This window comes from Peribacillus deserti (assembly GCF_016909175.1).
Taxonomy (GTDB): domain Bacteria; phylum Bacillota; class Bacilli; order Bacillales; family DSM-1321; genus Paraperibacillus; species Paraperibacillus deserti.
Map to the genome: position 1 here is coordinate 113914 of NZ_JAFBFI010000002.1, position 115343 is coordinate 229256.

The window sequence follows — 115343 nt, forward strand, 5'->3', positions numbered from 1 at the left end:
CAGGCTGAACAGGCAAAAAGAAAATGTATACAAACTAGAGTGAAACAGTAGCCTATGTATATACCTAAATATCCGAAAAGGAACTGGATGCTGCAAAAACAGCTGAAGCAATAAAGAATATAAAAAGATAATGTAATATTATTATGTAAACATCATTGCAAATCTCTTAATCAAATAATGAGAAAATGCCGTTCTTAATGATCAAGCCGAGTCTAACATAGTAAAACAAACAAAAAAAGTCAGAGGGATCTTTCCCCCTGATTTTTTTATTACCCTGAGACTGGTGTATTTCTTCCAGGCTTGATTTTTAAAGTACTGCCTCTGTGGAGGATAGCATTTATTTCTCCGCCAAGAACAAGTGCAAGTCCTGTCAGGTAAAGCCATAGCATAAGGACAATAACTCCACCTAAACTGCCGTAAGTGGATGAATAGTTGCCAAAGTTGCTTACATAAAAGGAGAATCCAAGTGAGATTAACTGCCAGACTATAGTCGCTACAATAGCCCCTGGCAGTACCTGCTTGAAGGGGTAATGCTTGTTTGGTGCCATCTTATAAAGAAAGGCAAGAACCACGATCATGACGCAAATTGCTACAATCCACCGAAGAACTTTGAATAAAATTTCCATTTCTGCCGGCAATGGGAGAAACGAATCGATCATATCATATAGCACATTACCGAAAACAGGGAGTACAAGAGCAACTACAAAAGCTATTATAAGTCCTAAAGTCAGCATAATAGATATCAAACGCTGTTTAATAAAGCTTCTTGTTTCTTCTACATCAAAAGCAATATTCATGGAATGAATAAAAGCATTAATTCCATTTGAAGCGGACCAAAGGGTACCGAGTATACCAAATGTTAAGAGGCCGCCATTTCGATCACTGACGATATTAACAACATTATCTTTAAATATCGAAGATGATTCAGATGGCATAAGTGTTCCCATAACCTTAATTGCCTTATGAGGATCGATATTTAAATAAGGAAGGATTGATAACAAAAGAATCAACATAGGGAAGAGTGCCAGCATATAGTAGTAAGATTGTTCAGCTGCCAGCCCCGTTGCCCGATCATCTTTCATTTCTTTGCCCAGTTTCTTTCCAAAAGAAAACAGGTTCTTCATAGACATCATCTCCTGGCGAAAAGTAATATTTATATCTTCCAAATCCCTTTTTCCCGAATCCTGCATAGAGTAACCACTTTTAGGCGTAAAAGTGATTGACAAAGAAAGAAGATTTTGTTTTGTGTTTAAATTTTCTAAGAGAGGGAAAACAACTGATATACCAAGCTAGCTAACTTTTAAGGAGGAAATAACATGAAACAACAAACAGTGGTAGTTAATGACAAAAACAATAATCTTTTGGTGCGAGGGCTTATCATTGGAGGTGTTATTGGAGGAGCGTTGTCCCTGCTGGATTCCCAAACAAGGAAAAAAGTAAAAACAACGGCTGTCGACTTTAAGGATTCATCAGTGGATATGTTCTCACAGGTAAAAGAAAATCCAGGAGAAGTTAAGGAGCAAATGATGCAGCGCTTTAAGGCAGCTTCGAATTCTCTAAAAGAAGCTATCTCAGAGGCTCAGGATTTATATGAGATGGTAAATAAAGAAGTATTTGGCAAGGTAAGCAATGTTAAGAGCATCACGAATGAAACGCTGTATGCTGCTAAAGAAGCAACTGAAGAAATCAAAGAGATCAGCTCAAAAGTAGCTGAGGCTGGACAAAAATTAACAGGATCAATTCCTGTTCCAACTGGCACTAAATCCCTGGAAAGCGGTACAGACACAACATACGGAACAACTTCTACCGGATATAACTCTGGAGCGTTAAACTCTCCTGGTGCTGCTGGTACAGGAACTGGCCGCTTCAACTAAATAAACAGGTAAAGAGCAGAGATTTCATTCTGCTCTTTTTCTTTTTATTTATCTATTAAAAGATCCTCTATAATTTTTGAAGGAAGCATCGGATGAAGCTGTAAATGATAAAGGTTTATTTGATCCTGAAATTCCTGATAATGTACCGGATCATTCAAGATGGATATAAGCTGTTCTTCAATAGATGTATCGCTTTCCCAATTTTCCAAAGACAAAACTAATCCCATGTTCCTTAATGTTTCCATATTGATCTTTTCCTGCCCAGGTAATGAGTGATAAACAAACATGGGTTTTCTTTTATGCAGGCACTCGCTAATCGTTACACCCCCTGGTTTAGTAATGACGGCGTCCATCATATCATATAGCTCACCCATCTTTTTTCTGCAGGAAATGTACTCTAAAGGAATGATATTCCTTTCTTTTCTTTCTGTAAGTTTTCGGTATAGGCTTTTGTTTTTGCCGCATAGCACGTAATAGTGAGTATCGTTATATGTTGAAATTTTTTTAATAAGTTTTTCTAATTGGCCTGCTCCCATACTTCCCCCGCTTATCAAAATGTTTAGTGCTGAAGAAGGCTTCAGAGGTTCAATTTTCTTATAGTTCCTTAAGATATCTTGATGAATTGGGATGCCTGTTACATAAATTCGTTCTGCTTTTACACCATTGTTTATTAAATGCTGTTTCAGCTCTAGGGTTGGGGCGAAATGATGATCAATATGCTTAATGCCCCAAATATTATGGATGAAATAGTCTGTATATACATTTAAAACAGGAATAGGTAAACCATCTTGTTCTTTTATTCGACTCAGAAGGTAAGATGGCAGCGCATGTGAGCATATGATAAAATCCGGCTTGGACTCTCTTAATAGGCGCTTCATAAAAGGCATGAATAAGAATTCATATAGCCGATACCTTTTTTGTTCGTCCCTGCTTTTATACACAGAGATCCGATAAATCATATTGTACAAAGAAGGAAAAGCATGAATCCATTTTAAATAGACATTAGAAATTAGACGTTCTAGTCTTCCGTAGCTATAAGACAGAATGTCCACTTTCGCAGTTTCAATATGTGGGTGAGCTTGGTTAAAAGCTTCCATAAGGGCATCGGCAACTTGATGGTGGCCGGAAGGAATTTGTAAAAATGGCAAAAATAATAGCTTTTTGTTTATAACATGATTGGCCAAATGAATCTCTCCGAATAGAATAAGATTTTCTACTATTTTTGGGATTTACCTATATCTATTATTCCTAGGGTTTGTTTCCATTTCTATCCCATGAATTACCGGACAAAAATCAGTACTTCCTCATGTATAATTAGGTGAAGGAGTGATTTAAGTTGATACCAATATTGATAGCAGCCATAATCATATTCATCGGTTATTATATGAACCGTGCTTATAAGAACACCAAAGATATTATTATAAATCGAATTCATATTGATCAGGTTAATAAAGAAAGACGTCTGACCATTTTACAGCTGTCCGATCTGCATCTCGAGAATATTTCTATTTCTCCAAAAGAATTGTATGAACATCTTAAAGAAGAGCACATCGATATCATTGCTCTAACCGGAGATTTCCTCGACCGGAAAAGAACGATCCCCAAGTTAGCCCCTTATTTAGAAGTACTCAATCAATTAGGACCCAAGTATGGAATATATGCTGTATTAGGAAATCATGATTATGTGTTGAAAAATGAAAATTTAGATCGATTAGTTGATTTACTTGAGGCCTATAACTGTACAGTTCTCCGCAATGAAAGCATAGTGATAGACGTAGGTGGAAGGCCGCTTAATATAATCGGTATTGATGACTTCAGTACAAACAGAAGTGATATTGCCGCATCTTATAAAGAGATCGTCGAGGGTGCCTCATTAGTATTAACACATGACCCTAATATCGTCCTAGAAATGAAACAATATCCCTTTGACTATTTGTTAGCCGGCCATTTTCACGGAGGACAGATTTGCTATCCTAAGGCCTATCACCTGGCTAAAATGGGGAAGCTTGTTAAAATGCAAATGATTAAAGGACTTCATTTTCAGGATGGAAAGCCATTTTATATTAATGAAGGGCTTGGACAGACTGGCGTGAATATACGAATAGGCAGCCGTCCGGAAATCACTCTTCATCAGCTGCCGCTGAAAACTCATATAAAATTTGAAGAGACTGCCATTTAGCACTGTTAACTCTGTTAACAGTCCTTTTTTTTGTCTAAATGAGACTAGTTTCGGTACATTTTTGATAGTTTTTCCTTTGACATGAATAAATAACTTGGAGAAGCTTTAAGCACATTCTTCTTATTATTTAAAAAATCTGCTGAAGACAAAATGATAATAGGTAGAAAAGTGGCCCATTTAAGCCATTTGTAAAATGGGTGGGATATATCTTTGACATCAAACCCAAGACGGCTGCAAGCCCTATTAAGTGAAGTAATACCAATAATACCTTTTATATCTTGGGAATCTTTATGATTGCTGATATATCGTTCAATGCCAGGCAAAGATCTCTTAACACTTTGGTAGATGATTCGTGCCTTCACTATATCTGTGTTAATATGTCTCAAATCAGTGAGCAGCCTCACATTATGCAAATGAATTTTTACAAGCCGGTCATTCTTCTTGATTACAGTACCATCAGAAAGTGTAACTTCTTTTCCTTTATATCGAGTAAGCCTGACCCTGAAAATATTATCAGAGCTATGGCAGTCCAAAAGATAGCTTAAACGGGTAAATCGGTAGTATATAGGATCTAAAATATTCCAGATAGTTAAAAAATATCCTCTCATTGTCTTCTTCCTTTTGTCTAAGATTTAGTGATTACCTGGTGGAGCTTAAGGAGAAAGCAATTTCAATGTTGCCGTTACAGGAAGGTGGTCGGATGCAGCGGCATTCTTGTTAATTACACTGGATTCGACAGCATTAAATCCCTTGTTTATAAAAATATAATCGAGCCCCATTCTCGGTTTTTTTGATGGATAGGTGTGGCCGCCCTGAGACGACGGATTCGCTTCCAGCCATGCATCTTTAAGCGTATTTGTTACCAGTTTCCAGCTTTTTGATCTTCGATTCATATTCCAATCTCCCATCACGAAACAGGGGGAGTCTTTCTGTTTCATTTGGTTCAATATAAAAGACGTCTGCCGTTTATGGAGAAGCGGGGCAAAGCTTAAATGTGCCACATAAGCAGTAATATTTTGCTCTTCTGCCTTAATGGTTACTTCAAGCAGACTGCGGTCTTCTATAATTTTTGGAAGGAAGTCAAATGGATGGTTAGTAGAATGGATGATCGGAAAGCGAGTTAAAAGTGCATTGCCATATTGTTTTTGTCTATTATTCACTCGGTCCTCGATCGTTATGGCTGGACCGTAGGCATAGTTCATCTGCAAGGCCCTGGCAAGATATTTTGTCTGATCGATAAATTTACTCCGGTTTGAAAAAAACTTGTCTACCTCGTTTAATCCGATAATATCTGCTTTGACCGACTTTATAACTTCTAAGATCCGGTCAAGTTCCTGTTTCTTGTCTGTGCCTTTTCCATGATGGATATTAAATGTCATAACCTTTATTTCCATTGTTCTCATCCTTCTTAAAAGAAACCTTAATAATTTTTAATCACTTATATAATTTGCAACTTTGCCAATTTCAAAGCACTATAAAAAATTTAAACTTTTTCCTGTTTCTCCAGGCATAGTGAGATTTGGGATTTCGATGAAAAATGCTTAAGTATATTGAAGGCGTTTTTTTAGAAAAATAAGTTAAAGATTGCAATTATGAAGAGGGTGAAAGCAAGTTGGAGGCAGATAAAAAAGTAAATTTAGATATAAAACCTGTAATTATGCTGGTGGTTGATACGTTAATGGATGAACCTCTTCAGGAGGCTGTAAATAAAGGGAGGGCTCCTGCCCTTAAATTTTTAATGGATAAAGGGAGCTATTTTCCTGGAATGGTAGTTCCTTTTCCAACAATGTCAGTGAATGTGGACACCACTTTATTGACCGGTACCTATTGTGACAAGCACCATCTGCCGGGGTTAGCCTGGTTTGATGAGAGAGAAAACCGGCTTATCAACTATGGAACTCATTATCGCGAATTGTTCAAGCTGGGGTTTGGCAGGGCGGTTAATGATTTATTATTTGAGATGAATGAACACCATATCAGCCATGAAGTATCTACCATTCATGAGGATTTAGAGAAAAAGGGCCATGCATCCGCCTCAATAAATGCACTGGTTTACAGAGGAAATACGGCTCATCATGTTCAATTATCTAAAATACTAAGATGGTTAACAAGGATCAAAAAAAATAGGCCAATGTATGCTTCCCGAATTTTTTCCTATGGATCCTTTACAAGGATACATCCATCGAGAAAAAACCAGTACTTTTGGAAAAGGTTAGGATTTAATGATTCCTCCGCCGTCCAGCAGATCACCAAGCTTCTTAAAGGAAAAAATCTCCCAGTCTTTTCAATTGTTTACTTGCCTGAACTTGATCAAAGAGTACACAAAAAAGGGAGAATGGATATAAAGGGAGTAGAACAGGCAGATAAACAGCTTCAAAAAATTTTGAATGCCTATCCTTCATGGGAACGCGCTATAGAGGAAAGTGTATGGATCACTATGGGCGATAACGGACAGGCATGGGTGGACCCGAACCGAAACAAAGCTTTAATTAATCTAAAAAAGCTGCTGAAACCTTATAAAATCATGAAGTTACGTAAAGGAGTTCATCCATATGATGAACTGGTCCTGGCTGTAAACGACCGTATGGCTTATATCTATACTCTGCAATCTCATATCTCGTTAGAAGTAATTTCAGATATCTTAAAAAAAGATCATAGGATCGATGTGATTGCCTGGAAGAAAAACGATTTTATAGAGGTGCGCAGGGGCGGATCAGAAGCAGCGATGCGCTTTAAGCCTGAAGGAGAGTACAGTGATATATATGGACAATCCTGGACAATTTCCGGAGATCTATCCATTCTTGATCTATCTATACATAATAAAAATATTGAATACGATGACTATCCTGATGCATTGGCTAGGCTGCATAGCAGCTTGAATTCTCACGAAGGTACCTTCCTAATTGTAAGTGCCTGTCCGGGAATTGAATTCATTGGCGAAGGCTCACCTGCACATATTGGCGGTGCTGGGCATGGAGGACTACACAAACAAGATTCTCTGGTCCCTATCATTATTACAGGAACCGATTCCCAACCCCCACAGTTCAGAATGGTTGATTTGAAAAAATGGATATTATCGTTACTGGATATTAAGTGAAAAGAGAAGAAATTTTCTGTTGCGAGTGGTAATTGAGGCTGTTTGCAAGTAAATATATTTTTTTACTAGCAGTCATTGGCGCATAAATTTTCGGTGATGGCTCATTTATTTAATTTCATAACAACTCTTTCAGAACTGGCTTTTGTGGAACTGAATATGACTATTGGGGTTAGAGCAAATAGACTAGGTAAAACGCAATCAGCCAAAGTGCTAAGCAAAAAGAATTGGACAACACAAATCTTTTTTTATTATTTGGCTACGGCGCATAAATTTTCCGTTATGGCTCATTTATTTTGAAAACCGGCTCATTTAATTTCAGAAAGGGTCATATTTTTTTCTGGACCGCTTAGATCAGTAACTGGCATGGTTAGGTTTGAATAGAGATCTATCCGCGGCAGCGCAAACAGAATTGGTAAAACGCAAAAAATAAATCATAAGAATGCACAATTATTTTTTTATTATTTGGCAATGGTTTTGGATTATTAGCAGGCACCGCAGTTTTTTTACATAATACTTTTATCACCAGTAAAAGTCTTTAGTCTATTTATCCTATAAAAAAATGAGTATCCTGCTTTTTTTAACTTAAAATAACTTCTACTTAATGTATCACATTTTTATTTTAGAATGGGGAAAAATAAAACGTGATTTTGTTCTTCTATTTTGGTATAATGTTGATTCGTAAGAATTTAGTGTCATATTTACATTAATATCTTGCAAATATTATTGATAAGGTGGCAGATTACCATGAGTCAAAAACCGTACAGAGTATTATTATATTACATGTATGTTAATATTGAGGATCCAGCTGAGTTCGCTGCAGAGCATTTAAAGTTTTGTAAAGAGCTTGGCCTGATGGGCAGAATTTTAGTAGCATCAGAAGGGATTAATGGAACAGTATCTGGTACGATTGAGCAAACAGATAAATATATGGAAACCATGAAACAAGATCCGCGTTTTGCTGATATGATTTTCAAAATTGATGAAGCGGAAGGACATGCTTTCAAAAAAATGAAAGTGCGCCATCGTCCGGAACTTGTAACTCTTCGCTTGGAAGATGATGTTAATCCGCTTGAACTTACAGGAACATATTTGAATCCTGCCGAGTTCCGTGAACAAATACAGCAGGAAGATACTATTCTTCTTGACGCAAGAAATGATTATGAATTTGATTTAGGACACTTTAGAGGTGCGGTCCGCCCTGATATTGAAAACTTCCGTGACCTTCCAGACTGGGTTAGGGAAAATAAGGACATGCTTGAAGGCAAGAAAATCATCACTTATTGTACCGGTGGAATCCGCTGTGAAAAATTCTCTGGCTGGCTCAAAAAAGAGGGCTTCGAGGATGTGGCACAGCTGCATGGTGGAATTGTAACTTATGGTAAAGATCCCGAGGTTCAAGGAGAACTATGGGATGGCCAGCTGTATGTATTCGATGAGAGAATAGCTGTTCCAGTTAATCAGAAGGAACATGTTGTTGTCGGAAAAGATTACTATACTGGTGAACCTTGTGAACGGTATGTGAATTGTGCGAATCCTGCATGCAACAAAAAGATTTTGTGTTCTGAGGAAAATGAACATAAATATCTGCGCAGCTGTTCACACGAATGCCGTGTTCATCCAAATAACCGCTATATCCCTGAGCACGGTTTAACAGAAGAAGAAGTACAAGGAAGATTAAAAGCAATCGAACAAGAATCTATGCAGGTTAATTAATTCACAAACCCGGGAAATCCCGGGTTTTTTGTGCTATTTATTGACAAGCTTGAAAAGCTTATGTCATAATTTCAGTAATTGAAAATCGCAGTTACCTTTAAATTTAGTCCAGAGAGACTGACAAGGTATAGAATTGACTGGGTGAACAAAACGCTTGGATACTTAATGTATTATGGTGAAGAGCCATATCATACATTTTAGAAGTCTGATTAAAGCCATTTTACCCGTGCCCTGGATTGCCTGCTGGCAAACAGAGCTGAGATTCCTTACTCTTAAAGCACCAGCCTCCTGTATCTATTTAACAGGAGGCTTTTTATTGCGAATTTAAAGGTTGGTTCATATTCCAACAAATATACCAGCCAGGGGGCAGGAACCATGAAACTTTATCACGTACTTGGAGCTAAACAATATAACCGCCGCACTCTTGAAGACGTCTATGAAACAGCAGACCGCATGGAGAAGGTTGTAAAAAATGGCGGGAGTGACATTTATTCTAACAAGATTATGACCACTCTGTTTTTTGAACCGAGCACAAGGACTCGCTTATCCTTTGAGTCAGCTATCAGCCGCCTTGGCGGAAAAGTAATCGGAACAGAGAACGCAGGACAATTTTCTTCTGCAACAAAAGGTGAAACCTTGGAGGATACCATTAGAGTTGTATCCGAATATTGCGACGTGATCGTGATGCGCCATACGGACATTGGTGCTGCCGAAAGAGCTTCAGCTGTAGCATCTGTTCCCATTCTCAATGCAGGTGACGGAGGAGGAGAGCACCCAACACAGGCCCTTCTTGATGTATACACCATAAAAAAAGAGCTGGGTACTTTGGATAATCTGCATGTAGTGATGGTGGGAGATCTTAAATATGGCCGGACTGTTCATTCTTTGTCCTATATGCTCGCTAATTACGAGAATGTTCATATAACATTTACGGCTCCTGATAATGTTCAAATACCAGTTTATGTAAAAGATTATCTTAACGAAAGGGGAGTCTCTTACTCGGAAGAAATCGATTTAAGGAAAGCAGTAAGAAATGCAGATGTAGTTTACCAGACTCGAATTCAAAAAGAACGGTTTGCTTCCACGGCTGATTTTGAGAAGGCCAACGGGAAATATATTATTAATGATGCTATTCTTTCTAACATGAAACCAAATTGTATCATTCTTCATCCACTGCCAAGGGCAGGAGAAATCGAACATAGTGTCGATTCTGACCCGCGGGCTGCTTATTTCAGACAGGCGCAAAATGGCCTTTACATCCGAATGGCGCTTCTGGAGAAATGCTTTGAACCATCAAAAGCTATGGCTCTGCCCGACCCTGTAAATGTATAAAGCGAAAAGCCGGACCATGTGGGTCTGGCTTTTTTTGGTATGGGACTTTCTTCCATTATTTGAACGTTATAGAAATTTATGTGGCAATAATCAAAATTTATGTGGCATAACACCACTTTTATGTGGCTGAAATTAAAATCCAAATGGAAGGATCAAACTTAGTTCAATCCGTTAATGCCCTAAATCTGGAGTATTCGCTTGCCCATCATAGTTTGATGCTTTACCTCCACCTTTTTGGATCTGGCAAATAAAATCTTAGAGCCCCAACATAGCGAACGCCCCACAAAATCCATTATATTTTATTCAAAAGAGTTACTTACTTTTAGGAAGAAAATTATTAATCATTTTTTTCTTTACTAATTCAAAGATTCGATGGTTTGAATAAACCGAGCAGATTGCCCTAGCATCTATACCTTTTTTAAGGAGTACCAAATAGGTTAGATGTTCTGAATAATAAAACTTAAGTATCCGGGCAAAGTCCTTAATACCCCATTTCATTTTCCCCTGCTTTCTATGTTTTTTCATAGTAAGGGGCGGGAAGGATAATAATAGTAGCGGTTGTTAACAGAGAGAGGGGTTAACTGATGAACGATTTATTTAAATTATTAAAGCAGGGAAATCGATCCGCATTATTAGCGGCAATTGTGAATACGATTATAGCCATTATAAAAGGTGCAGCCTATTTATTTACCGGGAATGTTGCCATGTTTGCTGAAACGATGCATAGCCTGGGGGATGCAGCCAATCAGTTTTTTGTTTATGTAGGTACAGCTTTAAGCAAAAGGGCGCCAAATGATCGGTTTCCGGGCGGTTTTGGGCGTTTAGTTCATCTCGTGCTCCTGGGAGCAGTCCTAATCGTTGGGATTATGGCCTATGAAACAATAGTGGAAGGATATCATCATATACTCCATCCGGCTGAATCAAAAGGGCTTTTATTAATTATCGCCATACTTGCAGCAGCCACTATACTAGAAGTTTTTGTTCTTTTTAAGGCAATGAAAGAAATTCTTCATGATGCTGATATTAAAGCCAGCGGTTTTTCAATTGTAACGAAAAGTTTGTCGAATTTTAAAAGAGGCAAGCCAGCCACAAGACTGGTATTCATGGAAGACACAGTAGCTGCTGCCGGCGGGCTGCTGGCTATTGCTGCTGTTCTCATATCCCATTATACCCCTTTCCATGAGGCTGAGGGAATCGCTTCAATCCTTATTGGTGTCATGATGTTCCTAGTGGTAGGTAAGGTCTTTTTGGATAATGCTCGCGGAGTGCTCGGTGAATCAGATGTTGAAATGGAGCAGAAAATTGGTGAGATGGTCATGAAGGATCCCGATGTAAAAGATGTAGGAGAAGTGGTGGTGATCAAAGAAGGAGACCAGCTTCATGTTGAACTGGAAATTGAAATTAACCCGGCTATGTCTTTTGCAGAAGCTGATGATATAAAGGATCGAATTGAAGAACAAGTTCGATCCCAGCGGGGCGTTACAGATGTTACGATAGAATTGGATGAAGATGACGGTATTCCAAGGTGGAACAGTAATTCAGCAGGTAGCAAGAAGTAAATGGAAATATTCTAATGAAATCCAGTGAGTCAGAAAATGTGTTGGTCATAAATACCCTTTGACGCAAATAAAATGGAAGAAAGAAAATTTTTGCGGAGGGAAATATGACTGGGACAAACAATTCTAAAGTAACAGAAGACATGGTTTCTAGATATCATGAATTGTATAAAAAGTCGAAACGTATTGAAAAGGAAATGTCTGATTTAAAAAAGCAATTCCATGATTTTTTTGATGAGAATGTCGGCCCTGAAACAAAAGGAGAGCTAGAATTTGATGGATATAAACTGCAGCGTCAGATAAGAAAATCTGAAAGTTTTATTTCTGATGCAACTATTGATAAATTAGAAAGCTTAAATTTAGCAGATTGTATCCAAGTGATTAGAAAGCCGCATGAAGAAAAAATAAAATCAGCTCTCACCTTAGGCTTTATTACCCCTTCCGACCTGGAAGACTGCATTTATAGAAAGATATCATCTGCAATCGTGGTTAAAGAAAAATAGGCATCAGGGTTAAACTTTTGTTTAACCCTTTTTATTTTACTTTGTTAAAGTTCATTGTGGATTTCAGTACTATGTTGATCTTCCCTGCAGGTGCGAGACCCAAGCGGGAAAAGCGGATAAAGGGAGACCCCGCAGGCGTTTAACGCAGAGGAGACTCCCGGACCGCCCGCGGAAAGCAATCCTTTCGCGGAAGTCAACAGCAAGTGTTATAGAGCATATTGTTTAAAAATTCAAATAATTTTATTAATTTTCTCCATTAAAGCATTGAAATTTTTTTTAGAAAGAGTAAAATAGTGGTTATTAGATTTTTCAGTATTTAGGAGGCATAGTCATGAAGGGCCAAACAATAAACCTTAATCTTAGTACAACAAGAAAACCTAAGCCGCAAACAGACCAGCTGCAATTTGGAAGGAACTTCACCGACCATATGTTTATGATGGATTACACGGAAGGAAAAGGCTGGCACGATCCGCAAATCGTTCCATATCAGCCGATTTCACTGGATCCTGCTTCTATGGTTTTTCATTACGGGCAAACTGTCTTTGAAGGTTTAAAGGCATATGTACAGGGCGAAAGAATTTTGCTATTTAGGCCAGAAAAAAATTTCCAAAGATTGAATATATCGAATGAGCGATTGTGCATTCCTCATATAGATGAAGAATTTGTACTCGAAGCACTTGAAGAATTAATTAATATAGATCATGAATGGATTCCAGTGGGAGAAGGAACATCCCTTTATATTCGTCCATTTATTATTTCCACAGAGCCCTTTTTAGGAGTAGCTCCGTCAAGGCATTTTAAATTCATGATTATTCTCTCTCCTGTAGGTTCCTACTATACGGAAGGAATCAAACCTATTAAAATCGGAGTGGAAAGTGATTATGTCCGAGCAGTAAAAGGCGGGACAGGGACAGCTAAGACAGGAGGCAATTATGCAGCCAGCCTGAAAGCCCAGGAATCAGCCCATTTAAAAGGCTGTGCACAGGTGTTGTGGCTGGATGGTTTAGAAAAGAAGTATATTGAAGAAGTAGGCAGCATGAACGTATTTTTCAAGATTAATGGAGAAGTGGTAACTCCAGAGCTAAACGGAAGTATCCTTGATGGTGTTACCCGCAGCTCGATCATTCAGCTTGTAAAACACTGGGGCATCCCTCTAACTGAACGTAAAGTTTCTATGGAGGAACTGGATCAGGCCCATAAGGACGGCCTCCTTGAAGAAGCATTTGGCACTGGAACAGCGGCTGTTATATCCCCTGTGGGAGAGTTTGTCTGGGAGGAGAAAAGCCTTGTAATCAATGGAGGAGAAACAGGTGAACTTTCTAAAAGGCTGTATGACACTTTAACCGGGATACAAACTGGTGTGGTAGAAGATCCATTCGGCTGGGTAAAAGAAATTCAAAAAGTTAAATCGTACGTCTAAAGACAAAAAGGGCGGCCCGCTTGCGAGCCAGCCCTTTTTCTTATTTTTACGGGTTGAATGGTTAAAGAAAAGAATTGTCAGGAAGTTGTTCTTTGGTTTAGGGTTGTTAATAACAAGAACAATATAAAATCATAAATTCCAAAAACTCCCTATAAATAAAGTGCTAAAGTATAGAAAATATAAAAGAATGAGCCGCCAAGAATTTTTGCCTAATGGTCGTTCTTGCCGCAAAACAATTAGCCGATATGTAAAAAAAGTAAAAAATCCTTATTTTAATAAGTCATTCACATAATAGATCCGCCCATTTTCTAGATCTCCAGAAATGAGTAATTTAACTAAGCAGCTTCCAACTTGTTCTGGGCTTCTAAGCAATCCTTTGTCCCTATATTCCAAAAACTTTTCAAGATCGTTGAAAGCTTCCTTTCCGGATGAGCGGATCGTGTGCTGCATATTGGTATCCATGATGCCGGGGCTGAAAGCATTAATCATAAAATTTTTCTTTCCATGTTCAGCTTCCAGTGCTGCTGTTTTTGTAAACAGATTTAAAGCAGCCTTCGTACTCCCGTAAATACTCCACCCCTGTATAGGTCTTTCGCCTGCTCCGGAGGTTATATTCATCACATTAACTTTTACTTCACTGTCTTTTGCTTTCTCCAAAAAAAGGTTTGTAATCATGATGGGAGCAGTCAAATTCACCTGGATACTGGATATAATATCATGAAAATCCAGGTTACCTACTGTTTCAATAGGCTCCACCACACCAGCATTATTGATTAGATATACGATGTCTTTTTCCTGATCCAATACCTGCTCAGCTATTTGCCCGAAAACTGAAATTGTTTCGTCTGAGCTCGATAAGTCACAGGAAAAATGAGAGTAGGATACATTGGCTGAAAGTGATTTTTCCTTTAATTTTTGACTTTCCCGCCTAGAAACTGATATCAGTTTTATTCCCTCTTCAACCAATTTTAAGGCAGCTGCTTCACCAAGACCTGTTGACGCACCTGTTATTATTGCGTAAGCCATAACCTCACACCTTTTCTATTTGGATTTGCTACCTGTAAAAAACGCTGGAACAAACATTAGACAGGCTCAGCACTTTATATGATAAACTATTTACATTATAAACCTGATTTTTAAATTGACCAGCTGATTTACCAGCAGAAAAAATAAAAAGAGGCGAATGTTATGAATGCTACAGGATTAGTTTTAGAAGGCGGGGGCATGAGGGGAGTATTCACTGCCGGGGTTCTTCACTATTTTATGGAAAATGAAATCTATATTCCATATGTTGTCGGAGTTTCGGCAGGTGCCTGCAATGGTTCTTCCTATATCTCTCGTCAAATCGAACGCAACCGTATAGTTAATATTGATTATATTTCGCACCCTGAATATATTTCGATTAAACGGTATTTCAAAAACAGAGAATTATTCGGAATGGATTTTTTGTTTAATAAGCTGCCCAATGAATTAGTGCCATTCGATTTTGAAACGTTTGGAAGTGCCAGAGAAAAGTTTGTTGTCGGGACAACCGATTGTGTAACAGGTGAGCCGGTGTACTTTGAAAAAAAAGAGTATGAAAAGGATATGTTAACGATCTTAAGGGCTTCAAGCTCCCTCCCTTTTATGGCGCCGGAAGTAGAATTTCAGGGGCGGCTGCTTTTGGATGGCGGAATAGCGGACCCCATTCCAATCAAGAAGTCAGAAACTGACGGGAATACGAAGAACGTAGTGGTGTTAACCCGAAATAAAGGGTATCAAAAAAGCAAAGCATCATTCGGATGGCTGCTGAGGAGAAGAAGCCGTCATCAGGGATTAGTGAATGCAATTCTAGAGCGTCATCTTAAATATAACCAAACTGTGGCATATCTTGAAGAAAAAGAAGCTAGAGGGGAAGTTTTCATTATTCGGCCTGAGGGGAAATTAGATGTCGGCCGTGTTGAGCGCAACCCGGAAAAATTATCGAGACTCTATCAGCAGGGATATGAGCAGGCAAAAAAAGTACATGGTCAGCTTAACATGTTTATAGGATAAGAGAGATATATCAGTCTGAAATAGGGAAGTGCCATTCTTTGACTAATTTTACTAGGAGAGCTGTTTCCATTATTAAAAGAATTCCAAGAGGCAAAGTAATGTTCTATGGGCAGATCGCAAGGCTCTCAGGGAGTCCAAGGGGAGCCAGGCAGGTGGTCCGGATTCTCCACTCCATGTCTGAAAAATACGATCTTCCATGGCATAGAGTGATTAATGCAAAAGGCGAAATAGCCTTTACAAGTGAAGATTCAGCAAACGAGCAAAAAGAGAAACTATTAGTAGAAGGTATAATCATTGACAGCCATAACAGAATTGATCTAGAGAAATACCTTTATCACCCGGAGATCGATCATACATGGATGGAAGGTGAGTAGATTGCATAATAATCACTCTATTATTCTATTTGACGGCGTATGTAACCTATGTAACTCGGCCGTGCAGTTTATTGTAAAAAGAGACAAACAGGGTCATTTTTCCTTTGCCTCACTGCAATCTGATATAGGCAGGCAGTTAATTGAAAAATTTCATGTAGCCGAAGAAATAGATTCTATTATACTTCTCGAGAACAATCGTGCCTATATTTACTCAGACGCTGCCCTTCGGATTGCCTCCAGTCTAGAAGGCGGCTTTCGGGCAGCAAAAGTTCTACTCATCATTCCAAGGCCGGTGAGAGATTTTTTTTACAAAATAATAGCACGGAACCGCTACAAGTGGTTTGGCAGAAGAAATGAATGCATGCTGCCAACAAAAGAATTAAAAAGCAGGTTTTTAGTGAATGGAACCATAAAGGAGTAGTTTATGGCAGTAAAAGATAGTCTGTATGGCGAGTTTAACCTCGAGCAGGTTTTTTATGATTTAATTTCAACTGAGGCCGTGCAAAGGCTTAAATATATTCATCAGGGCGGCGCAAGCTATCTGGTTAACCCGAGCTGGAATGTTACCCGGTATGAGCATTCCATTGGAGTCATGCTGTTAGTCAGGAAACTAGGTGGTTCAGTAAGGGAGCAGATAGCCGGCCTCATACATGATATATCCCATACAGCCTTCTCTCATGTAATAGATGTAGTAATGAAAAACCCCAATCAGGATTATCATGATCAGATTTTTCCTGACATATTTTACAATTCCGAGATTCCTGATGTACTGCTCAAGCACGGATTTGCCCCGGAAGAAATTTTACCCATAGATCAATGGCCGCTATTAGAACAGCCTCTGCCGGATTTATGTGCTGACCGGATCGATTATACACTTAGGGATTTACTGTCCTACAAGAAGATTTCAGCAGCCGAGAAAGACAGCTTTCTAAGTGAATTAACCGTTATGGATAACAGAATATGCATAAAAAATTTGAAAGCCGCTGAATGGTTTGCTGGAGCTTATTATAAAGAAGTTATTGATTTCTTCCTGGATCCACTAAATGTATTTGGATATGCGGTACTATCCGATTTAATTACAGAGGCACTCACAAAGGAAATCCTAACGATCTCTGATTTAAGAAAAAATGATGAAGTGGTCTGGAATATTTTAAGCAGCTCAAAAGACTCGGTGATTGTTTCTAAAAGGGAGCAGCTGTCAAAACGTATCGTACTTGATGTAAAAAATTATGATTACCATACAAAGAAGAAGATCAGGATTATCGACCCATTAGTCTGCTATAAAAATCAACTTCGAAGAGGATCTGAAGTTTCTAGTAAAATAGCCAGTTTAAAAGAAAATGCTCTCCAAAGATCTTCCCATGGAACATATATATGGATATTGGATTAACAGACCTTTTGGGGTTCTTTTTTTTGTCCAAATTAGATGTATTTCTATTGAATTAAAAGCTTTATTTTTTTTATCTGCCATATAAACAATTTAGTTGTATACGCTAGAACCGGGACCATCGCATAAATAAGTACTAATATTTTCGTAGAGCGGGAGATAGAATGATACAAAGAATCAAAATGTGGATGATGGAAGAAAGGTCATTGTAAGATCGGTTGAAAGATGAAACTAACCTTTTGCAGTTTCGTTTACAAGTTGGCTTAACATAAAGGATAACGATCATTTCGACTCTTCTATCATCATATTTAAGCTGAGCGGTCTTGTAGAAGGTACTGAAGAATCTATACGGTTTTTCAAGGCTTTAGAGTCTGCTCAGCTTTTTTCTTATTGCGTCCTGAAGATCACTTAAAGACCTCAGTTTCCTGAAATAAAAAGGGGGAAGGCGATTGAAAAAGCTGATTACACCGCAGGAGGCTGTGACTTACATCAAAGACGGGTGCCGGGTCATGGTTGGGGGCTTTGGGCTGGTTGGCTGCCCGCTGACACTCGTTGATGCACTCCTTGATACAGCCGTAAAAGATTTGGAAATTATCAGCAACAATTTAGGTGAACCTGGAAAAGGTCTAGGTGCATTAGTAAGACAGCAAAGAGTCAGGAAAGGCATTGGATCCTACTTCACCTCAAATCCTGAAGTAGCTGCATCCTATCACAGGGGAGAACTTGAAGTCGAGCTCCTCCCGCAGGGAACCTTATCTGAAGCAATCCGGGCAGGCGGTGCGGGGATCGCAGCATTTTATACACCCGTCGGAGCCGGAACAGAAATAGCGGCGGGGAAAGAGGAGAGAGTCTTCTCGAATCAGAAATTCATTCTCCAGGAAGCCTTAAAAGCGGATGTAGCATTAATAAAGGCCTGCCAGGCAGATGAACTCGGAAATCTAATTTATACAAAGTCAGCACGTAACTTTAATCCGATTATGGCTACTGCAGCTAAGATTGTCATTGCTGAGATTGATGAAATGGTCCCAATAGGGGAACTGTCTCCTGAACATATCGTGACTCCTCACCTATTTGTTGATTTTTTAGTTCTAAAGGAGGCGGGCCGCACATGAGTATTAAAAATGATATCGCTAAAAGGGCTGCAGCTTCTTTAAAGGATGGAGATATTGTCAACCTGGGAATCGGAATTCCGACACTTGTAGCAGATTATATTCCTGAAAACATTATGGTGTTTCTCCATTCGGAAAATGGAATTCTGGGTGTAGGGCCTACCCCAGCTGAAGGGATGGCAGATAAAAATCTAGTCAATGCAGGGAAGCTGCCGGTTACAGTGGAAAAAGGAGCCTCTTTTTTTGACAGTGCTTCTTCTTTTGGAATGATTCGTGGCGGTCATGTGGATGTATCCATTCTCGGAGTATTGGAAGTGGACGAAAGGGGAAGAGTCGCTAATTGGTCTGTACCAGGTAAAAGTGTACTCGGAGTCGGCGGAGCGATGGATCTGCTCGAAGGCTCGAAAAAGGTCATAGTCACTACCCTGCATACGGCCAAAAAGGGAGACGCAAAAATTGTAAAAACTCTTCACTATCCAATTACATCTGAGCGTCAAGTTGATTTAATCATTACAGACCTGGCTGTTTTTGAAGTGGATTCAGAAGGATTAATTTTAACTGAGCTCTCTCCCGGAGTGAAACTGAAGGAAGTTAAGGAAAAAACAGAAGCAGCCTTCCGTTTGAAAGAAGACTTAATTACCCGAGAGTCAAAACGAGGGGAGGGGGCTGAGTGATGGTCGTGATCGTGAGTGCGCGAAGAACAGCCATAGGAAGATATGGCGGAGCACTGGCAGAATGCAAACCCGAGGATCTGCTTGCTGTGGTTATGAAGAATGCTTTGTCAACAGCAGGATGTTCTTCTTCCATTGTCGATGAAGTGATCGCAGGACAAACGAAACAAAGTGCAGAAGCGCCTAATATTGCAAGAGTGGCTGCTTTGAAGGCAGGATTTCCGGAAACGGTCATAGGACATACCGTTCAAACACAATGCGGTTCTGGACTGCAGGCCGTCATTAATGGAGCCATGTCAATACGAACAGGGCAGTCTGAACTAATTCTTGCTGGCGGGGTGGAGTGCATGTCGCAGGCTCCCTTTTACTTTACTGGAAACCGTATGGGCATTAAACCGGGAGATCTCACTCTTTATGATTCAAATACAAGAAGCCAGCCCTGCTCTCAGCCTCAGGATATGTATGGATCTTTTAGTATGGGGCAAACTGCCGAATGGCTTGCCGAAAAATTCAGCATCAGCAGGGCTGAACAGGATGAATTTGCGCTCTGCAGCCAGGATAAAGCATTCAAAGCCATAGAAAGCGGCCGGTTTGCAGAGGAAATTGTGCCTGTTATAGTTCCAAAAGGCAAGAGGGAATCCGAACGGTTTGCCGTTGATGAACACCCTAGAAAAACGAGCCTTGAAAAATTGTCACAGCTTGCTCCTGCATTCACTAGCGGCGGAACTGTAACAGCGGGAAATGCATCAGGAAGAAATGACGGCGCAGCCGCTCTTCTAATGATGTCAGAGGAAAAAGCAAGAAACCTGGGACTTACTCCGCTTGCCAAAATCCGTTCATGGGCAGGGGCGGGAGTTTCACCAAAAGAGATGGGACTCGGCCCAGTTCCGGCTGCAGAAAAAGCACTTATAAAAGCGGGGCTGAAAATGAATGACATTGATCTTGTAGAAATAAATGAAGCATTCAGTGCCCAGGTGCTGGCCTGCCTGCGACATTGGCCAGAGCTCGATAGGAACAAAATAAATGTGAATGGAGGAGGAATAGCACTAGGCCATCCGCTGGGATGCAGCGGCGCGCGAATCCTTGTCACACTCATCCACGAGCTTCATAAAACTAAACTCACCTACGGTTTAGCTGCTCTATGTGCAGCAGGAGGCCTTGGTATTGCAATGGTGGTGGAACGTTGGAAAGAGGAATGAGGGATGACCATGTTTTTCACCGCGACTTGTCAAAGAAGTATCCTCTTATCACACATGGGAAAGGTTCGTACTTGTACAGCGAGGAAGGCACAAGATATCTGGATGCCTGCTCAGGAGCAGTGGCTGCAAATCTGGGGCATGGAATTGAAGAAATTGCATCGGCAATGGCAAACCAGGCGAAAAGGGCAGCTTTTGTTCATACGCTGAGATTTGAGACACCTGTTCTGTATAAACTTTCCGAGAAAATAGCCCGGTTTGCTCCTGATGGATTAAATAAGGTGTACTTTACTTCAGGAGGATCAGAGGCAAATGAGAGTGCCATTAAATTGGCAAGGCAATTTCATAGAGATGCTGGAAAACCTGAAAAGCATGTGGTGATTGGAAGGTGGCAGTCTTATCACGGAAATACCTTTGGCTCACTATCTGCTGGAGGTGATATTAAAAGAAGGCAGGTCTACACACCCAACCTGCTGCACTTTACTCATATTCACTCTCCAAACTGTTTGAGATGCCCATTTCAACGGGATAAAGGTGATTGTGACAGCAGGCAGGACTGGTCCTGTTCAACCAGTTTGGAGCAGCTGATACTTGAAGTCGGCCCTCAAAATGTTTCTGCTTTCATCGCGGAACCTATTACTGGAAGCCAGTTGGGTTCGGTCGTTCCCCCTGACAATTATTTTAAGGAAGTGCGGAGAATTTGTGATCAATATGATGTTCTTCTTATTGCAGATGAAGTCATGACTGGTTTTGGCCGAACAGGAAAAACCTTTGCCATAGAATATTTTGATGTGATTCCTGACATTATTACTTTTGGTAAAGGAATATCTGCCGGCTATGCACCGCTGGCAGGGATGATTGTGCATGACCGGTTGATTAAGGGCCTGATTCAGAACAGCAAAGGTAAATTCGTCCACGGGTATACCTACAGCGGCCATCCGGTGTCCGTGGCAGCAGGCCTGGCAGTTCTGGATATATATGAACGTGAAAAAATTCTTGAAAATGTTGTTGAAAAAGGAAATTACCTTTTACAGAAATTAATAGAATTAAAGAGAGAAATTCCTCTTATTTTTGATGTAAGAGGCAAAGGTCTGCTGCTGGGCCTAGAGTTTGCTGCCGATGCAGAAGGTACCCCTTTTAAACAAGACTTACAAATCACTGAACGAATTAATGAAAAAGCAATCGAATTGGGAGCGGTCTTTTACCCTGGCAGCGGTACGATTAACGGATATCTTGGAGACCATCTAATCGTAAGCCCGCCATTGAATAGTAAAACGAACGAGATCGATGAGTTAGTTCACATACTAAGAAAATCTATAAAGCTTACTATCGAGGAAATCAGGGAGGCTGGTTTTTATGACTCTGCAAAGTAAAACAGCAGAAATCCAGGAGAAAGCAAGAAGGCATTTGTCACCTGTTATGACAAGAGTGACGGAAATGGTTGTCGAGAGAGCAAAAGGAGCCCGATTTTGGACCTCAGATGGTGAAGAATATATCGATTTTGTCTCAGGAGTAGCGGTAAACGCCATTGGCCATGCACATGAAGCTATGGTGGAAGCGATCCAAAAGCAAGCAGAAGCTTTTATCCACTTTGGTCTTAATTATGGTTATTACGAAACTGCGGCAAATCTGGCCGAAAAACTGGCTGAAATCACTCCTGGGAGTCTGGATACCGTTTTCTTTTCAAATTCCGGTGGAGAAGCCATTGATGGAGCCTTAAAACTAGCAAAAGCAGTCACCGGGAGGCCAGGGATTATTGCCTTTGAAGGATCTTTTCATGGCCGGACCATGGGCGCGACAGCTATTACCGCATCCAGTTCTAAATATCGAAAATTTTATGAGCCTATTCTTGGTGAGGTCTATCATGCGCCATATCCATATCCCGGACAGCTCAGAGGAGTGAAAGAAGGCGAGATAACGGAATATTGTCTGGGGCAAATCCAGAAAATCTTTGATTTGCGTATAGATCCATCAAGGGTAGCTGCCATTATTATTGAGCCAGTAATGGGAGAAGGAGGGTATTTCCCGGCTCCGCCAGAATTTATACAGGAGCTGCGCCGTCTTTGCGATTCTCATGGGATCCTCCTCGTTTTTGATGAAGTCCAGACAGGCTTTGGCCGCACAGGAAAAATGTTTGCAGCAGAACATTCAGGAGTAACGCCCGATATTTTGGTTCTCGCGAAGGCATTATCAGGCGGAATGCCGCTCGGTGCCATAGTGGCTGCAAGGGAGCTTCATGAGAAATGGCCTGCAGGCGGACACGGATCAACCTTTGGAGGAAATCCAATATCATGTGCAGCTGCTCTTGCCAATATTAAGATTCTTCAAGAGGAAAACCTGATTGAAAGGAGCAGTAAGCTCGGTGAAAGAATCGTTACACGGCTTCGCAGCTCCTTAAAGGGTTTGGACGCTGTAAATGAGGTCCGAGGAATCGGACTAATGATTGGGATAGAATTTGAATCTTCCATTGCTGCTTCTGCAGTCCCCCACATTAAGCAGAAAGCGTTGGAAAATAAGCTTTTGATTATGAACTGCGGCGTTTACGGTCAAACCATTCGCTTGATGCTTCCACTCAACATTGAAGAAGAAGTCCTGGAAAAAGGTCTTTCAATCCTGGAAAAGGCCATTAAAGAAACTCTCTCAAAGGAGGAATAATCATGTCCCATCAAGGGTTTTCCGAAACAAAGAAGTTTGGTTTATATATAAATGGAGACTGGGTGTATAACAGCAGGCAGAATGATTTTGAAAGCATGAATCCAGCAACAGAAGAGAGAGTCGGAACGTGTCCAGGCGCTTCACCCCATGAGGTAAACCAGGCTGTCGATAGTGCAGTGCAAGCCTTTAAAACCTGGAAAAATACTCCACTGCCTGAAAGAGCTCATTACTTATGGCAGGCAGCAGCATTATTTGAAGAGAGAAAAGTAGAAATTGCCACTATGATGACTTGTGAAATGGGAAAAGTACTTGCCGAATCACTCGGAGAAGTAGGCGTGGTCATTGAGACTTGCAAATATATGGCCGGGGAAGGACGCCGCTTGTTTGGAGAAACGGTAGCGTCAGGGGCTCCTGACCGCCAGATTATGATGATCAGAGAGCCAGTTGGTGTGGTGGCCTGTATAACGCCGTGGAATTTTCCAGTAGCAATGGGAGGATACAAGATTCTCGCCGCCCTCGTGAGCGGTAACACGGTCGTCTGGAAGCCAGCCTCAGAAGTCGCTATATCTGCCCAGCTTTTCACAGACGTTTTTCATGAAGTCGGACTTCCAAATGGTGTCCTTAATCTTATAACAGGTTCAGGGAGAAAAGTGGGTGCTCAATTAGCTGAACATAAGGATATAAGTGTCATTTCTTTTACAGGTTCTACAGAGGTTGGAATTAAACTTTCCGAAACAGCCAGTAAATCGTTAAAGAGGGTCTCACTTGAGCTGGGTGGAAAAAACGCCGTTATTGTGCTTAAAGATGCAAATCTTGACGCAGCAGCAGAAGCTATAGTCAAGTCAGCTTTTACTACAACCGGGCAGCGGTGTACGGCAGCAAGCCGCGTGATCGTTGAGTCAGACATCCATGATGAACTTCTGCAGAAGGTGGTTAGGAAAGCTAAAGAACTGAGAGTGGGAAACGGACTGGAAGAGGGTGTTGACATAGGTCCATTAGTAAACAAACAGCAGCTGGAAACTACAGAGAAATATGTAGAAATTGCATTAAGAGAAGGTGCGGAATTAGAATGTGGAGGAAAACGCGCTGCCACTGAGAAAGGTTACTTCTTTGAACCTACTATACTGAGTAAAGTGAAAAAAGATCACCGAGCAGCCCAGGAAGAAATCTTTGGGCCTGTGCTTGCCTTTATAGAAGCAGAAAGCTTTGAAGAGGCAATAGACATCAATAATAGCACTGAATACGGCCTTTCCTCTTCTTTATTTACAAGCAGTCTTCATTATGCAAACAGAGGGGCGAGGGAGATTGAGAGCGGTTTAGTTTATATCAATAATGGAACATCGAATGCTGAAATTGGAGTTGCTTTCGGCGGGACTAAATCATCAGGAAATGGCCACCGAGAGGTATCACACCATGTATTTGACATCATGACTGAATGGAAATCTGTTTACATCAATTACTAGGAAGATTTTGAGGTGCTGAAATGGCAAAGCTAAAGGTAGGTATTGCTTTTTTTTATCACGAGTCTCATAGTTTCGTTTCAGGCAAAACCACCTTGAAAGATTTTAGGGATGAGGGGTATTTTAAAGGGCAGGAAATAATGGAAGCGTACTTAGGGACAAAAACCGAGGTTGGTGGATTCATTGACGTTCTTTCGGCTGAAAACAGAGTTGAGATAGTTCCGCTTCTTTGTGCAGCTGCCATTCCGTCGGGAGTCGTTTCTTTCGAGACTTATCATTTATTAGAACAAGAGCTCATGAGTTCTTTACTAGACGCGGGCAGGCTGGATGGATTGCTGCTGGCTCTCCATGGATCCATGGTAGCAGAAAACGTCTTGGATCCTGAAAGAGAGCTGCTTAGCAAAATAAGAGCCTTTCTCGGGCCGGATATTCCTATTGCAACTACCTTGGATATGCATGCAAATCTGAGCTCTGAAATGATTGAATATACTCCCTATCACTTTGGATTTAAGACGTATCCTCACATTGATATGTATGATCAGGGAGTTAAAGCTGCCCGTACTCTTCTGCAGCATCTCCTGGAAGGAAAAAGGGCTGAAGCCGCTTTTATTAAACTGCCTATGATGCCGCCATCCATTAATATGAAAACGGCTGAAGGACCGATGCACACCCTTGTTACACTGGCAAAAGGAATGGAGAATAAGGGTGAAATTATGAATGCTTCCGTTTTTGGCGGGTTTCCTTACTCGGATGTACCGATGGCAGGGGCGAGTGTGTTAACAATTGCCAGAACAAAGGAAGAAGCTGAAAAAGCAGCTAAAAGACTTGCGAAGAAATTCTGGGACGTGAAAGAAGAATTTATACAGAAACTGCCTGGTGTCAAAGATGGAGTACAGCTTGCCTTAATTGAGAAAGCTGAAAAGCCTGTTGTACTTGCAGACATTTCGGATAATCCTTTAAGCTGCGGGAGCGGCGATACAACTGAATTGCTAAGGGAAATAATCAGGCTGAACTTGAAGGGCTCCTTATTTGGGGGCTTAAATGACCCCGAATCCATTGAAAAATGCAGGAAATCTGGCATTGGAACAGAGGTGGAGCTTACTCTTGGCGGTAAGATATCTCCTGAATTTGGTTTGCCAATTAAATTGACAGCCAGAGTAAATGCATTATCAGATGGAGTTTTTTATAACAGCGGCCCCTTCAACCAGAACTTGCGGGTAGATGCGAAGGGAGCGGCTTATATAACAGCCGGGAATGTGGATATTTTGTTAATTGGCAGAGGACTTTCTGCAAATGATCCCGAGATGTTCAGGCACATCGGAATAGAGCCGGCTGCTTATCATATTTTGGGATTAAAGGTTAAGAACCATTTCCGTGCAGCATTCGATCCGCTTATCAGCAAGGTAATTTATATAGATGCACCCGGCGCTGCTTCGAACGACCTTACACATTTTAAATATAAAAATATCCCACATCAAATATGGCCATTCAAAACAGTACAGTTTGAGCTGAGCGGGGAGGATAGACAAAATGGCAACTCATGAAAAACCTTTTTATATTGATATACCTGCAAAGCTGACTCCTGAAGAGCAGCAGATTCTAATGGAGCTTGAACTTGATGCGTTCCCTGGCTTAGGGGCTGTAGATGAACAGACACTTGTTCCGCTTGCAAGGTATGGAAAAATCATATTGTACAAAGAGGAAGGCGACCCTAGACCTGTTGCGGTATGCGAATTAATGCGGGATTACCACTCGCCGTCAAAAGCCTATATTTTTGGATATTATGTTCGTTCCGATAAAAAGGGGCAGGGTATCGGAAAGAAGTTCATGGCAGAGGTCCATTCCATTGTGAAAAAGGATGGATTTTCGAAGATTTGTTTAACTGTAAGCTTAGAAAACAAGGCAGCTGTTACATTGTACGAAAAGTCGGGCTATCAAATAGTAGAAACAAGAAAATCCGAGTTTGGCGCCGGGGAGGATCGATATTATATGGAAAGGCTGCTATAGCTGGCTCTCAAGCTTAATGACTCTTATAAGGAGTTCTATAGTTTCGCTGGGGGCCAAAAAATGCAGCAGATCGGGTTGATTTTCCTCAAATAAATCTTGGAGGGTTATACATGCAATATCATTTATTTAAGCCTGACCGGCATTGGAGTGAAATCGAGCTATGGAAGGATGTTACAGAAGAACAATGGAATGATTGGATCTGGCAGCTGACCAATACGATTAAAACGCTCGATGATTTAAAAAAGGTGGTAAACCTTACGTCTGATGAGGAAGAAGGCGTTCGCATTGCGACTAAGACGATTCCCTTAAACATTACACCTTACTATGCTTCTTTAATGAATCCAGCCGACCCAAGATGTCCAATCCGTATGCAGTCTGTTCCGATTTCAAGTGAAGTGAGCAAAACAAGATATGATTTGGAGGATCCTCTGCATGAAGATGAAGATTCACCTGTTCCAGGATTAACCCACCGGTATCCTGACCGAGTTCTTTTTCTTGTTACAAATCAATGCTCTATGTACTGCCGTTATTGCACACGAAGAAGATTTTCTGGACAAATTGGCATGGGTGTACCCAAGAAACAGCTGGATGCCGCCATTCAATATATCCGCGAAACCCAAGAGGTTAGGGATGTTCTTATTTCTGGAGGAGACGGACTTTTAATTAATGACAATATTTTAGAATATATCCTTAAACATCTTAGGGAAATTGGGCATGTTGAAATTATCCGGATTGGAACCAGAGCGCCAGTCGTCTTCCCTCAGCGAATAACAGAAAATCTGTGTAATATCCTGAAAAAATATCATCCTGTCTGGCTGAATACGCACTTCAATACATCGATTGAAATTACGGAGGAGTCAAAGCGCGCTTGCGAAATACTGGTAAACTCAGGTGTACCAGTTGGAAACCAGGCGGTTATTCTTTCGGGAATTAATGACAGTGTCCCGATCATGCGTAAACTCATGCATGATCTTGTTAAAATCAGAGTCCGTCCCTATTATATTTATCAATGTGACCTTTCAGAAGGAATCGGCCATTTCAGAGCACCCATCAGCAAAGGCCTGGAGATCATGGAAGGTCTCCGAGGGCACACATCCGGATATGCAGTGCCGACATTTGTTGTAGATGCTCCAGGAGGAGGAGGGAAAATTCCGCTTCAGCCCAACTATATTATTTCACAGAGTGCAAATAAGGTGGTGCTTCGAAATTTTGAAGGAGTGATTACCTCATATCCCGAACCCCAGGAATACCAGGCTGGCAAAGCAGATTCCTATTTTAAAGAAAAGTTCCCTGAACTGTATCAGAACTATAATACTACAGGAATTCTATCCTTAATGGATGATTCGAAGTTTAATATTGTTCCAGAAGGACTCGCAAGGATAGATAAACGGGAAGCATATAAGGAAAATCCTGAGCACGACAGCTTAAAAAGCAAGAGAGGAAAAAGAGACGAGCTCAAGGAGAAGAAATTCCTTTCCCAGCAGACTAAAGAAGTAACCGTCACAGGCAGGTGGAATAATAAATGAAGTGTGCTTGGTGTGAGGCAGAAGGAGCAATAATGACAAAAGCTGCTGTTTACTGGGAACTCCCTGACGGAACAAGAGCCATCGAGATAAGAGAAACGCCCACGATTTCCTGTGCAGGGTGCGGAATGAATTATCAAACTGATGAACTGGTTACGGAAATTGAAGACCAATTATTCTTAATAGATACCAAAAAATTGCCTAAGGTGCTTACCTATGATGAATTAATGGCACTTCCCCGGTTGTTGAAAAGAAATTACTTTAATTTTTCTTAATTTACAGCCTGGTGCGAGGCAGTAGAAAAATAGCACGTTTAGGATAAAAACAGCCAGAATTGCGGGCAGTATTAAGGGAAACTTTAAAATAGGTTTCCCTATTTTAGTATTCCACCCAAATTCGGATTTATATAGTGTGCAAAATCATTATGGCAGCTTAGGAAGATTACGACCCTTAGTACAAATTTATCATCCTAAAACTGTAAAGTTAAAATTCTCCCCCAATATACCTCTAACTAATTATATTCACACCTAAAAAAATCCACTATTTTTATTCTTCAGAAAAGTGATTCTCATAACATGAAAACTATTTAACACTCCCTATCTCACAGGAATTTTAGCCGGATGAAACAGCTGTATCTAGCAGGGAATAAAGATTAGTTCTTCTCCTAGGTCATTTTGCTCATTATAAGATAGTTGAAGTAAATTATTAACAATAATCCTTTCCAACTTAAAATTCCAAATATATAATATTTTTTAAGTTCTCTTTTTGAGAACTTAAAAGTGGAAAATTTCTTTAAATTACGGCAGGTATAGAACTTATCTTGTCACTTTTAAATAGAGGCAAGTCTAATGCTTTATAAACATATTGTTCCAATAATTCAATAACTTTATGAAATCCCACATCTAAGGAGGCAAAACAAAAGGTGAAGATTATTAATTCTTTAAAAAATCTGAAGGATACACTCATTCCTGCCCCTTTGGGTACCTTCTTTCCAAATGCTGAGTCTACTTTTAATAAAGAACTATTTCATGAATTATTTGATCATCATCCAGATGCGGTTTTTATGATTGATACAAATGGGCATATTCTAAGCTACAATCATTCGGTTAAATTAATATTCGGATATGAAGATAAGGATTTAAAAGGAGAATTCAGCAGATATTTTACAAAAGAATGCCAGCTCAAAAGAAACAGGGTCTTTCAACTTGTACTGGAAGGTAAAGCCTTCAGTTATCAAGGAGAGGTATTACATAGGAATGGGACCCAAATTAATATTGAATTCACTTATATTCCGATTGTTAATTATGATAAGCAAGTTCTTGGTGTTTATTGTATCGCTAAAAATATAACATCTTATATTCGAAACCAAAATGAATTAATTAAAATTCAAAACAGCCTTGAAAACGCCCAAGTGGCTGCAAATATTGGGAGTTGGGACTATGACATAATTGAGGATGAGGCTTACTGGTCAAATCAAACCTATAAAATTTTCGGCATTGATAAAACGGAGGATTTCGTCCCTTCTTTTAACAATGTTCTGAGTTATATTCATCCTGAAGACCAAGAGCATGTCCGCAATATTGTAGAAAAGTCCATTGAAAACGGACATGAAAGATACATGACTGAATACAGAATCCTTCATCGGGATGGTTCCATTATTTATGTGAATGAAACTGCCGATGTGATCTTAGATGAAAATGACACACCTGTTCGGCTAATCGGAATTATTCAAAATATAACGAAAAGTAAAATTGCTGAAACAAGGCTTTCAGCAAGTGAAGCAAGGTTTAAAAATATATATAGCAATTTGGAAGTTGGAATTTGGTCCTTTGACGTCGAGAAGAAGGAATATTTACTGCTTTCACCAGGAATAGAAGATGTAACGGGTTACTTGCCGGAAGATTTTAAAAAGATGTCATGGGAGTCTATTATCCATAAAGACGATGCTGCTGCATATTCAAATATCAAGACAAAATTAAAAAGAGGAGAGTCTATACAGCACCGTTATAGAATCTTAGATCCAGCCGGAAACGTACGCTGGCTGCAGGATCAAACGATACCCGTCCTTGATTCCTGCGGTAACCTTATTCGCGTTGACGGCATTATTTCCAATATTTCTGAACATCAGGAATATGAAGAGAAGATTAGGCACTTAGCATATCATGACTATTTAACAGAATTGCCTAATCGCAGATGGTTTGAAGAAAAAATAGAATCTTTAATTACATGTATTCAAGATAAGAAAAACCAAAAATTCTCTATTATTTACCTCAATTTAGATCGTTTTAAAAATATTAACGATACACTTGGAATAACAATTGCTGATCAGTTATTGCAGAAATTTAGTGAAAGAATATTAAATATCCTGAATGATTCTTCTTCAATTTCCAGACTTAGCGGAGATGAATTTGGAATCATTTTGTGGAATTTTATTAACCTAGATGAACCAGTTACATTGGCACGTAAAATTCTTGATGCAATGAAAGAGGCTTTTTATATTCATGATTTTGAAATCTTTGTGACAACAAGCATCGGAATCAGTACTTATCCAACTGATGGAAAAACAAAAGAAGTTATACTAAGAAATGCGGATGCTGCATTATATCTGGCAAAAGATAAAGGGAAAAATAATTTTCAAATCTATTCATCTTCCTTAAACATTGCAACATACAAAGCATTTTCCATCGAAAGCAGCCTGAGAAATGCCATTAAGAATGATGAATTCATACTTCATTTCCAGCCGAGGGTAGAAGCAGGTACGGGAAAAATAGTAAGTGCTGAAGCGTTAATACGCTGGAATCACCCGACCTGGGGGCTTATTTCCCCGGGTGAGTTTATTCCAATTGCAGAAAAAAGTGATCTCATTCTTGATATAGGTGATTGGGTTTTGATTAAGGTCTGTAATTATATAAATGAATGGAAGAAACGAGATGCACCATTAGTGCCTATATCCATTAATATTTCCGCGAAACGATTCTTAAAGAATGATTGGGTTATAAATATAATTGATTTTATAGAAGAGACTCATACGGACCCTAGGCTGCTAGAATTTGAAATTACAGAATCTACATTAATTAAGCATGAAGAAGTTGTAGAATCAGCGATAGATTCCTTAAAGAAAATTGGAATTCGTTTTGCCTTAGACGACTTTGGAACAGGATATTCCTCTCTTACTTATCTTAACCGTTTTGCAATTGATACAATTAAAATAGACAAGTCCTTTATCCAAAAAATATCAAAATCTGATAGTGATAAAATCATAACTAAATCCATTATATTTTTAGCAAGAGGATTAAAAATGAGGGTAGTGGCGGAAGGGGTAGAAACTCCAGAGCAGTTAGTTTTTCTGCAAAAATTAGGATGTGAGGAGATTCAAGGGTTTTTATTCAGTAAGCCTGTCCCAGAAAAGGAATTTCAAAGCCTGTTGAAAAAAGAAACTCTTAAGCCCTCCAAGTATCATTCTCAATCTGAAGCTATAGCTAACAGAAGAAAATATGATCGAGTTTCTCTGCCGCTGCCTCTTCGTGCGGAAATGACGTTAACTTCAATACAGGGTAAAAAGGTTTCAGTCGGGAAATCTGAGACGCTAATCGAAGATATTGGGCTGGGCGGTCTGAGATTTCTGACGAATATTAACTTGCCTGTTCGTCCTGACCTTGAATTACAATTTGATACGAGGGTAATGGGGCAGAATGTACAACTTATTGGCCATATAGTTTGGAAACAAGAAATAAGTGAAGTATTTCAGTACGGATTACAATTTTTCTTGAACGAGAAGGCAAAGGTGAGTATTGCCAAAATGGTTAAAAAGCTTTCTGTTCAATTACATAATTCTTCCGGTCTGCCAGACAGTGCTTTCACTGAAGAAAATCCAATTACTTATATTAAAAATATAAAATAATTAGGCAATAAGGCTTCAGAACTCCTATCAACTCTAAGATGGCAAAGCCCTTGAAATTGACTGTTTATTCTATCAACAAAAAGGGAACTTAATGTAATATTAAATTTTCCTAGTTTTATAGGTAAAGTGATGAAATATGGGGTAGACACAATGGACGAAATGGCTAAATCGCTGCAGAAATTCAGATATACTAAGGAAATAAAAAAATCACTAGCTAGTATAGATCCAATGTTGATAAATAATAAGGATTTATCTGCCGTTTTTGTTAAACTATTTGAAGAACAATTAATAAGTGAAAATGATTTAATGGCACTTAATATTAAATTTAAGCTAAGTCAATTCACTTCTTTAATGGAACATAACTTTACAGGCTTAAAGTGCGGTATATACTTGTATGATGAGGATGAAAAAAGGCTTTGGAATGGTGCCACTTCGCGCGTTTCAAACCATTATAACGAGTATTCAAATGGTTTATCAGCTGTTAATGATATCGCTCAAGGGGATGACATACCTCTTTATGTGAAAGGAATTATTCCCATACCCGACGTTGCAAGGGGCGAGGATATTATTTCACTAAACCATAAAGCCGATCTTTTGAAGAGCGGCTACCATTCTATATGCTGCAGCCCTGTGAAACACGGAAATGTAATGATTGGACATACGGTCATGTTTTCGGAGAAAATTAAGACTTTTACCATAAAGGAAATGAGAATGTTCAGCCGTTATAATCATTTAATTGAAGGGAAATTAATGCATATGAAGCATGAGTTAATATCGCTTATCAAGAAAACAAATATAGGATAAAGATTAAGGTGAATATATGTTAGGATACGGTGAAAGATTAAAAGAACTAAGATTGGAAAGCAGTCTTACAATGGAAAAAGCTGCAAAAATTGTGGGCATTGCTAAGTCAACGTATGCCGGCTATGAGTCGGAATTTAGACAGCCTTCATTAGATAAACTTAGCTTATTTGCCAATTACTATAGAGTTTCTGTGGATTATCTTCTAAATTTAACAGACCAAAGAGAGAGAAAAGAACCTTCAAGCCATAATGCAAAAGTATTCCTTCATAGCAGGGAATTACATTGGGATGGAGTTCCCTTACAGGAAGAAGACTTAAAGCAAATTAGAGATTTTTTACAAACAGTAGTCGAAAAAAATAAGATAAACAAAGTGAATGATATAGGATAAGTTTATTTGGGGCAGTTTCCAAAATTGTCGGACGCTAGCCTTTACAACTAGAGTGTTGTTTGAACCGCATATATAGACTTATATTTTAACAAAATAGGGCACATAAGCCGGGAGGCAATTTTGCTTCCGGCTTTCATTTTGTTTTCAAAATATCAGAGGTTAAATATCTGTTGGTGGTCATGTGTGTTTCCATGCTTATCATGCTGCTATGTGAATACTCGGTATATCTGAAACACATTAAGCCCCTGAATGAACTTTATAAAGAGGACAATCCTGCTTTTCATTTATTAGAGAATGCATTTCACACGATTCATACATTTCCCGTATTAACGGTTAAACGAATATTGGGCCCTCATTTGTTAGGCTTGTCCCTGCCGGCAAGTCTGCTAGCCTTAATTTTTATCAAATTGGGTTATCTTGATTTTCCTATCTATTTTATCGGCCTCGCATGGATGGGAGCTTTATTAGTAGCTGTTATGCATGCTCTTATTGAATTTTTTCTCACTTACCGCTCAATCGTTCCGGTAGTAACAGATATAATAAAACGATCAGAGGCTTATGGGAAAAAATTATCTCTTCCTCTTAAAAATCTTATCACTATTAAAGGAAAGCTTATATACAGCTCCGTGTTCATTGCGGTATTTCCTATATTAGGTTTTATCCTGGCCTCTGGTATTCAGCTGAATCAAACGAGCTCGGGGGATTTAAGTTCTTATTGGAAATGGGCTGTAACGGATCTTGCCGTTATTGTTTCTTTAGCTGCATTCAGCAGCTTACTTTTATATGAAAATATAAATAAACCAATTGAAGTCTTAAAGCAGCGATTTACAAAAGTGGAAGAGGGGCATATGGATCCGATTGTTAATATCTATTTAGATGAATATGCCACTTTGGTCACCGGTTTTAATACGATGGTGAAAGGAATTAAGGATAGAGACCAGAGGAACGATTCTCTGCTTGAGAGCTTTTATACGGTCTTCGCTGCAACCCTTGATGCAAGGGATCCTTATACTGCCGGGCATTCAAACCGGGTAGCGGAATTTTCGGTATTAATTGGTGAAAAGGCCGAGCTGGATCCCACTCAGATTGATTTGTTAAAAAAATCCTCTCTTTTACATGATATTGGAAAGATCGGTGTTCGAGATGCTGTTCTGCTTAAAGAAGGCCGATTAACCGATGAAGAGTTTGAGCAAATTAAACTGCATCCTGTTATAGGAGCAAATATACTTGAACAGGTTAATCTTCCAAATGATCTTAAGCCGCTGCTTCCTGGAGTGAAGTATCATCATGAACGTTATGATGGGAAGGGCTATCCTGAAGGTTTAAAAGGAGAAGAAATTCCTTTATTCGTAAGAATAATGGCCGTTGCTGATGCCTATGATGCCATGACTTCTGACCGTCCGTACCGAAAAGGAATGCCTGTCGAAAAAGCTTTGTCCATTCTTGAAGATGGAAAAGGGACGCAATGGGACCCGCATTTTGTGGACCTTTTTATTTTTGTGATGAAGAATCAAACATCAGAAAAGCGAATAAGCTGACTGGAAAAAAGGGGCAGTCCCCGCAAAGTCTCCTGTAAGATCTTTGCGGAAACAAGACAGTCCCTTATTTGTTATTGCTTTAGTTTTTCTACATCATCATTTGGTCCCTGAAAATCGAGGTTTAGTATTTGCTGCTGTTCTATGAATCTCCGTGCCTCTTCATCCCCTAATTGATAGATGATCGAGTAGATGTGTTTTAGTGATGACTCATATTTTTCATTTTGTGAGGCTTTACTTGGTTCAACGTATGGAACGTGGGATCTTACAAAGGTTTTCATATCATCATCATAGTTTTGAGTAAACCACATGCGAAGTTCCGCCAATTCTTCGGCATTAGCATATATTCTAAAATTTGGGCTTCCATCAATTGGGGCTTCAAGGATCTCTCCGTTCGATACATCAACGAAATAAGTTTGTTTAGTTGTTTCCATTTCATTCATCTCCCTTAGCTGGTCGTTTCTTATTTTGTACCACTATAATAGCTGGACTAATCTACCTTTTTATTTTATTAAGATAAAAAATGTGATTTAATGTGCTTACAAAGAATAAGAGGAGCTTGCAGATGAAGCGGAAAATTTATTCCAATCTGGATGGAATTGATAACACAAAAGGCGTTAAAGACATAATGCGCTGGGCCAAAGAACGGCGTGCAAAAAAGAAGGATTTAACCAATCATATTCCCCAAGCGGAAAACAAAGAGGCATCCCGGTTATTTAATAATAAAACAGAGGGTTCAATAACCTGGATAGGCCATTCAACTTTTCTAATTCAAATGGCTGGACTAAATATCCTTACCGATCCGGTTTGGGCGGGCAGAATGGGAGTACAAAAGAGACTGACCGAGCCTGGGCTGCCAATAGAATCTCTCCCAACAATCGACATCGTCTTGATTTCCCATGGCCATTATGACCATTTAGATTTCGGGTCTATCAAAAAGCTGAAGGGAACACCAGTTTTTTATGTCCCTATAGGGTTAAAGGGAGCTTTTACAAAACGAGGCTATCATAAGATTATAGAGGCGAACTGGTGGGATTCCTTTTCTCATCACGGACTGAAAATTTCTTTTGTGCCCGCTCAGCACTGGACAAAGAGATCTCTTAGAGATACGAACACTTCCCATTGGGGAGGCTGGATTCTGGAGGCCTCTCCACCTTTTCGGTCTATTTATTTTGTTGGTGACACAGGTTATTTTCGCGGTTTTAAGGAAATTGCATCCAGGTTCCAGAATGATATTGTTTTAATGCCGATTGGAGCATATGAACCAGAATGGTTTATGTCTGTTTCCCATATTAACCCTGAAGACTCTATTAAAGCATTCAAGGAATTGGATGGAAAGCTGTTTATCCCTATGCATTATGGTGCTTACCGGCTTGCTGATGACACGGGTCCAGAAGCTTTGGAAAGGCTGAAAACACATTGGGAAAAACAGGAACTGTCTAACAGCATGCTGAAGGTTTTAGCAATAGGAGAAACTCTTTGGCCAGACCTGTAAATCATTCACAGAAAATGGTATAGTAAAAAAATGTGGTTTTTAACGAAAAAACCGCCAAAATTTCAGCTGAAAGGAGAAGGCCATATTCGCTATGGATCCACTCCTTTTTTGTTTAGAGGAAGATCATGCATGATTTCAACTAGGAAATATATTTCTGAGTGGCAGAACGCCTTACGAGCAGAAATTTTTCATCTCAAAAAGTATGGAAGTACTAAATATTTTGTGAAAAACGGCAGGCTGCTTTCAGGAGGCGGGGAATATACATATTATTTTGATTCGTCCGATTTCCTGAGAATTCCGTCTGGGAGCGTTCTCAGGCTGGAATGGGGCAGTATGAGTGAGGAAGGCCGCCTTCTTTCATCTGAAGGAAAGAGCGCGATTATCTCTTTTACAAAATCCATGGGAGATCTAATCGATGAGGCGTTTCTGTATTATGATCCATGGAAGCTGCTGGATGAATTATCTTCTAGATTTGATGAAATGAAAGAGAGCAAGCAGAAGCGCAGCCGAATCAAACATTTAATGAATCCTGACGTGACCGCAAAGCACCCAACGGATAAAATTAAAAATAATTTGCACGAACTCATTTTAAGATCCAAGTATAATCCTGCTACCTTTGTATGGGGGCCTCCAGGAACTGGTAAAACGTATACGCTGGCGAGAGTGGCTGCCAATAAATATAGCAAAAATCTTCGGGTGCTAATCTTATCTCACAGCAATCAGGCTGTTGATGTGCTGATGGCTGAAATATCCTCTTTCCTGAAAAAGAAGGATAAATTTAAAGAGGGCGATATTCTTCGTTATGGCTCTAATGCGAATGAAAATCTGGATGAGAGCATAACGGTCCAAAATCTTCTTGAAAAAAGGCACCCGTCTCTAGCGGAAAAGAGAGTACAACTGTTAGAAGAAAGAAAAGGGTTAAAGCAAGATTTATCCGGTTCCTTCAGTCAAAGAGATTCAAGCCGGCTTCTTGATCTTGAAACGAAAATTGCCAGTGTTCTGGAAAAGGTCAGGGTTAAAGAACTCCAGTTTGTTAAAGATGCTGAAATTATTGGCACTACTCTGGCTAAAGCAGCCAGTGATCCTGCTGTTTACGAGAGAACCTATGACATCGTTATTGTAGATGAAATCAGCCAGGCTTATATTCCCCAGGCTGCATTTGCCGCTACTCTTGGAAAAAGAATTATTGTTTGCGGTGACTTCATGCAGCTGCCGCCCATCGCTTCTTCCCGGCATCCTCTCGTGGAAAAATGGCTTAAGACAGATATTTATCAGGAAGCAGGAGTGACAGCCGGAGTAAGAGAGGGAAAGCTGCACGCACAGCTTTTTCTTCTGGATAAACAAAGAAGAATGCATCCGGATATTTCTGCTTTTACAAATAAATTTATTTACCAGTCCCTTGTTTCTGACTACGAAGGGGTAAGAGACAGCCGGGAAAAAAATACCGGTCTCGCCCCTTTTCCAGGAAAAGCATCCGTACTGCTTGATTCCAGTTTTTCCGGAGAGCATTGCATCACCGATCGGATATCCAGCTCGAGAATGAATCTCTGGCATGTTTTTTTATCTTTTCAAGCCATACATGAAGCTTATACAGCAGGAGCAAGGTCGCTCGGGTATGTTACGCCTTATCGTGCACAAGCTGCACTAATGGGGGTATTATTAGAGGACTTATATAAGGAAGAACAATCGAGAGCTGACATTATTGCAGCAACTGTGCATCGTTTTCAGGGAAGCGAACGCGAGCAGATGATATTTGATACTGTAGATACCTGGCCTCAAAGCCGGCCTGGTATGCTCGTAATCGGAAAAGACAGCGAGCGGCTGATTAATGTAGCAGTTACCCGAAGTAAAAGTAAATTTATTCATGTAAGTGATATGCAGTTTTTAAGAAGCACTGTTTATGGGAGTAAGACGATCAGACAGCTTTCAAATTATCAAGATGAACATGGCCATACTGTATCCCAGCAGGATATAGGAAAGTGGATTGTTCATCAGAATCCTAAAATGCAATGGTTTCATGCCAGAAATCTGGAGCAGGTAAAAAAAGATGTGGCTGGCGCAGGAAGTTCTATGATCTTTTCATTGCCTGCCGGGTCTACGCTGACACAGGAATGGGCCGACATTATTAAAAGTAAAGGAAGCAGAGTGAAGACTACTGTAATATCAAAGGACGGCAGCCATCTTATATCTGATGCTGATCATTATTTGGCCTATGATATTCCTTTTCCATGTATCATCATTGATCAGCGGTATTTATGGTACGGCATGCCTGTAGAAGGGGCTAAACGTATAAAACCTCCCTCTGCAGCAGTCCGATTAGAGTCTCCAGCATTTATTCAGCACCTTTTATCTGTCCTTCCTGCACACTAACGAAAATCCCTGTCCCTTGACAGGGATTTTTTTATTTCGGGAAATAAAGACTGTCCCCGAGCTTAGAGCAGCCCCCTGCATAACAGTGCCCTGGGAAATGGGGGACAGTCCCCATAAATAGCATAAATGAGGAATATTTTTCAGTTTGTTACACATGTTATTAGCACAGAAGAATTTTGGATGAGGTGGTCAAAGGTGGTCTCTCTACATTTTAATAATGAACGCAGACTGGTTTATTTGGCTATCATGATTATTTTGCTTTATTTGTCACCGCTTGTTATTTTGGGTGAGAATGCTCATATCCGCGTTCATGATAATTTGGATTCTAATTTGGCATGGTATAGGGTTTTAGCAGAGAGCGGAAAGATGTTTGGGAGCTTGAACGCAGTCATTCCCCAAATCATCAACGGCCTTCCAAGAAATGCTTTTGGAACTGAGTGGAGCGGGATTGTTATGCTTTATGCTTATCTCCCGACTATGGCTGCGTATACGATTAATCAAGCGATAACCAGAATGGCTGCTTTCTTTGGGATGTATTTTCTGCTGAAAAAGCATTTTATTGATAAGAAAGAGTGGGGATTAATCCGGGTGGGTGCTGCACTGGCATTCGCACTGACACCTTTCTGGCCTTCGGGAATGCTTAGCACTCTAGGAATGCCGCTGGCTCTTTATGCTTTTTTAAATATCAGAAATGGTGAAAGAGACATAAAAAATTGGCTGATACTCGCCTTTTTGCCTTTATATTCAAGCTTTGTACTCGGATTTTTCTTTTTTTTGTTTGCAATGGGTCTTCTTTGGATCACAGACGTTATGAGGGGAAAGGGCTGGAATCTTACATTTCTTGGGGCTGTCTTATTCATGACGTCCATTTATTTTCTGGTAGAATACCGGCTGGTTTCATCTTTTTTCCTCGCAGGTGAACCGAACAGCAGGGACGAATATTTTCATGCCCGTCTTTCTATGTGGAGAGTTCTCCGATTATCAGTAAAAAATTATCTATTAGGGCATACCCATGTGATGACCGTGCATGGGTTGATTATTCTTCCGCTTACGCTCATTGCCTTATACGCCGTGCTGGCAAAAAAACAATGGAAACAGGAAAAACGCTTTCTGTTTTTGATGGCATTAAATCTAGCGTTATCTTTCTGGTATGCTTTTTGGTTTTATAAGGGCTGGGTGCCTTTAACAAAGAAGTTCCATTTTCTGGACACCTTTAATTTTGCGAGATTTCATTTTTTAAGGCCGCTGATTCTCTATATCCTTTTTGCGCAGGCTTTAAGAATTCTCTGGATTCATAAGGTTTTTTCGCAAAGAATCGCTTCCTTCTTTATTATCTTTCAATTAGCGGTTCTCGCTGGATTCAATGATGAAATCATCTACCATTCGAAACCGACTGTTAAAGAATTTTACGCTGAGAATGTGTTTAAGGAAATTAACAAATACATAGATCGGCCTCAAAAAGAATACCGGGTTGCCAGTATTGGCATCCACCCTGCAATCGCCCAGTATAATGGGTTTTATACGTTAGATACATATAATAATTTCTATCCTTTAGCCTATAAGTATCAATTTCGGAAAATAATTGAAAAAGAATTGGCAAAGAATAAGTACATCAAACAATATTTCGATACCTGGGGCGGAAGGTGCTATATTTTTACTTCTCAGCTGGAAAAGCGCTATATGATTAAGAAAGATTCAAAACAAAAGCTCACTAATCTTCAGTTAAATATGAAGCCTTTCAAAGAGCTTGGGGGTGAGTATATCTTTTCTGCACTTCCTATTTCTAATGCAAAAGAAAATCACTTGCAATTTGTAAAAAGCTTTACCTCAAAAGAAGCAGCCTGGAAAATTTATTTGTACCAAGTGAAGCTTTAATTCAGCATACCGGAAAACACTACAACTGGAGGACGCTTAATATGATTGAACCGGTGCTTACCATAGTTGTTCCTTGTTTCAATGAAGAACAAGTATTGCCGCAAACTATAACGGAACTTGAAAAAGTCCTGCGAAATTTAGTCGACGAAAACCTAATCGCCAGCTCAAGCCGTATATTATTGGTCGATGATGGGAGCCGCGATAACACCTGGAGGCTCATCTATAAAGCGAGCTTACACAATCAGATGATAAAAGGACTTAAATTATCAAGGAATGTCGGCCACCAGAATGCTTTACTGGCAGGTTTAAACTCCGCCAAGGAAGTGTCTGACTGTGTGATCTCGATCGATGCCGATCTACAGGATGATACGGATGTTATTCGTGAATTTATCATTAAATACAGAGATGGCTGTGAAATTGTATATGGAGTTAGGAGAAAGCGCGATACTGATACTGTCTTTAAACGCAAAACGGCCGAAATGTTTTATTCAATAATGAAAAAAATGGGAGTTAACCTTGTCTATAACCACGCTGATTTCAGATTAATGAGCAAAAGAGCCTTACAGGAGCTGGAAAAGTTCCAGGAAGTAAACATGTTTTTGCGGGGAATTGTACCATTGATTGGATTTCAATCTGCGAGCGTCTATTATGACCGTAAAGAGAGACTTGCAGGTGAAACGAAGTATCCTTTGAAGAAGATGCTTGCATTTGCTTTTGACGGAATTACTTCATTTTCAGTTACGCCTATTCGGATGGTATTATTAATCGGATTTTTATCCTTTTTTGGGAGCTGTGCCTGCGGGATTTACTTTCTCATCCTAAAGCTGATTGGCGAGACAGCAACAGGATGGACATCCCTCATCACCTCCATCTGGCTCCTGGGAGGCCTGCAGCTGATTGCAATGGGGCTGATTGGTGAATATATTGGAAAAATATATAAAGAATCAAAGGGACGGCCAAAATATATAATTGATTTTAATCCATTCCTGCCGATTACGGGCAGGCAGACTAATTCACAGGGGCTGGATCATGAGGCGTATACCCTTAATCTTAAAAAACTGCCTGAAACTAACTAGTCCATTTATCCGTTTTCTATTGGTCGGTATTGTTAATACGCTGATAGGGCTTTCATCCATATTGATATTGATGAATATCCTTGGAGTCGGTTACTGGTATTCTACGCTTGCCGGAAACGCAATAGGAGCTGTGGCCAGTTTTTTTCTAAATAGAGCCTTTACGTTTAAGAGCAGCGTTTCTTATGGGAAAAGTGCCTTTAGGTTTGCCGGGGTTATTGTCATCTGTTATTTTCTTTCATACTCTGTAAGTGGTATGCTAGCAGAAAACGTACAGAGTATGCTGGCTTTCACTCCTGGAACTTCAGCCCAAAATACAGCGGTATTGATAGGTTCCCTGTTATATACTGTCTTAAATTTCATGGGGCAGAAATACTTCGTGTTTTACAGGCGGGTTCAAGAATTTTAAATTTGGCTTTTATTCCGAAAACAGCTTTTACACCAGTAATAGCTGTTTTTTGTATATTTAGCCTGAATCAAGAAGCACCGAATGTGCTAAGTGTAGCAAAAATAACCCTAACAAGTATAAAATAAATAAAAAATATAAAAGCCCCGTATCTTTTTATCCTCCTTCAAACGTTATATAAGTGAGAGGGTGCTAAAGGAGTGTATGAATATGAACAGCAAAAAAGTAGAAAAGCATGAAGAGACGGAAAGTGTAATAAATATTGATATGGAACAGGTGCTTCCCGGGCTTGTCAAATATTGCTGCTTTCTTTCCCAAAATAAGTGGGATGGGGAAGATATCGCTCAAGAAGCTGTGCTAAAAGCCATGCAAAGTTATGCACATAAAACCGAGCTTACTTCTTCTCTGCTCAAAAAAATTGCCTACAATCAGTGGATCGATTTGACTCGGAAAAGGAATAAGGAAACCGTCATGGAGAATGCAATTGCAGAAGAGCGTTATGAATCTCCGCAAATCCTTGAAATGACTGACCTGCTCATCAAAAGATTAACGCCAAAGCAGGCAGTAATCTTATTATTAAAAGAAGGATTTCAATACAAATCACATGAGATTGCCGATTTGATGAACTCCAATGAGGTTTCCATTAAATCCGCACTGCACCGTGCCAAAAAAAGGCTTGCTGCAGATGAAGGAGAAACGAAAGAATGGAAACCGGAACATTTGTGGGAAGAAAAAGAAGAAGAAAAACTCACAGCTCTAATTCACCAATCTTTGCAAAAACAGGATCCCTCTATTCTTATCCGTCATATTTCTGACTTACATTCACTTAAGACTTTTACACATACACCAACAATGGTAATGAAATCTGCGTTCTCTCCTGAATTCGCTCTCTCAATGGCTGCCTAGCCATAAAAACGAATATAGGAGGATGTATAATGAGTACAATTCCTTATGTCTTAGAACAATCAAGCCGCGGAGAACGGTCCTACGATATCTATTCCCGTTTATTAAAAGACCGGATTATCATGATTGGTGAAGAGATTAATGATCATGTTGCCAATAGTGTAGTCGCTCAGCTCCTTTTTTTAGCGGCCGATAATCCAGAAAAAGATATTTCGCTTTATATCAACAGCCCTGGCGGCTCCACAACTGCCGGTTTCGCCATTTTTGATACGATGCAGCATATCAAACCTGAGATACAGACGATTTGTACAGGAATGGCCGCATCCTTTGGGGCGATGCTGCTGCTCGCGGGCACGAAGGGGAAACGATGTGCCCTGCCTAATAGTGAGATCATGATTCACCAGCCGCTTGGAGGAGCGAGAGGGCAGGCGACTGAAATTGAAATATCCGCCCGACGCATCTTAAAGCTAAGGGAGCATATTAATCAGATCATAGCCGATCGTACCGGACAGCCAATTGAAAAAGTAGCAAAAGATACCGATAGAGATTATTTCATGAGTGCAGAAGAAGCGAAAGAATACGGGATAATTGATGAAATCATATACCCTAAATAATTGAAGAGAGGCTGCTGGGTGCAGTCTCTCTTCTTCTGCTCAGGGAGGCCCCAGGATAGCAACAGGTTAAAACGGCGATATAACCTACTTTTCCCCATGTATATTTTTTTAAAATTCCTCTTTATCCAATCGAATAGAATAAATTTCACATAGAATATGGAAAGCAGAGGAGTGATTCATATAAATTTACGGGACATACAAGGGTCTTATGATGTTGTAGTCGGATTAGGCAGTTGGTGTGGTCCGGCACTTCACTTAAAACGGCTAAATTTAAGAAAAAGTTCATTTCCACTTGATTGGGTTCAATCCCCTACTCTACCGGATGTAAATAGATTGTTAAAAAATAAATTTGAGGGATATATGAAGCTGGAAAATATGATTAAGAAGGATATACTGGCTCATTTTGTTGATGAAGGAAATGTTGTTCTTGAACAGGGAGGAACTGAACCTGCTAAAGCACATTTTATTACTGATACGTTTTATAATATTGATTCAGTTCATGATTTTCCAATGATTGCTAATCAAGAATGGACTGTGCAATATCCCTCCTTTAAAGAAAAGCTAAATCACCGTATCCATAGATTCCTTACAGTAATAGGACAAAGTCAATCTACTTTATTTATTAGATACGAATGGGGAACATCAAGCTTTGAAGAAAAGGTTGAATTACAATCTATTTTGTCTGAAATAACAAACGGAAAGTTTCGCATATTGTTTATGCAGCCCGTTGATGGTTTACAAGGAGTTAAAGATTTAAATTGTAGTGTAGATGGGATTTGTTTGGTTGAAGTTCCTCGTCAAAATCCTAGCCATAATGTCATTTGGGATCATGTCTTAAAAGGGGTAACTCTATCGAAATAAATACAGATACAGATTTTTGCAGCTTTTATTCAAAATGGATATTGACCGGGCACACACAGATCAATGGGGAAAGTGATTATTCTGAAATACCTGAAGTTAAAAGAAAAGGAACTGCTCCGGCTACCGCGGAGCCATCGTCTTAATACTTACTGCACTAAGTAAAAGGAAAGCCAAAAGCAAAACTGTACACGATAATATAGATAATTAAAAGAGTTTAATGCAGTTAACCGGTGACCTCAAAATTAAATCAAGGCACCTTCTTTTTTAAATGAGGGTGGGTACAGTGAAAAATTAATTAGAGTGAAAATTTTGTCGCAGTAAAGCTTGAATAAAGCTGTACTAAATTGGGTGAAAGTCAGGTCGATAAGAAATAGAAGTTAAAAACAGCGTACTTAGAGCTGTCTGTTCTTCGTCCAGAAGTAATCACTTTTCCAGAAAAGCCGAATGTCTGTTGAGATTATAGGGCAGTTTGTCGATATTAATTATTTTATGGAGAATGATACGGGATAATAATGAAATAAATTCATTATTTATGTTATATTATGAAAAAAAGTAATGTAAAGAGGGATGAGTTTGTCGATTGGCAAATACGAGATTTTTCATACAGTTGTAGAACTAGGCAGTCTTACAAAAGCAAGTGAAGCATTAAATATTTCTCAATCAGGCGTGAGCCATGCTATATCGAGTCTTGAAAAGGAAATGGGTTTTTCTTTATTATCACGTAATAAGGCAGGAATCAAGCTTACAGCTAATGGAGAAAGAATGCTTTTATACATAAGAGAAATTCTCTATATAAACGAAAAAATGCGGCAGGAAGCCGGTGAGATAAAAGGACTAGAAATAGGAACAGTCCGCTTAGGCACCTTTTCATCCATATCTGCAGTATGGCTTCCTGGGATACTTAAAAAATTCATGGAGCAATATCCGCATATCAATGTAGAAATTATGGAAGGAAAGCAGGAGGAATTAGCTCAATGGGTTTCACAAGGCATTATTGATTTTAGTTTTTTATTACTGCCGGCTTCGGAAGCAATTGAGATTTTTCATTTGAAACGGGAAGCGTTATATTGTATTGTTCCCGATTCCCATCCGCTAAGCAGCGAGCCTTCGATAAAGCCAGAAAGACTCAAGCAAGAAAAGTTGATTCTCCAGAATTCGACTCGCGAAAAAATATATAAGGTTTTTAAAAGAAATAAAATGAACCCAAAAATTTCCTTTCACTTGGACGATGAGCAGGCCATTATTTCGATGGTTAAAAATTCAATTGGTACAGCTATACTCCCTGAAATCGCTCTGCATAGCATGCCTGACGGAATAAGAAATATACCTCTCATTGATGATCAAGCCTTTGCTTCTATCGGTATAGGGGCCTTAACTTTAAAGCATCTGCCTCCATCAGCCGAAAAGTTTATAGCAGCTGCTACCTTATGGTTAAACGAGCACTATTAACCCAGTTTCGCCTAATGTATTCAAGCCTAAATTGTAAACACTTGCATGGGATGGTACTCAAAAAGCTTGGTGATGCTAATCTTGAAGGGAGTGATCATAATGGCACAGGATGTATTATGTGAAGTTGCTAATTGTGTTCATAATGTTGGCGGTTTAAAGTGTGCAGCAACTGAGATTTATGTTGTAAGTCATACTGGTGAACGTGCAGACAACAGCCGTGAAACGGATTGTAAAACCTTCGAACCTGGAGAAATGTAAACCAGGAACCATAAGTATAGGGTGTTATATATGAAACCACGTAATAATATCATTGAAGAAACAGAGGGCCGTGTGAATGAATTGTTCGGCCTCAAGCCTGAAGAAAGCCTGGAATCGGTCAACTTTGCAACGACCGAAAACCAGTATTTAAACGAGTATCAGCATGATCGTGAACAAGAGTGAACATAGTACAGTCCTGTCCTTCTAGGACTGTATTTTTTATAAATTGTCTGTGTTAAATTTCATTGTTGATTATCGCATTATGTTGATTGGAACGGATATGCGGGCCAAGGGAGACCCCAGAGGCACAACTGCCGAGGAAGCTCCCGGACCGCCCCGAGGAAAGCGAGTGCCTGCTAGCTGCAATCAACAGGCACGTTTAACAGGGCCAAAAAATTCCTAATTTTTTCAACCTGCATATACGTTTTTTAATTAGCTGCTTTCTGGCTTTATCTGTCAGGAGGATAGCGGGAAAAGGCGGCAATAATATATTAGAACACGTAGAAAGGAAGGGATGACAATGTCATTAGAATGGTTTGATCGAGTAGCTGGTGAATTGCAGGAACACCTAGAGTCTATTTGTGAGAAATATGATCAGATGGGATATATGAGTGTCGAGAGAGGTTCGAAACACCCTCGAATCGAATTTTATGTTGAGACAGAAGATGAAGATGATATTGAAGGCAGAGATTATTTCTTTACGTTAAATTATGATCCAGCTAATGAAGAATTCTACACTGATTCCTTTGAGGCTGAAATGCTAAGTCCCGTAAAAATCGTTTTATCTGATATAGAAGATATCATAGATGCCGTTCATGAAGGCTTTCACGATTACGTAAACGGTGAAGTGGACGATGTAAGCTTTGTAGACGAAGATGAAGATTTTGCTGCTTCAGCAGATGATGATGATTTTGAAGTCGAATATCAATATGCAGAAGATGATTTCGATGGTGACACAGAAACAGTTTACCTCGGAGAAGATGATGACGACACGGAAGTTCTGCAGCAGATTGATGTAGAGTGGGAAACACCAGAAGTTACCGCCTATATGGAAGAAGATGAAGTGGAAGTTACCTACCAATTTGGGATTGTACAAGAAACTGGAGATGGCGTCCTCCGAAGAGTAAACCGCATCTGGACAGATGATGACGAACTCATCAAGGACGAAACAAACTTCATATTCAGCAAAGAAGAAGCTAGCACAATCATTGCCATGATCGCAAGCAACATGGACTCCTTAAGTGAAATGGATTACCAATAACAGGGGACAGTCCCCTATTTCCCTGAGCCGCTGCCTCTAAATAGGCAGCGGTTTTACTTGTGTTTTTATTGGGGACTGTCCCTATTACCCGGCCTTTTTTTAGGGTTTACTGTATATATTAGGATAAACATAAAAACACTACTTTTTCCTCATCTGCAAAATAAAGGAAAATGATGTTTGAATAAAGAAATCTTATTCATTACATATGGAGGTGAAATGTTTTTGAAAAAAGAGGTAAAAATAGTTCTGGTGACCTTGGTTATTGCGTTTTCGGTAATTATACCTTTCTTCCACGAAAAAGAAGAAGGAGTGAAAGCCGATGAAGCTGGGAGTCCCCTGGCCCATGAATTAAATACGCTGTTAAATAATGATCCTCTGCTGCAGGGAGCTCTGGCAGGAGTGAGTATCCGCTCAGCTGATACAGGCAATTTGCTGTATGACCATATCGGGGATCTGCGTCTGCGTCCAGCTTCTAATATGAAGCTGCTGACTAGTGCAGCTGCATTAGCCGCTCTTGGCGAGGATTATAGATTTAAAACCGAATTATTAACCGACGGCAGTATAAAGGGAAAAATACTTAAAGGCAATCTATATTTAAAAGGAAAAGGAGATCCTACTCTTCTTGAGAAAGATCTGGATAACATGGCAAAGAAGTTAAAAGACAGGGGAGTGAAGCTGATTTACGGAAATTTAATCAGTGATGATTCCTGGTACGATGATTCCCGCTATTCCATGGACTTACCTTGGAGCGATGAAATGGAATATTACGGAGCGCAGATCTCGGCTCTTACTTTGTCACCGAACGAAGATTATGATGCAGGGACCGTTATTGTAAATATAAATGGAGGTGAATCGGCCGGAAAAGCAGCTTCAATCGAATTAACTCCTAAAACGGATTATGTAAAAATCGTTAATAATGCGAAAACAGTGGCTGAAGGAGGTACTAAAAAAGTAAGTATTGTCCGCGAGCATGGCACCAACACAATAACAGTCGAAGGAACCATCCCTTTAAAAGCAGCACCCGTTAAAAAGTGGATCGCTGTTTGGGAACCATCCGGATATACACTGGATGTATTTAAGGACTCATTAGAGGAACAGGGAATTAAGATAATTGGAAAAGAAAAGAAAGGAACAGCGCCAGAAGGAGCACAGAATGTTAACACACATGAATCCATGTCACTAAATGAAATGTTTGTTCCCTTCATGAAACTAAGCAACAATACTCATGCTGAACATTTAGTCAAAGAAATGGGCAAGGTGGTAAAAGAGGAAGGCAGCTGGTCGAAAGGGCTTGAAGTTATTAAAGAAGAGCTTCCTAAATACGGTGTAAATGTAAAAACACTCGTCCTGCGAGATGGTTCAGGACTTTCGCATGTAGATCTTATTCCGCCAAACGAGATAACCAAATTGCTCTACTCAGTGCAGGATGAAGAATGGTTTTCTTCCTATTTGAATTCATTGCCTGTAGCTGGAGCTAGTGACCGGATGGTTGGAGGTACATTAAGAAACAGGCTGAAACATGCACCTGCTATGGGAAATATCAGAGCGAAAACAGGATCTATTTCCACGGTGAGCTCTTTATCCGGTTATGTGAAGACAAAAAGCGGAGATAACCTAATTTTTTCAATCATGTTAAATAATATGGTGGATGCGTCAAAAGGAAAGGAAATAGAAGATAAAATAGCAACCATCCTGGCGAACCAATAAAGGAATGAACGAAGAGAGCTGCACACGCAGCTCTTTTTTATTTTGGTGAAAATTTGCACGAAGATGCGCAGTTGTGCCAGAACTAACCGTAATGCTGTTTTTGACCGTATTTTCAGTTTTGTGAACGATATAGCAAGTTTGCATCTTTTTGCAACTTTGTGAACGTTTGCTGTTTTGTGCGAAAGCACATTAGGTGTAAATCAAAATTAGGCAGACGATAGTTTTCTAAAGGCCCCTTGTACCAGAGGTTTTATACATAAAATCTATAGCCGGGGAAACTCTACAAATCATAGGTAGTTTAAAGCTGCATAACAGTCCATCATCGAAAGGGCAGGTTAACATGGAAGAACCAAGTTTAAAAAGCGAAAGTAAATTAGGGCAATGGCCGCTGATTGCACTCGTCATAGGATCTGTTATTGGCGGAGGAGCCTTTAATCTGCCAAGCGATATTGCACAGGGGGCAAATACTGGCGCAATCCTAATCGGCTGGCTTATCACAGGTATCGGTATATTAGCATTGGGATTAAGCTTTCAAAACCTCAATAATAAACGGCCGGAACTGAAGGGGGGCATATTTGCGTATGCTAGAGCCGGCTTCGGACAATTTATGGGGTTTAACAGCGCATGGGGGTATTGGTGTTCTGCGTTTTTGGGGAATGTAGCGTTTGCAACTTTGTTCATCAGTGCGCTCAGTTATTTTTTTCCTGTTTTTAATGGCAGGAATATAGCATCCATTATAGGTGCTTCAATTATCCTTTGGGTTGTTCATTTTCTAGTTTTGCGAGGGGTTAAGTCTGCTTCTCTAGTTAATACTGCGACGACTATTGCCAAACTCATTCCTATATTAATGTTTGTGATCCTGGGGATCCTAGCCTTTCAGGTGGATATTTTTACTGCGGATTTTTGGGGGACGGCATCCTTCAGTTTGAAGTCATTGCAAAATCAGGTAAAGAGTACCATGCTAATTACTTTATGGGTTTTTGTCGGGTTTGAAGGGGCTGTTGTCTTATCCGGCAGAGCCAAGAATCACAGGGATGTAGGCAGAGCTACAGTCATTGGTCTATTGTGTACATTAACGATTTATATATTAATATCTGTTATTTCTGCAGGAATTATGAAGCAAGAAGAACTGGCAGGATTAAATAACCCTTCACTTGCGTATGTTCTGGAACATGCCGTAGGAGAATGGGGAGCTGCACTTGTTAACATAGGTTTAATCATTTCTGTTTTGGGGGCTTGGCTGGGCTGGACTATTTTAGCGGCCGAAATTCCTTATATTGCTGGAAAAGAGAAGGTATTTCCGAGTTTTTTCAGTAAAGAAAATAAGAATTTGTCTCCAAGCCGGTCGCTCTTTTTATCTAATTTACTCATTCAATTGTTTCTGCTGACATTTTTAGTATCTGAAAAGCCCTATCAGTTAGCCTATTCTTTGGCATCATCAGCTATTCTAATTCCTTACCTATTTGCCGCTTTTTATCAAATCAAATATTCTTTTCATGATCAAAGCCCGGATAAAACAAGAAACCTGGTAATTGGAAGCATAGCTGCAATCTATTCCATTTGGCTGATTTACGCGGCAGGGCTAAGCTATCTCCTCCTGACATTACTTTTATATCTTCCGGGAATCGCTGTTTATATTGCAGCACAAACCCAGTATAAGAAGCAGATCTTCTCAAGGAATGAAGGAATGGTAGCTGCAGTCATTGTAGTTATGGCCATTACTGCTTTGGTCATGCTTTACCTTGGTAAAATTTCTGTATGAATTTAATTAACACATAGAAAAAAGCTGATTTTTTACAGAAATCAGCTTTTTACTGTCTTACATTTCCTCAGGTGCTGCAATTCCAAGAAGAGCCAAACCTTCTTTAAGTACGATTGCCGCTGCTTCTACCAATTGCAGCCTGGTTTGCAGCTCTGCGTTTTCTTCAAGTATTCGGACATTTCCGTAATATCTGTTAAATGCTTGTGCAAGGTCAATTAAATACTTAGATACAATGGAAGGTTCATATTTATGATAAGCGCGTTCTACTGCTTTTGGAAAATCAATCAGCAGTTTGATAACTTCCCAGGCCAGCGGATCTTTCAATCCTGCCGTCGGATCTAACTTGGTAAGGATTGAGGCCTTTCTAAGGATAGAGCGCGCACGGGCGTAGGTATATTGCAGATAAGGTCCGGTTTCTCCTTCAAATTTAAGCATATCTTCAAGTGAAAATTCTATTGTATTCATCCGTTCATGATGGAGATCATGGAAGATGACCGCTCCAACTCCAACCTGGCGTGCAATTTCGGCCTTATTTTGGAGATGAGGATTTTTAGCCAGAATATTCCTTTCGGCGAGCTTGATAGAATCTGACAGTACATCCTCCAGTAACACCACTTTCCCTTTACGGGTAGACATTTTTTTACCATCCTTTAAAATCATGCCGAATGGAACGTGGACAATATGATCTGACCATTGAAGTCCCAGCTTCTTTAAGACAAGCTTAAGCTGTTTAAAGTGAAGAGTTTGTTCATTTCCAACAACATATACTGCCTGTGCAAAATCATATATTTGATGGCGGTAGATTGCTGCAGCCAGATCTCTTGTAACATACAGAGTAGCTCCGTCTGATTTCTTAATCAAAGAGGGAGGAAGATTTTCTTCATCCAGCTTCACAACCATTGCTCCCTGGTCTTCTACGAGCAGGCCGCTGTCATCAATCATTTTTACTGCATCATCCATTTTATCATTGTAAAATGCTTCACCTTGATAGGAATCGAACTGAACGTTCAGCAGATCATAAATTTTATTGAATTCTTTTAAGGATTCTTCCCGGAACCATTTCCAGAGGCGAAGTGCTTCTTGATCCCCATCCTCCAATTTCTTAAACCATTCACGGCCCTGACGCTCGAGGCCAGGATCTTTCTCTGCTTTCTCGTGAAAATCAATATAGAGCTTTAGAAGTTCCTTGATAGGATTTTCCTTAACCTTTTGTTCGTCTCCCCAGGCTTTATACGCAACAATCAGCTTTCCAAATTGTGTTCCCCAGTCACCCAGATGGTTTATTTTTATCGGAGTGAATCCGCATTTCTGCAAAATATTTGCAAGGGCATTTCCGATCACCGTTGAACGGAGGTGCCCCATTGAAAAAGGTTTTGCAATGTTTGGCGATGACATATCAATAGGAATATTTTTTCCGCCGCCCATTTCGAGGTCACCGTAGTGATGCTTTTTTTCAAGAATCTCTAATAAAACATCATGGCTTACTTTTGATTTATTAAGGAAAAAATTGACGTAAGGACCTGCTGCAGACACCTTTTCAAATAAATCGCCTCCAAGCTGTCCTGCCAGTTGTTCGGCTATTACAGCAGGAGATTTTTTCATGCTCTTAGCTAAACTGAAACAAGGGAAAGCAAGATCTCCGTGTTCAGCAAACTTTGGTGCCTCGATCAGTTTCAAAACATCCTCTATAGTAAGCTCGAGTTTTAGATTCTGAGAAATATGTTCAGCTAGATTTTGCTGGTAGTCCATTTAATAACCTCCTTATTTCTTGTGAAAATGGCTCTGTTAAAGCTCAATGTTGATATTGGCACTATGTTGATTGGAACGGAAGGCGCGAGACTCCTGCGGGAAAAGCGAGTCAAGGGAGACCCCACAGGCGTTTCACGCCGAGGAGGCTCCCGGACCGCCCGCGGAAAGCGAGTGCCTGCAGTGGAAATCAACAGGCATGTTTAACAGAGCTTTGAAAATAAAAAAATCCCGTCTCTATATAAGAGACGAGATGTACCCGCGGTGCCACTCTACTTGTTCATTTATAATGAACCACTTAACTTTTTAACGAGGTTCTGCCCCCGGCTTTCGCATTTTAGAAGTGCGCTTCACAAAGTGTCTGATATCGGGCTCTCACCATCCCCGATTCGCTTAAGTCATAAACTTTGCTACTTTCTTCATCATAAATTTTATTTGTATAAGTTTGTAAAGATTATAGCGGCTTTTAAACCGGTTTACAAGAGGGTTAATATCTTTATTTTCTGATAGCTGCAGGACAAGGTTCATCATTTTTTGAGGTTTATTAAACATGTAGAAGAAATTCATGTTGAGGCTCTTCCGCGAATATATTGGGCTATATAAACTAAAAGCCAGATTCTTCACGTACATACGGATTTCTGGCTCATATTATTGGATACAGAAAGTAGGGAAGTCTAATGAAAGTGAAAAAAGCGGTGATACCTGTAGCTGGGCTTGGCACCCGTTTTTTGCCGGCTACAAAAGCTCAGCCAAAGGAAATGCTGCCGATCGTAGATAAACCAGCCGTACAATATATCGTGGAAGAAGCGGTCCAATCCGGGATTGAAAGTATTATCTTCGTTACCGGGCGCAATAAGAAGTCCATAGAAGACCATTTTGATAAATCTGCGGAACTAGAACAGCTGCTTGAATCAAAAGAGAAATACGATATGCTCGAGCAAGTGAAGCAGATTTCTTCCCTCGCACATATTCATTATATCCGCCAGAAAGAGCCTCTTGGCTTAGGGCATGCCATTCTTTGTGCGCAAGCCTTTGTAGGAAATGAACCATTTGCAGTCCTTCTCGGCGACGATATTATGGTATCTGAAACCCCGGCTTTGAAACAGCTGATTGAGGTTTTTGAAATGTGCGACAAGCAGATTATTGGAGTTCAGCAGGTTGAACCTTCAGAGGTATCTAAATACGGAATCATACATCCTGGAAGTAAGAAAGATTCTATATATACAGTTGAAGATCTGATTGAAAAGCCCTCGATTACAGAAGCTCCTTCCAATGTAGCGGTAATGGGGCGGTATATTTTAAAGCCTTCTATTTTTCCAGTACTTGAACGAACCGGCAAAGGCGCTGGAAATGAAATTCAGCTGACAGATGCACTGCGAGCTGCAAAAAAAGAGGAACAGCTGTTAGCCAGGGAACTGATAGGCAAACGATTTGATATAGGTGATAAGCTTGGTTATATAAAAGCCATTACAGAGGTAGGGCTCAAAAGACCCGAGCTCCGGCTGCAGCTTCTTTCATATTTCGAAAGACTGCTGATACAAGAGACATCAGCAGCCAGGAAATAAGCTGAGGACAGAAAAAAAAGACGCAGCCGCGTCTTTTTCCTACTTACAAGTCCTTACCAGCGGTGTGCCTTTGCGTTGCTTCTTAAGATAATGTTGGTCTTTGACATGGCAGTATGTCCATTAACTTGAGATTTAGCACGTTTCGGTCTAGTCCAATTATGATGAAATAGCTTAGAATGCGGGTCCAGAGATTCCCTGTAACTCATCTAATCACCTCATCTGGCAGGATTGGAAAAGCTGATCTGATATTCGATAAGGGAATATCAGTTTATATAATGTGTCTGTTTCATAAATTTAGCCTTATAAGACCGTGTGTAAATAATTCCAACTGGTCATGAATTGACAATGTTAGACATATTTTTTATCAATCTCAAACTTTGGGAGTAGTTATTCAAGGGATTTTGTAGAATTTATCCTTCTTCTGATACTGTTTAGTTAGTTAGAAAATTGTTAATATTTAGCTAACAACAAGAATCCGCTCTAAATTTCTCCAGGCGGCTCTTACCGCCATATTTAGTCCGACCTTCAAACCTGCGTCTTGAAGGATCATTTTTTCTAGAGGAGGAAATGCAATGGAGCAAGTTGTCCGAGTTATTCCGTACAAATTTGTAGAGCATGTTGAAGAGGCTGTAGAGGTACCAAAAGGAATTGAACTGATCCAGGCTCCTAAAGTGTGGGAGCAGACTAAAGGGAAGGGAATGACCATAGCAGTATTAGATACAGGCTGCGACATTACCCACCCGGACTTAAAGGACAGAATTAAGGGTGGAAGAAACTTTACCAAAGATGACAGCGGAAATCAAAATATCTATCAGGATTATAATGGCCATGGAACACATGTGGCAGGAACGATCGCAGCCTCGCTTAACCAAAAAGGAGTTATAGGAGCTGCCCCTGAAGCAGACCTGCTTATTATAAAAGTTTTAGATAAAAATGGCTCAGGACAGTACGAGTGGATCAAGAACGGAATTCTGTATGCGATTGAACAGAAAGCGGATGTTATTTCCATGTCTCTAGGAGGACCTTCGGATGATCCTGACTTGCACGAAGCTATCAAAAAGGCAGTGCAAAATCATATTCTGGTTGTCTGTGCTGCCGGCAATGAAGGCGATGGCGATGATAAGACTGACGAACTTGGATATCCGGCCTGTTATAACGAAGTGATAAGTGTAGGGGCAATCAATCTTGAACGCAGATCCTCCCAATTTACAAATTCCAATAACGAAGTAGACCTGGTTGCACCGGGAGAAGATATTATTTCAACTTACTTGAATGGAAAGTATGCTAAGCTAAGCGGTACATCTATGGCTGCTCCTCATGTATCAGGAGCGCTTGCCCTCATTAAAGTTGTGGCTAATGAGAACTTCGGCAGAAATCTAACTGAACCGGAACTATATGCCCAGCTTATCAAGCGTACCATTCCTCTTGGTCATTCTGCCAAGCTGGAAGGAAATGGGCTGCTGTACTTAACCGCACTAGATCATTTAAAGGATATTTTTAAAGAGCAAGTCTCGATGCAGCCGGTTAGCTTTAGATGAACGGTGAAGAAATTGACCGCAACGGATGGATGGAAGCTAAAGCCAGTTTTTACGCCTTCCAGGAACGAGAATACTACGATGAATCCCAGGATGAGAAAATTAAAGAAGCTTATTATCAACAAATCACTTTTGAAGATAAAAAACTAGAGGACAATCTGCATGTACTGCTTGAAGGTACACATACACAACAGTTAAACTATTCACCGCACCGCTATGTATACCCCTGGGTTGATCTCCACGAAAATGGGCAGCTAAAAAGCCTTTATTCTGGAGAAGAAATGGACCCTCTGCATGTGATTGAAGCAGACTTAAAGTTACTGGCTCAAATCCAATCAGGTGAGGCGTCTATTTTATCAGGGGAAATAAAGTTTAACTGTGAGCATGTGGTCCCACAGTCCTGGTTTGATAAGAAAGAGCCGATGAGGGGAGATCTGCATCATTTGTTTGCCTGTGAACCTTCCTGCAACTCGAGCCGGGGAAATTCTCCATATTACGATTTCCCTTCCTATTCACCTTCTGCTGCTAGGATTCGAACGGGATGCGGGATGGCCGAAGACGGAAAGTTCGAGCCCGAATATGGTAAAGGCGTTGCAGCCAGAGCTGTTTTATACTTTTATTTAAGATATAAAGGGACCGTTTCTATAGAACATTTGATGAATTTTGAAGTGCTGAAAAAATGGAACGCCGAATTTCCAGTCAGCCTCTATGAAAAACATAGAAATGCAGCAATATATGAACTCCAGGGAAATCGAAATCCGTTTATTGACTTTCCAGGTTTAGCCGAAAATATAAATGTCTTCAATAAAATCGCAAAAACCCTCTGACAGCTGTCTTCCAGAGGGTTTTTTTTTTGACTATGTTAAATTTTATTAAGACCAGGGCTTATCCACTTTGATAAAATCTGCAAGGTCCTTACTGTTGATCCGTCTCATTTTACGGATTTTAGCACGCTCATCACCGGTCTCGTGCAGCTTCTTTTCTTCTTCTGTCTGCGGTATCACAGCCGGAACAGAGCACGGCGCGCCATTTTCATCTAGAGCAACAAAGGTTAAAAATGCTGTAGCAGCAATTCGTCTATAACCTGTTCTAAGATCCTCAGCGATCGCCTTGACAAACACTTCCATTGACGTTCGGCCTGTATAAGAAACATAAGCTTCCAGACAAAGTGAATCATCCGGATAAACCGGCCCCAAAAAGTCTACAGAATCTGTAGAAGCCGTTACCACTTCACGCCGGGAATGTCTTCTCGATGCAATGGCAGCTACTGCATCCATCTTCTTCATTAAGACTCCGCCAAAAAGAGTATTATGATTATTTGTATCATTGGGAAGAACAAGATCCGTGTGAACTACTTTAGATGCCGAACAAAATAACTCTTTTATCATGGCTTCATCTCCTATAACCTATTCTTTCTTATTATTATACCTCTAACCTGAGTCAAAATTGAATTTTAAAAATCAATTCAAGACTACCAGAAGATTGGCAGAAAAACTAGTGGAAATAAGGCTGAGGATTTTATTCTAGTGGTTGTACGAAAATATAATAGCAGGGGAGGAAGGGTAGACTCTATCTTCAATCATTCATATCTCTAAAAAATCAAAGGGAAATTACTCTTGATGCTATAAAATAGCAAAATAAGGGTATGTTACAAGAGTATTCATCTATTAGGCAGACGAAAGGGAGGATAACCATGAATTCTTTTGTAGTCAGTTTTCATCAAGAAGATAATGTAGATACTATGCAGGTTCAAAAACTAAATGATACGGAATTTGATCAAGCTACAGAGGGCGGTGCCAGGCATCTATTTGATTTAGATACTAATATTGGCTATTTTGTCTTTATGGATGCAGAAGATATCGACGGTGATGTATCACACCTAATGATTCAGTTTGAAGGGGACAATGAATCACCGAGTGCATATTACTCCTTCTCATTACCAGATTTTTATGAGTTCATGGCCTTATTTTTAAGCGGACAGGAACCTGAAGATGAGGAAGAGGGCGGGGACGAAGATGATCAAGAGTATGGTCCAATGCAGCATTTGGGACACCTTTTACATCACATCGTTGAAGAAGGAAATTCTTTAAAGCCGTAATAGCGGTCTTATTAAGGATTTTATGTTTATAAAAAAATTTTACAGTGGCCCTATTTAGGGTCCTTTTTATTGGTTTCAAGTAAAAGATTTAAAGAGCAAATAGTTAAGAAAATGCTTGGTAGTTTGAGGATTTTATATCCGGCGGCCAAGATGGTTCAATATAATTAATTTTTATAAAATCCCCATAAATATTAAAATACCTCCGTAAATTTCTAAAACCCCCATATATTTCGATTTACCCCTCCAAAAATTGAATTTTCCCCGTAAATTCGTAAAATCCCAATAAAGTGCAGGATGACATCTATTTAATAACCAGATGTACAACAAAATATAGAATATGGAAACTAACAAACAGAGCTGCTAGACGATATTTTTACTTTAAACACTCCTATTTTTATTAAATTTATACAAAACCTAAACTAAGTGAGAAAGATCTTGTTCTATATTTCTTTTATTTGATAAGCTCCACAAAGTTCTTTATAGGTAATCACTGGTTCACGGTTATATCTAGAGTGGATTAAATCATTTCTATTTGGGTAAATATGAACACAAACAGTTTATAATGACTTACGTTATCTTTGATTCAAAATAAATTTATACATAACACTTGAAAGTCAAAGAAGGTCAATGTATAATAAAAACAGATAGTCAAATATAGTCAAAGTCAGAAAGACCTTTCCACAGACCTAAAAACTAATAAAATACTAAATATAAAAAATTACTAGGAGGAGACACATATGCATTGTGAAAAGTGTCATACAAACCAAGCAGATTTTCAGTTTCGTGTTAATTTCAATGGCAGACAGCAGGACTTCCATTTGTGCTCCGCTTGTTTTAAAGAAGAACGAAATAAATTAGGAGCTGCAATGGGCGGTTCTAATTTTAGCAGCATGGGGAATTTTGATTTTGATGATTTCTTTAAATCATTTGGCCAAACGCCTCATGCTTCTAATTATTCAGATCATACTCATGGAGAACCAAAAACTCAACAGCGCGGGGGCGGAGGCCTTCTTGATAAATATGGACGTAATCTTACCCAGCTTGCAGACGCAGGTCTTATAGATCCAGTGATCGGCCGCGAAGATGAGGTAAACAGGGTTATAGAAATTCTGAATAGACGCAACAAAAATAATCCTGTTCTAATCGGTGAGCCTGGGGTAGGTAAAACAGCCATAGCTGAAGGATTTGCACTTAAAATCTCTGAAGGCAAAGTGCCAATGAAGCTTCGTTCTAAAGAGGTATATATGCTGGACGTTGCTTCTCTTGTTACTAACACAGGAATTCGCGGTCAATTTGAAGAAAGAATGAAACAATTAATATCTGAATTGCAGGAAAGAAAAAATGTCATTTTATTCATAGATGAAATTCACCAGATTGTTGGCGCAGGTTCTGCTGAAGGATCTATGGACGCTGGAAATATCCTTAAACCGGCCCTTGCACGAGGTGAGCTTCAATTAGTAGGAGCAACAACGCTTTCCGAGTACCGGAAAATTGAAAAAGATGCAGCCCTGGAACGCCGCTTCCAGCCAGTACAGGTTGATGAGCCCACACCAGCGGAAGCTCTTCAAATTTTAGAAGGCTTAAAAGAGCGTTATGAATCCTACCATCAAGTATCTTATAGTAACCAGGCTTTGACTGCAGCAGTAGAGCTTTCTCACCGTTATATTCAGGACCGTTTCCTCCCAGATAAAGCAATTGATTTAGTTGATGAAGCAGGATCTAAACTGAACTTAACGATTGATGGCGGGCAGGAGGTAGATATTAAAGAACGCCTTGCTCAAATCCACAATGACAAAGAGAAAGCTCTTAAAGAAGAAGCTTATGAGACTGCTGCTAAATTAAGAGATGAAGAAGAAGAGCTTGAGAACATGCTGAAAAATGGCGGTGCAGCAAGCAAGCTTGAGGTTACTGTTGAGCATATTCAAGCATTAATCGAACAAAAGACCGGAATTCCAGTAGGCAAGCTTCAGGAAGACGAGCAAGTAAGAATGAACCGTCTGCAGGAAGAACTCTCCAAGAAGGTAATTGGCCAGGAGGAAGCTGTTAAGAAGGTTGCGAAGGCAATCCGCCGCAGCCGCGCAGGTCTTAAGTCCAAAACCCGCCCAATCGGTTCTTTCTTGTTTGTGGGTCCGACCGGTGTAGGTAAAACCGAGCTTACTAAAACACTGGCTGAGGAACTATTTGGTTCTAATGATTCTATGATTCGTCTCGATATGAGTGAATACATGGAGAAACACAGTGTTTCTAAATTAATCGGTTCCCCGCCTGGATATGTAGGCCATGAGGAAGCTGGACAGCTGACAGAAAAAGTCCGCCGCAAGCCTTACAGCATTATCCTTCTGGACGAAATTGAAAAAGCACATCCAGATGTTATGCATATGTTCCTTCAAATCTTAGAGGACGGCCGTCTAACAGACAGCCAAGGGCGCACTGTTAACTTTAAGGATACAGTAATTATCATGACAAGTAACGCAGGAGTGGGAGAGAAAAGAAAAGTTATGGGCTTTGGTGCTGCTAACTCCGCTTTAGAGCAGGCATCCATTCTGCAGGCTTTAGGCAGCTACTTTAAACCGGAATTCCTTAATCGTTTCGACAGTATTATTGAATTCTCTGAATTAAATAAAGAAGATATTCTTAAAATTGTAGATATTATGCTTAATGAGCTTTATCAAACAATTGCGGAACAAGACTTTACTCTAGAAGTAACAGTTGCTGCTAAGGAGAAATTAGCTGAACTTGGCTACCATCCAGCCTTTGGGGCTCGACCGCTGCGTCGTGTTATTCAAGAGCAGCTTGAAGATGGCATCGCAGACTTTATCTTTGAAAAGCCTGAAGTGAAGAATCTTAAAGCAGTTGTTGAAGAGGGTAAACTAGTAGTAAAGGAAGCTTAATAATAGAAAAAGCCTTAATAACAGTCTGCTGTTATTAAGGCTTTTTTGTCACATGGTTATAGGAGCTTTTTCAATTGTGATCGGGTGAAGAGCTTTAGTTTGATTGATAAAAATAAAAGCATCATATCGATCTGACATAATGGAAGGTACATAATTGCCGAAACGCTCATATTCAGGCTTATAGACGACCCCGATGGCTCTATGCCCGATTTTTTCTTTGAATAGATGCCTGTTATCCTCATTAAAGAACAGCATTTTATCATACCCGCCTGCTTGGTGCATGGCATCTTCCCAGCTGCCTCTCATGGCAGAGGGAACTTTTTTCACATCGTAATTGACTCCCCACTCATCGGCTGCAATGACGGTACCACTGTGAGTTCCAAAACCAACAACATATACATGACCTGGAGGATTTTGCTCCCGGATTATTTGGCCTACATTAATCATGCCGGCATCTTTCATATCTGTCGCACTGGCATCGCCCACATGAGTATTATGCTCCCAAACAATGGCTTTTCCCGCAGAACCGTAAAAATCCATTATTTCATTTAAGGCATCCACCATATGCATATCGCGGATATTCCAAGAACGCTCATCATGAACGACCATTGTGCGGTAGTAATTCTCGGCATTATAGACAGCCATCGCGTTAACTTGCAGATTTAGATTCAGCTCCTCGTGATGAGGATACACTTCCTTTTTCCTCTGGATTGTTGTCAGGAGCTTTGCGACTTCATCAATACAGCCTTCATTATAGATCCCGGCTGAAACGGCATATTCTTCGTTTTGGCGGTTAAAAGGCTCAAAACAGGTGAATGCCTGTTTAGCTGCTTCAAGGTCGGGTGAATCAATTTCTTTTAAATAACGGATTACTTCATCCATGGACTCCCATAGACTGTAGACATCAATCCCATAAAAACCAGCCTTCACCTGTGACTGCCTGGATTCATTATATTCTTTCATCCACTCAATAAGGTCTATAATTTCTTCATTAGCCCACATCCAAGTGGGCCATCGGTCGAAGCTTTTAAGCACAGCACGAGCGGACCTGGAGTCCTTGTCATACCCTTTAACATAGCGGTTGATTGCCTGGCATGCCGGCCAATCCCCTTCAACAGCTACAAAGGTAAATCCTTTGTCTTTGATAAGCTTCTTCGTTATTTCGGCACGTGTTGTATAAAATTCAGAAGTACCGTGTGAAGCCTCTCCCAGTAATACAAACCTTGGGTCACCCATTTGTTGGATAAGTTTGTCTAAATCGGCAGATCCAGTCAGGGGAACTGAATGGTCCTTAATTGCTTGAATAAGGTTTCTCTCCATATCGTAAAGCCTCCTGTTTGTTGCCATTAGCGTTTATATTCTGCATTATAGGAATTCCCTCCAGCATGTACAGATAACAATGTATCTGCATAACCAACAAGGCGGTTAACCAGCTCGTCTGCGATGGAATATACGAGCTGGAAATTATCCTGCTGATATAAATCAGGATCATCAAGGATTACTGTAGTATTAATAAACATGTCTCTGTTTCCATATAGATTGTAGTGCACAATAACCTTGCCGGCCGCTCCGCCCGTTACTGGGTCTTTGAATCCCGGAATAAACACATACCATTCCTCAGCAGTTGCGGATCTGAAATTCTTTGTAAACGTAATTTGATCCGTTACCGCCTTGATTTTCGCCATTTCCTCAGGATTTAAATCCCTTAAATTTTCCTTTTCCATTTCTCCACCTCAGCAAACCCTAAAATAAATCCCTGCTTTTTAGATTTTCCCAAGCTAAAGTATTCTATAAAACCAATTCGGGAAATAAACACTGGAACTGTCCTATTTATTGCCACATCCAAAATGAAGCATGGGAAATGGGGGACAGTCCCCCGAGAAAAAACTGTCGTCAGGGCGGCAGCTTCGTTTTTATTGGTATTGTTTGTTCATTTGTTCGACTGCCTGGTCGATTTCTTCGCGTGACATTTTCATCGCTTTGGCAGAACGGCCGTATCCAATTTCTTGCTGGTTCTTTTCAAGGCCCTGGAAGATTCCATCAGCAAATTCGTCCAGCGGAGCTCCAAATGTATGCAGGCCAGGACCCCCTAAATCGGTATTTACTGCAGGAGGAGCCACTTCGAATACTTCAATATTTCTTTTCGAAACTTGATGCCTCAGGCTGATTGTGAAAGAATGCAAAGCTTCTTTTGTTGCGCAATAAATCGGTGCAATGGCCATGGGAGTGAAGGCAAGCCCAGAGGTGACATTTATTATTCCTGCAGTTTCTTTTTCTTCTAGGTGTGTTAAGAAAAGCATAGTTAAATGGATCGGAGCTTCAAAATTCGCGTTGATTTCCTGGCGGTAGTAGCTCCAGTCCTCTTTCTGATCCAATAAGTCAAACCTTTGCTGGATCCCGGCATTATTTACTAATACATTCACATGCGGGAAGCTGCTTTTTACCCACTCTACTAGAGAAATCCTGTCACTTTCTACGGAAACATCAGAGACGCGGATATGTAATTCAGGATATTTTTCTTGTGCCTGCAGCAGTTTTTCTTCATTTCGGCCGCAAATAATAACTGTATTCCCTCTCTTAAGAAAGCGTTCTGCGAAAGCCAATCCAATGCCTGATGAACCGCCTGTAATGAGAATCGTATTATCTGACCATTTCATGAAAGAATTCCTCCTAAGATTTTTTAAGTAAACCTTATTAGATTTACCCTTGGGAAGCAGTCTACACTCATCCTTTTTTAATTAAGTATGGCTTGCTAAACAATAAGAATAGAAAAAACATTCACAGTAATAAAAGATTGGATAACTCGCAGAACTTGGGAGAAAGTATGGAGAGAATCTAACTAGGAAGTGGTTACATTGAAAGCGGTATGCTTTAGTGAATATGATCTATTGAAGAAAGTTATTTTATGTGAACCGCAATATATGAGAATTAAAGATGTTATTAATGAAACCCAAAAGCACTTTGAAAACGAAGGCATTCATATAAAAACAGCCATGATTCAGCATCAGGATTTTGTAGCGGCTCTAAAAAAACTGGGAATTGAAGTAATCATCCTGCCATCTTTTGAAAGATATCCTGAGCAAGTGTTTACCCGTGACATTGGTTTTACACTGGGTGAACAAATCTTTGTTGCCGAAATGGGAACCGATATCCGTACAGGAGAAGAACATGTATTGATCGATTGGCTTCAAAAGGCTGACCTGCCTTTTATTAACCTTACAGGTGACCGGATAGAAGGCGGTGACGTGCTGATTGACCGCACTACTATCTATGTGGGAATCAGTAACCGGACAAAAATAGAGTCAATAGAAAAACTCCAGAAGCTTCTTCCCCAGTTTGAAATCATAGGCATTCCGTTTACAGACACCTATCTCCATTTGGACTGTGTTTTTAATATTATTTCCCCCACGGAAGCTTTAATCTTCCCAGGGGAGATTAATAAAGAAGAGCTGCACATACTGGCTTCCCGCTATGATTTAATAGAAGTTACGGAAGACGAACAATTTACTTTAGGAACAAATGTCCTTTCTGTCGGACATAATAAAATTATCTCGCTGCCTGTTAATATCAAAGTGAACAGAGAATTGAGAAAAAGAGGCTATGAAGTAATAGAAGTAGATATCACAGAAATTATTAAATCCGGCGGTGCATTCAGATGCTGTACGATGCCGATTATCAGGGAAAAACAAAGGTGAGGCCATAAGGGATTCCTAAATTAGGATCCCTTTTATACGTTAATGTCCAAATGTAAAGAAAAGGCATAATATAGTGTATTAACCAAAGTGATAGTGGGTATAAGTAAATACATTATTTTAAAATAAGGATGATTCACAATGAGAGACGTCTCCCTGCTTGATATTTTTAAACATCATATAGCAGAAAAATACTTAAATCGTTCTGGGTTAGCCCATGCGATAGCTGTTGCACATCATGCTTTTAAGCTGGCAAAAGAACAAAATCAGGATGTTGATATAGCAGCCAAAGCAGGGCTGCTGCACGATATTGGCCACTTCACCTGGTATAGAAATGGTAAATGGGATTATGATTTGTACAAGAAAAATGATATACATCCGATCAAAGGGGCTGAGCGGGCTCATAAGCTGCTGATCCGCCTTGGCGAAAATCCAATCCGTGCAAAAACGATTGCCCTGGCTATCCTATTTCATACAGATTCTTTTTTACCATCGAATGATATTATTCGTACACACCTGCAGCAAATTGTCAAATGGGCGGACGAAAAGGATGAAGAGGAGGGCGGCCTTCATCACTACAGAAAAATTGAAATAGAAAGAGCGAGGGAAAGCATAATCCGTCTCGATGGTTTAATTGAAAAAGAACTGGAAATGAAAAATGAATCTGAAATATCTTGACGTATAACCAAAAGGTTTCATATAATCAATTTATGAAACCTTTTGGTTTTATTATTATTTTACGGAGGTTTAACATGGGAGAAATAAATCTAGTTCCAGATATTCAAAAAACGATTTTATTAGAGGCTCCGATCCAGAAAGTCTGGGATACAGTATCTACAGCTGAGGGTATTTCGGCCTGGTTTATGCCAAACGATTTTCAGCCGCTTGAAGGACATGAATTTCATATTCAATCGCCATTTGGGCCTTCTCCTTGCAAAGTTCTGGAGGTTGACCCGCCTAACCGGCTTTCTTTTTCATGGGATACAGATGGCTGGGTAGTTATTTTCGAATTGCAGGAAAGGGAAGGAAAAACCGAATTTTCCTTAACTCATACGGGCTGGAAACCAGCTGACGAAACGATTGGGAAAGCCGGAGAGAAGAGTGCGGTCATTCGCGATCGTATGAACCAGGGCTGGCAGTCGATTGTTGCTGAAAGACTCAAAAAGGCTGTTGAAGAGTAATGACAGAAGCAGCCCGGCATGATGTATTTCAGGCCATTGCTGATCCAACAAGGAGAAAGCTGCTGCAGCTGCTATCAGAAGAGGAAATGCCCATCAATGCTTTAGCTGCCCATTTTCCCATCAGCCGGACAGCGGTCGCTAAGCATCTAGCCATCCTTTCAGATGCCAACCTGATTACAGGAAAAAAAGCAGGAAGGGAAAAAAGATTCGCCCTGCATCCTGAACCTCTGCTTGAGGTTAAAGAATGGGTAGCCTATTACGAACGCTTTTGGGACAACAAGCTGTCTATGCTGAAACACTTAGTTGAAAAAGACGGCGAAATAGAAGGTCTTAAAGAAGCAGAAAAGCGGAAAACTACTTAGTGGATCAATACGCCCGGTTTTTGAACTGCACCGAAATTGTTAGACACAAATCTAACAACGGAGGTGCAGTTTATTTTGTGGGCGTTTTTGCTTTGTTCGATTGTTATGTATGCAATCCTAGATTGACCATGCGGGACATACAAGTTAGGAACATAAGATTCTGATTTACTAAAATGTAAATCAATGCTAGTTCAAATAAAACACAATGTACCGGCATGTTAGTAAGAATTTGGCCACATACAAAACTATGGGTGGACCCATGTATCTTGAGAGTTCACGTACATAGGGATTTCGTCAGCTCCATACATTATCGACAGCCAATACGTACCTCATACAAGAGCTGTTTTAAACTAACAGCAAAAATCATCTTTACTTACCACCATTTTTTACATGAGCCGTTGTTAAAAATTTAAGAGCAGTAACTTGAAATAAATGAGCTGTTTTTAAAAATAAATGAGCGATCATTTAAAATATATGAGCCGAGAATATAAAAAACATGTGCCGAAAGCTTACTGCGATATCAAGCCCTATTCATTTTTATATGGTGAATGGGGAAGAATATCACTTAATGGAGTAAATAGGAGAGTTTCTGCTTCGATCAGCAAGTGGTCTTTTGTTACCGTAACTATAAATTTACACATAAAGGCGGTCCTAAATGACAAATGAAATAGAAATCGCAGAATATCAAAGTTCATATCAGGCAAGGGTAGTAGAGTTGATCACGCACATCCAACAGGAGGAATATAATATTCCGATTAAGCTTCATGACCAGCCTGATTTATTTTCGATAGAAAAGGTTTATCAGTCAGGCATCGGCAATTTTTGGGTGGCTCTGCATAACAGCCGAGTTGTGGGAACGATTGCTCTTGAAGATATTGGGAATGATCTCGCAGCCTTAAAAAAGCTATTTGTTGAGCCGGATTACAGAGGGAAAAATTTTGGGACAGCCGCGCATCTTTTACATACTGTCCTGGGTTGGGCAAGAAGTCATTCAATCAAAGAAATAATACTCGGAACTACGGATCAATTTGAAGCAGCGCACAGATTTTATGAAAAAAATGGGTTTTTAAAAATCAAAGAATCTGAGCTCCCTCCAGGGTTTCCAAAGCTTAAAGTGGATTCAAGGTTTTATAAATATGTATTATAAGAAAGAGGCTGCAGTGTCAGCCTTTTTCTATGGAAAGTTGTTGATAGCTAATGAAATTTGAATCCTGCATAATACAGAAACAAGATAAAAACTTTCTATAGAATGAACTTAATTAAAAGGCTGATAGAGAGATGTTTAATGAATGCTGACTGGAAAGCCTGTCTAACGGCAGCGAATCATTACAGCAGACCTTAAGCAGTTATCATTTCCGAAAAACATCAACGATTCTAGGGTGAGTTTATACGTAAGAGGATTTCATAATTAACCTTTAAAGGAGAAGACTCATGGATTCCATACTTGATCACATAAAAAAAGATCTTAAGATTTTATTTGTTGGTTTTAATCCAAGCATCCGCTCTGGAGAATCCGGCCATCATTATGCAAATCCAAATAACCGATTCTGGAAGATACTCTATCAATCCGGGCTTACAGATCAAATATATCGTACATACGAAGATTATAAGCTGCTTGAAATAGGATATGGTTTCACTAATATCGTTTCAAGGCCTACAAAAGCTGCTGATGAGATTACTAAAGACGAATATCAGGCAGGTAGAGAAGAGCTGATGAGGAAGATTCGGCAGTATAAGCCTAAAATTGTCTGCTTCGTCGGAAAAGGGGTATATCAGGAGTATTCGAAACGGAAGGTTGTTTCATGGGGATTTCAAGATCAGTCCATCGTTCCAGGTGTGACAGATTTTGTTGCTCCATCTTCCAGCGGTCTTGTTAGAATGAAGCTTGATGAAATCGTCGCTATATACAGCCTGCTCACAGCTGCCAATAAGACCAAATAAGCTCACAGCAGGCTTTTTTAATGAATAGATTAATTGTTTTAATAGAAAGCTGCTCAATGTGAAGCTTATTATTTTAATAATTTAAGAGACAGAAATATAATAGATACTCAGTTGATAAATTTGAATGCATGCAAGGAGACGAAGTGATTTAATGAAACTGGTATCATGGAATGTTAATGGATTAAGAGCATGTGTAAAAAAAGGGTTCAATGAATATTTTGCAGAAATGGATGCAGATATTTTTTGTATACAGGAAACAAAGCTGCAGGAAGGGCAGATTGAACTGGACCTGGATGGCTACCAGCAATATTGGAATTATGCTGTAAAAAAAGGCTATTCAGGAACTGCCGTATTTACAAAACTAGAACCGCTATCTGTACGATATGGGCTCGGCACTGATGAGACTGAGCCGGAGGGAAGGGTGCTGACCCTAGAATTTGATTTTTTCTTCCTTGTAAACGTTTATACTCCAAATTCTCAGCGGGATCTTGCCCGGCTTGATTTTAGGCTGGAATGGGAGGACCGGATTCTTAATTATGTGAAAGAGCTTGATGATTCGAAGCCTGTAATCTTGTGCGGAGATTTAAACGTGGCCCACAATGAAATAGATCTACGAAACCCAAGACCTAATAAAGGCAATTCAGGATTCACGGAAGAAGAGCGGATGAAAATGACGAATTTTTTAGCAAGCGGCTTTGTAGACAGTTTCCGTCACCTTTATCCGGATAAAGAGGGCGCCTATACTTGGTGGTCTTATATGAACAAGGTGAGAGAGAGAAATATTGGGTGGCGGATTGACTATTTTATTGTTTCAGGGAAGATTTCGAAACAGATCAAGGATGCAGAGATTCATTGTGACATTATGGGAAGTGACCACTGTCCTGTCGTCTTAGACATTAACCTGGAGCAAAAGTAATTCAATAATCTTCATGGAGTTAGTAAAACCTATGAAAAGAACTCTAGGAAAGAAGGTACAGTGTGTTTATCATTGGCAGCCGAACTATTAAAACCGCTATAGGAGCCATGGTTTCTTTAATGATAGCGGGGATGTTTTCACTTGAAAATGCAGCAACAGCTGCCATTATCACGCTGCTTAGTGTCCAAAGCACGAAAAGGCAGTCAGCTGTTGTAGCACTACGGCGCTTTGCAGCCGGTATTCTTGGTATTGCAATCGCTATAATCTTATTTCAATGGGGCTCGTTTACACCTATTTCTGTTGGTGTACTTCTTTTTATTTATATCCCGTTAATGGCGAAATTAGGATTGCAGGAAGGAATTGTTCCTGGTTTTGTCATTGTAATGCAATTATATTTAACTAGAAATATAACGGTCAGCTTTGTACTTAATGAGATCTTTATTATTTCCATTGGTATCCTGGTGGCTCTGCTGTTTAATCTTTATATGCCTAGTGTTGAAAAGGGCCTCCGCAACAAGTCAGCAGAAACAGAGGAATATTTTAAACTGATTTTCCTTCAGCTTGCCCGTTTTATCAGGAAGAAGGAAAGAGTCTGGAATGATGAATCTGTGGTTAAAAGCCACCAAGCGATTAGAGAGGGTAAAGAATTGGCTCGCCGCAGTGCGGAAAATTCATTTTTTCGCAAAGAGAATTATTACCAAGACTACTTCAATATGCGGGAACAGCAGTATGATATTATTCAAAGAGTGATTCCTATTATTCTTCATTTGCCCTCAACTTTTGAACAACATGTTATGGCAGCCGAGCTAATGGAGGAAATTGGGCTTAGCATCAATGAGGATAATCCTGCGACTGAGCTTTTACATTCTTTACGGACATTGCGGAGTACATTTGAAAAGATGGATCTTCCGAAAACACGGGAGGAATTCGAAACGCGAGCAGCTCTCTTAGTTTTTATCAATGAAATTGAACGGTTCCTTCAAATTAAATCGCTTTTTATAAATGATTTACCCGAAGCAGCTATAGTACAAGGATAACCAGCCTTTTTTTGGCTGGTTTTTTAATGGAAAGGCGATGTTTGAGCTCAATGTTGATTTTCTCACTAAGTTGATTGGAGCGTAAGGTGCGAGACTCCTGCGGGAAAAGCGAGTATTGTCCAGCTCCGGACTGACACCTTCGGTCATAAGCCAATCGCCATCAAAAGGTAAAAAGCGCCTTTCGCTGCCGCTTGTCTTATGTCTGTCAGGTGTCTGACTTTTTATTTAGTCGTTTTTCTAACCAGTTTGTTCATCACAGAACTCTAAAGAGAAGTAGCTTGAAAGTCACCGTCCTCCGCTTTTCGTGTTGTCCAGCTCCGGACTGACACCTTCGGTCATAAGCCATTCGCCATCAAAAGGCAAAAAGCGCCTTTCACTGCCGCTTGTCTTTTGTCTGGCTAACGCATAAGGGCGACTATGCTTCTGTCTTCGCTGTCCCTTGCCAATCAGCAAGTCTTCTTTATCAGGTATCTGACTTTCTATATAATGGTGTTTTAAACGAGTTTGTTCATCACAATTCTCTAAAAAGAACTACCTTGAAAGTCACCGCCTCCGCTTTTCTATTAAGGGAGACCCCGCAGGCATACACGTAAGAGGAGGCTCCCAGACCGCCCGCGGAAAGCGAGTGCCTGTAGCGGAAATCAACAGACAAGTGTAACAAAGCTAATGGAAAAAGTACTGGACTTCCAGTCCAATTTATACCCTATTTACAGAAAATTAAATATATTGGTTGGAGAGTTTTATAAAAAAAGGTAAAATGGATGCAAGTTTTATTTTTTCTCATAAGGAGAATGACAATTAATATTAAGGAAGTAAATAAGAGAACAAATTGACTAAGACGGGGGATTTAAAAATGAAAGTTCTGATTAATAATGAGCTGCAAGACCGCCAAGAAGTAAAAGTTGATATTGAAGACAGAGGCTATCAGTTTGGGGATGGAGTTTATGAAGTCATCCGTGTATATGAAGGAGTTCCTTACACACTTGACGAACATCTTGCACGTTTTTATCGCAGTTCAAAAGAGATTGGGATAACTCCACATCTTTCATTAGAAGAACTTAAGCAAAAGCTGATCCTTCTGATTAAAGAAAACGGGCTGAATGACGGCGGGATTTATGTACAAATGTCAAGAGGAGTAGCACCAAGAAAGCATCAATATGAAGTGAATTTAACTCCTGAGCTGGTCGCTTATCCAGTGCCGTCAAAACGCCCGGACAAAGAACAAAAGGAAGGAGTTGCTGCCATTACTGCCGAAGATCTGCGCTGGCTTCGGTGTGATATCAAAAGCCTTAACCTTCTTTATAATATAATGATTAAACAAAAAGCCCATGAATCTGGAGCGTTTGAGGGAATATTAGTCCGAGACGGAAATATTACCGAAGGAACTTCCTCTAACATTTTTATCATCAAAGATAGAACCATCTATACACACCCGGCAGGAAACCTTATCTTGAATGGAATCACCAGGACTAAATTGCTTGAATTGTTCAAGTCTAAAGGCTGGGCATATAAAGAGCAGGCATTTTCAAAGGAAACTCTTCTTCAAGCGGATGAAGTGTTTATGTCTTCTACTACAGCTGAAGTGGTTCCTATAACAAGCATTGATGGAAAACCTGTTGGAAACGGTTCAGCGGGAAGCTTTACAGTTGAAATTAGAGAAGCATTCCAGGAATTAATCAAGAACGCCACTGCCGCAGCCGTTTAATATTTTGGCGGCAGCCTTTTCAATGATACTGAAAAATATAGCGGACAGAGTCTATGTGTTTAAAAGAAATGATAAAAGGCGAAAAAGCCCCTGATGTAATTGCATCAGAGGCTTTTTCGTCTTTTATTTTACTTAAGAGATTCTACATAACGATCCGATTGTTTCATATACTTCAGCATTTGGTTCATCCTGTTTAAGGAATCTGGACTTGCAGGTACTGTCTTTCTTGTCTTTAAAGAGGTTACCCGGCCTTCATCCTGAGTTTTGCCGGGTGAAAAATGAAAGGAATCTGTGATATAGGTACCAGTGGGGGTATAAAAACGGATTCCAATCGTGTTCATTTTTGTGTTTACTAAATCAGTCCCGAATATCATTTGTTTTTTTATATCCAGCCCTAATATATTTGCAGCGGTTGGATAAATATCCACTAAACCGCCAGTTGTTTCTATCGTCTTTCCCTCAGTAACTCCTGGGATTTTTATGATGAGAGGTATGTTTAGGTGATCTAGTGGATTTTGATATTCTCTCCCGAAAATTTCCTGCAGAAGTTCTGAATCTTTAGAACTCTTTGTCTGAACTCCTTGATGATCTCCGTAAACAATAAGGAGCGTATCATCGTATAACCCCCATTTTTTCAACTCGCTTACAAATTTTCCAAACGCATAGTCCGCATAACTGACGGCTTCGATGTATGATCCGATAAATGACTGATTGTACCGGGTGGGCAGCTGAATAGCAAATTTCTTTTTATCTGCTGGAAGATGGTATGGAAAATGACTGGATAAGGCGATAACATCAGCGTAGAATTTCTTATCTTTCTCATGGAACTCAGCAAGTTTTTCGGCTGTTTTCTGATACATCACCTCATCAGATACGCCGTAAGAAATAATGTCGCTTGTCCCAAAATATTGTTTATCATAGTAATCGTCGAAGCCCAGCGACTTATACATGTTCTTCCGGTTCCAAAAGGAAGCACCATTTGCATGAAATGTAGCTGAATGATACCCTAGTTTTCCCAGAGCCCTGGGCAGACTTGGCACTGTCTTACCTTCAACGGCAGAAGACATGGGAATATCACCAAGAGCATATAGGGATGTGTTTGTTATAAATTCAGCATCCGATGTATTGCCTTTTCCCACTTGGGTATAGACATTTGGGAAGTAAAGCGAGCTTTCGGCCAGTTTATTAAGATTAGGAGTTATAGGTTTTCCATCGATTTTCAGATTGATTAGGAAGTCCTGCACCGATTCAAGCTGCACGATTATTATATTTTTTCCACGGGCCATGCCGTAAAGCTCTAACGGTCCATTAAGATTTGACCTTCGCCTTTTTTCCAAAGTTTCAGCGCTGATCTTCTGCTCTGATACAAAATGTGACTGGATCTCAACTCCCGCTTCTAAAAATTGATAGCCTAACAATCCGACTTGATCATATTTACTAATCTCATTTACTGATTGAGCCGATTTGGAAATACCCAGGAAAATAAAAATGGAGGCAGCAGCAGCTAAAAACGCCGCTGTTCTATTGCTAAGAGACATCGTAAATCTTGCAATCCGTTTTTTAGCCATGGGTATAAACATCAGCAGAATAAAATCAGCAAAAAGAATCAGATATTCCTTATTAAAGAGAGCGAAAATGCTATCTTTTATTGTTCCTACTTGATCTATTTCGCTCATGGATTTGTAAGTAAATATAGTGTTGTAATAATCATAGAAAAGCAAAGATGTCAGGCACAGGGCCGTATAGACAAGATTTAGCAGCAATAGGGAAATTATCTGCCATTTATTCATTGTGAAAGAAAGTAAAAGTATCAGTATTCCTAATATAGAAATCTCAGCCAGAATGCCTGAAGTATTAAGTCCATCCAGTATGGACATTTTTACATAAACCGATTTCAAAATTAATGTTAAAAAAATAAAGACGCCTAAAGGCGAAACGGCCTTCTTTTTATCCACTATAAATTCCTGCCAATCTTTTAGTATATAAGCATTCTTGCCAACAATATAAAAAAACTATCAGTTCATCCCCATGAAAATTAATGCTGGTTAAAAACTGCCATCTTTGGAGAGCCTAGAAAAAGAGAGTGAAGTCCAAAATCAGCAGTATAGAGGTGAGAGGGTATGTTTATTTTTCTTTTGTTCATATGCCTGGCTGTAACTTTCGGCTATGGAGTATTTACGCAGGGATGGACCGGAGCTTTTGAACTGGGAATCTATATTTTTTTATGTGCCGTTCAAGCTGTGTCGCTATTTTTCGTAGGGTACCAGACGATTATGAGCTATGCAGGTTTAAGGAAGTTTAAAAAAACAGAATTGAAAAGCCCTGCGAATAGATTTGCTGTCTTAGTTGCTGCACATAACGAAGAAAAAGTAATCACTCAAATTTGCGAGAATCTAAAAAATCTTAACTACCCAGACAATCTGTATGATGTTTACGTGATCTGTGATAATTGCAGTGATGGAACAGCTGAGGCCGTAAGGAACACCGGAGTTACGGCGATGGAAAGGCATGAACCTGATAAAAAAGGGAAAGGCTACGGACTCGAATGGACGTTCGAAAGATTATGGGAGCTTGAAGACAAAGGGACTTCTTATGATGCGGTGGTCATGTTTGATGCGGATAACCTTGTGAGCAAGGACTTTCTCCAGATAATAAACTCTAAACTTTTAGATGGCTTTGACGTTGTGCAGGGATATCTTGATTCTAAAAATCCTGAGGATTCGTGGGTAACTAAATCCTATTCCTTTGCTTATTGGTCGACCAATCGAATTTATCAGCTCGTCAGAGAGCATTTAGGTTTAACTGCCCAGTTAGGTGGGACTGGTGTAACCGTTACTACAAAAGTACTTAAAGGTATTGGATGGGGAGCTACCTCCTTAACAGAGGATCTTGAATTTACACAGCGCTATATTCTGAAAACAGGGAAGCGGGTTGCCTGGGCACATGATGCAAAATTGTATGATGAAAAACCTTTGGGCTTTATCCAGTCATTCAGACAGAGAATCCGCTGGATGCAGGGACATTTTGACTGCATGACAAGATATGCGTTTCCCTTAATAATAGAAGGCTTTAAGAAGCGGAAAATTATGCTTATTGATTCGGCTATTTATCTAATTATGCCGTCTCGGTCTATACTTGCCTTGATTTTGCTCATTTCTGGAGTGCTTTCTTATACAGGAGTTTATAAAGCAGATGAATTCCTTGGAGATGTAATTGATAAATCAATTTTACTCGATGGCTGGATTTATGGCTGTTTTATTGCAGCCTACTTATCATTGCCTATTCTAGCCATGATTCTTGAAAAAAAGGGGAACAAATTACACTGGTTCTTTGTTTCGTATCTGTTTGGTTTATCTTGGATTCCGGTCACGATCCTGGGACTTTTGAAAAAAAATCAAAGAGAATGGAGTCATACTACACATTCTCGAGCACTTGCTATTGAGGAGCTTGAGCTTGAGCCAAATGATGCAGAAGCCGTGTATGAACCTAATCCAATTAAATAAAAGTCCTTTCAGCCAGTAAGTCTCCCTGATGGCATGAGCTTTTCTGGCTGTTTTCTAAGAAAATAAATCGGTAAAAAAGAGAGGAATCAGCATGCCGGAGCTTCCAGAGATGGAAACGTATAAAACTCTTCTCAACCAAAAAATAGCAGGGCAGGTTATTTTAGATGCAGAAATCGGCCGGATCAAGTCGATCAATATTGCACCCGGCGATTTTATTTCTAAAGTTAAATGTCAGACAGTGATCAAGGTAGAAAGACGAGCCAAGTATTTAGTTTTTATTTTATCTAACGGCTGTATATTGGTCCTTCATTTAATGCTTGGCGGCTGGATGTTTTTTGGGAAAGAAGAGGACAGGCCGAAAAGAACCGTCCAGATCACTTTGAATTTTGGTGCAAACAATCTGTATTTTTTTGGCTTAAGGCTTGGTTATTTACATCTTTTTGATAAGGAAACCGCTGCCGCCGAGCTATCAGACCTGGGTCCAGAACCGTTAACTCCCCAATTTACCCTGGAATTCTTCATAGAACTGCTGCAAAACAAGCGTGGAAGAATTAAAACTAAACTTATTGACCAGCATTTTTTATCGGGGATTGGGAATTGTTATTCTGACGAAATCTGTTTCCAAGCGAAGTTACTTCCCATGAGGGACATAAGCTCCCTGAGCCCGGCTGAACGGACTGCTCTTTATGAAGCGATCTCTCTAGTTTTGAGAGAAGCGGTCAGATTCGGGGGGTATATGGAAAATCCGCTTTATGCTGGGGACGAATTGACTGGCGGATACGATGAAAAGTGCAAGGTGTATGACAGAGAAGGGGAACCTTGTGTCAGGTGCGGTACATCTATTAGAAAAGAAATGATCTCTTCAAGAAAAACTTTTTATTGTACACACTGCCAAATATAAAAAAAGATCGGGTGGTTTATATGCGATTTGGCTGCCATGTAAGTATCAGAGAGGGATATTTAGCTGCGGCTAAGCACGCCCATTCCATCCAGGCACAGGCCTATCAATACTTCCTGAAGAATCCTAGAAGTCTTTCAGTCAAAGATTTCGACCGGGGAGATGCCGAAGCCTGCAAAGAATTCTGCCTGAGCCATTCGATTCTTTCCATTGCCCATACGCCCTATCCAACAAGCATTACTCCATCCGATGATAAAAAAGATGCTGTTGTAGAATCTTTATTAAATGATTTAGAAATAGCAGATGCCTGCGGTTCTGTTGGAGTGGTGGTCCATTTTGGAAGCCAGATTAATCCAGCCAGCCCATTAGAAAGCTATCAATTAATGATAGAAGTTTTGAACTCTGTAACTTCCGGGTGGGAAGGAACTTGTAAAATTCTGCTTGAAAATAATGCTGGTATTCCAGGTACTATTGGAACCACTCTAGAGGAATTAGTCCAGGTAAGGAATTTATGTGGCGAGCCGCAGAAAATCGGTTTCTGTCTTGATACATGCCATGCTTTTGCCAGCGGCCTCTGGACAGGTGATAACTGGAAAGAGCTTTCTAAAAAAGGCAAGGAGCTCGACTATTTTAAAGAATTATCAGCCGTTCACCTTAATAACTCTAAATATGGGATGGGACAGGGAAAGGACAGGCACGCCAATATATTTAATGCAGGGCATATAAACGAAGAGCAATTTGAAGAGCTGATTCATTCACCGCTGCTTAAGGACGTTTTATTTGTATTAGAAACTCCAAAGGAATACGGGATCAGCCATAAAGAGGAAATAGAACAGCTATACAGTAAGTGGGGGTGATTATTTTGGTGTGGGCTGGGCCGAGATACAGCCGGACACTATTTTTAAAGAATTCTACTATACGAAGTTGTGCAAAGTTAAGATACTTAAGTAAAATTATGAAAATCCAGGTACAACCGCATAAAACTTATACATGGTTTAATACTCTCAACATAAGTATTTGCTATGAAACTGAAGCACAAAACAATATTCTTAAGAATAAACTATGAAATTTAAACATAGAACAATGGAATATAATCATAAAACTCCGAAACTTAAGCATAAATCTCAAGAAGTGAAGCATAACTAACTGGTGGAAGCTTCAAAGATGCTTCAAAAGACATGGTTAGCTGTTTATTTAACAATTAAACTCTCTACTAGCCAAAAAAAAGCTTTTACATGGGCAAAAACGATAAAAAATATTACTTTTTATCTCTATCATTTAAAAAATTTGTCACCAGGATTATATCAAAAAACCTACAAATGAAGACTCCCTGCTGATATTTTACGGGTGGATATTATTTATGTGAACTGAAAATTTTTGGTGTATTGCTTTAATTTAGGGAGGTTAATTATTTTTGGTGGAGTCGTTAATCGACCATCGATTCCATATAACTAAACTGTCGTGGGACATCTATAAATATTATAGATCCGGTGTTTTTAGGGGTTGTTGGTATCACAGCGATTCTAGTTACCAGATGCTTTTATTACAAGGCCCACACAATATCTTTAATTGAGTCTTTTTAAATAAAGGAACATTCTCCTGTTTTCATACTCTCTAATGCCCCGCTGCCTGCTTCAAATTACCCTAGCTTCTCTTTCTTGGCTAGTGCTCTTTGATTATTTTTAGTATTTTGCCAGGTTATTAGTACCCCTTGAGCTTTCTAAGTTGCTACCATTAATAGAACTCAATATTTTTGGAATAGCTTCCGGAAAGAGGATATTATGACGAAACAGCTGCTCGTAACAGCCTTACTTCTACTGGCCTTACTCGGACAGAATCACGTAAAGGCTTACGCAGAGAAACAGGAATTCTTTAAGGTAGGGGCTACATCATTAAATATCAGGAGTAACCCGGATATTCATTCTGAAGTGGTTGGTTCAATTCCAAACCGGACCCAAATTAGTGTAACCGAAGAACAGCATGGATGGGTAAAAGTAACTTATAATGGAAAGTCCGGATGGATTGCGTCTCAGTTCATTTACCAAACAGAAGGTCAGGAGACAAAACACGTACGTAAGAGTACGAGCCATAATGTGACTGTAAAAGAGACCGGCGTACGGCTTAGGACGGGACCTGGAACGGGTTACTCCGTAGTGGGCACAGCAGAGGCTGGAAAGGCCTACCAGGAACTAAATCGTACGAATGGATGGGTACAGATTCAGCTGACAGGCGGCAATAAGGTCTGGATATCAAGTACATATACAACATCTTCATTTGCTGATAAACCATCTTCACCTGTAAAGAGTTTGAGTGGAAGAACGTTTATTATAGATGCAGGACATGGAGGATCAGATCCCGGTGCCTTATCTTTTAACGGTCTTCAAGAAAAGGATTTTACTCTGAGAGCCTCACAAGCTATTGCCTTGTCATTAAAGCAGGCAGGAGCTCAAGTCATGATGACAAGAAATGGAGATGAATTTCTTACTCCAGCTGGGAGGGTCAGCTTCAGCAGCAGACACTCTGCGGATGTTTTTATAAGCATTCATTTTAATGCCTTTACTAATCCTGGTGCACGGGGAATAAGTACATATTATTATACAAATGGAAGTGACCGGGATCTTGCCGCAGAATTAGAGCGAGCACTCAGCAGGAAACTGGGTCTCCCGAACGATGGAGCAAAGTTCGGAGATTATTATGTTTTAAGAGAAAATCCAAAACTTGCCGTTTTAATTGAATTAGGATTCATTACCAGTAGGGACGATATGTCAGTTATACAGAACAGGAGCTTTAATGAACTTGCAGCAGATGCAGTAACAGAAGGACTTTCCGGTTATTATCAGTAACCACTTAGCAGACAATAGACGATAGTTGTGTTAGTAGAATGATATATTTTGAGCTCTAGCAGAATTTGTCCAATAATAAAAATAAATTGGTTTGGGAAACATAACCAGCAGGGAGGTGAACGAAGATGAAAACTACCGTTAAATGGGGTGGAAAAATGGCTTTTTCTGGTATAACTCCATCAGGACATGAAATACATATGGATGCTGCAGCGGAAGCTGGAGGAGAGAACACAGGTCCCCGGCCAACTGAACTGCTGTTACATGCGGTTGCTGGCTGTACAGCAATAGATATAGTGTCAATCTTAAAGAAAATGAGACTTAATCTTACGGCTCTTTCCATCGATATCGAAGGATCAAGAGCAGAAGAACATCCCAAGCGGTTTACTGATATACATATTCACTATAGTTTAGAAGGAGATTTGCCGGAAGAAAAGGCAGCCCGTGCTATTAAATTATCGAAAGATACTTATTGCTCAGTGTCTAATTCCTTAAATGCAGAAATCAAGATTAGTTACGAAATTAACGGGAAAATGGGTTCTCAAGGAATCTAGATCCTAAAATTTAGTGCTATGACTGTACTAAATGGCAAAAAAATAGTTAATCGGAAAAAGCAGCACAGTATGCTGCTTTTTCCTGTTTCATCAAGGCTTGTCCTTGATTTATATAATCTTTAACATTCATCCGTTACCGGGGTACTATCAGTTATCCTAAAACCTGAATTCGCGCAGTTACTTTAAAGAATCTAAACAGTAACCCTTATCCCGTTTAATAAGGTCTTCCAAAGCGCATCATTTACATGAAACATTTCATTAGTTCCAAAGCCTGTATCAGGGAGTTCGACTACACAGACCTTTTGTAAAGGCCACTTTTTTTCGACTATTCCTTTTACATTAGTATGATTTACAACGAGGATCCGAAAATCATTTTTAACGATCTTGGACAATACTTTTTCAAGTTCTGTAATTTCCTCTAAAGTTCCTTGTGTTCTAATAAAAAGCAGACGCTGCCCGTTAGCCAGTTTATCTTTAAAGCGTGATATACGCCGGTTATATTTTTCCTTCACTTCAGGATAAGCGGCTAGATTTGTGGGGGTATTGACATCTGTTTTAAAATCATGATTGAAATATATTTGATAGATGTTGTCTGATACAAGCAAATCCATATCCGTAGCATAGCCTCTAAATTGTAAATTGGGCTGTTCCAAGAAACCTGCGAATTGATTTTGCAGCAAAAGTGTTACATGTGGCAGCGAAGGAGATCCTACCCAATCCAGAACTCCTGCAAATGGCCTTAAGTTATTTTTTCTTAGCTGGATGCCGGCAAGACAGTTATGGCCCAAACTGAATATACCATCATAACTTCCTTTTAAATCTCGTAATTTCATAAGCTCATCTCCATAAATTTCATTAACCTGCAAGACGGCAAAATAAAAAATGACAGCAAATGCCTGTCCTTTTCGTACTTGAGAGAGGTAAAATAATCTCTTATCTTATTAAATGCAGCTAGGGGATAAAAGGAAAGGGCAGAGGGATCATTTCGTTAAAAAATGTGCGTATGTATGCCGGAACTAAGGTCCGGTCACTTTTCAGTAATATTTAAGCCTGCTTAAATTTATAGGTCTCTTTTAACCCTAGTAATATATCAACTTCTGGATTCCAATGAAGTATGATGCGTGCTTTTTTATTATCCAGGCAGCTGTGTTTTATATCTCCGGGTCTTGCAGGACTGTGAGAGAAATCAATGTTTGATCCGTGAATGTTAGTTAGCAGGTTTACTAAGCGATTCACAGAGGTACTTTGTGAAGTACTTATTTGAATAGTTTCTTGATGTCCTCTTTCTATGGCCGCTAAATTTGCCTGTACAACGTCCCTTACATAAATGAAATCACGTGTCTGCTCACCATCACCGTGAATATTTAAAGGCAGGCCATTCCTTACTTTTTCTAAAAAGACTGCTACCACTCCTCCTTCTCCTTTAGCTGTTTGTCTGGGCCCATAAACATTGCCATACCGAAGGATCGTGTAGGAGAGTCCATATAGCTGGTGGAATAAGCGGATATACGACTCGGCCGTTAATTTTGACAACCCATAATAAGATATTGGAACGGTTATATCTTTTTCTGATAATAATGGTTTTTCTAAATTGCCGTACACTCCTGAGGTAGAGGCAAAAACAAGTTTCGCGACAGAAGCGTCACGGCATGCTTCAAGTATATTGATGGTGCCATTAATATTTACCTCAGAATCATATTTTGGTTCGCTGATCGAGCGTCCTACATCCGCCTGCGCAGCCAGATGGAATATGATATCAGGTTTTTCCCGCAGAATTATCATCCTGGCCTCATTACTGCAAATATCAGCCTGATGAAGGATGGCTTGGCGGGGAAGATTATGCTTAAAGCCTGATATTAAGTTATCGATCACATGAACCTCCGCACCATTAGAAATAAGTGCGCCGGCGAGATGGGAACCAATAAATCCAGCACCCCCAGTTACAATCGCTTTCATAGCTCATGCTCCTCTATGCTTTTTGGTATCATATGCGTAACTATTCAAAAGAAATATGGCAGCAACCTAAACGGATTGGAAAATGGGACAATGTCCTCACCGTGAACTGATATAACTACTCTTTATTTGGAGAACCTGATTTTATGTTCCTTAATAGCGCATTGATAAACCTCCACTATGCGATTAACGGCTTTATCTAAGGACCAATGCTCGAGACCCCATTTCTGTGCTCGGATACCGAGATTTTTCATGTAATTTTCATGGGTAAGCAGATAATTGATATGCATGCATAAACTCGATGGATCCCCAGCGGGTGTAATTACACCTGTATTTCCGTGTTCCACGATTTCAGGTAATCCGCCTGCATCGGATACAACTACAGCTTTTCCGGCAATTTGGGCTTCTATTACAGCTAAAGGCTGGTTTTCAAGAAGACTTGGAAGTACGAAGATATCGGATATAGACAATAAATAAGGGATATCATCCCGACTGCCAAAGAAAATGATATCTTGGTCCAATCCGCTTGATTTACTTTGATTAATAAGCTGTGCTGCCTTATCTCCGTCCCCGACAATCCAGCAGACCCAGTCATTTCGTATTTTTTTCAACTGGCCTAGGGCGGTTATTAGATGATGTACTCCTTTAAGCTCAGCCAGTCTCCCTGCATAAATAATGACTTTCTTGTCTATTGGGCGCTCAATTTCTGAATTATCGCTCATCCGTTTTAGGAAAAGGTCTGTTTCATACCCATAGTGTAAAATCTTGATTTGAGCTTCAGGAACATGAAACTCATTTGTAAATATATTCTTTAACCATTCATTGGCTACAATCGTTGTTACAGCAGCGGTTGCGCCCTCATTTTCAGTTTCATCGAAATATTGGCAGGCTAAATGTGAAGTTGGAGTCTTATTAACGTGGGTTACATGATGCTTTAGTTCATGAGCTGCACAGCCATGAATGGAAGCCACTAAAGTGGTTCCTTCTGGTTTTACACGATTCATGCACGCGGTGGAAAAAACATCCTGTGTATGAATAACATCATATTGACCCAGGCCTAAATGTTGAATCCCTAACTCGTAAAATCGTTGTGTATGTTCATAAAACTTTACGACTGGATCTTGACTAAGGGAAGGTCTGGTTAGTACATTTAATTGCGCTCTCATCGTTGGATCCAGATTATTTCTCCTGAATTCACGATGTTCATTTACCACATGGACGAAGCTTTGACCTTCGCCGTAGCCCATTAAATCCACTGAATGCCCCATTGACTCCAGTTTGCCTTTTAATTGCTCCATGTATTTCCAAACTCCTCCTACGTGTGGAACAATCCAGAACGTGGCAAGCAGTATTTTCATTTAATTACTCCTTTGGACATACCTAGTTTTTAAATGTATGTTCTCTTTATATTCATATTCAGGCAGAACTCCAGTGCTATATAGTTATTTACCTATTTTGGAACATGAAGAAGCCCGTGTTTTAAAGTCCATTGTTGATTTTGGCTGTATGTTAATCTTCGCTGCTGGCGCGAAACTCCTGCGCGAGAATTGGGTCAAGGGAGACCCACAGTCTTAAACGTAAGAGGACGCGCCCTGATCGCCTGCGAAGTGCCCTTTGCTGGAGTTATCTGGCAATTTTAACAGAGCTAAATAAAAAAGAAGTTTCACTCCTTTTTTCCTTTCATGCAGGAGTATGCACTTTTGTCCCTTTCATTTCTCCTGCTATTTGCATAAGTTAAAGTAGTGTTTATATAAGGATCAATTCACTGGTAACAAAATTAAAAAGCTATCATTTAAAAAACCTATTTGAACCATTCATGTATCTGGAGGAGGAATTATGAATCCTAAAGTCACTATAATTATTCCATTTTATAATTGCAGGTATGTGGATCAGGCAATCAGCAGTGCCTTGAATCAAACATACTCCCATATAGAGATTATCGTTGTAGATGATGGATCGACGGATTTTACAGAAAAAATAGACCCATTTAAGGATAAAATACGTTATTTGAGAAAAGAGAATGGAGGAACCGCTACAGCGTTAAACATGGGAATTGAAGAAGCAGCCGGAGAATATATTGCTTGGTTAAGTTCTGACGATTATTTTCTAACGGATAAATTATCAAAACAAATGTCCTTTATGCTTTCACACCAGGCAGAGGTTAGTTTTACTAATTATGATTGCGTTGATAAAAAAAATAGGGTACTAAGCGCGATAAATGGAAAACGGTTTTTGAATGCAAACGAAGTAAGAAAAGACTTCTTGAATGGGAATCCCATTAATGGCTGTACAGTCCTCATAAAGAAGGATGTTTTTACTGAGATCGGATCATTCAATCCTTTTTTTCGTTATACACATGATTATGAAATGTGGTTCCGTTTGATTGTGAAGGGATATAACATACACTATTTGGATGAAGTTCTGACAAAATTCAGACAGCACGAGGCTTCCGGAACACGACATTATCAAGCTGAAATGCAAAAAGAAATAACAATTATTGAAGGTTCTTATCGGCATCTCCTTATGAACCTCATTAAACAGTCTAAGAGATAACGATCATATAGAGCTGAACTTACGTCGTGGCAGATTAATCAAATATTAAATGGAGGTTTTGTAAATTGAGTAATCATGATCTAACGGTTTTTCTGCATATCCCTAAAACTGGCGGCACAACATTAAACCAAATCTTTAGAAAACAATACCAAATCTTTGAATTTTTTGATCACGATTCACTGGAATATAAGGTTATAAAGCTTGATCAATTAACTGAAGAACAAAAGAAGCAAATTAAAGCGGTAGCGGGTCATTATTCTTATGGCATACATGAAGAGTTTTCACAATCCTTTACTTATTTCACTATGCTGCGCGATCCTGTTAACCGGGTGATTTCTTTATATTATTTTTTGAGGGATTATCCGGGTTATGAAAGGCTGCAAACGATGAGCCTAGAGGAATATGTTATAAAAGAAGATGAAGCACACAATGGACAGACTGTTCTGATCAGTGGTTCTCTTGAGAACCCAGACTTAGAAAAAGCAAAAGAAAGATTGAAAAAATTTGCTATGGTCGGCATTACAGAAAAGTTCAATGAATCATTATTCTTATTGCAAAAGACCTTTGATTGGAAGGATATTCTTTATCGGAAAGAAAACATTACGATGAACCGCCCCTCCCGCGATGAAATTCCTACTGACGTAATAAACCTCATTAAACAATATAATTCTTTAGATATAGAACTATATGAATTTGCTAAAAAGCTATATCAAGAAAAACTCCATTCACTTTCTCCAGATGAGCAGGCTCAGTTAGAAAAATATATTCAAGAACAAAGTTTATTATCATAAGATAGGGAAAGCCGGAACAAGGATGTTCCGGCTTATGTGTTTTGGGGGTTAAAAGGAATTCCAAGAGCTTCCAGCATAGAGATAAAATTACGTGAGTATAAATCAGGATTAAAATGGTTCATGACATGTTCGAAGGCATTTGTGCGGATTTTTTCTCTTATTGGCAGATTAGTCATTAACTCTATTGCCTCTGTCAGTGCTTCAGCTATATTTCCAATTGTATAATATTTTCCTGTTTGATTATGGATGATAGAGCTTCTTACTCCATCCGAATCGGTCGTTAGTATAGGGCATTTGCAGCTCATTGCTTCGAGTATGGAGTAGGGTGCGCCTTCTACTTTCGAGGTTGAACATAGGAAACCGCCAGAATCACCAATGCGTGAAAAAATTTCTTCCATTTGAGAATTAGGAACATTAGCATGCAGAGTGAGATTTTTTCTCACATTTAATTCAGTAAGCAGCCGTTCAAATTCGATTCTTTCCTTTGGATCACCCAAGGTTGGATCTTCAAACATGTGCAGCTGTATATTAGGATTATGCTTGGTAATAAGCTGATGTCCTATATGAAGGAATTCCTTCCAGTTTTTATTATCTTCTATCCTCCCGATCCATGCGACCATAGGTTCAGGTGCTGCTGTTACAGGCTGGTAAGAAAATTGAGCAGTATCAAAGCAATTATTGAAACTAAATTGAGGAAAAGAAGGGTAAAGCTCATTTATTAATTGTACAATGTGTGGAGTTTTGGGATTCAGGAATGCATCAGCATGAGCCGTGACATGTGGAATAGCATTTTGCAGCGCTCTTCTCGCTGTTTCTTTCGGTCCATATCCCTGAATTTCGATAATGATCTTTCCTTTATAACCCATGGACCTGAATCTTGGCAAAGCCAGGAAATCAGAAACTACAATGATTGCGCTATAATTTCCCTTTTTTAATATCTTTTTTATTTCTTTGTTATCATTCGTAATAAAGGTTGGACCACCATGATCATTTACCAAATCTCTACGCTTCTCATAGTAAAGGAAATGACTGTTAATATTGTATTTTTTAAGAGCTTTGCTCCGTTGACGATTTAGAGTTTCTACACCGCCGCTCGGAACGTAGAAGACAAATAAAACATTCATATTCTTCCTCCAACATTTGAATAATAAGTGCTGATATTTATTTTTATTCTTTAAATGCATATCCCCTCCTGTACTATCATTCTGGAGGGGATATGCTGCTGGAAAGATCGAGTAGCATTAAGGAATCAATCGCAAGGCTGGTTTACTATCTACAACAAAAGGTTATTGTTATTCGGCAAGATTAGTCAGAGTAGGCAGCCGCGTTAAAACTTTCAGGCCCCGTACGTGTAGGTGCAATTGCGACTCCACCTTCAGTACTAACAAACGCTTGATAAACTAAAAGCGACCCTGGGTTAGGCGGCCGATAGTCTGCACCCGTAACCGTAATGATTCTTCGATTAACAGCCCCGATTGCACCTAATGCTATTGGCAGTTCTGTTGCTGAATAAATAAGAACGGCATTTGGTCCTGTACCTCTGAAAATGGAAATTCTAATTGGAACTGCAATCGCAGCTACTGAACTGATAGCAACTGTTGCAGTAAATTGAACCCGAATGTTAGGCCCTGCGCCATCTGTTCTTAAACCGAGTGTCCCAAAGAGTGCCGGTGTCGCTGTAACCGGTATGGAGATTCCGCCGCTAATACTCATGTTCTGGGAAATGTGAGCATCTAATAATTTAACCATAAAATTAACACCTCGTTTCTAACCGAACTACATTATCATATGAGTTTGTTTTTAATTGGTATAGACAAGCACCCCATAAAATTCTATTTATTATATATGATTCTGAGATGGAATCTAGAATGTTGATTACCCGAGGATAGTGGGAAGATAAAGGGATTCAATGCAGACTACAGTAAAAAATGGCATTCCCTTAGCCTTGGCACAAAAATGAACTTCCGCACAATTAAGGAGAGTTAAGGCTCAATTACCTGAAGTAAGAAAAAAGAACCAATTAGCTTCGGCACAATTATTGAAGGAGAATTATTTTGAAAAATGGCTTAATTATTTTAAATAATGGCTCAATAAATTGCGTAAACGGCGTAGTTGAATTGAACATCCAGACAGAGAAGCATTTGGAGCTGCTGTGAAAAATGGCTTGAATGCAATGATAATTGAATCCGAACAATTAAAAGAGTTCAGCTCATTATTTGTGGATACGCCAGTTCATGTTTAATCCAGATTTATTTCTCGAACAAAATGCCAGGATAGATGAGCTTGAGGGAAATAAAGAATATACTAGAAGGAAGACTTACAGAGCAGAAAGAAGGAAGCTGAATGAGATTAAGTATATTAGATCAGGCCCCTATTTTATCAGGAGGAACTCCAGGGGAGGCTCTTTCGGAATCAGCAAAGCTCGCTCAAATCGGAGAGAAATTAGGATACAGCCGTTACTGGATTGCTGAACACCATGATCTTAAAGGACTTGCGTGCCCCTCACCAGAGGTAATGCTCGGGTACATTGGCGCACTTACAAATAAGATTCGTTTAGGTTCTGGTGCGGTCTTACTGCCCCATTATAAGCCTTATAAAGTAGCAGAAACGTTTAATCTACTCGCGACTCTTTTTCCTGGCCGTATCGATCTTGGCATTGGCAGGGCGCCGGGTGGATCTGCAGAGGCGGCAGAGGCTTTATCCGGTAATTTTTTAGAGAAGGTCTGGAAAATGCCTGAAGCGGTTAAGGAGCTTATTCACTTTTTATATAACGATTTCCCTCTGGAATCTATATATTCAAAAATTACAGCTGCTCCTTTGCCAGTCATCCCTCCAAAGCCCTGGCTATTGGGAACAAGTGAAAAAAGTGCTGTATTAGCAGCAGAAAATGGAACAGCCTATGTGTTTGGCCAATTTATGAGTGACAAGAACGGAGCTGAAATAGTAAAAAAATATCAAAGCAATTTCAAAAAAAATACAAGGACCGCACATCCGGAAGTAATCATAACGGTTTCAGTTTTTTGTGCGGAAACAGAAGAGCGTGCAGAAGATCTCGCTCTATGTCATTTTGTTTGGAGAATACAGCAGGAGTCTGGACAGAGTGAACCCGGAATTCCCTCAGCTGCTGAAGCTAAAAGCTATATTTTGTCTGTTGAGGAAAAAGCCAGATTTGCTGGCTATAAAAATAAGATCGTCTACGGCAATCCGGCACAGGTAAAAACCAAGCTTTTAAAAATAGCATCCGAATATAACACGGACGAAATCATGATTGTGACGATAACGCCATCATATGAGGAGCGCATCGAGTCTTATAAGCTTATCGCTAATGAAATGTTTGCGATTTAGAGGATAAGGTATTTATTACCCCGAAATAAAATACCTACATACAAAAAAGGGGGATAGATATGGATCAATTTGTTTTTGCCTGTATCGTCCCGCATGGCGGTGAAATTATTCCCGAGTTAATGGGCAGCCAACCTGAACGGATGCAGGAAACAAGAAACAGTATGTATAAAGTTGGCGAAGAAATGAGCAAGTCAGAGCCAGATTGTATCGTTCTTTTAACACCTGGGCCATGCTGGAGATGAAGGCCAAAATCAGGTGAGGAGCCCGAGAAAAGTCCTTCATGCGGGAGATGAAGGCCAAAATCAGGTGAGGAGCCCGAGAAAAAGTCCTTCATGCGGGAGATAAAGGCCAAAATCAGGTGAGGAGCCCGAGAAAAAGTCCTTCATGTTGGAGATGATGGCCAAAATCAGGTGAGAGGCCAGATAAAAGTCCTTCATGCGGGAGATGAAGGTCGAACTCAAGTGAGGAGCCAGTAAAAAGTCCTTTAACAACTGTAAAAGGGAAGACCTCTCCTATATATATAGGAACGGCTTTGTTTAAAATGAGAAGGGATATAACCAACAAGCTATTTTATATATCCTCTAAAAAGGGAAGAATTACATTATAATAACTAGAATTATAAGAAGTGAGGGATAGCCATGCCGAGATTAACTGTATTTGGATATGGAGATTTTGAAGTAGAACATGGGAAGAAACTCGTACTGGCCATGGAGGATAATGGTATTCATATTCTTCATCGGTGCGGCGGGAAAGCTAAATGCACAACATGCAGGGTAGAAGTATTGGACGGAGAATTAAGCGATTTGACCGAAAAAGAACTTAAGGTATTTGAACAATCGATCGACGATCAATTGCGTTTATCGTGCCAGCTGCGTGTGACTGGAGACTTAGCAGTACGTCCAATCAAGACAGTTGAAAATAGCGGCCTGGAAGCAGGACCAAGACCTGAAGATTAATACAAAAGTAAAAAGGAGGGTGCCATTTTGGAAAGCAAGCGGTTGGCAGGTGAGAAGGCGGCTGAATTTGTTAAGGATGGAATGGTGGTTGGACTTGGGACTGGGTCGACAGTCTATTATACAATCATGAAGCTTGCTGAAAGAATGAAACAGGGGTTAGTGTTCAAAGGAGTTCCCACCTCAGTTGAAACTGAGAAAATAGCGGCACGCTTAGGTATACCCTTAATCAGTAAGGGGGAAATAAATAAGATCGATTTAGGCATTGATGGAGCAGATGCCATCGATCCAGATTTTGTCCTTATAAAAGGGGGAGGCGGAGCCTTATTGCGGGAAAAAATAGTAGCCGAGGCGGCTGACCAATTTATTGTGGTCGCTGACCCTGGTAAATTTGTCCCGAATTTAGCGGATGTTGAAATTCCAGTTGAAGTCATTCCTTTTGCCAGTGAACTAACCGAAAAACATTTAAAAAGCCTTGGCTGCCACACCAAACTTCGAGTAAACAACAACACTGCTTTTATCACAGATAATGGGAATTACATTTTGGATTGTAAGTTTGAAGAAATTAAAAATCCTAAAGAACTTGAAACGCAAATCCTTAGAATTCCTGGAGTTGCAGAGAATGGGTTATTTACCGACATGGCAAATAAGATCATTACCCTGAATGCTTTAGGGGAAGTTGTTATATTAGCTAAATAGCTGAAGCTGGACCGCATGGGCCCAGCTTGACTATTATGCCTCTTTAGCCATTTCCGCAGATATAGACTTAGTCCGGCCGTCTAGTTCCGGAAGGATAATAATAAATAAAATGATGCCAATTACCCCCATACCTGTGATAAATACAGTTATCGCTAAACTCGATAAGAAGGCACTTAAGGTTACTGTTAACGAACAAATCAGCATAGCAATATTGAAGGTTAATCCTGATACTGCCATGTAAGAGCTCCGTGCATGCTCCGGCGGCAGTGAGGCCATATAATTTTGCTGTACAGGCACTCTTACTACTTCAGCAAAAGTAGCAATAAGCATACCCGCAAATAAAAGCCAGATATTATTTGAATAGGAAATAACCGAATAACCAGCAACAAATATTATGCAGCTGTACAGTAAAACTTTCCGGTCCTCCCATTTACCAGCCAAATTTGCGGCAAATAATGCAAGGAGAACGACAAGAATTGTATTTTCAGTCCGCAGGAAGCCTGTCATCTCTACTCCTCCAAACTTGAAGCCGAAAAGGCTTTGTTCTCCCATTTCATTTGCCAGCCGAATACTTATGTAGCTTGTAAGTTGGAACTCCATCGAAAGCACCAAAAGTCCGGCGAGTACAAACAGAATAAACACACGATCATGGAAAACTTCACGGTATGAAGAGAGCATTTTTTTTGCCTGCCCCTTAAACGATACGGCTGCATCCTTAACAGGAGTATAGCTTTCATCGATGAAGAAAGTAATGAGCATCCATGTTACCAAAGAAGTACAAGAGAGGGCAATAAGAAGTTCAAAAAGATAATTCTTAAACAAAAATCCTCCTAATACTCCTCCGAGAGCAATGGATAAATTGTTGGCCCAATAAAGAATCGAATACATAGCTTTTCTTTCTTCGGGTTTACTTACATCCATCAGCATGGCCTGGCCGGCTGGCCCCGCAAGTCCCCAGCATATGCTATTTACTGTCATCATGAAAAACGTCAGCAGAGGTGAATGAAACCAAGGTGAATTTGAAATCATGATGGTAAAAAAGGCAAGGAAGCGTAAACTTTCTGCAAAAACAATAATTTTCTTCCGGCCAAACTGGTCAGAAAAATAGCCTCCATAAAAATTGATGATAATCCCGACAAAAACGTTTATGAGGAGTAAAAGCCCAGCATTTTTTGTTCCAAAATAATGGGACAAATAGATTGCCATAAACGGGAAAATCATGCTTCCGATCATCGAACCTAAAAAAGACTCTAATAGACGAATCTTAATGGTTCGGTGAAAAGACATTATGTTCATTAATAAAACCCCTTTTTTTTAAAACTCCTACCAATTTATCATTATAACTGTATATGTAAAATTTTGGAGCGGAAAAAGGAAATTAACGAAAAAATATTTACTTTCAAAATAGTTTGCGTTGTAAAATATTTCTTACTTTCTTTAAACAACCAACAAATCTATGAAAAGGGAGTTGAATATGGGATTCAATCAATATATCTATACATTGAAGCTCATTGGCTGAGCTTTTAGATGAACAAAAGTGGACAGAGAAGGAACACCGAGCAGTTAATGAAGGGCTTTTCTCTAATCATTTAAGGCATCTGGTCCTTCACCATTCGGATGAAGGACCTTTTCTCTATGGACTTAAGGCATTTTGTCCTTCATCATCCGTGTAAAGGACTATATTCTAATCCACTTTTAGACTGAAACAAACGAAGAATCCTAATTGTTTATGGAAAGTGATCCGCTATAAGGAAGGAATCATGAAAGCTGAATTATTTCCTTACCGTATTGCTCTATTCAATCTAAACTTCCACTTAGGCAATTAAGATAAATAATCGTACGTATCCCTGCATACATATTAATTAAGTGTAATTCCGATGAAATTATAGTCAAATTGTACATGCTCTAACTGTGTATGTATGAAGTAAAAACATGGAGGACAGGTGAAATGGAAAGTGTTCTATTGGTTTTTGCTTATTTTCTTGGTTCAATTCCATTTGCTCTCCTCGTTGGCAGAATCTATTTTGGAACGGATATCCGCGACCACGGAAGCGGAAATCTAGGTGCAACCAACAGTATCCGCCTTTTAGGAAAGAAAGCAGGGGCCGTTGTTCTCGCAGGGGATATACTGAAGGGCTTGCTCGCAGCTTTATTGCCTTTTATTCTGGATGTACAGTTGGATCCTTTATACACAGGAGCAGCGGCTGTACTGGGTCACTGTTTTCCCATTTTTGCGGGATTTAGGGGAGGAAAGGCTGTTGCCACAACAGCAGGAGTCCTTCTGGTTGCAGATCCGATTTTATGTTTGATTGCGTTCGGAATATTTTTTATTGTAATTACCTTAACCAAATATGTAGCTGCAGGATCACTTTTCCTTGCCCCTGTTTTATTTCTGTTCTCTCTTTTTCAAGGTAACAACGATTACACCCTTGTTTTTGCGCTATTTATTCCATTTATGCTGTTCTTGCATCGCTCAAATATTATGAATATAGCAAAAGGAATTGAGCCCAGAATTAATGATAAAGATATATTCAGCGAAAGAATAACTAAAAAGAAGTAGGGATATATATGAATTTGATTTTCTGATAAGGGCACCCGAGTTTTTCTAAGGGGAGTCCTTAAAGTGTTTTTTCAATGGCTGATATCAGGTTTACAGAACCCGAGTTCTGTTCATACTTAAAAATTTTCCTTGACCGGTAAAACTAGAGTACAGTGAACATACTGTTAAATATAAAGCCAGATCATTTTGGCATAAACAGTTTGTATCCGGGGTGATGCAGTGCATAGGATTCATCAATTAAAAAATGTAAGCTGGGAAGGCTTAACGTTGAAATATGTTAATCATTCTTCTATTGTGGTTCTTTATATGGTTTACTTTGTAATCGCTTTGATTTTTGAAATTTTTCTCGTTTTATTATCGCTGCTGGCACTTTACATAACCATCGCTTATCAATATAAGCCTGGTATTACTATTTTTATCTGTATGGTGATTTTGCTGTGTTTAATTGTATTGACAATCAGAATATTAAGGGATGTCTATAAAAATAAGTGGAAAGCTCAAACGTCTTGTTGAAGTATTATAGAAAATGTTTGTGTCATCGGCAGCGCAAACTCAATATGATGTAGGTAAACACACAATGAGGTGAAGCTATGCCAGTAGTTCAGCACACAACTGCAGATCTCAATCTCTTAGCAAGATTGCTAAGAGCCGAAGCAGAAGGGGAAGGGCAGCAAGGAATGATGATGGTTGGAAACGTAGGGATTAACCGGATTAGAGCCAACTGCTCGGATTTTAAAGGACTTCGTACTGTTCCCCAGATGGTGTATCAGGAACATGCATTTGAAGCTGTCCAAAAAGGTTATTTTTATCAAAGGGCCAGAGAAAAGGAGAGGCGCCTTGCTCGCCGGACACTAGCGGGTGAGCGGCTATGGCCGGCCAAATACTCTTTGTGGTATTTCAGGCCGCCGGGAAACTGCCCGTCAACCTGGTATAATCAGCCGCTTGTAGGCCGTTTTAAGCTGCACTGCTTTTATCAGCCAACAGGGGAAACATGTGAAAATATTTATAATACCTATTAACAGGTCCATGTTAGGCAGTTTTGTATTTCAAAACTGCCTGATTGTCTGCATTCGTTATAGGTATTGTCATCCTGGCCTGGCAGCTATTGCAGGCATGCAGCATGCTAATTAAGGAGAAATCAAAATCCTCTTAAAAACCAAAAAAACCTCTAAAATCTCGAAAAATCCTCTGAAAATTAAATCTTCCCTCTTGAAAATCACAAAACCCTCTTAAAAGATTCCCAGCCTCCTAACAAATACATTTAGACTTCATAGGAGGACAGATAAAAGAGTCGCTATTTAAGTTATATGTTCTACCAGGGAGAAAATCGCAAACAACCTAACGGTCATCATCTTCACACAGCCCTTACTTATGCAAATCCCCATTCTAAAGTACTGATTTTTGTCGAAAATCCTCGGATAATAGAGAAATATTTTACTTGTATAGGCAAATTAGAATTATTTTTCAGAAAAGTCTTGAAATCGATTTCAATGTGAAGTAAATTTAAGTTGTAAGCGGTTTCTGAAATCGATTGCATAAAACAAAAGAAGGAGGGAAAAGGGGGATTTCAATTGACCACGATTGCAGATGTAGCCAAACTGGCTGGGCTTTCCAGAACTACTGTTTCAAGGGTTTTAAACAATCATCCGAATGTAGCTGAAGAAAAAAAACGGCTGGTTCTTGAAGCGATGGAAAGGTTAAACTACGTTCCTAACTCAACTGCCCAGCGGCTGCGCAACCAAAAAACGGATACCATCGCCATTTTAGTCCCAGTACTTACTAATCCTTTTTTTGCTTATCTTTTAGAGGCGATGGATACAGTTGCTACCGATAATAACCTGCAATTGCTAGTTTGCCAGACCCGATACGACAGAGAAAAAGAATTAAATTTTTTAAGCTTGCTAAAAACCAAGCAAGTAGATGGTCTTATCCTAACTTCAAGTGAGAATGACTGGGACATAATAGCCGAGTTTACACAATACGGCCCGATTGTCCTCTGCAATGAATACAGTGAGCTGGTTAATGTGCCGACTGTCCGTATGGATAATACGGAAGCTGCTTATGAGGCGGCCTGCCACCTTATAGAGCAGGGCTGCAAAAAAATCGCTTATTCGTATGGCGAAAAAAAAAGCAGTGTTGCTTTAGAAAGAGAGAATGGTTTCAGAAAAGCACTTCAGGAATACGGCCTTCCATTAAATAAAGAATGGATCATCCGCAATGTGTATGACATGGAAGATGGAAGAGAAGCGCTGAACTATTTATCTCGTCTGCCAGATAAGCCCGATGCCGTGTTTACAGGCAGTGACCAGGTTGCTACAGGAATGATTATAGAAGCAAAAAAGCAGAACATTAACATTCCTGATGATTTGGCAATCGTCGGTTTTGATGACCAGCCCATTGCCAGTATAGTTGAGCCCGGTTTAACAACTATCGCTCAACCGATTCAACAAATGGGGACTAAGGCTATGGAAACCATGATAGAGGTAATTCTACATAAACGAAACTTATCATACCATGAGATTTTATTACCTTTTGAATTAATTGTAAGAGATTCTACAAACCGAATTTCATTTAATTAGGGGGTACCACAATGAAAAAATCTAAAAAAACAAAACTATTATCCGTTTTTGCTACTTTATCTCTTGCTCTTGCAGCCTGCAGTGACTCCAGCAGCGGCGGTGAAACAACGAAAGAAAAGAAAACTGAAGGCGGCAAAGGCGAAAAAGTTACCCTTATCTATGCACGCGGTAAGGACGTAACTAAAGGTACTGATAAAATGGTAGAGGCTTTTGAAAAGTCTCACAAAAATATTGATATTAAATTCAGAGAAATGCCTGCAGATACAGGACAGCAGCATGACGCTTATGTAACTGCCTTCAATGCAAAGTCATCAGAAATTGATGTGATCGATATGGACGTCATCTGGCCGGCCGAGTTTGCGCAGGCTGACTATGTATTGCCGCTTGACCGTTTTATCCAGCAGGACGGCATAGATCTTAATGAATACAACCAGGGAGCATTAGGTGCAGCCCAGTTTAATGGAAAACAATGGGCACTTCCTAAATTCGTTGATGCCGGACTTCTTTTCTATCGAAAAGATCTTGTAAAAGAAGATGAAGTTCCTAAGACGTGGGATGACCTTCTTGCACAGGCAAAAGCTAAAAACGGCCAGGGCGGAACAAAATTCGGTTACATTATGCAGGCTAAACAGTACGAAGGGTTAGTTTGTAATGCTGTTGAATTTGTATCAGCTTACGGCGGACAGTTCATCAATGAAAAGAACGAAGTAGCTGTAAACAGCCCGGAAACCATTAAAGGATTGAAGAAATTAGTTGAAATTGCTAAGTCTGATGTGGTTCCAGGCAACGTAACAACATTCGCTGAAACTGAAACAGACCAAGCTTATATTGAAGGTCAGGCTGTTTTTGTTCGTAACTGGCCATATGAATATGCCAGTGCAAATGATAAAGAAAAGTCTAAAATTGCCGGCAATGTAGGTGTAGCTCCGCTTCCTGCAGGCGACAAAGGATCTGCTGCAGCTCTTGGCGGCTGGATGGCTGGTATCAATAAAAATTCTAAGCATCCTAAAGAAGCTTGGGAATTCCTAAAATTTATGGCTGGTCCAGAAGGACAAAAAATTGACGCGATCTATGGCGGCCATGCACCTACTATCTTAAAGCTTTATGAAGATCAAGAAATCTTGAAAGCAAACCCTACCTTTGCTGATAAAGGGTTCCAGGATGGATTAGCTGCTGCTGTGTCTCGTCCGGTTGCTCCTAACTACCCAGAAATCTCTGAAATTATCCAGATCCATGTTTCTAAGGCGATTGCTGGCCAGGAAACAGTTGAGCAGGCTGTGCAAAACATGGAAAAAGAAATGAAAGAAAAACTAAAATCATAAGGTTTAGCATGAATTGGTTAGCCTTCATTTATTGAAGGCTAATCCATTTTTTCACAATAAAGGTGGGTGTAAAAATTGAAAAATGGCGGGATTAATGGACAAAATGACTTAGAAGTTAGTAAGAAAAATCCTCAACTCTCAAAATTGAAAAAAGAACCTAAACAAAAGAAAGCTTTTAGTGAAAGCAAAGCAGGCTATCTTCTTATTGCTCCAGCTATGATCCTTATTTTTTTAGTTGCAGTTTGGCCAGTTTTACAGTCCTTTTACTTCAGTCTTTTTGATTTACGCTTAAATAACCCTACGAAATCTGAGGTCCATCTGAGCTATAATGTCGATCTGGAAAGATATCTTAACAACTATCCTTTTCTAGTAAGCGCGATTGATAACGAGGTCAGAGAAGGGAATGCGGCTAAAGAACTGGAAAATGTTAAAACTCAGCTTAAAACAATTGATGAAAAGCTCCAAAAAGATGCTGATGTAAAGACTAAATACAGCGCTGTTAATGATAAGCTGATGAACTTTGAACAGCCCGGAGCAGACATCCGCATGGTTGAAGTGGAACGGGACATAGCCGAGGATTATCTAAAAACAACAGATTCTGTATTAGCTTCCCTAAAGAAAGTCACAAAAGAAACAAAGCTTTCCCAAGAGGATAAAGTAATTGGTCTGGCAGCAGGACTGAAAGATTCGATTATTAAGCCTAATTTTATAGGACTTAAACATTATAAGGATAATCTAAGCGAAACCCGTATGTGGAAAGCGCTTGGAAATACGATGACCTTTACGGTTATATCTGTTGCTGTTGAGCTGATCCTTGGACTTGCTATCGCTTTGTTAATCAATAAAGCATTCTTTGGAAGAGGATTAATCCGTGCAAGCATTCTGATTCCATGGGCGATCCCAACCGCCGTTTCAGCGCTGATGTGGAAGTTTTTATATGATGGGCAAAACGGTATTATTGCGAAAATCTTCGAGGATGTAGGCCTTGTTGATAAAATGAGTAATCTCTTAGTTACCGACACTGGAGCCATGTTTGCCGTCATTTTCACAGATGTCTGGAAGACCACTCCATACATGTCCCTGCTGATCCTTGCCGGTCTGCAGACCATACCTTCCTCCCTGTATGAAGCCTCAGCGATTGATGGAGCAGGGAAATGGAAGCAGTTTACAACCATTACACTGCCGCTTTTGAAATCTAGTATTCTAGTGGCTTTGCTATTCCGAACACTCGATGCTTTCAGGGTATTCGATTTAATCTATGTTCTAACCGGAGGCGGTCCTGCGAATTCGACCGAAACAATCTCCATTCTTGCTTATAAGGTTATGTTCTCACAAACGAACTTTGGGGAAGGATCTGCTTTAGCCGTTATAGTGTTTCTCTGTGTAGCAATCATTTCCATGCTGTACATTAAGTTTTTAGGAAAAGATCTTTTGAATGATGGAAGGGGCAATTAGGTAATTTAACGCAACCCTGGTAATAACCGCGCCAGGTAACGCAGACACTGCCATATTGTGCTTATGACCAATACGCTTTAGGAGTGAGAAAATGAAGAAAAAAGCCGGCCCCCTTTTTTATATTTTTCTAGTAGTCTTTGTATTTTTCATCATGTTCCCGTTTCTGTGGATGCTGATCAGCTCCGTCAAGCCTCTAACTGAGTTATTTGGAGATAAAGCATTTACACCATATACAAGTGATCCGACATTAAAAAGCTATATTTCAGTATTTGTTGATTATCCATTTTTAAGGTATCTGTGGAACAGTGCAGTTGTGTCAACCATAACCACCGTTTATACTGTGCTTGTTGCTTCATTTGCAGCCTATGCAATAGCCAGGCTTAATTTCAGAGGGAAAACAGTCATATTAGGCCTTGTTCTTTCTGTTACGATGTTCCCGCAGATTGCAACGATTTCGCCTATTTATATTTTCTTGAAGAATCTGGGACTAACAAACTCATATCTTGGGTTGATTATTCCATATACTACCTTTACACTGCCACTCTCTATTTGGCTTTTGGTAACTTTTTTCCGCAAGATCCCATCGGATCTGGAAGAAGCAGCAAAAATCGATGGGGCAACCTTAATGCAGACATATTGGAAGGTCATTATGCCGCTTGCTGTTCCTGGAATGTTTACCACTGCTATTCTTGTCTTTATCGCAGCATGGAACGAGTTTTTGTTCGCCCTTACGATTAATACAGAAGAAAAGTACAAAACCGTACCAATTGGAATTGCCATGTTCCAGGGCCAGTTTACCATTCCATGGGGGGAAATAGCAGCAGCAACAGTGGTCGTTACCGTGCCTCTTGTAATCATGGTGCTTGTTTTCCAAAGAAGGATCGTTTCTGGATTAACGTCTGGATCCGTAAAAGAATAGAAAAGGAGATTAGAGGATTATGATTAATGTAACGGTCTGGAATGAAAATCAGCATGAAAAGAAAAATGAAAAAGTAAGAGAAGTCTACCCCGAGGGAATTCATGGAGCAATCGCTTCTTTCTTACAACATGAAGACTATAACATCAAAACGGCAACACTTGACGAGGAAGAGCAGGGTTTAACCGCCGAAGTTCTTGAAAATACAGACGTGCTTCTTTGGTGGGGACATATCGCCCATGATCAGGTAGAAGAAGAAATCGTTGAAAGAGTCACTCAGAGAGTACTGGATGGGATGGGATTAATTGTTCTCCACTCAGGCCATTTCTCCAAAATTTTCAAAAAGCTGATGGGAACTTCATGTGATTTAAAGTGGCGGGAAGCCGATGAAAAGGAACGAATCTGGGTTGTTGACCCAAGCCATCCAATAGCTGAGGGGCTTGGCGAGTACATCGAACTGGAAAAAGAAGAAATGTACGGTGAGCATTTTGATATCCCGACACCTGATGAATTAGTTTTTGTCAGCTGGTTTGAAGGCGGAGAAGTATTCCGCAGCGGCTGCACCTTTAAGCGGGGCAGCGGCAAAATCTTTTATTTCCGTCCGGGACACGAAACATACCCGACGTATCATAACCAAGATGTGCAGAAAGTAATCAAAAATGCGGTAAAATGGGCTGCTCCGGTAGACCGCAAAAGACCTGTGTACGGAAACGCAAAACCACTTGAATTAATTTCAGCTAATTAAGCAAAGGAGGAAATAAGCATGACAACAATAAAAATAGGGGTTGTGGGCTGTGGAAGTATCGCAAGGCACCGCCATTTACCTGAGTATGAAGCTAATAAAAATGTAGAAATAATTGGAGTTTGTGACATTGCAGCAGATCGTGCGGAAGAAATGGCCGCAAAATATGGAGCAAAAGCTTACACCAAATACGAAGATCTATTAGCGGATCCTGCAATCGATGCCATTTCTGTTTGCACACCAAATTACCTGCATGCTCCAGTTTCTATTGCGGCTTTAAATGCAAGTAAGCATGTGTTATGCGAGAAACCAATGGCAACCTCAAAAGAAGAAGCAGAGGCAATGATAGAAGCTGCACAACAAAATGGAAAAAAATTAATGATCGGACACAATCAGCGCTTTGTTCCTTCTCATGTTAAAGCACGTCATTTGATTGAGAGCGGAGCCGCAGGCCGGATTTATAGCTTTAGAACAGCTTTTGGCCATCCAGGACCAGAAGGCTGGAGCGTAGATGGCAAAGAAAGCTGGTTCTTCAAAAAAGAAGAAGCATTCATTGGTGCAATGGGAGATCTCGGCGTTCACAAATCTGATCTTATCAGATATCTGCTTGGAGAAGAAATTGTAGAAGTGGCTGCATTCGTAGAGAACAGTTCAAAGGCCAACAGTACGGTTGATGATAATGCAGTCTGTATTTTAAAATCAGAAAGCGGAATCATTGGAACACTTGCAGCCAGCTGGTCGTATGGAAAAGAAGACAACTCTACTATTATATATGGTGAAAAAGCAGTTCTCCGTCTGGAAGATAATCCGGAGCACTCCCTGATTGTTCAGTATATTGATGGAGAAACAGTAAAATATGAGCTTGGCAGAATCCAGTCTAACGAAGAAGGCGGGCAAAGCAGCTCACAGGTTATAAATCATTTTGTCGATAGTATAATTCATAACACCGTAGTTCCAGTTAGTGGAGAAGAAGGCAAGAGATCTCTCGGAATCATCTTAGCGGCACTTGAATCTACAGAAACTAAGCAGATTGTAAGTTTAAAAGAAAAACAACTGATCTAAAGACAGGTGATGACGATGACAGAGCTTAGAATAGGTATTATTGGTGCCGGCGGTATAGCGCAATCGAGGCATATACCAACATTGTTAAAATTGAACGAACAGGTAATTATCGAAGCGGTGTATGACGTAAATCAAGCAGCCGCAGCTGCTGCAGCCGGCCGGTTTAACATTCCAAAAATAATGAATTCTCATCAGGAACTTTTTGCCGAAGTCGATGCTGTCGTGATTTGTACGCCTAATAAGTTTCACTCTGAAATTGCTATTGCCGCGTTACAGGCAGGAGTACATGTTTTATGTGAAAAACCAATGGCATTAACTTCGCAGGAAAGCGAAGCCATGATACAGGCATCAAAATCATCAGGCAAAGTCCTATCCATCGGTTTTCATTACCGGTTTATGAAAGAGTCGATTGCAGCCAAAAAGGCAGTGGAAGCCGGCGACATTGGCAATCCGCTTGTTGTCAGGGTAAAGGCATTAAGGCGCCGGAAAGTGCCGGGCTGGGGAGTGTTCACTAATAAAGACCTCCAGGGCGGCGGAAGCTTAATCGATTATGGCTGCCATCTTCTGGATCTTTCACTATGGCTGATTGGCAACCCAGCTCCAACAGAAGTGACCGGAACTACGTATAACGCTCTAAGCAAAGTTCCAGGTCAGGTCAATCAATGGGGCACATTTAACCACGATACATTTAACGTAGATGACCATGTTACTGGTTATATTAAGTTCGAAAACGGTACCTCTCTATTACTCGAAACATCCTGGTCCAATAACATCAAGGAAGATGTTATTGAAGAAGTAAGCATTTCAGGCGATATGGGCGGCTTAGAGGTATTTCCTTTCAGCTTGAATTATGCTAAACACGGAATGCTGTTTAACAGCGAAGCTGCCTGGCTTCCTGGTGAGGAGGATCCAAGCCTCCCGCAGGCACAAAACTTTATTGATGCGTGTCTGGGACGAGCCGAACAAATCGTCAAGCCTGAAGAGGCTTTGCAGGTGACTCAAATCATTGAGGCGATTTACGAAAGCAGTGAATCAGGTCAAGCGGTATCTATTCAATCAGAAAAAGAAAGGGTGAACTGACAGTATGAAACTTGGAGTATTTACGGTATTGTTTTCTGAAAAGACCTTTGAAGAAATGCTAGATTATGTGAAAGCAGCCGGACTTGACGCCGTCGAAATCGGAACCGGAAATTATCCGGGGAACAGTCATTGTCCGCTTGATGAACTTCTTGAAAATGAAGAAAAACGGATAACATACAAAAAAGCAGTCGAGGATAGAGGACTAACCATCAGCGCATTTAGCTGCCATGGCAATCCGCTTTCTCCTGATAAAGAGTTTGCCAAAACCTCTCATGAAACATTTGTAAAAACAGTTCAGCTGGCAGAATTAATGGAAGTACCAGTTGTCAATTGTTTCTCAGGTACAGCAGGTGACCACGAAGGTGCCAAATATCCCAACTGGCCGGTAGCTCCATGGCCTAACGAATTTGGGGATGTCCTTCAGTGGCAGTGGGAAGAAAAACTAGTTCCCTATTGGAAAGAATGGGGAACATACGCTGAAAAGAAAAACGTGAAAATCGGGCTTGAACTGCATGGAGGGTTCCTTGTACATACTCCATACACCCTATTGAAGCTGCGAGAACTAACGAGCCCGGCCATCGGTGCAAACCTGGATCCAAGCCATCTCTGGTGGCAGGGAATTGACCCTGTTGCTGCCATTAAAATCCTTGGCAAAGAAAATGCCATCCACCATTTCCATGCCAAAGATACATATATCGACCAGGACAATGTCAATATGTATGGCCTGACAGACATGCAGCCATATGGCAATGTGCAGACAAGAGCCTGGTCCTTCCGCTCAGTAGGCTGCGGCCACAGCATCCAGGAATGGTCCGATATGATGAGCGCCCTTCGTACCTTCGGCTATGATTACGTAGTAAGTATCGAACACGAAGACCCAATCATGTCCATTGAAGAAGGCTTTGCACGAGCCGTTCAAAATCTGCAATCTGTATTAATCAAAGAACAGCCATCTGCTATATGGTGGGCTTAACCAAGTAAGGCAGCTAATAAGCTGCCTTTTTTATTTATCTTGATTTTTTTACAAGAGGTAATAAAGTGTGGTTCTTGGTTGTTGTTGGATTCAACCCTATAACCTCCATCAGAGTGCAGCACAATGGGAATGAATTGCGGGCCATATAAAAAAGCCCATTCACATGGACTTAATAACATTCTGACTAAGATTTTTTTGCAGTGGCAGAAGATGGGGGATCCTTGGATGGAAGGACAAGGTAAATGGAGTTATACAAGTAGTGTCGAGTATCCAAATCCCCATAAAAAACTGGAATCCCCATGAAATTCCATTTTTACCCATAAAAACATAATAACCCTTGTAAGTGGAGAGGGCTCCATAAAAAAAGATCGAGAAGACGCTTTATGATATTTGTCTAAATATAAAAATCGCTTTTTAGATCACTTATGGCTAACTAATAGTATTTTCTTTCCTAATTCAATTTTTCAGCTGGTAGAGTGTATCTACTAGTACTCATGATCGGAAGTCTCCAGAGGGTTATGTGAGCAGAAATAAAGGGGATGCGAGCAAAAAAAAGAATTTGAGAGCAATTAAATTTCATCTTCCGAGCAGATTGTGAAAGTTCCGAGCAATCCGAAACCATGCAATCATAATCAATGGGCTGCGAGCAAAAAAGGAGTTTGAGAGCAATGAATTTTCATCTTGCGAGCAGATTGTGAAAGTCCCGAGTAATCCGGAACCATGCAATCATAATCAATGGGCTGCGAGCAAAAAAGGAGTTTGAGAGCAATGAATTTCATCTTGCGAGCAGAGGGTGAAAGTTCCGAGTAATCCGGAACCATGGGACCATAATCAGTTAGCTGCAAGCAAAAAAGGAATTTGCGAGCAAACATTTCACTTTGCGAGCAGATTGTGAAAGTTCCGGGCAATCCGGAACCATGCGAATTTAATATACTTTTTGCTCACTAGAATATTTATTGAACACACACGATCCATCCCCCAAAAATCAAAGGATCTCTATGTAATTCATACTGTTCGAAACAGCGTACCGCTCAATTACATCCAGATGTTCCATATTCGCTAACTCCATAGATGTCGTAGTTATCACAATGCTGTTTTCCTAATCAATTTAAAGGGTATTAATACCTTATATGGACAAGGAAGTATAATTCCCGGTTTAACAGTAAATATTACCATGGAAATGTATTTGGGAATTAAGTCATTAACATACAGAACATAAAAAAATTTTAAACAAGGGGAAATGACTGATGTCACTTACACCAGAGCAGAGAATTGAACTACATGGCTTTAATAATTTAACTAAATCTTTAAGTTTTAATATGTATGATATTTGCTATACGAAAACTAGAGAAGAACGCGAAGCGTATCTAGAGTATATTGATGAGCAGTATAATGCAGACCGGTTGACTAAGATTTTAACCACTGTGGCCGATATTATTGGGGCACATGTGTTGAATATTGCAAAACAGGATTATGTTCCTCAAGGGGCGAGTGTGACGGTTCTAGTTTCAGAAGGTCCGGTTGTGGAAGTTCCGAATGAATCGTATGAAGAATCCCCAGGGCCTCTTCCTGATAATGTTGTTCTTCAGCTTGATAAAAGTCATATTACTGTTCATACGTATCCAGAATTTCATCCTGATGAAGGGATCAGTACATTTAGAGCTGATATAGATGTTTCAACGTGTGGAGAAATTTCACCACTTAAAGCATTAAACTATTTAATACATTCATTTGATACCGATATTATGACGATTGACTATCGTGTGAGGGGATTTACAAGGGATATAACAGGACATAAATTATTTATAGACCATGAAATAGATTCGATTCAAAATTATATTCCTGTAAATGTTCAGAGCATGTATCACATGATTGATGTGAATGTATACCAGGAAAATATTTTTCACACGAAGTGCAAGCTGAAGGATTTTGATTTAGACAACTATTTGTTTGGCTATACGAAGGAAAAGCTCTCAAAAGAGGAACAAACAACTATAACAAGAAGATTGGTAAGAGAAATGGATGAAATTTTTTACGGTAAAAACATTAAAAACGGCTTTACTGATGATGAATAGGGAAGTCTAATGATCTAGCTGTTAAATCATCCTTAGAACAGATTCCCATATTATTGAACAAACAAGCTGGAGGGAGATCTCCAGCTTGTTTGTTGATATTCTGTTAAAACACTTTCCACCATTTCTTTGTCTTTTTGGCTGCTGCGACTTCTCGGTAACTAGTTACCATATCTTGAAAAACATCTTCCCGCTGCTGGATTGTCCGTCCCAATTGTTCGAAATTTTGAGTGATGGTTTCTACAAAGTTTTCTTGATCTTCCTGAAGAGTTTTTGTCATTCTTATCATGTCTTTTTGCGCTTGATCAAGGCTGCTTGACGCGCTGTAAAGCATGCTCTTGTAATCTTTTGTTGCGGTTTTGGAAGATTCAGAGATTTGCTGCGAAAGCTGTTCATAAGTGCCTTTTGAAGTTTTCGCAATAGTATCGGATAAGCTTGCAAAGGTATCAGAATTTAGTCTGGCTGCCTCAGAAATGCTTTGTGTAATTTCATTTAAATCCGATTTTCTCTTTTCATTTGATCTCTGGATAGACTTAGAAAGGCCCTGAACGGTACGGATCGTTCCTTCGTGAATTCCGTTTTTAACTTCTTCAATAATTTCCATCTGATTCTTTTTAATTTCTAATTTAATTTCTTTTATTAGATTTTGCTTATATGTTTCAAGGGCAGCCTGGAATTCTTCCATATTGGGTACCGGCTGCGGTGCCACGGCTTGTTCTTGTTTGATAAGGGATTGTTCCACTGTGGCAGGTGCTCCGAAAGATTCAGAAGCAGCTTCGGAACCTTCGTTGAAATGCTTTTCCAGCAGCATTCGGATCATGCCCTTGCTGAGATTTTTCTCTCTCATTTCCTTAATCTTAGCTAAAATGGAGATTTCGGTTTCTGTATAAAATCGTGCTCCCTGCCTGGATCGAGGGATAACGAGCAGCCCGTTCAAATCCTTTTCCCATTGTCTAATGGTGCCTGTAGGAACACTAATTTTTTTTGAAACATCTTTTATTGAATATGCTTTTAAAACCTGACTTTTATTCATCTATAATCTCGTCCTTTCCGAAGGGTTTATCAAATGACCGTGTGTTTTTTGGTTATGTCTCTATATTCTTCAACACGAATCCCTTTTTCCTGCCATGTGACAAAAGCTTTGAAAACTAGTGGTGATTCTCCAAATATGGGTAAAAATCTGCAGGGTTTTAAACAATATGACGAAAAAAGAAAGTTCTTATATGTAAACAAATTCTTTTCTTTGCCGGTAAGTCAAGGCATTTAGTTTCTGAAAGATAAAATTCAATGTATTTACACTTATTGAATATTGTGCGAATCTTGTAATATACGATTATTTACTAGGAGAGACTTACATGACATTACGTAATTTGAAACAGACCTTCAGCGAATTGATTCTGAAACATTCGGAAGAATTAGCAGATGCTATGTTTGATGAACTATTTTCACTATACAGAGGCCGTTTTACAGAAGATGAAATTAAGGCAGGAACGGTACACTTATATATTCAATTAATAGAAATAATAGCCAGGGGCCTGGTAGATGATTGTGTGCAGGAGGAAGCGCCCGCCTGGGGGGAAAAAGTAGGAGAACTTTCTATAAATAATGGTGGTGAACTTGGAGGAACTATTAAATCTAGTAATTTATATAAAAAAGTGATCTGGTCTTTCCTTCTTAAACAAGGGGAAAGTCAAAAGATTTCATACGTAGAAATGAATGACATTTTATCGGAAGTTGATGCCATTATCACGTTAACGATTTATGGATTCACCAATGCCTTTACCAAACATACGGAAAAGGAACTTAAAGAAAAAGAAAATCTTTATTTAAAAGTTTCAGTTCCATTAGTACCTATCTCTTCTAATGTAGCTATTTTGCCATTAATTGGAGAAATAACCGATGTTAGATCAGAAGTACTCCTTCAGGAAACTCTGCATGCCTGCACAAGTAAGCGCTATGAAAACTTAATTTTGGATGTTTCAGGAATTTATTCAATCAATTCACTAGTAATAGCTACACTTTCAAAACTAATAGATTGTTTAAATCTGCTAGGTGTTGATGTCATGGTCACCGGAATACGGAAAGAATTAAGTTTATCTTTTATTGAACATGGTGTTTTTCTGCGAGGAGTCAGAATATATAGCAATCTTAGCAATGCTATTCAGGATTTATAAAAAAAGAACGGCCAAACCCCCCTTTATCTTGAAGGGGGGTTGTTTGTCCAGAGTATTACACCAGCATGGACTGATAAGCCGTTTTTCGTAAAAGGGCAGGAGATTGTATGGGTCATTTTCAAAATAATAATAATATTCAATTGACAATACATGCCAGCCATTTTATAATTATCTCATATTAATTTATCTTTAATTAAAAATAAATTAAATCATACTATTTGGGGGATTTTAAAAATGACAAAAACAAAATGGGCTTTAGACCCAACACACAGCAGTGTAGATTTTTCAGTAAAGCATATGATGTTTGCAAAAGTGAATGGTTCATTTAATAAGTTTGATGCAGTCATTGAAGCTGATCCAGCTGATCTTACTTCTGCAGACATTGAATTCACAATTGATGCTGCCAGCATAGATACTCGCAACGATGACCGTGATGTTCATCTTCGTTCAGCTGATTTCTTTGATACTGAAAACTATCCATCTATCACATTTAAATCAAATGAAATTACTAAAACCAGTGAAAATGAATATTCGGTTGCTGGTGTCCTTACAGTTCACGGAGTTACACGTCCTGAGACGTTTACTGTGACATTTGAAGGCCAGGGAAAAGACCCTTGGGGCAATGAAAAAGCAGGTTTTAGCGTGGAAGGCAAAATTAAACGCAGCGACTTTGGTCTTACCTGGAATGCAGCATTAGAAACGGGCGGAGTACTTGTTGGAGACCAAATTAATATTTCTCTGCAAATACAAGCTGCAAAAGCATAATATATAAATGATACGGGTTATTAGGGCTTTAGGGTCATTAATAACCCGTTTTTTTAGTTTTGCGATAGCCTGATAAGGGTATTTATTTCCAATAGTATTCTCCTTCTTTACAATGATCATTAGTACTATAAAAAGAGGTGAAAAAATGGCAGGGATTAAAGATATCCTTCTCAATGAAATGGAAGTTTGCCATTCCAAAATAGAAATGTTCTCTGGAATGAATAACTCGTTAAAAGGGCTGACAGCAAAGCAGGCAGGATGGAGGGAAGAAGAGTGTGATAATTCGATATGGGATGTTGTGAATCACCTGATTTTTTGGAATGAACGCTTTTTGCATCAATTTATTGGACTTCCAGTAAGTAAAGAAGAATTCAGCAATGATTCCACTTTCTTTAAAGAAAAAGATTCTTCTCTCTTAAACGAAGAACAGTGGGAGAACGCAGCTGCTCGATTAGAACAGGTGTTTAGAGCTTGGAAAGAAGCAGTCATGGAGTGTGATGAGGAAATGCTTCTTACACCTCCTGCTCCAGAAAGACCATGGTGGAAGACCATTTCTTCCATGAACCTGCATACAGCGCATCATATAGGACAGATCATTTACATACGGAAACGTCAGGGATCATGGGAACCGGTTAATTGGCATTAAACAATAACAAATAAGAGCCGGCAAACATGCCAGGCTCTTTTTGAACTTCTTATTTTTTCATAGACACAGCTTCTGCTACTATTTGGAAGGATCGTAAGCGTGCTTGATGGTCAAAAATTTGTGCGTTAACCATCATTTCATCGGCTTGGGTCAAGTCTAAAAAGTCCTGCAGTTTTTCTGTAACGGCAGCTTGGTCTCCAATGATAGAAGAGCCGAGCTGCTGCTCTAGGGCAGCTTCCTCATAAGGACTCCAAAGGTCATCCATGCTTTCAACAGGAGGCTGAAGGGGAACAGGATTATTACGAATGAGGTTTAAAAACTGCTGCTGCATGGAAGTTGCAAGACGCCGTGCTTCTTTTTCTGTATCAGCGGCAATTACATTTACACCAACCATTGCATATGGCTTATCAAGTACTTCGGAAGGAGTAAAGCTTCTGCGGTATAAATCTAAAGCTGGCAGTGTATTGTCCGGTGAAAAATGGCTCGCAAATGCAAACGGAAGTCCCAGCCGGCCGGCAAGCTGCGCACTAAAACCGCTTGAACCCAGCAGCCAGATAGGAATATTCAGCCCTTCCCCCGGAATGGCATGAACATGTCTGCCGCCGACAGCCTCTGATGTTTTAAAATAATTTCGGAGTTCCTCCAACTGTTCAGGGAAATCCTGGCCATCGCTCCTGCGGTCACGGCGAAGAGCGTGCGCTGTCAGCTGATCGGTTCCTGGTGCCCGTCCTAATCCTAAATCGATACGGCCCGGAAATAGAGATTCAAGCGTTCCGAATTGTTCGGCTATCATGAGCGGTGCATGGTTCGGAAGCATTATCCCGCCAGATCCTACACGGATAGACTGGGTACCTGCGGCAACATGGCCGATTACGACAGAGGTTGCAGAACTTGCTATCCCTGGCATATTATGATGCTCAGCAAGCCAATAGCGGTTAAAACCCCATTTTTCAGCATGCTGTGCAAGACTAAGCGAATTCTTAAAAGAATCAGCTGCAGTCCCGCCAGCGACAATCGGCGCCAGATCAAGCACTGAAAATTTAATGTCCTGAAGCTTTTTATTTTGATCTATAGAAGGTGTGTTTGACATCTATTTCATCTTCTTTCTGTAAGTGATCCAACTATGTAAGAAGCTTTCTTACAAAATACATTTTAACAGCAGAGAATTAGGTATCAAAATGTTTTGTTTTACACGTTTATTATAAAGGGAGACACTAAAAAGTTTATCGTGTGATGATTAGCTTATATTAATCGGTACAAAAATATGTTATATCGGCAAAAAAGAAAAGCGGACGGGCAGTATGAGAAATTGAGAAAGGCAGTGAGAGCCATGAAAAATCAACTTCCACCCGGACAGTTTGAAACGAACAACTGGCCAATCCTTCACCAGGGAGACATCTATTCTTTTAATGAAGATACCTGGCAATTCAGACTGTTTGGCAATGTAGAAAAGGAAGCGGTATTAACGTATTCCGATATGTTAAGTCTGCCTAAAACCATATCGGCAATAGATATGCATTGTGTAACTACATGGTCTAAATTTGGCACGACTTTTGAAGGAATTGCACTGCGGGAACTGCTGAATCTGGTCAGTTTAAAAGAGGGAGTAACTCATATTAAAGTGTATGGGCACTATAACGGCGATCCGTATGGTTATTCAGCTAATTTACCGCTCGAGCCGTTACTCGGGGATGATGCCCTATTTGTGTACCGCTGGAAAGATAAGAACCATGATTGGCAGGATATAACTCCAAAGCATGGATATCCTTTGCGTTTTATCCCTCCCGCTTCTTTTTATTTATGGAAAGGAACAAAATGGGTAACAGGTATCCGTTTTATGAAGCAGGATGAAGCAGGGTTTTGGGAAGAATTAGGGTACTCGATGAGTGCTAACCCTTTTAAAGAGGAACGGTATAGATAACAAGCGGTTCCGTTCACTAAAATCAGTTGTTAGAGACATGAAAATGCATAAGGAATCTAGAGGTAAGTCTTTCATAGGAAATGAAGGACAAAATCTAGAAATGTCCTTCATAATGGAACTGAAGGACAAAGTTTAGTAAGTGAGTTGGAGAAAAGTCCTTCATAAAGGAATGAAGGACAAAATCCTATCAGCGTCTATTGGTACTCTACAACTTCTTACTGAAAGATATTTTTTTGCCGCAGGAATTGCCTTTTAAATAAACGGCAAACTAGGAAAAGTCCTTGCAGCAAGTGCATTGACACAATTTATATATGTACCGGTTTACAATGATTTATTAAAGGGAAAAGCTGTTGAATATATATTTGACTGAACAGATATGGCTATCACCTTGTTCCGCGTGTAATTGAAAAACTAGAAATTGGACAATATTGTTAAGCGTATTTAACAATGACAACTGGAGGAATACATGATGAATACAAAATATGAGCCCTTGTTTAAAACATTTTCCTTACCGAATGGAGTGGAGTTGAAAAATCGTATAGTGATGGCTCCCATGACTAATTTTTCTTCCAATGAAGATGGAACTGTTACAGATCAGGAAGTAAATTATTATGTCCGCCGCTCAGGGGGAGTGAGTATGGTTATTACCGCTTGTACATATGTAACGGCAAACGGTAAAGGCTTCCGTGGCGAATTTGGTGCAGATCATGATGAAATGATACCAAGCTTAAGACAGCTAGCACAAGCGATTAAAGCCCAGGGAGCCAAAGCCGTTCTTCAGATCTTTCATGGCGGACGTATGTGCCCGCCTGAACTGGTGCCAAATGGAGAGATTGTGAGTGCCAGTGCCATAGCTGCGGAAGGGGAAGGACAGCCAGTTCCGCGTGAATTAACAGATCAGGAGATAGAAGATATCATAAAGTTCTTTGGAGATACCACCCGCCGTGCCATTGAAGCAGGATTTGACGGTGTAGAAATACATGGTGCTAATGGCTATCTCATTCAGCAGTTTTTCTCTCCGCATTCAAACCGGCGCGAGGACCGCTGGGGAGGCAGTCTGGAAAATCGCCTTTCTTTCCCGCTTGCAGTGGTTGAAGAAGTGAAAAAAGCAGCAGCCACAGCAAACGAACCATTTATTGTAGGCTATCGATTCTCACCGGAGGAACCGGAGACTCCAGGTATCACGATGGCGGATACACTGAAATTAGTGGATGTTCTTTCCGAGCAGGGCTTAGATTATCTTCATATTTCATTGCAGGATTTCACATCTGTTCCTAGGAGAGGAGTCGAAGACGCACGCTCCAGGCTTGAAATCGTACAAGAGCGGGCTGGCGGCAAAGTACCTATTATTGGTGTAGGCTCTATCCTTACTGCCGATGATGCGTTGAAAGCCTTTGAAACTGGAGTACCTCTATTAGCATTAGGACGCGAACTGATTATCGATCCAGATTGGGTGCAAAAGGTTGAGCAGGGAAAAGAAGATGAAATCGTTACAAAGATTCATAAAGACAAACAGCAGGATCTTGTAGTACCAGACCCGCTCTGGCAGGCAATTGTCAATACTCCGGGCTGGTTCCCGGGCGTGTAATCCGCTCTACTCAAATACTTAAGTTCCAGCCAGCACTTAAATTCAGGCTGAATGGGATTTAAGGCTGCTCCATTAGATTAAGTAAACAGTAGAATAGCCTGGCATATCTTCTCATGCCAGGCTTTTTGCTATTCGTTCAGTAACTTTTCTAGTTCATCCAATGTTTCACTGAAAACCTGCAGCGATTGTTCAATCGGTTTTGACGTTGACATGTCAACGCCCGCATCTTTTAAGATACTGATTGGGTCAGAAGAACCCCCAGCCATCAAAAACTTTTCTTTCAGGCGTTTAACGGCAGGCTGCCCCTCATCCAGCACTTGTTTGGCTAGAGCAGAAGACGCAGCAAAGCTGGTAGCATACTGATACACATAAAAATTATAGTCGTAGAGATGTGGAATACGGGCCCATTCCATAGGTATTTCATTATCGGCAGCTACCAGGCTGCCATAGTACTTCTTATTTATATCTCCATATATCTTTTTCAAGGATTCTGCATTAAGAGATCCGCCTTTTGCTTCCAATTCATGAATAGATCTTTCGAATTCTGCAAACTGAGCCTGCCGGAAAAGAGTTGTACGGAAGTCTTCGAGTCTTTGATTTAATAAAAACACTTTCTCTTTTTTCGTTTTCGCTTTTTTGTATTCACTCTCCCAGAGAAGATTTTCGTTCAGCGTAGAAGCTACTTCTGCTGTAAAAGTGGCATTGCCTGAATTGATATATGGCTGTGCTTTTTTAGAATAATAAGAATGCATAGCATGACCTAATTCATGTGCCAACGTGGATACATCATTTTTTGTCCCCTGATAATTCAGCAGAACGTATGGATGAGTGTCATAGGCTCCCCATTGAAACGCTCCGGTACGCTTATCTTCGGTAGAATACACATCAACCCAGTTATGGCTGAATGATTTATTTAATAGAGTCTCGTACTCCTTACCGAGAGGCTTTAAACCTTCTATTACCATTTTCTTGGCTTCTTCAAAAGGAATATACTTGTTATTACTGTCAACAATAGGTGTGTACATATCATACATATGAAGGTCATTGACTCTCAGCATTTTTTTCTTTAATTCCATATAGCGGTGCATTTGTGGAAGTCCTTTATGTACGGAGCTGATCAGCTGGTCATACACAGCAGCCGGTATTTCGTTGGGTGTAAGAGCGGCTTCTACTGACGACTTATACTTTCTCACATCTGCACTGATATTATGGGATTTAACCTGAGCGCTCATTACAGCCGCAAAGGAGTCCTGGAACTTTGTAAGCGTGCGGTAATAAGCCTCGTAAGCCGCTTTTCGTACTTTGCGGTTTTTACTTTCCATATATGTACTATAATTCACTCGTGTCAGCTGAACCTCTTTGCCTTTCTCATCTTTAATTTTAGGGAATCTCACATCTTTCGACAGCATGGTATAGACATTTGCTGCTGTTCCGCTTAAGGGAGAGATCTTTGCTAATAATTCTTCTTGTTCTTTAGATAAGGTATGAGGCTTGGTCCGGATGATATCCGCAAGAAAATTTTTATATAGTTGCAAGTCTGGCTCATTTAGATATTTTTCCATTTGAGACCCTGGTATTTTACCTAATTCGGGGCTGAACCAGGCAGTCTTCTCTGCTATGGCTGCAGCCATGGTATCGGCACGATTAGAGAGGGCCTGCAAATCATGATTGGATTCATTGGTGCTCAACTCTAAATTGATATAAACATAAGCCTTTTCTTCTATGCGTAATAATTTAGTATAAGCATCCATTGCCTTCTTTATCTGTGAGGCTGATTGACCGAGACTGCCCTGATATGTTTCTTTAAACTGGACAGCTAAGGCTTCAGCTTTCTTCACATCAGCTGCCCATGCGCTTTTGGTTGGGTAAATTTCATGAAGCTTCCATTTAAAACGAGATGGAATCTCTTCCCTGGATTCATAGTTTATTTCTGTTCCTTTATACGCAGACGCTTGATTAAAAGGCGAAAGCAGTATGGCTGCAGAAGTTAACAGCACAATCATGGGTTTGATCAAATGAGTTCCTCCTAAATGAATTTAATTGGATAGATGACTAGGAGCCGAACAGGTTCATTAAAGGTTCTATCTTTGTAGGATGGTCATTCCTTGCAAACCTATTCATTGGAGCACCGCTTTCTAAAAAGTCTTTGAAAAAATGAGAATATTGTATAAAATGAGCTTGAATACTTACTAGTTTTTGTATAAACCGTAAGGAGCAAAAGGATATGGTAAAAAACCACACAATGTTACATAGATGGAACCTCGAATCGTTGCTGCATAACGAGGAAGAGCCGTTAGAAGAGTTTGTAGAACATTTAGAATCAGAGCTGACAGAACATCTTCACGATTATAAGACGAACAAATTAAATCAAAATTCTGAAACAGTGCTGGATTTTATAAGGACCATGGAAAATCTAATAAAAAGGGTAGAACAGCTTAGCGAGCTGGCTTATTGTGCGGTTTCTGAAAATAGAAAGGATGCAGCGGCAGTAAAGCTTGAAGCACGGGCACACGAAGTTAAGCAAAAGCTGGATTTACTGCACACTGTTTTTCAAAAACATGTGAAGGGTAGCACCGATGAGAATTGGAATGCCATAAAAAAAGAAATAGATGCCAGTCCTATCATTTTTTATTTAGAAGAGATGAGAAAGCGTGATATAGAATCGGTTTCAGAGAATATTGCAGAAGTGATTGAAGACTTTTCCGTAGACGGTTTTAAAGCTTGGTCAGATTTATATCACCAAACGATTAGCAATCTAAGTTTTCCTTTTACAGATGGAGAGACTAAACAGCTCCTTACGCTTGGTGAACTGTCTAAATATAATTCTGTCAGCGACCGAAAAGTGAGGAACAAAGTTCATGAAGCCAGATCTGGAGTACTGCGTGAAAACGAAGATTTATTTGCGGCTATTTTGAACCATTTTTCTGGTTTCAGGATGAAGACATATAAATACAAAGGCTGGGAATCTGTACTTAAAGAGCCATTAAGGTTAAACCGCATTTCAAAAGACACTTTGGACACCATGTGGAATGCCATTAAGTCAAATAACCATATCTTCCAGCCTTTTTTTTGAACAAAAAAGAAAGCTGCTAGAAATAAATCAGCTTAGCTATTTTGATGTTTTTGTATCAAACGGTTCAAATAATGATCAGCAAAGTTATACACCAGAAGAGGCAGTCTCTATGATAATAAGTAAAACGAAGGTAGATTTTCCGGAGTTTTCTGGATTTGTTGAAAGGGTATACAAGAGCGGGTGGATTGATTTTGAAATTAGGCCCAACAAGCATTTAGGGAACTTTGCCGCTGGATTTCCAGTTAGTAAAGAAACGAGAGTATCCTTGAATTTTAATGGAACTCTGAAGGATGTATCTGTTCTTGCTCATGAGCTTGGGCATGCTTTTCATACAACCGTTTTATTTGATCAGCCTTCCTTTCTTCAGAAATATCCGATGACACTTGCAGAAACAGCGTCAACATTTTCTGAATTGATACTTACGAACTCTAACCAGACTTTATCCAAAGACGAAAAAATTCAGTACTTAGAAGAACAAATTCACGCAGATGTTTTGTACCTATTGTATGTGCAATTTCACTTCAATTTCGAGCTGGAATTATATGAGAGGAAAAAACAGGGTGAATTCTTAACGGCAAAGCAATTAACAGAGTTAGTTGTTAAAAAGCAGAAGGAGGTTCTTACTAATAGTCTTGAATATTATCAAGACTATTTCTGGATTCTCACTCCTCATTTATACTATCTGACTGAACCTTTTTATAATTTTTCTTATACGTTTGGCTTTTTGTTCAGTTATGGGCTTTTCGAAGAATACCAAAGGAATGGAAATGATTTTGAAAATAAATATATCCAATTGTTAAGAGATACAGGATTGTATACCGTTGAAGCATTGTCACAGAAGCATCTTGGTATCGATTTAACACAGCCCGCATTTTTGGCAGCATTCTATAAACCAGATCAGAAGA

The 115343-nt window shown here is 39.9% G+C and carries 106 protein-coding genes and 1 other annotated feature (2 of these 107 only partly in view); of the genes, 84 read left to right on the forward strand and 22 right to left on the reverse strand.

Annotation, left to right across the window (positions count from 1 at the left end):
- Positions 1-51, forward strand: partial view of an NUDIX domain-containing protein gene (locus JOC77_RS02755; RefSeq protein ID WP_204538243.1) — the 3' end only. 396 nt of this gene lie to the left of the window's left edge; 51 of the gene's 447 nt are visible here — the last part of the coding sequence; its start codon lies off the left edge, out of view; its stop codon occupies positions 49-51.
- Positions 52-269: 218 nt separating this feature from the next.
- Here JOC77_RS02755 and JOC77_RS02760 read toward each other — a convergent pair whose 3' ends face one another.
- A complete protein-coding gene (locus tag JOC77_RS02760) occupies positions 270-1124 on the reverse strand; it encodes a YihY/virulence factor BrkB family protein (RefSeq protein ID WP_204538246.1) in 855 nt (284 codons plus the stop codon).
- 192 nt (positions 1125-1316) lie between these two features.
- Here JOC77_RS02760 and JOC77_RS02765 point away from each other — a divergent pair, with 192 nt between their 5' ends.
- Positions 1317-1874, forward strand: coding sequence for a YtxH domain-containing protein (locus JOC77_RS02765; protein ID WP_204538249.1), 558 nt, complete (start codon positions 1317-1319; stop codon positions 1872-1874).
- Between the two features lie 44 nt (positions 1875-1918).
- Here the strand turns inward: JOC77_RS02765 and JOC77_RS02770 are convergent, their stop codons facing one another.
- Positions 1919-3058, reverse strand: coding sequence for an MGDG synthase family glycosyltransferase (locus tag JOC77_RS02770; RefSeq protein WP_204538251.1), 1140 nt, complete (start codon positions 3056-3058; stop codon positions 1919-1921).
- Between the two features lie 152 nt (positions 3059-3210).
- Between JOC77_RS02770 and JOC77_RS02775 the strand changes: the two genes are divergently transcribed.
- Positions 3211-4053, forward strand: a complete 843-nt coding sequence (locus JOC77_RS02775) for a metallophosphoesterase (protein WP_239558559.1) — start codon at positions 3211-3213, stop codon at positions 4051-4053.
- A 44-nt stretch (positions 4054-4097) separates the two neighbouring features.
- Here JOC77_RS02775 and JOC77_RS02780 read toward each other — a convergent pair whose 3' ends face one another.
- A complete protein-coding gene (locus tag JOC77_RS02780) occupies positions 4098-4661 on the reverse strand; it encodes a YkoP family protein (protein WP_204538254.1) in 564 nt (187 codons plus the stop codon).
- A gap of 45 nt (positions 4662-4706) precedes the next feature.
- A complete protein-coding gene (locus JOC77_RS02785; RefSeq protein WP_204538272.1) occupies positions 4707-5447 on the reverse strand; it encodes an endonuclease/exonuclease/phosphatase family protein in 741 nt (246 codons plus the stop codon).
- 218 nt (positions 5448-5665) lie between these two features.
- On the opposite strand from JOC77_RS02785, the gene JOC77_RS02790 reads away from it, so the two are divergent.
- The 6 genes from JOC77_RS02790 (at position 5666) to JOC77_RS02815 (ending at position 13674) form a co-directional block, all read left to right on the forward strand.
- Positions 5666-7150: an alkaline phosphatase family protein gene (locus JOC77_RS02790; RefSeq protein WP_239558560.1), complete on the forward strand. Its 1485-nt coding sequence runs from the start codon at positions 5666-5668 to the stop codon at positions 7148-7150.
- Between the two features lie 744 nt (positions 7151-7894).
- Positions 7895-8863 (forward strand): oxygen-dependent tRNA uridine(34) hydroxylase TrhO, encoded by a 969-nt coding sequence (gene trhO / locus JOC77_RS02795; protein WP_204538275.1) that lies wholly within the window; start codon positions 7895-7897, stop codon positions 8861-8863.
- A 375-nt stretch (positions 8864-9238) separates the two neighbouring features.
- Entirely contained in the window at positions 9239-10195 is a 957-nt protein-coding gene (pyrB, locus tag JOC77_RS02800; protein WP_204538278.1) for an aspartate carbamoyltransferase, read from the forward strand.
- Positions 10196-10779: 584 nt separating this feature from the next.
- Positions 10780-11754: a cation diffusion facilitator family transporter gene (locus JOC77_RS02805; protein ID WP_204538281.1), complete on the forward strand. Its 975-nt coding sequence runs from the start codon at positions 10780-10782 to the stop codon at positions 11752-11754.
- A gap of 104 nt (positions 11755-11858) precedes the next feature.
- The gene (locus JOC77_RS02810) at positions 11859-12254 is read left to right on the forward strand and encodes a hypothetical protein (protein ID WP_204538283.1); all 396 of its coding nucleotides are present in this window, start codon (positions 11859-11861) and stop codon (positions 12252-12254) included.
- Positions 12255-12585: 331 nt separating this feature from the next.
- Complete coding sequence (locus JOC77_RS02815) at positions 12586-13674, forward strand: branched-chain amino acid aminotransferase (protein ID WP_204538286.1); 1089 nt, start codon at positions 12586-12588, stop codon at positions 13672-13674.
- 267 nt (positions 13675-13941) lie between these two features.
- Here the strand turns inward: JOC77_RS02815 and JOC77_RS02820 are convergent, their stop codons facing one another.
- Positions 13942-14700, reverse strand: coding sequence for a (S)-benzoin forming benzil reductase (locus JOC77_RS02820; protein ID WP_204538289.1), 759 nt, complete (start codon positions 14698-14700; stop codon positions 13942-13944).
- Between the two features lie 162 nt (positions 14701-14862).
- Here JOC77_RS02820 and JOC77_RS02825 point away from each other — a divergent pair, with 162 nt between their 5' ends.
- The 18 genes from JOC77_RS02825 to JOC77_RS02910 all read left to right on the forward strand — a co-directional run bounded on the left by JOC77_RS02825 (position 14863) and on the right by JOC77_RS02910 (position 34721).
- Positions 14863-15708 carry a patatin-like phospholipase family protein gene (locus tag JOC77_RS02825; RefSeq protein WP_204538292.1) on the forward strand — a complete coding sequence of 282 codons (846 nt, stop codon included), beginning with the start codon at positions 14863-14865 and terminating at the stop codon, positions 15706-15708.
- Positions 15709-15746: 38 nt separating this feature from the next.
- Positions 15747-16082 (forward strand): MGMT family protein, encoded by a 336-nt coding sequence (locus JOC77_RS02830; protein WP_204538295.1) that lies wholly within the window; start codon positions 15747-15749, stop codon positions 16080-16082.
- Position 16083: 1 nt separating this feature from the next.
- Positions 16084-16503: a thiol-disulfide oxidoreductase DCC family protein gene (locus tag JOC77_RS02835; RefSeq protein ID WP_204538298.1), complete on the forward strand. Its 420-nt coding sequence runs from the start codon at positions 16084-16086 to the stop codon at positions 16501-16503.
- A 3-nt stretch (positions 16504-16506) separates the two neighbouring features.
- On the forward strand, positions 16507-17472 hold the full coding sequence (locus JOC77_RS02840; protein ID WP_204538301.1) for an HD domain-containing protein: 966 nt from the start codon (positions 16507-16509) through the stop codon (positions 17470-17472).
- A 446-nt stretch (positions 17473-17918) separates the two neighbouring features.
- Positions 17919-18581: a CoA transferase subunit A gene (locus JOC77_RS02845; RefSeq protein WP_204538304.1), complete on the forward strand. Its 663-nt coding sequence runs from the start codon at positions 17919-17921 to the stop codon at positions 18579-18581.
- Positions 18578-19252 carry a 3-oxoacid CoA-transferase subunit B gene (locus JOC77_RS02850; RefSeq protein WP_204538307.1) on the forward strand — a complete coding sequence of 225 codons (675 nt, stop codon included), beginning with the start codon at positions 18578-18580 and terminating at the stop codon, positions 19250-19252. Before JOC77_RS02845 ends, JOC77_RS02850 begins: the two co-directional genes overlap by 4 nt.
- Positions 19252-20448 carry a thiolase family protein gene (locus JOC77_RS02855; RefSeq protein WP_204539153.1) on the forward strand — a complete coding sequence of 399 codons (1197 nt, stop codon included), beginning with the start codon at positions 19252-19254 and terminating at the stop codon, positions 20446-20448. The genes JOC77_RS02850 and JOC77_RS02855 overlap by 1 nt, the downstream gene beginning before the upstream one ends.
- Positions 20433-21818, forward strand: a complete 1386-nt coding sequence (locus JOC77_RS02860) for an aminotransferase family protein (protein ID WP_239558561.1) — start codon at positions 20433-20435, stop codon at positions 21816-21818. The genes JOC77_RS02855 and JOC77_RS02860 overlap by 16 nt, the downstream gene beginning before the upstream one ends.
- Positions 21802-23100, forward strand: a complete 1299-nt coding sequence (locus JOC77_RS02865; protein ID WP_204538309.1) for an aspartate aminotransferase family protein — start codon at positions 21802-21804, stop codon at positions 23098-23100. Before JOC77_RS02860 ends, JOC77_RS02865 begins: the two co-directional genes overlap by 17 nt.
- 2 nt (positions 23101-23102) lie before the next feature.
- Entirely contained in the window at positions 23103-24563 is a 1461-nt protein-coding gene (locus JOC77_RS02870) for an aldehyde dehydrogenase family protein (RefSeq protein ID WP_204538311.1), read from the forward strand.
- Positions 24564-24583: 20 nt separating this feature from the next.
- Positions 24584-26104, forward strand: a complete 1521-nt coding sequence (locus JOC77_RS02875) for a M81 family metallopeptidase (protein WP_204538314.1) — start codon at positions 24584-24586, stop codon at positions 26102-26104.
- Positions 26091-26567: a GNAT family N-acetyltransferase gene (locus JOC77_RS02880; RefSeq protein WP_204538317.1), complete on the forward strand. Its 477-nt coding sequence runs from the start codon at positions 26091-26093 to the stop codon at positions 26565-26567. Before JOC77_RS02875 ends, JOC77_RS02880 begins: the two co-directional genes overlap by 14 nt.
- A 110-nt stretch (positions 26568-26677) precedes the next feature.
- Positions 26678-28093: a lysine 2,3-aminomutase gene (kamA, locus tag JOC77_RS02885; RefSeq protein WP_204538321.1), complete on the forward strand. Its 1416-nt coding sequence runs from the start codon at positions 26678-26680 to the stop codon at positions 28091-28093.
- Positions 28090-28365 (forward strand): YokU family protein, encoded by a 276-nt coding sequence (locus JOC77_RS02890; protein ID WP_204538324.1) that lies wholly within the window; start codon positions 28090-28092, stop codon positions 28363-28365. The genes kamA and JOC77_RS02890 overlap by 4 nt, the downstream gene beginning before the upstream one ends.
- A gap of 647 nt (positions 28366-29012) precedes the next feature.
- Complete coding sequence (locus JOC77_RS02895) at positions 29013-31991, forward strand: EAL domain-containing protein (RefSeq protein WP_204538327.1); 2979 nt, start codon at positions 29013-29015, stop codon at positions 31989-31991.
- Positions 31992-32141: 150 nt separating this feature from the next.
- The gene (locus JOC77_RS02900) at positions 32142-32795 is read left to right on the forward strand and encodes a GAF domain-containing protein (protein ID WP_204538330.1); all 654 of its coding nucleotides are present in this window, start codon (positions 32142-32144) and stop codon (positions 32793-32795) included.
- Between the two features lie 16 nt (positions 32796-32811).
- Positions 32812-33183 carry a helix-turn-helix domain-containing protein gene (locus JOC77_RS02905; RefSeq protein ID WP_204538333.1) on the forward strand — a complete coding sequence of 124 codons (372 nt, stop codon included), beginning with the start codon at positions 32812-32814 and terminating at the stop codon, positions 33181-33183.
- A gap of 191 nt (positions 33184-33374) precedes the next feature.
- Positions 33375-34721 (forward strand): HD-GYP domain-containing protein, encoded by a 1347-nt coding sequence (locus tag JOC77_RS02910; protein WP_239558562.1) that lies wholly within the window; start codon positions 33375-33377, stop codon positions 34719-34721.
- 71 nt (positions 34722-34792) lie between these two features.
- On the opposite strand, the gene JOC77_RS02915 is transcribed toward JOC77_RS02910, so the two are convergent.
- Positions 34793-35152, reverse strand: a complete 360-nt coding sequence (locus JOC77_RS02915) for a hydrolase (protein WP_204538335.1) — start codon at positions 35150-35152, stop codon at positions 34793-34795.
- 131 nt (positions 35153-35283) lie between these two features.
- Between JOC77_RS02915 and JOC77_RS02920 the strand changes: the two genes are divergently transcribed.
- The 14 genes from JOC77_RS02920 (at position 35284) to arcD (ending at position 50752) form a co-directional block, all read left to right on the forward strand.
- Positions 35284-36213, forward strand: coding sequence for an MBL fold metallo-hydrolase (locus tag JOC77_RS02920; protein WP_204538338.1), 930 nt, complete (start codon positions 35284-35286; stop codon positions 36211-36213).
- A 129-nt stretch (positions 36214-36342) separates the two neighbouring features.
- Complete coding sequence (locus JOC77_RS02925) at positions 36343-38583, forward strand: AAA domain-containing protein (protein ID WP_204538341.1); 2241 nt, start codon at positions 36343-36345, stop codon at positions 38581-38583.
- A gap of 180 nt (positions 38584-38763) precedes the next feature.
- Positions 38764-40458 carry a DUF6044 family protein gene (locus tag JOC77_RS02930; RefSeq protein ID WP_204538344.1) on the forward strand — a complete coding sequence of 565 codons (1695 nt, stop codon included), beginning with the start codon at positions 38764-38766 and terminating at the stop codon, positions 40456-40458.
- A gap of 41 nt (positions 40459-40499) precedes the next feature.
- Positions 40500-41534, forward strand: a complete 1035-nt coding sequence (locus JOC77_RS02935; protein ID WP_204538347.1) for a glycosyltransferase family 2 protein — start codon at positions 40500-40502, stop codon at positions 41532-41534.
- Positions 41488-41940 carry a GtrA family protein gene (locus JOC77_RS02940; RefSeq protein ID WP_204538350.1) on the forward strand — a complete coding sequence of 151 codons (453 nt, stop codon included), beginning with the start codon at positions 41488-41490 and terminating at the stop codon, positions 41938-41940. Before JOC77_RS02935 ends, JOC77_RS02940 begins: the two co-directional genes overlap by 47 nt.
- A 207-nt stretch (positions 41941-42147) precedes the next feature.
- Positions 42148-42843, forward strand: coding sequence for a sigma factor-like helix-turn-helix DNA-binding protein (locus JOC77_RS02945; protein ID WP_204538353.1), 696 nt, complete (start codon positions 42148-42150; stop codon positions 42841-42843).
- Positions 42844-42872: 29 nt separating this feature from the next.
- Positions 42873-43454 (forward strand): ATP-dependent Clp endopeptidase proteolytic subunit ClpP, encoded by a 582-nt coding sequence (gene clpP / locus JOC77_RS02950; protein WP_204538356.1) that lies wholly within the window; start codon positions 42873-42875, stop codon positions 43452-43454.
- Positions 43455-43625: 171 nt separating this feature from the next.
- Positions 43626-44315 carry a DUF1796 family putative cysteine peptidase gene (locus JOC77_RS02955; protein ID WP_338047165.1) on the forward strand — a complete coding sequence of 230 codons (690 nt, stop codon included), beginning with the start codon at positions 43626-43628 and terminating at the stop codon, positions 44313-44315.
- Between the two features lie 573 nt (positions 44316-44888).
- Positions 44889-45764 carry a LysR family transcriptional regulator gene (locus JOC77_RS02960; RefSeq protein WP_204538360.1) on the forward strand — a complete coding sequence of 292 codons (876 nt, stop codon included), beginning with the start codon at positions 44889-44891 and terminating at the stop codon, positions 45762-45764.
- Between the two features lie 99 nt (positions 45765-45863).
- On the forward strand, positions 45864-46022 hold the full coding sequence (locus tag JOC77_RS02965) for a DUF1540 domain-containing protein (protein ID WP_204538363.1): 159 nt from the start codon (positions 45864-45866) through the stop codon (positions 46020-46022).
- Positions 46023-46052: 30 nt separating this feature from the next.
- Positions 46053-46205, forward strand: a complete 153-nt coding sequence (locus tag JOC77_RS02970) for a hypothetical protein (protein ID WP_204538366.1) — start codon at positions 46053-46055, stop codon at positions 46203-46205.
- A 337-nt stretch (positions 46206-46542) separates the two neighbouring features.
- The gene (locus JOC77_RS02975; RefSeq protein ID WP_204538369.1) at positions 46543-47283 is read left to right on the forward strand and encodes a hypothetical protein; all 741 of its coding nucleotides are present in this window, start codon (positions 46543-46545) and stop codon (positions 47281-47283) included.
- A 222-nt stretch (positions 47284-47505) separates the two neighbouring features.
- Entirely contained in the window at positions 47506-48990 is a 1485-nt protein-coding gene (gene dacB, locus JOC77_RS02980) for a D-alanyl-D-alanine carboxypeptidase/D-alanyl-D-alanine endopeptidase (RefSeq protein ID WP_239558592.1), read from the forward strand.
- Between the two features lie 340 nt (positions 48991-49330).
- Entirely contained in the window at positions 49331-50752 is a 1422-nt protein-coding gene (gene arcD, locus JOC77_RS02985) for an arginine-ornithine antiporter (RefSeq protein ID WP_204538372.1), read from the forward strand.
- 57 nt (positions 50753-50809) lie between these two features.
- On the opposite strand, the gene argS is transcribed toward arcD, so the two are convergent.
- A complete protein-coding gene (gene argS, locus JOC77_RS02990) occupies positions 50810-52501 on the reverse strand; it encodes an arginine--tRNA ligase (protein WP_204538375.1) in 1692 nt (563 codons plus the stop codon).
- Between the two features lie 238 nt (positions 52502-52739).
- Positions 52740-52933 (reverse strand) — a binding site (T-box leader).
- Between the two features lie 242 nt (positions 52934-53175).
- Here argS and galU point away from each other — a divergent pair.
- Positions 53176-54063 carry a UTP--glucose-1-phosphate uridylyltransferase GalU gene (galU, locus tag JOC77_RS02995; protein ID WP_204538378.1) on the forward strand — a complete coding sequence of 296 codons (888 nt, stop codon included), beginning with the start codon at positions 53176-53178 and terminating at the stop codon, positions 54061-54063.
- Positions 54064-54116: 53 nt separating this feature from the next.
- Here galU and JOC77_RS03000 read toward each other — a convergent pair whose 3' ends face one another.
- On the reverse strand, positions 54117-54269 hold the full coding sequence (locus JOC77_RS03000) for a YpzG family protein (protein WP_204538381.1): 153 nt from the start codon (positions 54267-54269) through the stop codon (positions 54117-54119).
- A 366-nt stretch (positions 54270-54635) separates the two neighbouring features.
- On the opposite strand from JOC77_RS03000, the gene JOC77_RS03005 reads away from it, so the two are divergent.
- Positions 54636-55601 carry a S8 family peptidase gene (locus tag JOC77_RS03005; protein WP_204538384.1) on the forward strand — a complete coding sequence of 322 codons (966 nt, stop codon included), beginning with the start codon at positions 54636-54638 and terminating at the stop codon, positions 55599-55601.
- Positions 55598-56425 carry an endonuclease I family protein gene (locus JOC77_RS03010; RefSeq protein ID WP_204538387.1) on the forward strand — a complete coding sequence of 276 codons (828 nt, stop codon included), beginning with the start codon at positions 55598-55600 and terminating at the stop codon, positions 56423-56425. The genes JOC77_RS03005 and JOC77_RS03010 overlap by 4 nt, the downstream gene beginning before the upstream one ends.
- A 45-nt stretch (positions 56426-56470) precedes the next feature.
- On the opposite strand, the gene JOC77_RS03015 is transcribed toward JOC77_RS03010, so the two are convergent.
- The gene (locus JOC77_RS03015; protein ID WP_204538390.1) at positions 56471-56986 is read right to left on the reverse strand and encodes an acyl-CoA thioesterase; all 516 of its coding nucleotides are present in this window, start codon (positions 56984-56986) and stop codon (positions 56471-56473) included.
- Positions 56987-57291: 305 nt separating this feature from the next.
- Between JOC77_RS03015 and JOC77_RS03020 the strand changes: the two genes are divergently transcribed.
- Both JOC77_RS03020 and JOC77_RS03025 read left to right on the forward strand, forming a co-directional pair.
- The gene (locus JOC77_RS03020; RefSeq protein ID WP_204538393.1) at positions 57292-57696 is read left to right on the forward strand and encodes a cytosolic protein; all 405 of its coding nucleotides are present in this window, start codon (positions 57292-57294) and stop codon (positions 57694-57696) included.
- A gap of 737 nt (positions 57697-58433) precedes the next feature.
- A complete protein-coding gene (locus JOC77_RS03025; protein ID WP_204538396.1) occupies positions 58434-60587 on the forward strand; it encodes an ATP-dependent Clp protease ATP-binding subunit in 2154 nt (717 codons plus the stop codon).
- Between the two features lie 48 nt (positions 60588-60635).
- Here the strand turns inward: JOC77_RS03025 and JOC77_RS03030 are convergent, their stop codons facing one another.
- The 3 genes from JOC77_RS03030 to JOC77_RS03040 all read right to left on the reverse strand — a co-directional run bounded on the left by JOC77_RS03030 (position 60636) and on the right by JOC77_RS03040 (position 63244).
- A complete protein-coding gene (locus JOC77_RS03030; protein ID WP_204538399.1) occupies positions 60636-61907 on the reverse strand; it encodes an erythromycin esterase family protein in 1272 nt (423 codons plus the stop codon).
- A 26-nt stretch (positions 61908-61933) separates the two neighbouring features.
- Complete coding sequence (locus JOC77_RS03035; protein ID WP_377337116.1) at positions 61934-62272, reverse strand: hypothetical protein; 339 nt, start codon at positions 62270-62272, stop codon at positions 61934-61936.
- A gap of 228 nt (positions 62273-62500) precedes the next feature.
- Positions 62501-63244, reverse strand: a complete 744-nt coding sequence (locus tag JOC77_RS03040) for an SDR family oxidoreductase (protein ID WP_204538405.1) — start codon at positions 63242-63244, stop codon at positions 62501-62503.
- 198 nt (positions 63245-63442) lie between these two features.
- On the opposite strand from JOC77_RS03040, the gene JOC77_RS03045 reads away from it, so the two are divergent.
- The 9 genes from JOC77_RS03045 (at position 63443) to dat (ending at position 71421) form a co-directional block, all read left to right on the forward strand.
- On the forward strand, positions 63443-64282 hold the full coding sequence (locus JOC77_RS03045; RefSeq protein WP_239558563.1) for a dimethylarginine dimethylaminohydrolase family protein: 840 nt from the start codon (positions 63443-63445) through the stop codon (positions 64280-64282).
- Positions 64283-64420: 138 nt separating this feature from the next.
- Positions 64421-64957: an HD domain-containing protein gene (locus JOC77_RS03050; protein ID WP_204538408.1), complete on the forward strand. Its 537-nt coding sequence runs from the start codon at positions 64421-64423 to the stop codon at positions 64955-64957.
- Between the two features lie 74 nt (positions 64958-65031).
- Positions 65032-65460, forward strand: a complete 429-nt coding sequence (locus tag JOC77_RS03055; RefSeq protein ID WP_204538411.1) for an SRPBCC family protein — start codon at positions 65032-65034, stop codon at positions 65458-65460.
- On the forward strand, positions 65460-65822 hold the full coding sequence (locus tag JOC77_RS03060; protein ID WP_204538414.1) for an ArsR/SmtB family transcription factor: 363 nt from the start codon (positions 65460-65462) through the stop codon (positions 65820-65822). Before JOC77_RS03055 ends, JOC77_RS03060 begins: the two co-directional genes overlap by 1 nt.
- 655 nt (positions 65823-66477) lie before the next feature.
- The gene (locus JOC77_RS03065) at positions 66478-66969 is read left to right on the forward strand and encodes a GNAT family N-acetyltransferase (protein WP_204538417.1); all 492 of its coding nucleotides are present in this window, start codon (positions 66478-66480) and stop codon (positions 66967-66969) included.
- Positions 66970-67253: 284 nt separating this feature from the next.
- Positions 67254-67763, forward strand: a complete 510-nt coding sequence (locus JOC77_RS03070; protein ID WP_204538420.1) for a mismatch-specific DNA-glycosylase — start codon at positions 67254-67256, stop codon at positions 67761-67763.
- A 151-nt stretch (positions 67764-67914) separates the two neighbouring features.
- Complete coding sequence (locus JOC77_RS03075) at positions 67915-68679, forward strand: exodeoxyribonuclease III (RefSeq protein ID WP_204538423.1); 765 nt, start codon at positions 67915-67917, stop codon at positions 68677-68679.
- A gap of 62 nt (positions 68680-68741) precedes the next feature.
- Complete coding sequence (locus JOC77_RS21690; protein ID WP_204538426.1) at positions 68742-69716, forward strand: aromatic acid exporter family protein; 975 nt, start codon at positions 68742-68744, stop codon at positions 69714-69716.
- Between the two features lie 853 nt (positions 69717-70569).
- The gene (gene dat / locus JOC77_RS03085) at positions 70570-71421 is read left to right on the forward strand and encodes a D-amino-acid transaminase (RefSeq protein ID WP_204538429.1); all 852 of its coding nucleotides are present in this window, start codon (positions 70570-70572) and stop codon (positions 71419-71421) included.
- Between the two features lie 128 nt (positions 71422-71549).
- Here dat and JOC77_RS21695 read toward each other — a convergent pair whose 3' ends face one another.
- Positions 71550-73376, reverse strand: a complete 1827-nt coding sequence (locus JOC77_RS21695) for a sulfatase-like hydrolase/transferase (RefSeq protein ID WP_204538432.1) — start codon at positions 73374-73376, stop codon at positions 71550-71552.
- 165 nt (positions 73377-73541) lie between these two features.
- Here JOC77_RS21695 and JOC77_RS03095 point away from each other — a divergent pair, with 165 nt between their 5' ends.
- From JOC77_RS03095 to JOC77_RS03115, 5 genes are all read left to right on the forward strand, one after another.
- Entirely contained in the window at positions 73542-74924 is a 1383-nt protein-coding gene (locus tag JOC77_RS03095) for a glycosyltransferase family 2 protein (protein ID WP_204538435.1), read from the forward strand.
- A 91-nt stretch (positions 74925-75015) separates the two neighbouring features.
- Positions 75016-75825 (forward strand): Fpg/Nei family DNA glycosylase, encoded by an 810-nt coding sequence (locus tag JOC77_RS03100; protein ID WP_204538438.1) that lies wholly within the window; start codon positions 75016-75018, stop codon positions 75823-75825.
- Positions 75826-75845: 20 nt separating this feature from the next.
- Complete coding sequence (locus JOC77_RS03105) at positions 75846-76679, forward strand: deoxyribonuclease IV (RefSeq protein WP_204538441.1); 834 nt, start codon at positions 75846-75848, stop codon at positions 76677-76679.
- 924 nt (positions 76680-77603) lie between these two features.
- Positions 77604-78665, forward strand: a complete 1062-nt coding sequence (locus tag JOC77_RS03110) for an N-acetylmuramoyl-L-alanine amidase family protein (RefSeq protein ID WP_204538444.1) — start codon at positions 77604-77606, stop codon at positions 78663-78665.
- A 125-nt stretch (positions 78666-78790) separates the two neighbouring features.
- Positions 78791-79216, forward strand: coding sequence for an OsmC family protein (locus JOC77_RS03115; RefSeq protein ID WP_204538447.1), 426 nt, complete (start codon positions 78791-78793; stop codon positions 79214-79216).
- A gap of 191 nt (positions 79217-79407) precedes the next feature.
- Here the strand turns inward: JOC77_RS03115 and JOC77_RS03120 are convergent, their stop codons facing one another.
- From JOC77_RS03120 to JOC77_RS03130, 3 genes are all read right to left on the reverse strand, one after another.
- Positions 79408-80049: a DUF1796 family putative cysteine peptidase gene (locus tag JOC77_RS03120; protein ID WP_204538450.1), complete on the reverse strand. Its 642-nt coding sequence runs from the start codon at positions 80047-80049 to the stop codon at positions 79408-79410.
- A 211-nt stretch (positions 80050-80260) separates the two neighbouring features.
- Complete coding sequence (locus JOC77_RS03125; protein ID WP_204538453.1) at positions 80261-81172, reverse strand: NAD-dependent epimerase/dehydratase family protein; 912 nt, start codon at positions 81170-81172, stop codon at positions 80261-80263.
- Positions 81173-81294: 122 nt separating this feature from the next.
- A complete protein-coding gene (locus tag JOC77_RS03130; RefSeq protein WP_204538456.1) occupies positions 81295-82527 on the reverse strand; it encodes a glycosyltransferase family 4 protein in 1233 nt (410 codons plus the stop codon).
- Positions 82528-83005: 478 nt separating this feature from the next.
- Here JOC77_RS03130 and JOC77_RS03135 point away from each other — a divergent pair, with 478 nt between their 5' ends.
- Together JOC77_RS03135 and JOC77_RS03140 are read left to right on the forward strand one after the other, a co-directional pair.
- Positions 83006-83722, forward strand: a complete 717-nt coding sequence (locus tag JOC77_RS03135) for a glycosyltransferase (RefSeq protein WP_204538459.1) — start codon at positions 83006-83008, stop codon at positions 83720-83722.
- Positions 83723-83787: 65 nt separating this feature from the next.
- On the forward strand, positions 83788-84513 hold the full coding sequence (locus JOC77_RS03140; RefSeq protein ID WP_204538462.1) for a sulfotransferase family 2 domain-containing protein: 726 nt from the start codon (positions 83788-83790) through the stop codon (positions 84511-84513).
- A 32-nt stretch (positions 84514-84545) separates the two neighbouring features.
- On the opposite strand, the gene JOC77_RS03145 is transcribed toward JOC77_RS03140, so the two are convergent.
- Together JOC77_RS03145 and JOC77_RS03150 are read right to left on the reverse strand one after the other, a co-directional pair.
- Complete coding sequence (locus tag JOC77_RS03145; protein ID WP_204538465.1) at positions 84546-85637, reverse strand: glycosyltransferase family 4 protein; 1092 nt, start codon at positions 85635-85637, stop codon at positions 84546-84548.
- Positions 85638-85818: 181 nt separating this feature from the next.
- Positions 85819-86262, reverse strand: a complete 444-nt coding sequence (locus tag JOC77_RS03150) for a hypothetical protein (RefSeq protein ID WP_204538467.1) — start codon at positions 86260-86262, stop codon at positions 85819-85821.
- 594 nt (positions 86263-86856) lie between these two features.
- On the opposite strand from JOC77_RS03150, the gene JOC77_RS03155 reads away from it, so the two are divergent.
- The 4 genes from JOC77_RS03155 (at position 86857) to rpiA (ending at position 89510) form a co-directional block, all read left to right on the forward strand.
- Positions 86857-87858: an LLM class flavin-dependent oxidoreductase gene (locus JOC77_RS03155; RefSeq protein ID WP_204538470.1), complete on the forward strand. Its 1002-nt coding sequence runs from the start codon at positions 86857-86859 to the stop codon at positions 87856-87858.
- Between the two features lie 59 nt (positions 87859-87917).
- Complete coding sequence (locus JOC77_RS03160; RefSeq protein WP_204538473.1) at positions 87918-88100, forward strand: class III extradiol ring-cleavage dioxygenase family protein; 183 nt, start codon at positions 87918-87920, stop codon at positions 88098-88100.
- 396 nt (positions 88101-88496) lie between these two features.
- Positions 88497-88814 (forward strand): 2Fe-2S iron-sulfur cluster-binding protein, encoded by a 318-nt coding sequence (locus JOC77_RS03165; RefSeq protein WP_204538475.1) that lies wholly within the window; start codon positions 88497-88499, stop codon positions 88812-88814.
- Between the two features lie 27 nt (positions 88815-88841).
- The gene (gene rpiA / locus JOC77_RS03170; protein WP_204538478.1) at positions 88842-89510 is read left to right on the forward strand and encodes a ribose-5-phosphate isomerase RpiA; all 669 of its coding nucleotides are present in this window, start codon (positions 88842-88844) and stop codon (positions 89508-89510) included.
- Positions 89511-89543: 33 nt separating this feature from the next.
- Here rpiA and JOC77_RS03175 read toward each other — a convergent pair whose 3' ends face one another.
- Positions 89544-90806, reverse strand: a complete 1263-nt coding sequence (locus JOC77_RS03175; protein WP_204538481.1) for an MDR family MFS transporter — start codon at positions 90804-90806, stop codon at positions 89544-89546.
- A gap of 652 nt (positions 90807-91458) precedes the next feature.
- On the opposite strand from JOC77_RS03175, the gene plsY reads away from it, so the two are divergent.
- From plsY to speD, 11 genes are all read left to right on the forward strand, one after another.
- Positions 91459-92070, forward strand: a complete 612-nt coding sequence (gene plsY, locus JOC77_RS03180) for a glycerol-3-phosphate 1-O-acyltransferase PlsY (RefSeq protein ID WP_204538484.1) — start codon at positions 91459-91461, stop codon at positions 92068-92070.
- A gap of 590 nt (positions 92071-92660) precedes the next feature.
- Positions 92661-93089: a cell wall hydrolase gene (locus JOC77_RS03185; RefSeq protein ID WP_204538486.1), complete on the forward strand. Its 429-nt coding sequence runs from the start codon at positions 92661-92663 to the stop codon at positions 93087-93089.
- Positions 93090-93641: 552 nt separating this feature from the next.
- Positions 93642-94649, forward strand: a complete 1008-nt coding sequence (locus tag JOC77_RS03190) for a LacI family DNA-binding transcriptional regulator (RefSeq protein ID WP_239558564.1) — start codon at positions 93642-93644, stop codon at positions 94647-94649.
- 11 nt (positions 94650-94660) lie between these two features.
- Positions 94661-95971 carry an ABC transporter substrate-binding protein gene (locus JOC77_RS03195; RefSeq protein WP_204538489.1) on the forward strand — a complete coding sequence of 437 codons (1311 nt, stop codon included), beginning with the start codon at positions 94661-94663 and terminating at the stop codon, positions 95969-95971.
- Positions 95972-96187: 216 nt separating this feature from the next.
- Positions 96188-97426 carry a carbohydrate ABC transporter permease gene (locus JOC77_RS03200; RefSeq protein WP_204539172.1) on the forward strand — a complete coding sequence of 413 codons (1239 nt, stop codon included), beginning with the start codon at positions 96188-96190 and terminating at the stop codon, positions 97424-97426.
- 91 nt (positions 97427-97517) lie between these two features.
- Positions 97518-98345, forward strand: coding sequence for a carbohydrate ABC transporter permease (locus JOC77_RS03205; protein ID WP_204538492.1), 828 nt, complete (start codon positions 97518-97520; stop codon positions 98343-98345).
- A 19-nt stretch (positions 98346-98364) separates the two neighbouring features.
- A complete protein-coding gene (locus tag JOC77_RS03210; RefSeq protein ID WP_204538495.1) occupies positions 98365-99087 on the forward strand; it encodes a ThuA domain-containing protein in 723 nt (240 codons plus the stop codon).
- A gap of 18 nt (positions 99088-99105) precedes the next feature.
- Positions 99106-100146 carry a Gfo/Idh/MocA family protein gene (locus JOC77_RS03215; RefSeq protein ID WP_204538498.1) on the forward strand — a complete coding sequence of 347 codons (1041 nt, stop codon included), beginning with the start codon at positions 99106-99108 and terminating at the stop codon, positions 100144-100146.
- Between the two features lie 15 nt (positions 100147-100161).
- Complete coding sequence (locus JOC77_RS03220; protein WP_204538501.1) at positions 100162-101226, forward strand: Gfo/Idh/MocA family protein; 1065 nt, start codon at positions 100162-100164, stop codon at positions 101224-101226.
- Between the two features lie 4 nt (positions 101227-101230).
- On the forward strand, positions 101231-102199 hold the full coding sequence (locus JOC77_RS03225; RefSeq protein WP_204538504.1) for a sugar phosphate isomerase/epimerase family protein: 969 nt from the start codon (positions 101231-101233) through the stop codon (positions 102197-102199).
- A 1247-nt stretch (positions 102200-103446) separates the two neighbouring features.
- Entirely contained in the window at positions 103447-104274 is an 828-nt protein-coding gene (gene speD / locus JOC77_RS03230; RefSeq protein ID WP_204538506.1) for an adenosylmethionine decarboxylase, read from the forward strand.
- Between the two features lie 103 nt (positions 104275-104377).
- Here speD and JOC77_RS03235 read toward each other — a convergent pair whose 3' ends face one another.
- Positions 104378-105304: a MerR family transcriptional regulator gene (locus JOC77_RS03235; RefSeq protein ID WP_204538509.1), complete on the reverse strand. Its 927-nt coding sequence runs from the start codon at positions 105302-105304 to the stop codon at positions 104378-104380.
- Between the two features lie 322 nt (positions 105305-105626).
- On the opposite strand from JOC77_RS03235, the gene JOC77_RS03240 reads away from it, so the two are divergent.
- The 3 genes from JOC77_RS03240 to JOC77_RS03250 all read left to right on the forward strand — a co-directional run bounded on the left by JOC77_RS03240 (position 105627) and on the right by JOC77_RS03250 (position 107856).
- Entirely contained in the window at positions 105627-106445 is an 819-nt protein-coding gene (locus JOC77_RS03240; RefSeq protein ID WP_204538512.1) for an STAS domain-containing protein, read from the forward strand.
- A 234-nt stretch (positions 106446-106679) separates the two neighbouring features.
- A complete protein-coding gene (locus JOC77_RS03245) occupies positions 106680-107210 on the forward strand; it encodes a YceI family protein (RefSeq protein WP_204538515.1) in 531 nt (176 codons plus the stop codon).
- 145 nt (positions 107211-107355) lie between these two features.
- Positions 107356-107856 (forward strand): DinB family protein, encoded by a 501-nt coding sequence (locus JOC77_RS03250; protein ID WP_204538518.1) that lies wholly within the window; start codon positions 107356-107358, stop codon positions 107854-107856.
- A gap of 49 nt (positions 107857-107905) precedes the next feature.
- Here the strand turns inward: JOC77_RS03250 and JOC77_RS03255 are convergent, their stop codons facing one another.
- Entirely contained in the window at positions 107906-108946 is a 1041-nt protein-coding gene (locus JOC77_RS03255; RefSeq protein WP_204538520.1) for an LLM class flavin-dependent oxidoreductase, read from the reverse strand.
- A 240-nt stretch (positions 108947-109186) separates the two neighbouring features.
- On the opposite strand from JOC77_RS03255, the gene JOC77_RS03260 reads away from it, so the two are divergent.
- Both JOC77_RS03260 and JOC77_RS03265 read left to right on the forward strand, forming a co-directional pair.
- The gene (locus JOC77_RS03260) at positions 109187-109777 is read left to right on the forward strand and encodes a molybdopterin-dependent oxidoreductase (protein ID WP_204538523.1); all 591 of its coding nucleotides are present in this window, start codon (positions 109187-109189) and stop codon (positions 109775-109777) included.
- A gap of 466 nt (positions 109778-110243) precedes the next feature.
- Entirely contained in the window at positions 110244-111365 is a 1122-nt protein-coding gene (locus JOC77_RS03265) for an NADH-dependent flavin oxidoreductase (RefSeq protein WP_204538526.1), read from the forward strand.
- Positions 111366-111493: 128 nt separating this feature from the next.
- Here JOC77_RS03265 and pepF read toward each other — a convergent pair whose 3' ends face one another.
- Complete coding sequence (gene pepF / locus JOC77_RS03270; protein ID WP_239558565.1) at positions 111494-113380, reverse strand: oligoendopeptidase F; 1887 nt, start codon at positions 113378-113380, stop codon at positions 111494-111496.
- Positions 113381-113589: 209 nt separating this feature from the next.
- Between pepF and JOC77_RS03275 the strand changes: the two genes are divergently transcribed.
- Together JOC77_RS03275 and JOC77_RS03280 are read left to right on the forward strand one after the other, a co-directional pair.
- Positions 113590-114438: a gluzincin family metallopeptidase gene (locus tag JOC77_RS03275; RefSeq protein WP_204538529.1), complete on the forward strand. Its 849-nt coding sequence runs from the start codon at positions 113590-113592 to the stop codon at positions 114436-114438.
- Positions 114439-114547: 109 nt separating this feature from the next.
- Positions 114548-115343 carry the 5' portion of a M3 family metallopeptidase gene (locus JOC77_RS03280; protein WP_204538532.1) on the forward strand. It continues 65 nt past the right edge of the window, so 796 of the gene's 861 nt are visible here — the first part of the coding sequence; the start codon lies at positions 114548-114550; its stop codon lies off the right edge, out of view.

Coding starts and splice junctions, on each gene's coding strand:
- JOC77_RS03075 (WP_204538423.1), top strand. CDS start 67,915: ATGAAACTGGTATCATGGAATGTTAATGGATTAAGAGCATGTGTAAAA.
- speD (WP_204538506.1), top strand. CDS start 103,447: ATGTCACTTACACCAGAGCAGAGAATTGAACTACATGGCTTTAATAAT.
- JOC77_RS02935 (WP_204538347.1), top strand. CDS start 40,500: ATGATTGAACCGGTGCTTACCATAGTTGTTCCTTGTTTCAATGAAGAA.
- pyrB (WP_204538278.1), top strand. CDS start 9,239: ATGAAACTTTATCACGTACTTGGAGCTAAACAATATAACCGCCGCACT.
- JOC77_RS03220 (WP_204538501.1), top strand. CDS start 100,162: ATGACAGAGCTTAGAATAGGTATTATTGGTGCCGGCGGTATAGCGCAA.
- JOC77_RS02840 (WP_204538301.1), top strand. CDS start 16,507: ATGGCAGTAAAAGATAGTCTGTATGGCGAGTTTAACCTCGAGCAGGTT.
- JOC77_RS03060 (WP_204538414.1), top strand. CDS start 65,460: ATGACAGAAGCAGCCCGGCATGATGTATTTCAGGCCATTGCTGATCCA.
- JOC77_RS02785 (WP_204538272.1), bottom strand. CDS start 5,447: ATGGAAATAAAGGTTATGACATTTAATATCCATCATGGAAAAGGCACA.
- JOC77_RS03145 (WP_204538465.1), bottom strand. CDS start 85,637: ATGAATGTTTTATTTGTCTTCTACGTTCCGAGCGGCGGTGTAGAAACT.
- JOC77_RS02810 (WP_204538283.1), top strand. CDS start 11,859: ATGACTGGGACAAACAATTCTAAAGTAACAGAAGACATGGTTTCTAGA.
- JOC77_RS03265 (WP_204538526.1), top strand. CDS start 110,244: ATGATGAATACAAAATATGAGCCCTTGTTTAAAACATTTTCCTTACCG.
- JOC77_RS03115 (WP_204538447.1), top strand. CDS start 78,791: ATGAAAACTACCGTTAAATGGGGTGGAAAAATGGCTTTTTCTGGTATA.
- JOC77_RS02765 (WP_204538249.1), top strand. CDS start 1,317: ATGAAACAACAAACAGTGGTAGTTAATGACAAAAACAATAATCTTTTG.
- JOC77_RS02875 (WP_204538314.1), top strand. CDS start 24,584: ATGGCAAAGCTAAAGGTAGGTATTGCTTTTTTTTATCACGAGTCTCAT.
- JOC77_RS02975 (WP_204538369.1), top strand. CDS start 46,543: ATGTCATTAGAATGGTTTGATCGAGTAGCTGGTGAATTGCAGGAACAC.
- JOC77_RS02900 (WP_204538330.1), top strand. CDS start 32,142: ATGGACGAAATGGCTAAATCGCTGCAGAAATTCAGATATACTAAGGAA.
- JOC77_RS03235 (WP_204538509.1), bottom strand. CDS start 105,304: ATGAATAAAAGTCAGGTTTTAAAAGCATATTCAATAAAAGATGTTTCA.
- kamA (WP_204538321.1), top strand. CDS start 26,678: ATGCAATATCATTTATTTAAGCCTGACCGGCATTGGAGTGAAATCGAG.
- JOC77_RS03250 (WP_204538518.1), top strand. CDS start 107,356: ATGGCAGGGATTAAAGATATCCTTCTCAATGAAATGGAAGTTTGCCAT.
- JOC77_RS03160 (WP_204538473.1), top strand. CDS start 87,918: ATGGATCAATTTGTTTTTGCCTGTATCGTCCCGCATGGCGGTGAAATT.
- JOC77_RS02890 (WP_204538324.1), top strand. CDS start 28,090: ATGAAGTGTGCTTGGTGTGAGGCAGAAGGAGCAATAATGACAAAAGCT.
- JOC77_RS02855 (WP_204539153.1), top strand. CDS start 19,252: ATGGTCGTGATCGTGAGTGCGCGAAGAACAGCCATAGGAAGATATGGC.
- JOC77_RS02925 (WP_204538341.1), top strand. CDS start 36,343: ATGATTTCAACTAGGAAATATATTTCTGAGTGGCAGAACGCCTTACGA.
- JOC77_RS03135 (WP_204538459.1), top strand. CDS start 83,006: ATGAATCCTAAAGTCACTATAATTATTCCATTTTATAATTGCAGGTAT.
- dat (WP_204538429.1), top strand. CDS start 70,570: ATGAAAGTTCTGATTAATAATGAGCTGCAAGACCGCCAAGAAGTAAAA.
- JOC77_RS03100 (WP_204538438.1), top strand. CDS start 75,016: ATGCCGGAGCTTCCAGAGATGGAAACGTATAAAACTCTTCTCAACCAA.
- JOC77_RS03055 (WP_204538411.1), top strand. CDS start 65,032: ATGGGAGAAATAAATCTAGTTCCAGATATTCAAAAAACGATTTTATTA.
- JOC77_RS02910 (WP_239558562.1), top strand. CDS start 33,375: ATGCTTATCATGCTGCTATGTGAATACTCGGTATATCTGAAACACATT.
- JOC77_RS02760 (WP_204538246.1), bottom strand. CDS start 1,124: ATGAAGAACCTGTTTTCTTTTGGAAAGAAACTGGGCAAAGAAATGAAA.
- arcD (WP_204538372.1), top strand. CDS start 49,331: ATGGAAGAACCAAGTTTAAAAAGCGAAAGTAAATTAGGGCAATGGCCG.
- JOC77_RS03200 (WP_204539172.1), top strand. CDS start 96,188: ATGATCCTTATTTTTTTAGTTGCAGTTTGGCCAGTTTTACAGTCCTTT.
- JOC77_RS02865 (WP_204538309.1), top strand. CDS start 21,802: ATGACTCTGCAAAGTAAAACAGCAGAAATCCAGGAGAAAGCAAGAAGG.
- JOC77_RS03165 (WP_204538475.1), top strand. CDS start 88,497: ATGCCGAGATTAACTGTATTTGGATATGGAGATTTTGAAGTAGAACAT.
- JOC77_RS03110 (WP_204538444.1), top strand. CDS start 77,604: ATGACGAAACAGCTGCTCGTAACAGCCTTACTTCTACTGGCCTTACTC.
- JOC77_RS03195 (WP_204538489.1), top strand. CDS start 94,661: ATGAAAAAATCTAAAAAAACAAAACTATTATCCGTTTTTGCTACTTTA.
- JOC77_RS02820 (WP_204538289.1), bottom strand. CDS start 14,700: ATGGCTTACGCAATAATAACAGGTGCGTCAACAGGTCTTGGTGAAGCA.
- JOC77_RS02780 (WP_204538254.1), bottom strand. CDS start 4,661: ATGAGAGGATATTTTTTAACTATCTGGAATATTTTAGATCCTATATAC.
- JOC77_RS03205 (WP_204538492.1), top strand. CDS start 97,518: ATGAAGAAAAAAGCCGGCCCCCTTTTTTATATTTTTCTAGTAGTCTTT.
- JOC77_RS02965 (WP_204538363.1), top strand. CDS start 45,864: ATGGCACAGGATGTATTATGTGAAGTTGCTAATTGTGTTCATAATGTT.
- JOC77_RS02805 (WP_204538281.1), top strand. CDS start 10,780: ATGAACGATTTATTTAAATTATTAAAGCAGGGAAATCGATCCGCATTA.
- JOC77_RS02915 (WP_204538335.1), bottom strand. CDS start 35,152: ATGGAAACAACTAAACAAACTTATTTCGTTGATGTATCGAACGGAGAG.
- argS (WP_204538375.1), bottom strand. CDS start 52,501: ATGGACTACCAGCAAAATCTAGCTGAACATATTTCTCAGAATCTAAAA.
- JOC77_RS03120 (WP_204538450.1), bottom strand. CDS start 80,049: ATGAAATTACGAGATTTAAAAGGAAGTTATGATGGTATATTCAGTTTG.
- JOC77_RS03015 (WP_204538390.1), bottom strand. CDS start 56,986: ATGATAAAAGAGTTATTTTGTTCGGCATCTAAAGTAGTTCACACGGAT.
- JOC77_RS03105 (WP_204538441.1), top strand. CDS start 75,846: ATGCGATTTGGCTGCCATGTAAGTATCAGAGAGGGATATTTAGCTGCG.
- JOC77_RS03185 (WP_204538486.1), top strand. CDS start 92,661: ATGCCAGTAGTTCAGCACACAACTGCAGATCTCAATCTCTTAGCAAGA.
- JOC77_RS02815 (WP_204538286.1), top strand. CDS start 12,586: ATGAAGGGCCAAACAATAAACCTTAATCTTAGTACAACAAGAAAACCT.
- galU (WP_204538378.1), top strand. CDS start 53,176: ATGAAAGTGAAAAAAGCGGTGATACCTGTAGCTGGGCTTGGCACCCGT.
- JOC77_RS03040 (WP_204538405.1), bottom strand. CDS start 63,244: ATGAAATGGTCAGATAATACGATTCTCATTACAGGCGGTTCATCAGGC.
- JOC77_RS03070 (WP_204538420.1), top strand. CDS start 67,254: ATGGATTCCATACTTGATCACATAAAAAAAGATCTTAAGATTTTATTT.
- JOC77_RS02825 (WP_204538292.1), top strand. CDS start 14,863: ATGAATGCTACAGGATTAGTTTTAGAAGGCGGGGGCATGAGGGGAGTA.
- JOC77_RS02920 (WP_204538338.1), top strand. CDS start 35,284: ATGAAGCGGAAAATTTATTCCAATCTGGATGGAATTGATAACACAAAA.
- JOC77_RS02970 (WP_204538366.1), top strand. CDS start 46,053: ATGAAACCACGTAATAATATCATTGAAGAAACAGAGGGCCGTGTGAAT.
- JOC77_RS03215 (WP_204538498.1), top strand. CDS start 99,106: ATGACAACAATAAAAATAGGGGTTGTGGGCTGTGGAAGTATCGCAAGG.
- JOC77_RS02870 (WP_204538311.1), top strand. CDS start 23,103: ATGTCCCATCAAGGGTTTTCCGAAACAAAGAAGTTTGGTTTATATATA.
- JOC77_RS03155 (WP_204538470.1), top strand. CDS start 86,857: ATGAGATTAAGTATATTAGATCAGGCCCCTATTTTATCAGGAGGAACT.
- JOC77_RS02880 (WP_204538317.1), top strand. CDS start 26,091: ATGGCAACTCATGAAAAACCTTTTTATATTGATATACCTGCAAAGCTG.
- JOC77_RS03275 (WP_204538529.1), top strand. CDS start 113,590: ATGGTAAAAAACCACACAATGTTACATAGATGGAACCTCGAATCGTTG.
- JOC77_RS03065 (WP_204538417.1), top strand. CDS start 66,478: ATGACAAATGAAATAGAAATCGCAGAATATCAAAGTTCATATCAGGCA.
- JOC77_RS03025 (WP_204538396.1), top strand. CDS start 58,434: ATGCATTGTGAAAAGTGTCATACAAACCAAGCAGATTTTCAGTTTCGT.
- JOC77_RS03175 (WP_204538481.1), bottom strand. CDS start 90,806: ATGAACATAATGTCTTTTCACCGAACCATTAAGATTCGTCTATTAGAG.
- JOC77_RS03130 (WP_204538456.1), bottom strand. CDS start 82,527: ATGAAAATACTGCTTGCCACGTTCTGGATTGTTCCACACGTAGGAGGA.
- JOC77_RS03225 (WP_204538504.1), top strand. CDS start 101,231: ATGAAACTTGGAGTATTTACGGTATTGTTTTCTGAAAAGACCTTTGAA.
- JOC77_RS03260 (WP_204538523.1), top strand. CDS start 109,187: ATGAAAAATCAACTTCCACCCGGACAGTTTGAAACGAACAACTGGCCA.
- JOC77_RS03020 (WP_204538393.1), top strand. CDS start 57,292: ATGAATTCTTTTGTAGTCAGTTTTCATCAAGAAGATAATGTAGATACT.
- JOC77_RS03095 (WP_204538435.1), top strand. CDS start 73,542: ATGTTTATTTTTCTTTTGTTCATATGCCTGGCTGTAACTTTCGGCTAT.
- JOC77_RS03150 (WP_204538467.1), bottom strand. CDS start 86,262: ATGGTTAAATTATTAGATGCTCACATTTCCCAGAACATGAGTATTAGC.
- JOC77_RS03005 (WP_204538384.1), top strand. CDS start 54,636: ATGGAGCAAGTTGTCCGAGTTATTCCGTACAAATTTGTAGAGCATGTT.
- JOC77_RS03030 (WP_204538399.1), bottom strand. CDS start 61,907: ATGGAGAGAAACCTTATTCAAGCAATTAAGGACCATTCAGTTCCCCTG.
- JOC77_RS03050 (WP_204538408.1), top strand. CDS start 64,421: ATGAGAGACGTCTCCCTGCTTGATATTTTTAAACATCATATAGCAGAA.
- JOC77_RS02945 (WP_204538353.1), top strand. CDS start 42,148: ATGAACAGCAAAAAAGTAGAAAAGCATGAAGAGACGGAAAGTGTAATA.
- JOC77_RS03125 (WP_204538453.1), bottom strand. CDS start 81,172: ATGAAAGCGATTGTAACTGGGGGTGCTGGATTTATTGGTTCCCATCTC.
- JOC77_RS03210 (WP_204538495.1), top strand. CDS start 98,365: ATGATTAATGTAACGGTCTGGAATGAAAATCAGCATGAAAAGAAAAAT.
- JOC77_RS02905 (WP_204538333.1), top strand. CDS start 32,812: ATGTTAGGATACGGTGAAAGATTAAAAGAACTAAGATTGGAAAGCAGT.
- clpP (WP_204538356.1), top strand. CDS start 42,873: ATGAGTACAATTCCTTATGTCTTAGAACAATCAAGCCGCGGAGAACGG.
- JOC77_RS03000 (WP_204538381.1), bottom strand. CDS start 54,269: ATGAGTTACAGGGAATCTCTGGACCCGCATTCTAAGCTATTTCATCAT.
- JOC77_RS03245 (WP_204538515.1), top strand. CDS start 106,680: ATGACAAAAACAAAATGGGCTTTAGACCCAACACACAGCAGTGTAGAT.
- JOC77_RS03255 (WP_204538520.1), bottom strand. CDS start 108,946: ATGTCAAACACACCTTCTATAGATCAAAATAAAAAGCTTCAGGACATT.
- trhO (WP_204538275.1), top strand. CDS start 7,895: ATGAGTCAAAAACCGTACAGAGTATTATTATATTACATGTATGTTAAT.
- JOC77_RS03010 (WP_204538387.1), top strand. CDS start 55,598: ATGAACGGTGAAGAAATTGACCGCAACGGATGGATGGAAGCTAAAGCC.
- JOC77_RS03035 (WP_377337116.1), bottom strand. CDS start 62,272: ATGGCGAAAATCAAGGCGGTAACGGATCAAATTACGTTTACAAAGAAT.
- JOC77_RS02850 (WP_204538307.1), top strand. CDS start 18,578: ATGAGTATTAAAAATGATATCGCTAAAAGGGCTGCAGCTTCTTTAAAG.
- JOC77_RS02940 (WP_204538350.1), top strand. CDS start 41,488: ATGAGGCGTATACCCTTAATCTTAAAAAACTGCCTGAAACTAACTAGT.
- plsY (WP_204538484.1), top strand. CDS start 91,459: ATGGAAAGTGTTCTATTGGTTTTTGCTTATTTTCTTGGTTCAATTCCA.
- JOC77_RS02930 (WP_204538344.1), top strand. CDS start 38,764: ATGAGGTGGTCAAAGGTGGTCTCTCTACATTTTAATAATGAACGCAGA.
- JOC77_RS03240 (WP_204538512.1), top strand. CDS start 105,627: ATGACATTACGTAATTTGAAACAGACCTTCAGCGAATTGATTCTGAAA.